Source organism: Hirschia litorea (genome assembly GCF_042665075.1).
In the GTDB taxonomy this organism is placed as follows: Bacteria; Pseudomonadota; Alphaproteobacteria; order Caulobacterales; family Hyphomonadaceae; genus Hirschia; species Hirschia litorea.
This window is the reverse complement of the sequence record NZ_JBHTBR010000002.1, coordinates 449975-565317: the sequence shown is the minus strand read 5'-3', so window position 1 is coordinate 565317 and position 115343 is coordinate 449975. Positions and strand designations below refer to the sequence as shown.

Sequence of the window (115343 nt, the reverse complement as noted above, 5' to 3'; positions counted from 1 at the left end):
AAAACTTTCGAAGCTGCTTCACAAATCCCTCTTGAAGATCGGGAGATTTCCGATGACCGATAATAATAAGCAAAAAGACATAGACGCTCATTCAGGCGTTGAAACAACAGGACATGAGTGGGATGGGATCAAAGAGCTAAATAACCCCCTACCTCGTTGGTGGTTATATGTATGGTTTATGACGATTGCTTTCTCTCTTGTTTGGTGGGTTTTAATGCCTGCTTGGCCTGCTCCTCCTGGAGCTCAAGGTAATACTCAAGGTGTATGGAAACAATCAGATAGAACGCAAGTGAATGAAGCTGTTAACAAGCTAAAAGCTGCTCGCGTTGAAAGCGCTCAGGCCCTCTTAACAGCTTCACTTCAAGAAATCGAAAATACACCCGAGCTACAACAATTTGCTTTAGCGATGGGCGAAAGTGCATTTGGAGACAATTGTGCTACCTGCCACGGTTCGGGTGGACGGGGCGCAATCGGTTATCCAATTCTTGCTGATGATGTTTGGTTATGGGGCGGTACTCTGGATGATATCCAACATACTATCACTTACGGTATTCGGTCTTCACATGATGAAACGCGTTTTTCCCAAATGCCTGCATTCGGAAGAGATGGTTATATTAGTGAGCAAGAAATAAATGACCTCGTTCAGAAGGTTCTTTCACTAGCAGGAAAACCTTCAGACCAAGAAGCAGCATTTCGCGCTGGAGAGAACTTTGAAGTTCAATGTGCATCTTGTCACGGCTCTGACGGGACTGGAATTCGCGAGTTAGGTGCTCCCAATCTTACAGATTCAGAATGGCTGTATGGCGGCAGCGCAAATCAAATTCGTGAAACAATCTACAATGCCCGCAATAGCACCATGCCCCATTGGAACGAGCGGCTCGATGAAGCAACAATCAAAGCTTTAGCCGTATACGTTCACACCTTAGGTGGCGGTGAGTAATCAAAGAATAGCGGTAACAGCAAATGCATGAAAATGTAACGCCTCCTCCTCCAGGACAAAGTGCACTCTATAAAGCGAGAGAGCCAATCTATCCCAAAAGGGTCAAGGGAAAATTTCGGACAATTAAGTGGGGCGTTTTAGTTTTTGCGCTAGCAGTCTACTATATTCTGCCTTGGATACGTTGGGATAGAGGCCCAAACGCACCTGATCAAGCAGTACTAGCAGATTTTGCTGGAGGACGGTTCTATTTCTTTTTCCTAGAAATATGGCCACAAGAAATTTACTACATTACAGGCTTATTGATACTCGCTTCTTTAGCACTTTTTCTCGTGACTTCCTTGTTTGGTAGGGTGTGGTGTGGATATGCGTGCCCCCAAACTGTATGGACTGACCTTTTCATAGCTGTAGAGCGTTTGTTCGAAGGGGATAGGAATGCGCGCATCAAATTAGATCGTGCACCTTTATCGTTCAACAAAGCTTGGCGAAAAACCGGTAAGCACATTGTTTGGGTTTTAATAGCATTTGCCACCGGTGGCGCTCTCATACTTTATTACCATGACGCGCCTACTATTTTCGCAACATTTTTTACAGGCAGTGCACCGCCTAGTGCTTATATTTTTGCAAGCATTCTAACTTTTACAACTTATGCCCTCGCGGGTACAATGCGAGAACAGGTTTGCACCTATCTTTGCCCATGGCCAAGAATACAAGCAGCCTTAACTGATGAAGAGGCTCTAAACGTAACTTATCGCTGGGACCGAGGTGAACCAAGAGGAGCGCATAAAAAGAATGCAAGCTGGGATGGTCGAGGGGATTGCATCGATTGCAATGCTTGCGTCGTAGCATGTCCAGTTGGCGTTGATATTCGACATGGAGCTCAATTAGAGTGCATTCATTGCGCATTATGTATAGATGCGTGCGATACCATTATGGAGCGCGTCGGGCGGCCCACCGGGCTTATTGGCTACGATACCGATAAAAATGTGCAAGCACGAGCAAAAGGTCAGCCCACAGAATACAGGCTTCTGCGCCCTCGTGTTATTCTGTATTCAGTTTTAATAGTAGTTGTCAGTGCTTTGATGGTTGTTGGCCTTTCAACCCGCGCTACTTTCGAACTCAATGTAATTAAAGATCGCTCTCCTCCATTTGTTCAGCTGTCAAATGGCGATATCCGAAATGGTTACACAATTAAACTCGTCAATAAACGAGGTGTAGATCGAGAGGTAGAGCTTCGAATTTCAGGAATAAACAATGTTTCTTCCGAAATTATCGGAAATTCTGAAAACGACGACACCGTAATAATGTCAGCTGAACATGTTGATCGATTTAGAATATTACTAACCTCCCCAAAACCAGAAAAGTACGCGTCAACCCAGAAGTTACTCATAGAGGCAATAGATGTTGCAACGGGTGAGAGACAGTCCAACAGAATATTTTTTGCCATGCCAAAGGATAACGAAAATGACTAAAGAGTATTCAAAAACAAAACAGATTACTGGGTATCATGTACTTTTCATACTCTTGTCATTTTTCGCCATTGTTTTCGGTGTGAACGCATTGTTCATTACGAAAGCGATATCCAGCTTTCCTGGAGAGACAAGCAAGAAATCCTATTTACAGGGCATCAATTACAACGAAACGTTAGAAGAAAATCAAAAACAAAACCTGCTGGGATGGACAGCTCAAATTGGTGTCACCCAATCTAATTCACCCAAAACGACTAAACATTTAGTGTCTGCATTTTATGATCAGGAAAAACAGGCTCTGAGAGATTTAGATGTAACTGCACACCTTGTTCAATTTTCAAATGATCACCTTACGTTTGAAACCCAATTGTCGAAGGATTCAATTGGGAATTACAGTGCTGACCTGAAAATGATTCCTTCAGGCAGATGGAGAGTATCCCTAAAAGCAGTTTCTAATTCTGGCGAAACTTTTGTAGCGCACAAAGATATCGAAATAGTTCATTAATCTGGAGACTGCTTGAATGTCACAGACCAGCTCAAGACGAGAAGGATGCCCTTCCGGATTGGCACCTCCAGAGGTGGATGCCGATACTGTAAACGTTGATCCTTCAATATATGTGAAAGATAACAACGGCATATTTTCATTAGATATCTTAGTTTCCGGTGCAAAATGCGGCGGTTGCATTTCTAAAATCGAAGGAAGCCTTCATGAGATTCAAGGCATTTCCTCAGCTCGCATGAACTTAACAACAGGAAAATTAAAAGTTGTTTGGGACACTACAGATACAGACCCAAAGGCCATTTTATCAAAATTAGCAAGCTTGGGTTATGGAGCTACTCCATTCGACGTAGAAGAAGCCAACACTTTACATTCAACTCGCGAGAAACAACTTCTGCTTGCCATGGCTGTTGCTGGCTTTGCTACAGCAAACGTAATGTTGCTTTCTGTTTCGGTTTGGTCTGGTTTTGGAGAAATGAACCCCGAAACAAGAGAATTTTTAAATTGGATTTCTGCCTGTATAGCGATCCCCGTTGTAGCATTTTCTGGTAGGCCATTCTTCTCATCAGCTTATACCGCTATCACATCTGGCAACGTCAATATGGATGTCCCTATTTCCCTTGCAGTATTTTTAGCAATCGGAATGAGCGTGTTTGAAACCATAAATCATGGACAACACACCTACTTTGATGCCTCGGTAATGCTATTGTTCTTCTTATTGATTGGTCGCTTTCTTGATGCAAAGCTACAAAGGAAAGCTCATTCTGCTGCTCGAGACTTAGCCTTAATGCAGTCAGCTTCAGTCACGCGATTATCTAATTCTCAAAGCGTTGAATCTGTTAAAGCCTCAGACATAAACATTGGAGATATTTTACAAATAAGTCCCGGCGAACGATTTGCGGTAGACTGCGAGATCGTGTCTGGAACAAGTGATTTGGATACGAGAATGGTTTCGGGAGAAAGTCATCCTATACCATCAGAAAAACTCAGTAGGATATACGCTGGCACGATAAACCTGACAAAGTCACTTATTGTACGTGCATTGGCGAATGTTGACGATTCTATGTTGGCGGAAGTATCTGCCTTATTAGATACTGGCGAATTGAAAAAATCCCGCTACAGAAAGATAGCAGATAAAGCAGCTCAGCTTTATGTACCTTTAGTCCATACTGTCGCGGGAAGCTCTTTCATTGCTTGGGTACTATACAATGGCGACATTCAACACGCTATTTTTATTGCTATCGCTGTCCTTATAATAACTTGCCCTTGCGCTTTAGCGTTAGCAGCACCCGTTGTTCAGGTCGTTGCCATCGGCAAATTATTTAAAAAGAATGTATACCTCAAATCAGGTGACGCTTTAGAAAGAATAGCGGCGTGTGATTATGTCGTGTTCGATAAAACAGGCACTTTAACGAACCCTGAAGCTGAATTGCAAATTGCACCTGAAGACAATGAAGACCTATTGAATGCTGCTCAACTTGCTAGAGGAAGTCGACACCCTTTTTCACGTGCATTGGCGTTAAGGGCCGGTACTGGCCCTCTTGCCAAAGATATAGAGGAGGTTCCTGGATGTGGAATTACTGGAAAAATCAATGGGGTATATACTAAATTAGGATCCGCAAACTGGGTTTTAGGTAAAGGGTCACAACCATTCAATGAAAGCGCACTCTATTTCAAAAGGGAGAGCGCTGATGCAGTCCAGTTTCTTTTTTCAGAAACAATCGTTTCCGGCACCTTAGAGACCTTTGCTGAGCTGACGAGAAGAGGACTATCATATGAGGTTCTATCTGGTGATGCTCCAGAGAGGGTCCACGCCTTTGCAACCAAGACTGGAGCAGACAATTGGAAGGCGGGCATATCTCCGGTAGAAAAAGCCAACCGCATAGCCCAGCTCGAAGCAGCTGGACACAAGGTCTTGATGATCGGTGATGGTTTTAATGATGCAGGTGCCATCGCCAATGCTCACGCATCCCTAACGCCAGGTGGTGCAGTAGACATTAGTCGCGCAGCTAGTGATGGTGTTTTTTCGGGTGAAAATATATTTTCTGTGATAGAAATTTTAGATATAGCACGTCAATCCAAAGCAAGAATGCTAGAAAATTTTGCCTTTGCAGCAGTATACAATATTATCGCAATTTCATTTGCTGTTTTCGGGTTCATCACACCCATTGTCGCTGCCATCGCGATGTCAGGATCGTCGCTAATAGTGACTCTCAACGCCTTAAGATTAAATCTATCTCACTCCAGCAAAAGCAAGTCCTTATGAGTGCACTACTATACTTAATCCCTATAGCGCTTTTTCTAGGCCTGTTAGGTCTATTCGCATTCGCTTGGTCTCTCAAATCAGGCCAGTACGACGACCCTGATGGTGCGGCGGTAAGAATTCTCAATTCTGACGACAAACCATTATAGCGCCATACTCGTATTAATTGGCTCGAAAGTTACTTTTTATTCTGCCTATTCGCTATCAAATTATCCACCACCGCTGGGTCAGCCAGCGTGGACGTGTCACCAAGGTTTGAGAAATCATCTTCAGCAATTTTGCGAAGAATACGTCTCATAATTTTGCCAGACCGAGTTTTAGGCAAACCAGGAGCAAATTGAATCTTATCTGGTGCTGCGATAGGCCCTATTTCTGTTCGCACCCATTTTATAAGTTCTGTTGCCAATTCCGAACTAGGATCTACGCTTGCATTCAAAGAAACATAGGCATAAATACCCTGTCCTTTAATATCATGCGGATAGCCAACAACTGCCGCTTCCGACACTTCTGCATGCGCAACCAAAGCGCTCTCAACCTCGGCGGTTCCCATACGATGTCCAGAGACATTTATAACATCGTCTACGCGCCCTGTGATCCAATAATAACCGTCTTCATCACGACGACACCCATCACCCGTAAAATACTTTCCTTTATATGTTGAAAAATATGTATCAATAAACCTTTGATGGTCGCCATACACAGTTCTCATTTGACCCGGCCATGATTCAGCAATCACAAGATTGCCTTCAGCGGGTCCTTCTAAAACCTTTCCTTCGGCATCCACAATCTCAGGCTTGATCCCAAAGAATGGTAAGGTCGCTGAACCAGGCTTCAAATCTGTAGCTCCGGCTAAAGGTGTTATCATTATACCGCCAGTTTCAGTCTGCCACCATGTATCGACTATGGGGCACCTACGTTCACCTACAACTCTATGATACCACTCCCAAGCTTCTGGGTTTATCGGTTCACCCACAGATCCCAACAGTCTCAAAGATTTACGTGATGTTTGCTTAACAAACGCTTCTCCTTGTCCCATTAGAGCACGAATTGCTGTTGGCGCAGTATAGAATATATTCACATTGTGCTTATCAATAACTTGCCAAAACCGCGAAGCATCAGGATAAGTTGGCACGCCTTCAAACATCAATGTAGTAGCTGCATTCGCAAGCGGTCCGTACACAATGTAACTGTGCCCCGTTACCCAACCTACATCGGCTGAACACCAATAGATGTCACCCTGCTTATAGTCGAATACATATTCGTGTGTCATGGAAGCCCAAACAAGATAACCACCTGTGGTGTGCAATACGCCCTTGGGTTTTCCAGTTGATCCTGAAGTATAAAGAATAAAGAGAGGATCCTCAGCATTCATAGGCTCCACTTCACATTCCAAGGCCACATGCTCTTGTGCTTGATCAAGCCAAACATCACGATTTGGAACCATCTCCACATCATTACTGGTATGTCTTACAACTAGAACATTTTTAACATCTGACGCGTGTTTTAAAGCCTGATCAACGCTCGATTTTAGAGGAATGGTTTTACCACCACGGAGCCCCTCATCCGCTGTTATGACTAAACGGCTATCACAATCATTTATTCTTCCGGCCAATGCTTCGGGTGAAAATCCTGCAAACACTATGGAATGCACAGCACCTATTCGCGCGCAGGCGAGCATTGCAAACGCGGCCTCAGGGATCATTGGAAGATACAGCGTTACCCGGTCACCCTTTTTTACATCCAGAGACTTTAGCACGTTGGCAAATCGGCAAACTTGCGCATGAAGCTCTGCGTAAGTGATGTGCCGACAATCCTTAGGATCGTCGCCCTCCCAAATGATAGCCACCTCATTTGCTTTATCTTTTAGGTGTCTGTCTATACAATTATACGCAACATTTAGCTCTCCATCTTCATACCATTTTACGTGGAGATCATCTTTATCCCAGCTAGTATTTTTTACTCGGCTATAGGGCTTTGACCAACTTACACGCTTACCGTGTTCGGCCCAAAACGCTTCGTTATCTTCAATGGATTGGCGATACATATCATTATAGCTTGTCTCATCCACCAGAGCGTTCTTAGCGAAGCTTTCAGGAACTTTATATTTGGTTTGAGAAACTGACATAAGATGTACTTTCCTTTGGAGGGGCTTTTCAGGAATGCGATTTCTAAATGCTATCAAAGTCATTCACGATACGGAAGCGCACTGATCGTGATTTCTAGAGATCAAAAAAAAGGCCCCACATTTCTGCAGGGCCTCTAATCTTTGGATTTAAAACAATTTAGATATGGATCGCACGCCCATAGGCGTCCAATGTACTTTCATGCATCATTTCAGATAAAGTTGGATGCGGGAAAATTGTTTCCATAATCTCAGCTTCTGTTAGCTCTGCCTGACGCGCAATTACAAACCCTTGAATTAACTCCGTAACTTCAGCTCCCGCCATGTGGGCACCAAGTAGTTCACCAGTCTTTTCATCAAATACTGTTTTAATAATTCCGTCTGGTTCGCCTAATGCTACGGCTTTACCATTACCCAAGAATGGGAAACGACCTACCTTAACTTTATGGCCTTTTTCTTTTGCTACGGCCTCTGTCATACCAACAGATGCTACTTGTGGATGGCAATAGGTACAGCCGGCGATATTGTTTGTCTTAAATTCATGTGGGTTTTGACCCGCAATTTTCTCTACACAAACGATACCTTCATGAGTTGCCTTGTGTGCCAACCATGGTGGCCCCGTCAAATCACCAATCGCATACAGACCGGGAACACCCGTGCGCCCAAAACCATCAACTGTGACATGCGTTCTATCAATTTTTGCACCAACTTCTTCCAAGCCAGTGTTCTCAACATTTCCGACGATACCAACAGCGACGATAACAACATCAGCTGTTATCTTTTCAATCTTTCCGTCTTTTAATTTAACGGAAGCTGTTACGCTGTTCTTTCCCTTTTCAAGTCCTTGCACTTGCGCTGATTTGATAAGTTTCATGCCTTGTTTGGTGAGGCTCTTATCTACAAAGTTTGAAATGTCAGCGTCTTCGACAGGAAGTATACGGTCTAAGGCTTCAATAACAGTCGTTTCTGAACCCAGCGTATTATAAAAACTCGCAAATTCAATCCCAATTGCACCGGACCCAATAACAAGAAGCTTTTTCGGAACTTCCTTAGGTACTAAAGCCTCACGGTATGACCATATACGGTCTCCATCAGGAACAAGACCAGCCTGAGGAATTGACCGTGCACGCGCTCCAGTAGCCATAATCACATGTTTAGCTGTGTAGGTACCTTCTCCTTTGCCGTCTTTTACCACGACACTAGGGGCTGGCTTTCCAGCTTTAAGGCTTGCAGTTCCTTCAATAACAGTGATTTTGTTTTTCTTCATCAGAAAAGCAACACCATTTGCCATTTGCTTTGAAACACCACGGGAGCGTTCTACAATTTTCTCAATATGAGCAACAGGTTTAACCTTACCAAGCCCATATTTTTCAGCATTTTCCATCATGTGAAAAACTTCAGACGTCCGAAGTAATGCTTTTGTAGGTATACACCCCCAGTTGAGACAAATTCCGCCTAATTCAGCACGCTCTACAATAGCAGTCTTCATTCCTAGTTGAGAGGCACGAATTGCTGTTGCGTAACCACCAGGTCCTGAGCCAACAACAATAAGATCAAACTGGTTCTTTGCGTCCGCCATGGGTCGCTCCTTCATGTTAGTCCGTTACAGTAATCCAATTTGCATTAAAGCAGCATAGACTCTGGTCCCTCGACATAGCGTTTGAATGCTAGCAGCCACTTGGCTCCCTCAGCACCACCGACTACACGGTGGTCACAAGTAAGTGTGACGGTCATAACCGTAGCTGCTTTAAGTTGGCCATCCGGACCAACAACTGGTCTCTTTTCACCAGCACCTACCGACATAATCATACCTTCTGGCGGGTTTATGATGGATGAGAAAGATTTCACACCAAACATTCCCAAATTGGAAATTGAGAACGTACCACCCATGTATTCTTGTGGCGCAAGCTTACGTTCGCGAGCACGTTTGGCGAGATCTTTCATTTCAGATGAAATCTGCGCAAGACCTTTAGATTGAGCATCTTTAATCACTGGTGTGATCAGGCCGCCATCAATAGCCACCGCAACTGAAACATGCGCAGATTTGTGATACGCAATGCCGTTGTCAGTATAGCTTGTATTACAATCAGGCTCATCCATCAGCGCCATAGCTGCTGCTTTAATAAGCAGGTCATTTACTGATATTTTAATGCCCTCTGGAGCTGCCTCATTGATCGCTTTACGCGCCGCTAGAAGCTTATCCAATTGTAGGTCCACATTTAAGGGGAAGTGTGGAATCTGCATAAAGCTTTCTGTTAGGCGTCGCGCAACGACCTTTCGCATACCATCTAAAGGTTCAAGCCTGTAGCTGTCAGGTGCATAGACACGATCATCAAGTACTTGCGGCAGTATCAGACCATCAGGAGACGCAGAGCTAGCACCCACCTTCCCAGTAGCTGCACTACCAGGTTTAGCATTATCCACGTCAGCGCGCAGAATTCGACCACGCGGTCCCGACCCTTTAAGCGTTGAAAGGTCTATATTTTTTTCTGCAGCTATCCGTTTGGCAAGAGGCGACGCAAAAATACGCGTTCCCTTCTCCGCAGAAGGAGATGGTGCGGATTTACTTGCTGTTGCAACTTTGGGAGCTTCTGATTTTTCTACCTTTTTCTCGGCAGGAGTAGATTTTTCTTCTGTTTTGGGAGCCGGTTGTGCTTGAGCAGCAGGACCCTTTATAGAATCCAAATCTTCTCCATCTTCAGCAAGCACAGCAATTACAGAATTAACTTTGACGCCCTCAGCGCCTTCGTCAACCAGAATGGTAGCAATGCGCCCCTCATCAACAGCTTCAACTTCCATTGTCGCTTTATCTGTTTCGATTTCGGCGATCACATCGCCTGGCCCTACGGCGTCGCCTGGCTTAACCAGCCATTTGGCGAGTTTGCCCTCTTCCATGGTTGGAGATAGTGCGGGCATGGTAATGTTGATTGGCATCTAGGCAGTTCCCTTACGGCAGGCGGCGCAGACTTCATTCTGCGCCAACCTGTTCATTTCAGTTACCTTGCATGTTTAGTCGTCTAAACGTTGCAAACCTTCTTAGCTGCTTCCACGATGTCATTCGTGTTTGGCAATGATAGTTTTTCCAAGTTACCAGCATATGGCAAAGGAACATCTTTTTGGTGAACCCGAATTGGGGGTGCATCTAGGTAGTCAAATGCTTCATCGACACACACTGCCGCTATCTCAGCACCAACTCCGTAACATCCCCAACCTTCTTCACAACAAACTACACGGCTCGTCTTTTTGACACTTTCAATCACTGTGTGAGTGTCTAGCGGACGGATAGTGCGCAGGTCGACAACTTCCGCACTAATACCATCTGCCTCAAGAATTTTAGCAGCTTCAAGTGCATAACCCACCATTCTAGAGTGAGCTACAAGAGTTACATCGGATCCTTCACGACGCACCTTGGCTTTTCCAATTGGAAGTACAAAGTCTTCCATATCAGGAACCTCAAAGCTCTCTCCATAAAGTAATTCATGCTCTAAGAAGACAACAGGATTAGGGTCACGGATTGCTGCTTTCAATAAGCCCTTAGCGTCAGCTGCATCATATGGTGCCACCACCTTTAGACCCGGCACATTCCCATACCAAGTAGCATAATCATGTGAGTGCTGGGCCCCCACGCGAGATGCCGCACCATTTGGGCCACGGAAGACTATAGAACACCCCATTTGTCCACCAGACATGTAAAGTGTTTTAGCTGCCGAGTTGATAATGTGGTCTATAGCCTGCATCGCAAAGTTGAATGTCATAAATTCAACGATGGGCTTAAGGTCTGCATATGCAGCACCAACAGCCAAACCAGCAAAACCATGTTCTGTGATAGGTGTATCTACTACACGTCGCTCACCAAATTCCTGCAACAACTCACGTGTAACTTTATAGGCACCTTGGTACTGCGCAACCTCCTCCCCGATAACGAATACAGATTCATCACGGCGCATTTCTTCAGCCATTGCATCACGAAGAGCGTCACGTACCGTTGTCGTTTTAAAATCTGTACCTTCTGGAATATCAGGATCTGACAACACATCATCTGCAGGCGGCATATTATGCCCGACGTTCACCTCTTTAGGCTCAACATTTTCGGGAGTTGAACTTGATGCTTCTACAGAAGAAGGACCAGCAGATGCGACCGCGGATAAATCTTCTCCATCCTCAGCTAACATTGCTATAACGGCATTTACCTTGACACCCTCAGAACCTTCCGCAACGAGAATTTTGGCAATTGTGCCTTCATCGACTGCTTCAACTTCCATAGTTGCTTTGTCGGTTTCTATTTCAGCTAAAATATCACCCGGTGAAACTTTATCACCCTCAGCTTTTAGCCATTTTGAAAGCGTTCCCTCTTCCATTGTAGGGGAAAGAGCAGGCATAAGAATTTCTACTGACATTTACCTTAAACCTCCCGCAATACATCTGTCCAAAGCTCGGACGGATCCGGTTCTGGGCTTGTCTGAGCAAAATCAGCACTTTTGTTCACAATTACACGAACTTCTTTATCTACAGATTTAAGATCTTCTTCAGTGGCAATTTTATTTTCCACTAGGTATTTCTTTAGACCTTCGATTGGGTCGTGATGAGAACGAATATCATCGACTTCTTCGCGTTTTCGATATTTCGCAGGGTCAGACATAGAGTGCCCACGATATCTATACGTCTTCATTTCTAGAATATATGGACCTTTGCCTGAACGAATGTGTTCTACAGCTTTCAGCGCCGCTGCTCTAACTTTCAGAACGTCCATTCCATCAACAGCTTCACCTGGAATATCGAAAGAAATACCACGTTTATACAGCTCTTGTTCTGCGGAAGCACGAGAAACTGCTGTCCCCATAGCATACTGGTTGTTCTCTATGACATAAAGAGCTGGAAGCTTCCAAAGCGAGGCCATGTTGAATGACTCATACACTTGCCCTTGGTTGGCAGCCCCGTCACCAAAATAAGAAACAGAGATGTTGTCATTTTTCCTGTACTGATTTGCAAATGCCAACCCTGTTCCTAAGGAAACTTGAGCACCCACAATACCGTGACCACCATAAAAGTTTTTCTCTTTGGAGAACATGTGCATTGAGCCACCTTTACCGCGAGAATACCCCCCCTCGCGTCCAGTCAACTCAGCCATCACGCCGTCAGCTTCCATGTCACACGCTAGCATGTGACCGTGGTCTCTATATCCAGTGATGACTTGATCACCTTCCTTGAGTACGCTTTGAACACCAACAACAACAGCTTCCTGCCCGATGTACAAGTGACAGAAACCTGCGATGAGTCCCATACCGTAAAGTTGACCAGCCTTTTCTTCAAAGCGACGAATCAACAACATGTCCCGATAGTATTTCAATACGTCTTCGTTAGACGGATCTGACTTCGGGCTCGGTTTACCCTTTTTGGGTGATGTAGCGTTAGCGGCGACCAAGCGAACCTCCATGAAATTTTCGTTAGACTACTTAATGCTACAGCCCTTCGTCCAGTCAGAGCTGCTATGCAATTTTGGTGTTGCAACGCACCAAGAGAGACAAGTTAGACCAATTTTTTAATCTTCACGGCCATCGCTCACATTCAGTATAATCTCATCTGAGCGAGCATAAGCTAGCTTTTTTCTAGCCAGTTCTTCAAGATAATCCAAATCAAGCGTTTCTGAGCTCAATCTATCTATTCGCGTTTGAGTATCAAGCTTTTCTCTCTGAATCCCCTCTAATACAAGGGATAGTTCTTTTTCTTGTTTTTGAAGGTCAGTCCATTTTGCTAGTCCCTGATCACCAGCCAAAGCATTGTATGCGAAATATACAAGCACAAGACTCAAAACTATGCTGATGACAAACGAGCGCATCTCCGAACCATTCTTTCAATTAAATTATCGATACTTTTTATTGTCTCAAGCTTAATGTCACGTTTATCTTTTTTATTGCAGCGCAATACAAAAAACGCTCGAAACATCGAAGCTTCGAGCGTTCTTTTTTGTAACTAACGTAAATACCTAAGCACGAATCGAACGTCTACCAAGATATATAGCCTGTTCGTCGAGTTCTTCTTCGATACGAAGCAGCTGGTTGTATTTAGCCAATCTGTCCGACCGAGCAAGCGAACCGGTTTTGATTTGACCACAATTTGTAGCTACTGCCAGGTCTGCAATCGTGGCATCTTCTGTTTCACCTGAGCGATGAGACATGACTGCAGTATACCCACTGCTGATCGCCATATTTACCGCATCCAAAGTCTCCGTCAAAGTACCGATCTGGTTTACTTTTACCAAAATAGAGTTGGCCACACCCATTTCAATGCCTTGAGCAAGACGTTTGGAGTTCGTTACAAACAAATCATCACCAACCAATTGGCATTTATTTCCAACGAGATCAGTAAGAGTTTTCCAGCCATCCCAATCATCTTCAGCCATACCATCTTCAATTGAAATAATTGGATATTTATTGACCAAGTCCGCGAGATAATGAGCCATTTCATCGGACCCAAGCGTCTTACCTTCGCCGGAAAGAATGTATTTCCCATCCTTGTAGAATTCAGTTGAAGCCACATCTAAAGCTAACGCACAATCATCCCCCGGACGATATCCAGCCTTTTCGATTGACTTCATAATAAATGAAATGGCCTCTTCAGTAGATGCTATGTTGGGGGCAAAACCACCCTCGTCACCAACGGATGTACTCAACCCAGCTTCTGATAGGCTTTTCTTTAGGGCATGGAAAATCTCAGTTCCCATCCGCAGAGCTTCAGAAAAAGACTCAGCCCCAACGGGCACGATCATAAATTCTTGAACATCAATAGGGTTATCAGCGTGCTCACCACCGTTAATGATATTCATCATCGGTGTTGGCAGGATGTGCGCGTTTGCCCCCCCCACATAACGATACAATGGTAAACTAGCAGCTGTCGCAGCAGCTTTTGCAGTCGCCAAAGAAACACCAAGGATGGCGTTCGCTCCAAGGCGAGATTTTGTTTCAGTACCATCAAGATCTATCATGGTTTGGTCGATACGACGCTGATCTTCAGCTTCAAGACCGATCAATTCTTGATAAATCTCAGTGTTTACAGCCTCAACTGCTTTTAAAACACCCTTGCCACCATAACGTGATTTATCACCGTCACGAAGTTCGTGAGCCTCATACGCACCTGTGGAAGCACCTGATGGCACAGCAGCGCGACCCATAGAACCATCTTCTAGGGTCACATCTACTTCTATAGTTGGGTTTCCCCGACTATCTAAAATTTCACGTGCAAATATATCTACTATTTCAGTCATGGCAGTCCCTCTCGACTCTATTGAGAAAAAGCTGGGACCGCATGCCTAATAGTAACGGCGCTAACGGAGCGCTCAACAGCGGCCCCTAAACGGCGTTAGTCTTCTTTAGGCTCTAGTACTTGCTTACCACGGTACATTCCTGATTTCAGGTCAATGTGATGTGGACGACGAAGTTCACCAGAATCTTTGTCTTCGATATATGTAGCACCTTCTAGACGGTCGTGCGCACGGCGCATACCACGTTTAGAGGGCGAGGTTTTCCGCTTTGGAACAGCCATGTTTCTAGCCTCAAAAAAAAGGAAAAGGTGGCACACGGCCACCCAAATCAGCGGGCTTGATACGCTGATAAGACACGCATTGCAAGCCCTTGTTGACGGTTAAACGAGACGACTTTGAATTTTTGCCGCCCCAATGAATGATGAAAACAGTGGATGAGGCTCAAACGGGCGAGATTTAAGCTCTGGATGATACTGAACACCGATATACCAAGGGTGATCCTCTATCTCTACTATCTCAGGCAATAGACCATCTGGTGATAGACCAGAAAAAATCAATCCTGCTGCTTCTAATTGCTCTTTGTAAGCGATGTTTACTTCATATCTATGACGATGACGCTCTTCGATTCGGTCCGTACCATAAATTTCAGCTACTTTGGAACCAGATTTCAAAATCGCAGAGTAAGCTCCAAGACGAAGAGTTCCACCTAAATCCGTACTTTCGGAACGAACTTCTTTAGAATTCCCTTTTGTCCACTCCTCCATAAGGCCTACAATTTTAGCATTTGGCGACCCAAACTCAGTTGTTCCGGCCCCTTCAATCTGAGCCATATTTCGAGCAGCCTCCACTACAGCCATTTGCATTCCATAACAAATTCCAAAGCATGGTATTCGTTTTTCTCTAGCATATTGGGCCGCACGGATCTTACCCGTGGCTCCTCGCTCACCAAACCCACCAGGCAATAATATCGCATGAGAACCTGAAAGCTCGGATTCAAGATCAGAGTCGGAGTCATCAAACAGTTCAGATGATACCCACTTTATTTTTACCCTCACCTGATTGGCCAAACCACCATGATGAAGAGCTTCAATTATTGATTTGTAGGCGTCTGGAAGCGCTACATACTTTCCAACAACAGTGATATCCACTGTACCGTCTGGGGAACGTAAAGCTTTAGAAATGTTATTCCATCGTGTTAAGTCAGGCTCTGGCGCATCTTTGATTCCGAAGTGCCGCAATACTTCTCTGTCTAGACCACGACGATGGTAATCAAGAGGCACTTCGTAGATGTGTTCAGAATCCAGAGCTTCGATAACACTATCATGTTTAACATTACAAAACTGACCGATCTTTCTACGCTCACCATCAGGGATAGCTCGCTCTGATCGACACAATAACACGTGCGGCTGAATGCCAATCGAACGCAACTCTTTCACCGAGTGTTGCGTCGGCTTTGTTTTCATTTCGCCTGCCGAAGCAATAAAAGGCAAAAGTGTTAAATGCACGAAAACAGCTTGCTGAACGTCCAACTCCTGATTCAGCTGACGAATCGCCTCAAAAAAAGGCAAACCTTCAATATCACCGACAGTTCCACCAATTTCGCAAAGTACAAAATCAACATCGCCCGCGTCCGAAAGGACAAAATCTTTAATTGCATTAGTAACGTGGGGGATAACCTGAACAGTAGCCCCGAGATAATCACCTCGACGCTCTTTCTCAATAATATTCTGGTAAATACGTCCAGTTGTTACATTGTCGGTTTGCCGAGCAGAAACACCCGTGAAACGCTCATAATGTCCTAAATCAAGGTCTGTCTCCGCACCATCATCAGTAACATAAACCTCCCCATGCTGATATGGAGACATCGTACCAGGATCAACATTAAGGTAAGGGTCTAGTTTTCGGAGTCGAACTTTGTAGCCACGCGCTTGCAGCAACGCACCCAAAGCGGCCATAGCGATTCCCTTCCCTAAGGAAGAAACAACGCCGCCGGTAATGAAAATATATCTTGTCATGACGGGAAATAATAGACGCACCAAAACAAGGTACGCGTCAAGCTATGACTATTGGTTTTCAGATTTTGGCGCGGAATTTTCATCAGTTTCAGTGCCATCTGAAACTGGGGATTCTGCATTCTCCGAGGTAGCCACGCTTTCAGCAGCTAACTCTTCAGAAATCAAATCTGCAGGTTCTTCTTCCACACCTAGAACATTATCAGAAAGACCTAACTCGTCTGACAAAAGTGAACCACCCTCTTCTTTCAGAGTACGTGAAACTTCGGAATCACTTTTAGAATGTTCATAATTGATACGGGTGAGAGCCAAACTTGTGACAAAGAATATAGCAGCAAGCACCATAGTTACACGCACAAGCGTATCAGCTGCACCACGTCCAGACACCAGACCACCACCAGAACCACCGCCCCCCATACCAAGAGCACCACCTTCAGAACGTTGCAGTAGAACTGATACTATGAGGGCAATACAAGATAATAAACTTAGAGCGAGGAGTGCGTTTTCCATGATAGTCGGAGAACCTAAACTGTGAATCCAACTGTCTGAAAAGCACTTTACGAGGCTCGCGCCAAGCCCTTAGAATAAGAATTATGAAAAAAAGATGCGCATACCCCCAAATATTTGGAAATACACGCACCCTATTTAATATCTTCCAACGACTAACTGGCGCGAATTATAGACAAGAAATCTTCGGCTTTCAGACTCGCTCCGCCCACTAATCCGCCATCAACTCCATCAATGGCTAAAATTTCTGATGCATTAGAAGGCTTCATTGAGCCTCCGTAGATTATCGGAGTAACTTTCGATCTATCTCCGATTTCTTCCGTCAATACATGCCTTATTAAAGAGTGCGCTTCTGAAATATCATCAACACTGGGGGTCTTTCCACTGCCTATTGCCCAAACAGGTTCATAGCCAATCGCTATACTCCCTTTTTTTGCTTCTTCCGGCACACATTCTCGAACTTGTTTTGTCAGAACGGAAAGAGTTTCACCTGAATCTCGTTCACTAAGGCTCTCGCCTATACAGATTATAGGGATCAAACCCGCATCTAGAACAGCTTTTGCTTTTGATCTCACGGAAATATTATCTTCGCTATACGATTCTCGACGTTCAGAGTGCCCAACTATGACATACTTAGCGCCAATATCTTTCCATTTTTCTGCACTAATATCCCCAGTATAGGCACCAGCTTTTGCGGCGTGGCAATCCTGACCGCCTATTTTGACAGGCAAGTTGGTAACAGCATCTACGGCCAAAGCTGTTAATGTCGCCGGTGGACAGATAACAACTTCCCCATCTATTGGATTCTCCTTCAAACTAGCACCAATAGCTAATATTTGATCGATATCCTGCCGAAGTCCGTTCATCTTCCAATTCCCTACAATCAGGGATTTTGCATTTTTCATTCTTGTTGTCCCGTTATATGACAGTGCTCTTTTTGGCACTTAAACTACAGCCACTTCAATGGCTCATATCATTTCGTATCTTGCGTCAAACGCCTTGGTCGCCTAGCAAGCTGTCTAATGTACTGCAAGACTCGTGCACGTTAGAATTCGCGTGCTTACACTATTTTGGGAGATTATCCTTATGCTGTCTATTGTCCGCCGAATGGTTCGGTCCAAGTTTATGTTAGTTATTTTTGGACTTCTTGTCGTCGGACTAGCTGGCATGGGATTGCCAAATATGTTTTCTTCCGCAGAGCCTCGCGGTCTAATCAGCTCCGGTGATCGTTTTATAGTCAAACGCGATGCTGAACGCCGAGTGGATGCATACCTAAACGCTGTACGTGAAAATCAAGGTAGAACACTCACCCGGCAAGAAGCAGCTCAAAATGGTACTGTGCAACAAATTCTACAGGGCTTGATTAGTGAAACAGCACTACTGGGTTTTGCAGATCAACACAACATTCGCGCAAGCCGATTTGCTGTCACAGAAATGGTTGCCAACGCACCGCGCTTCAAAAATGCAGTTACAGGCGAGTTTGACGAAGACGCTTTTAGAGCCTTTGCCAACCAACAAGGAATGACGATAAAACAACTAGAAAAAGATCTTAAAGACAGTTTCACTAGAGAGTATGTCGTTAATGCTGTCAGAACTGGGGTTAATGTTCCTAACTCACTAGGAAAAGTGTGGATGACTTCCCAATCAGAGCAGCGGTCTTTTTCATATGTAAAAATAGCACCAGATCAAGTTCCAGTTGACCTAGAAGTAACCGATGAAGACCTCCAAGCCTTTTACGATGAGCATAACGCAGCTTTTAGACAACCAGAGCGTAAAGCGGTTAGCATCATCTCAATGTCGCCGTCAGATTTTTTATCCGCTGTAGAAATACCTGAAGCAGACCTACGTGACATGTATGAGTTACGCATCAAAGATTTTTCATCACCCGAGCAACGCACGATAACAGAGTTTACGTCTTCCAATCGCCGGGATGTTCAGCAAGCTATCGATGAAATAGGTGCCGGAAGGGACAAAGAAGAGGTATTGTCCTCCATCTCCAGCCTAACAACGACTTCCCGTTCAATAACTAGTTCTGACTTAACCAACGAAGAATTTTCAAGAGCCGTTTTCGCCGTTAGCAATGGTACTCATATAGGCCCATTCGAGTTGGAAGACGATCTATGGACGGGCGTCATTGTAGAAGAAATTACTCCTGGTTTAGCTAAACCCTTTGAAGCCGTATCCGATGAGATTTTTCAGAGTATGGCGCTGATTGAATCGGAAAAAATATTTGACCAAAAGCAAGAAGAATTTTTTGACCTGATCGGCGGAGGGTTCACCTTCGAAGAAGCTTCAGATGCACTTGAAATTCCCGTCATGTCTTATGAAAGTATCGACACCCAAGGTCGCAATGAAAGAGGACAAGTAATTGGAGGTATCGTCTACCGCCCAATGGCTGCTCAAATTATAAATCAAATGAGCTTTGATGGAGAGGTCAGCGAAATATTAGATGACGTAGCTAATGGTTTATACGTCATTCGTTTGGATGAAATCCAAAAAAGTTACGTACCTGAACTTGCGGATATTGAAGAATTGACGAAAGAAAGTTTACTCGCTTTTCGTAAGTCACAAGCTGTAGAGAGTCAGGCGCAAAAGGTTTTAGAAAAAGCAACTGAAATCAAAAACCTCCAAAATGTTGCAGAGGACTTTGATCTAAAATTTGTAAAACCATCGACCAACCTAACCCGAAGGGAAATTCCTGAAGGAATATCCAGAGCTATGGCCTTCCAAATTCTTGGCGCTGCTGAAGGCGATTATGTTTTAGCTCCAGAACAGGATGGTTCTATTTCAGTAATACACATTGAAAAGATCACCAATCTTGATCCCGAAATGTTAGATCTAATGTCTATATCTGGAAAGCGTGCAATTTCAGAAGGACTAGAAACTGATATAGAATCAGCATTCGTGGAAGCCATCATTCAAGAATCTGAAGTTGAATTTAACAATGATGCCATCGCTGAATTTGTAACTTCAATGTCTGGCACATAGTGAATTAACTGAGATACAGATGAGTAGCACCAAAGTACAATTAAAAATAAGACGGCGTTTAGACGATATAGAAACGCCCGTATCCGCTATGCTGAAACTAAATCCCAAGAATGGCGGAACATTTTTGTTTGAGTCAGTCTTGGGCGGTGAGCAACGCGGACGCTATTCTCTTATAGGTTTAAGACCAGATTTATGGTGGAAAGTTGAGGGTGGCAAAGCACAGACCTCTGATTCCAGAGATTTCAACACTGTCTTGCATGAATCCGAAACACCGATGGACGATCTTCGACGCTTTATTGACTCCTGCGATGTAGAAGCACCTCTCAACGAAGATCTTCCTCCAATGATAGCCGGCGCATTTGGGTATCTTGGCTACGATATGATTCGGTACGTTGAAAAACTTCCTGCGCCTCCAGCCGATAGCCTCGAAGTGCCTGAAGCTGTTCTGATGCGCCCCACTGTAATACTAATTTTTGACTCAGTGAAACAGGAAATCATATTAGCTACCCCCGTCCGAGATAGTGACGAGAAATCTAATATACTCCTAGATGAAATAGAATCCCTTTTGGATGCCCCCCTTCCAGCATGTAAACCGATCAATCGCGAAATTGAACCTTTAGAATTTACTTCTAATACATCTCCAACACGATACTCGGAGATGGTAAAAAAGGCTCAAGAATATATTAAAGCAGGAGATATCTTTCAGGTTGTACCTAGCCAAAGGTTTTCGACGAACTACACAATCCCTCCTTTCGCTCTTTATCGAGCCCTAAGGCGGTTAAACCCTTCACCATTCTTGTTTTATATAAACTTAGGCGATTTCCAAGTTATTGGTTCCAGTCCAGAGATTCTCGTTCGTTTACGTGATAAACGTGTTTCTGTTCGTCCGATAGCGGGTACTCTGCCGCGTGGGGGGACTGACGAAGAAGATGTCAGAAACGAGAAGACACTTCTCGCTGATCCGAAAGAACTTGCTGAACATCTAATGCTTTTGGACTTAGGTCGCAATGATGTTGGGCGCGTGGCCAAGTATGGAAGCGTTAAAGTGACTGAGAGTTTTATAATTGAGCGCTATTCACATGTCATGCATATCGTTTCCAATGTTGAAGGCGAGCTCCGCGAAGAGGAAGACGCAGTTTCAGCACTGATGGCAGGGTTTCCAGCCGGCACAGTCTCAGGTGCCCCTAAAATCCGCGCTATGGAAATTATCAATGAGTTAGAAACCAATAAACGCGGCGTTTACGGCGGCGGTGTCGGTTATTTTGGCTCTGATGGCGATATGGATATGTGTATCGCCTTGCGGACAGCAGTGATCAAAGATCAGAAACTTCATGTCCAAGCAGGCGGCGGCGTTGTACTTGATAGTGATCCAAAGAAAGAATTTCAGGAGACAGTTCATAAAGCAGGAGCACTGTGCCGCGCAGCTGAAGAAGCAATTAGGTATTCTGGAGGTAACCAATGACCAGCCGCACTCCAGAATCTAATCGTCCCAAAATCCTCGTAATAGATAATTATGATAGCTTCACGTGGAACCTCGTACATTATTTAGAAGAATTGGGAGCTGACACTGAAGTCGTAAGAAACGATGCTTATACAGTGGATGATTTACTTGCTAAATCTCCCAATGGTGTTGTTTTATCTCCTGGCCCTAAAACCCCCGACGATGCGGGAGTGTGTCTTGACCTCCTCATAGCTGCGCCAGAACAATTACCGATATTTGGCGTCTGTTTGGGTCACCAATCTATAGGACAAGCCTTCGGCGGAAAAGTGTCTTCGGCCAAAGATGTTCTACATGGTAAAACATCAACCGTTACTCATGTTGGCGGGAAAATGTTCGAAAATATTCCAAATAAATTCGAAGCTGTTCGTTACCACTCCCTCGCCGTAGAGCGCCTAGGTTTACCTAATTCTTTAAAAATCGAAGCAGAAACTGATGATGGTGAGATTATGGCTCTTTCTCATGTAAGTCGCCCTGTCTTCGGCGTGCAATTCCATCCGGAGTCAATTGGCTCAGAATTTGGGCACAGGTTACTACAAAATTTTGTAGATATAACACGTTAAGAGGATAGAATGAGCGATTGTGTAAAACAGGCCATTAGCCTTTTGGCGGATAGTAAAACACCTAAACAGCCACTAATTCGAGATTGCTTTGACGCAATCTTATCTGGGTCCGTTGATCCAATACTCATATCTGCTTTTTTAATGGGTTTGCGCATAAAAGGCGAAAGTGTTGACGATATTCAAGCAGCCTCCGAAACGATGCGTGCGCATTCAATTCAGGTCAGCGCACCGGAAGATGTAGTTGATACATGCGGTACTGGTGGACTCCCTTTTATTAGCCTTAACACATCAACGGCTTCAGCGTTGGTCATAGCAGGTGCCGGAGGCCGGGTGGCCAAACACGGAAACAGATCAGTTCCACCCAAAACTGGTTCGGCCGATGTTCTTGAGGCCCTGGGGGTCAAATTGGACATAACGAAGGACCAATTTCAAAATTGTTTAGAACACGCCGGAGTTGGTTTCATGTTTGCGCGGGCGCACCATTCTGCAATGCGCCATGTTGCTCCTGTGAGACAAACTTTGGGGTTGCGGACAATATTCAATCTCCTTGGCCCTCTCACAAACCCGGCAAACGCAAAATTCCAAATCATCGGCGTATTTGACAAAAAATGGTTAAATCCCCTCGCCGTAACTCTTCAGCGATTAGGGACTCAGAAAGCATGGATTGTTCACGGTGACGATGGATTAGACGAGATCAGTATATCTGGTGAGACACACGCTGTAGAGGTTACACCTAAATCCATAACTCCTTTTACAATTATACCTGAGAACCTTGGGATTTCTCGCTCCAGTTTAGAGGACCTCAAAGGCGGAAATGCGGAATTTAACGCAACAGCGATTACTGACCTTCTAAACGGCAAACACTCTGCTTTTAGAGATATTGTAGCCATCAATGCGGGCGCTGGCTTATATATGTCAAACAAAGCAAATTCACACCCAGAGGGTGTAAAACTAGCATTCGCAGCAATAGATGATGGACGTGCGAAAACCGCGTTGCAGACGCTTGTTAAATATTCAAACTTAGGGTCCTAGTATGAGTACCGCTTTAGATAAAATAATTGAATATAAAAAAGAAGAAGTTGCTACACTTAAAGCATCCAGAAGCTTTGAATCTTTACACTCAGAAGCACTTCACCAAACCCCTCCTCGTGGTTTTGCAAAACGGATGCAAACGATTGCTAATCAAGATCAAAATGCCTTAATTTGCGAGATTAAAAGAAAAAGCCCTTCAGCCGGAAAAATAAACTCGCTTTCTGACCCTACTGCTGCTGCAAAGGCATATGAACACGGCGGTGCTGCTTGTATTTCAGTTTTAACTGACATGCCCAGTTTTGGAGGATCGCTGGATGACATGGTTGCCGTACGAAACGCTGTAACACTCCCAGTGCTTCGCAAAGACTTCATGATAGATGTTATCCAGATATTGGAAGCTAGAGCACATGGTGCAGATGCAATATTATTGATAATGTCGGTTCTGGACGACAATCAGGCAGCAGAAATGCATTCGTTCGCTGATCAACTCGGTATGGCTGTTTTGCTTGAGTCCCATAATGAAGAAGAATTAGATCGAGCCTTAAGCCTTCCTTCCCCCCTCATTGGTGTGAATAATCGCGACCTAAAGCGAATGGTTACCGATCTTGAAACGACGGTACGCTTATCCAGTCGTATTCCTTCCGAGAAACTTTTAATTTCGGAAAGCGGTATTAAAGCCTCCGAAGATATCGCCATGCTTCGCAAAGTTGGTGCTAGAGGTTTCTTAATTGGCGAAAGTCTTATGAAATCTGGAAATATTGCAAACGATGTCCGCGAACTTCACACAACTTCTTAATCATTAATGTTCCACGATTGACCCAAACCAAGAACACATGTAGAACTTTACGTGACTCGTAATTTGGATTGGCAATTTATTATGCTCACTACGAAACAACGTGAACTATTACTGTTTATACACCAACGCATCAAGGAAACAGGAGTTTCTCCTTCTTTTGATGAAATGAAAGCAGCGCTAGATTTAGCTTCAAAATCTGGCATTCATAGACTAATTACAGCCCTTGAAGAACGAGGCTTTTTAAGGAGACTTCCTCATAGAGCTCGGGCCATTGAGGTTCTAAAACTTCCAGAAAGTGCAACTCCTTCAGCCCCACCCAACGGCCGCACTAGCTTTCGCCCGGCAATTGTTAGCAGAGAAGGCATTCCCGAGCCCTCAGCAAATTTAGGCACAATTCCCGTATTAGGCAGGATCGCAGCAGGTGTTCCCATTGCGGCAATCCAGAATGAAACTGACCGCGTAAATATGCCATCTGGTGATATGGACCCTGATCAACACTTTGCATTAGAGGTGCAAGGAGATTCTATGATTGAAGCAGGTATCTTGGATGGTGACGTTGTAATTCTGCGCAAAGGTGACACAGCAATATCTGGAGAAATTGTCGTCGCTCTTATTAATGAAGAAGAAGCCACCTTGAAACGAATACGCAAGCGCAATGGTTCCATTGCCTTAGAAGCTGCTAATCCAGCATACGAAACACGCATATTCGGACCAGATAAAGTAAGAGTACAGGGTAAACTTGTGGCTTTGGTGCGCCAATACCATTAAGAACCTAGAGAACGATTTTACATATACAGAAGCGTCCGTTTTAATCTGACCATGGGCGCTTCTGATGTCCCCCACCCCAATATCGAACACTCAAAGTATTGCCTCGTGATAAAACAGTAAAACGCGATGCTTGTTCCGTTCTGCCAACGGGTAAACAGATATTTGAATTACCTCTGCTCAATCTCAAATAACTAAAGTCATCAATATTTTCGTTCTCTAAGAAACGCGGTGTGCACAATTCTTGATTTACAGACACATTGTATTCAGGATTGTCGATCCATACCGGATTCAGATAACTTTCAATATTCCCCTCCTCTAGTTTATCCTTGATACTAAGGGGAGCTAATGGCTTTTTTCTCATTCCTTGAGGCAAAATTCGCACCCACCTATTTCCTTGGGCAAGATAAATAATGCCCTGCTCATCTACATGGGCGATAGGTGCTTTCTGAAAATATGCAAACCCTAGCGCAATGATAATCGGAATAATCGCTAAAGTCTTAAACCAACTGTCAAAAACAATACTCAGACCGATACCAAGAACCAAGCACCCAAATATTAAGGGTGTAACTAACGTAACACTTCCATCCACGGAAATTTGGCTTACAAATTGAGAAATTTCGAGAACTTTATTAAGAGAAGCACCGAACGCAACTAGGAACGGGTCTTGAATCCCTAAAGGCCATGCTAACAATGCTAATGATGCTACTGGTGCAGATAACAGGCTTATAATAGGCATTACCATTAAGTTTGCGGGAATACTCAACGGCGCGATACGTCCGAAGTGAAAGGCCGCGAAAGGAGCTGTAGCTAAAGATGCCGTCACGGAAGTGGCGACTAAAGAGCTTATCCAATTAGATAACTTTCCCCATTTACCGCTACTCTTATTTCTCGGCCAGTTTTCATACATGGCTATCAATGCTGCAGTCGCTGCAAACGACATTTGAAACCCAGGTGTAACTACAGTTTCAGGCTGTAAAATCAGCACTATAAACATTGCGACTAAAACACTTCTCAACGAGAATGCAGGTCTATCAAAAAGAATGGCCACCAAAGCAATCAATGCCATTATATAGGCTCTCTGAGTGGCTACCGAAGCTCCTGACATAACGAGATATGTTGTTGCCCCTAAGATAGCACCAAACGCCGCCACTTTTTGAACAGGTACGCGTAATGTTATCCATTCAAAATAAGGGATGCTGGTCCGTATTAAAAAGAAGAACACACCCGCAGCTAATCCCATGTGGAGACCTGATATCGCCAGCAAATGAGCTAAACCAACAGAGCGCAACAACTCTTGCTCTCGCGAGGTGAGAAGACTCCTCTCACCGGTAATCATCGCTGCTGCCATACCACCAGCTTGTGGGCCTATGACTTTGTATATATGAAGAGCTATTGCATGCCTCGACGCAGCTATTTTATCCTGCAGCTGTTCAAATGCGTTTGGTTGCTTGAGATTTACAACACCAATAGGCTTGCATTCACCAAGTACAAAACCCACTCCGCCTAATTGTTGGAAAAACGCTTGTCGTCTAAAGTTATAATCTGTGTCCAATATCTGCTTTGGAGGAGGAGAAAGAAATACTAAGCACCTCAATAATCTTCCCGGACTTAGCTGCGTGTTATTCCTTTGCGTAACTCTCACAAATTTAGGAGTATCGGCTAAAGGTAACCCTGAGACAGCACCCACTTGGATACGCAATCTATTTCCGTTGTTGCCACCTTCAATTTGGATCAATTTACCTTCTAAAGTAACCGGCCCCATACTGGAATGGATCATCGGTTTATCTACACAGAAAGTTCTAAGTTTTATAAGATTAAAACCCAGAGCAAAAAAGACCAAACAGATTGCTGTTAAGTTTAAAACGAAATTGCTTCTAAAAAAGTCTAGCCGAACAAATAAAACAGCTCCTGCCAAAGCCATAACAGATGTCCAGAACGGTGGTTCAAACCAAAAATTTAAATATAATGTGATCCCAGCAATAAGACTCAATGGGTAAAGAATGCTCCATCGAAATGCATGCCTATCTAGAAACTCAGTAAAAAAATTCGCATTTTGCAACATTCTTAAGAAAAACACGCAAAATGACGGAAAGGCCACTTGCCCAAATAGCCGTGGATGTGGTCTTCAGTCAGACAGTAAATCAGACGGAAGCGAGAATACGCTTCCCTCTCATTCTGAGGCTCATGTTTGAAAGACGATATGACGGTAATCACCCGCTTTGCCCCTTCGCCAACCGGATACCTACACATTGGTGGTGCGAGAACTGCTTTGTTCAATTGGCTTTATGCAAAAGCCAATGGTGGAAAATTTCTACTACGTATTGAAGACACCGATCGAGAACGGTCAACAGAAGACGCCGTTCAGGCGATTTTTAATGGGCTACAGTGGTTAGGCGTTGAATCTGATGATGAGCCCTATTTCCAGTTTTCTCGTGCGAATAGGCATCGTGAAGTCGCGGAAAAAATGATAGAAAGCGGTTCAGCTTTTAAGTGTTACACGAGTGCTGAAGAATTAGCCGAGCGAAAAGAATTAGGTGAGTCCAAGAGATCAGCTTCCAAAGAGGCAGCCAATCAAGGTGACGACATACTTGCGGCTAAGTTAAAAAAAGAAGCAGATGTTTTATTGAGTGCTTATCGGTCCCCTTACAGAGACGGATTAACGCCTAAAGACCCCAATGCTCCCTATGTCGTACGTCTCAGAGCTCCTGACAAAAGCAGAATTGATTTCATTGACGACGTTCAAGGAAATGTCGGTGTTAATGCAGAACAAATCGATGACCTTATTTTATTAAGGTCTGATAGCACGCCAACTTATATGCTTGCTGTTGTGGTCGATGATCACGATATGGGTATTACACAAATCATCCGCGGCGATGACCACCTGGCCAACACCTTCCGCCAAATACCCATCTATCAAGCAATGGGATGGACCCTACCTAAGTTCGCTCACGTACCACTTATACATGGTCCTGACGGGAAGAAGCTATCTAAAAGGCACGGTGCTCTCGGCGTCGAAGCTTATAGAGACATGGGGTTCTTACCTGAAGCCGTTAACAACTATCTACTTCGCTTGGGCTGGTCTCATGGTGATGATGAAATTATCTCTATTGAGCAAGCTATAAATTGGTTTGGTACCGAAGCGCTTGGAAAATCAGCTGCTAGATTAGATTTCGATAAATTGAAATTTGTAAATGCTCATTATATCGCCAAATCAGATAATATCCGGCTTTGCAATCTCTTATTTGCCCGCGACGGTTTCACTCAATTGGATGAAATCATAAAAACGCGTATACAGTCTGCCATGACGGAATTAAAGACCCGTGCAGCTACAATAGAAGAATTGGAAACTCTCACGCATTTTCTATTGAATATTAGGCCAATAGAAATAACTGGTAAATTAAAGAAGCGGTTCTCTTCGGAATCAATAGGACGATTGTCAAAATTGTCAGGCTACTTAAAGAACTTACCTGTTTGGAAAAATGCAGAACTGACCGCTGTGCTATCACAATTTTGCACAGAAGAAGGTATAGGCTTAGGAGCAATTGGACCAACATTGCGCGCTGCTTTGACTGGAAACTCTCCAGCGCCGGACCTTGGACTAGTACTTGAATGGCTAGGGCGTGAAGAGGCGCTAAGTCGAATCGACGACCAACTTAATAAATTCGGTGCATGACTCTCCCATCACCGATAAAACACTTAAATTATAAGGGGCTGATAAGATATGGAAAATAAAGTCAAACCAAACGGTAAAGCAACTTTAACAGTTGCAGGAAAAACTGCAGACTTACCAGTGTATTCAGGCACCGCCGGTCCTGATGTTATCGACATATCTTCGTTGAGCAAACAAACAGGACACTTCACTCTAGACCCTGGCTTCACTTCTACGGGCAGCTGTGAAAGTCAAATTACGTTTATTGATGGAGAAAAAGGCGTCCTACTTCACCGTGGATACCCTATTGATCAATTAGCGGAGAAATCTGACTTCTTAGAAGTGTGTTATCTTCTCCTGAATGGTGAATTGCCAACTGCGGCCGAGCTCTCTGAGTACAAACACACTATTACAAATCACACGATGATCCACACACAGTTTGATCGTTTCTTTGATGGGTTCCGCAGAGACGCCCATCCTATGGCAATCGTAACTGGTGCAATTGGTGCTCTATCCGCATTTTATCACGATTCATTGGACATCAATAATCCTCAGCACCGCTTGATATCAGCTCATCGCCTTATTGCAAAAATGCCAACTATCGCAGCGCGCGCACACAAATACTCCATTGGACAACCTTTCATATCTCCGAGAAATGACCTTGGATATGCTGCAAACTTCCTACGTATGTGTTTTGCGGTACCCGCTGAAGATTACCAAGTTCAAGAAGTAATGGCACGTGCTATGGATCGTATTTTCATCCTTCACGCCGACCATGAACAGAACGCATCTACTTCAACAGTTCGCTTAGCAGGTTCTTCAGGAGCAAACCCATTTGCATGTATGGCGGCTGGTATAGCTTGTCTTTGGGGACCATCGCATGGCGGAGCAAATGAAGCTGCCCTTACAATGCTTCAAGAAATCGGTACTGTTGACCGTATTCCTGAATACATTGCACGCGCAAAAGATAAATCTGATCCTTTCAGACTAATGGGTTTTGGACACAGAGTGTACAAGAACTACGATCCACGTGCTACAGTTATGCAGAAAACCTGTCATGAAGTATTGGATGCCGTAGGTGCTCACAACGACCCACTTTTACAGGTTGCTGTGGAGCTAGAGCGTATCGCTCTTGAAGACCCTTACTTTGTAGAAAAGAAACTTTACCCGAACATAGATTTCTATTCTGGCATAACATTGAAGGCTATGGGATTCCCAACTGAAATGTTTACAGTATTGTTTGCATTGGCACGTACCGTGGGTTGGGTGGCACAATGGCAGGAAATGATTGAGGATCCAACTCAACGAATTGGCCGCCCTCGCCAGATATACACTGGGGCCGCAAAGCGTGATTACCTACCAGTGAATAAACGTTAGTAAAATGTACGAGAAGAGGGCTAGCTTAAAAAAGCTAGCCCTTTTTTGTTGGAACTAATTCAACTATTTTGCGCGCAGCTATTTCTGACGAAGGTCGGCCGCCTCTTCCCATCTCCTCTAAAGCCAAGTTTTGATTCAATATTTGAGCTTCTTGTTTGTTAGGGTTGTGAAATAGCTCAAGGACAGCTTTTGCCAACTTTTTAGATGTAAACCGTGTCTGAATAAATTCAGGTATTATTTCTGCTCCCGCTGAAACATTGAGTAAAGTTATAAACTTTGACTTCATCAAGAATAGTCTTGCGATTACCCAGCTAATCCATCCGATTTTATAGCCAACGACTAAGGGTGTACCTTGCAGAGCAACTTCAGTTGTAACCGTTCCAGAACAGGCCAATGCAACATTTGCTGCAGCAAAAGCATCAGCTTTTTGATTTTCATCGGTTATTATTAAATGAGGAAAATTCCAGCCTTTACTACGCTCAACAATAGCTTGTTGAACTGGACCAGCAGCTACACAAATAACTTTCCCCTCAACAACATCCACTGAGAATAGTTCAGCCGCTTGTTCCAATATGGGAGCCACCGTCACTATTTCAGAAGAACGACTTCCCGGCAACAATAGAAGCAATGGCGTACTGTCCTTAAAGTTATGTTTTCTTCTAAACCCAATACCATCTCCAACGTCACACCGATCTAAAGCAGGATTTCCTATCACTGTCGTCTCAAGTCCAAATGGAGTGTAGAATGGAACCTCAAAATCGTGTATGCACAGCAGATGATCCACATGAGCAGCAAGAGTTTTAGCTCTGCCCGCGCGTGTGGCCCAAACTTGTGGTCCAATAAGTTTTATTCTTGGGCCATTATAACCCAACTCTTTAACCCTCTTAGCAACACGCCACATAAAACCCCAAGAATCTACTAACACTACGGCATCTGGTTTCTTATGGAGAATATCGTGTGCTGTTTCCTCAACACGTTTTTTTACTGTCTTGTAGGCTTTCACACCTTCTAACAATCCAAATACAGCTAAATCACGCGTATCAAACAAGGTTTCAACACCCTGTTTCAACATGTGTTCGCCTCCAACACCTAAAAATGTGGTTTTAGGGGCAATGCTCTTTATCTTTTCTATCACCTCTGACGCTAACTTATCTCCAGATGGTTCTGCCGCGACAAAGTAGATAATCATGATACAATCTCTTTCAGTATTTCCTTAGGCTCTCCTAAAAGCCGTATATCCAAATGTTATTCGTATCGGCATAGGCTATTAGTTGTTCCTTATCCAAAATGAGTGCAGCGTGTGCCTCTACAGCTATACCAGCAAGATTGGCATTCTTAATGCCCTCTAGAGTTTTTAAACCGATTGTAGGCAAATCTATACGCCGCTCCTGCCCCGGTTTTGGACGTTTAACTAAAACACCTTTGGGGTGCTTCACTGTTCCTAAAAGATTATCTGGAAGCTCTGCGCAGCGTTGCAACATAAGGTCTGTGCCTTCTTGTGCCTCAACAGCCAAAACCAATCCATCACAAACGACCGCTCCCTGACCTATATCCAGTTTGCCGATCTGTGCAGCTATATCTGCAGCTTTATCGATATCTTCTATATCTTTGCTACTAGGTGAAAACTTCCCAAGCGCCCCCTTAGGAGCCAACAAAGACCCTAGCACCTCATCAGCACCAACCACCTTGAAGCCCACCTTCTCCAGCGTTGAAACCAAGACCCTTAAAAGGGCATCGTCTCCTTGAGAAGCAGCTCGAATGACTTTAGGTAGCAGAAGGACGCCTTTTGAATCTAGTTTTAAAGATTTGAAATCAGGGCGTTTTACAATACCTGCGAAGCAAACTTCTTCCACACCGGCTTGTTTGAGTGAAGAAATTTGTCGGCCGACTTCACCTATAGAAATGACACTATGCTTAAATTTATCCAGAAGAGAGGTCTCAGCAAACCCCTCTATCCCTACAATAAAAACGTCCCGCCCCTCATTTGCAGCGTGTGTGGCTAGGGCCAGCGGCAAATTTCCGCTTCCTGCAATGATTCCTAATTTTGAAGGTATCATAAAGCCCAACCTTATTTGGGAAGACATAAATGACGGCTCGCGCCATCTCTAATGAAGCCAACCATTTCAAGGACTAATTCTTGATCATGGTATAGACGTGCTGCATCATCAATTCTTTCTTGAAATGTACCTTCTGTGGCGAAGAAAAGACGATAAGCCGTACGAAGATCATTGATCTGATCACGACCAAATCCACGTCTTTTCAACCCAACTAGATTCAGTCCAGCCAGTCTACCATGATTATCAACCATTCCATAAGGAATCACATCGCCTGTCACTGGAGCACCACCACCTACGAAAGCGTGTTTCCCGACGCGGCAGAACTGATGAACGGCAGAAAGCCCGCCCATAATTACATGGTCACCAACTGTAACCTGACCGCCCAAAGTGGCGTTATTGGCAAAAGTTACACTATTTCCGACAATGCAATCATGGCCCACATGAGACCCGACCATGAAATAACCATTGTCGCCTACACGAGTCTCCCCTCGGCCCACTACAGTACCCAAATGCATTGTCACATGCTCTCGAATGGTAACATTATTACCAATAAATAGTTTTGTGTCTTCGCCCTTGTACTTAAAGTCCTGCGGTGGGTGCCCCAACGCCGCAAAGGGGTATATTGTACTATTGCTTCCAATCTCGGTGTTACCTGCGACCACTACGTGGCTATGCAGCACACTTCCATCACCAATGGAGACTCGTGGTCCAATTACACACCCCGGTCCAATTGAGACGTTTTCGCCTAATTGTGCATTTGGATCGACAAAAGATTGAGGATGGATCGTGACAGTCATGAGTTATAACTTTCAAGGAAAAAACGTAAACCGAATACGGGGCCTACCAAACTAACGCTTACGTACTTGCTGGCTCAGCCAAACATTCTCTCTAAACCATGACTTCAATGGTTTAGCTGGGAACCCACCCCAAGTTTCGCCATCAGGAATATTAGACATTAAACCAGAGTTACCAGCTAATTTAACCTTATTCCCGATAACAACATGATCTGCAACGCTACAAGCCCCGCCAAATTGGCAACCTATTCCAATTGAAGTAGATCCTGCTATCCCACAAAGAGCAGCCATAACTGTATGCGCGCCGATAGTCACATTATGAGCAATATGACACTGATTATCCAATTTGCAGTTTTCACCTAGACTGGTATCGCCAAACAACCCTCTATCAATGCAGGTGTTGGCACCAATACTAACATTATCCTGAATGATAACCCGACCATAGTGAGGCGTATCTATTGCACCAGTTTTTCCAATAGAAAGCCCAAAACCATCTTCTCCGATAACTGCACCCGATTGAATGGTTACGTTATCTCCGATGTAAGTGCACTTAATAGTGACATTGCTACCAATAGAACAATTCCTACCTATTCGCACGCCTGGCCAAATCACCGTTCCAGCGCCGATGGTGGTACCCGCACCGACCTCAGCAGATTTTCCTAAAACTACATTAGGAGCAATTGAACACCGTCTCTCGATCTTAACTGAGGGATCAACTGGATTTGAATTGGACTCAAACCCTAAAGGCACCGCTATAAGTGATGAGCTGGTAGCAAAACTCCAACGTGGATGATCACATGTAAGCACCGAAGTTGATATAGGAAATCTATCTGCAAACTCTAAAGGAGAAAAACAAACAGAGGCCTTTATATCTTCAAACACAACATTCTTGGAATTCTCCAAAAAGGTGCAATCCCCTTCACCTGCTAAATCAAAAGCTGCAAGTGATTTAGCACTTGCAGCTTTATTATATACAGAAGCACCGCCTGCTACTGCTAGTTCTTCAATACTAGGTGCAGGCAGTAATTGGTAAAATTGAGTATCCAGCACGTCTACTTGCCTAAATTCTTAATTGTTCGACTTAGGTAGAGATTGCTTTGTCACAGCGATTGTTGGTGTAGATGCATCTAATTTGGAAATAATTAGCGCTGTTTTATCAACACCATCACCTGTGTGCACTGTCGAAGAACGATCTATAACGATATCCGCATTGGACTCATCAATAGCAGCCTGCAATGCTGGTTCGAGAGCTACAAAGAACTTACTCCAAGCGTCTCTTCTCGTTAACTCCAGTTCAGCCTGACGAATTTGTCCGGTCTTTTGTAATTCAGCTGAGCGTTTTTCGAAATTTTGAATACGAGTTACCAAAGCCTTATCTTGAGCAATGGCATTCTTATTCAAAGGTGCAAGCTTCTCTTGAAGTGATTTTTGTTCTGCTTGTAGTGAATCTGCTGTTGGTTTCAGCTCTTTGTTCAATTGTTCAGCTATGTTTTGGAGCTTCTTAGCAATATCTTTACCCGCTTTAGAATCGGTCATGATCTTTGCTTGATCAATCACCATAACATTTGTTTGTGCGACAGCTTGCATTGCAATCGGAGAAACAAAGAACAACGTAGAAAACGCGACGAATAGTTTTTTTAATGACATGTTCTGATTTTCCTAGAACTGGGTACGTGTACTAAACCGGAAACTTTCTGTCCGGTCATATTCTTCACTAGCAAGTATTTCTGAAAAGTCGAATCTAATAGGACCAAAAGGAGAATCCCAAAAGACACTTACCCCTACACTTGCCCGCAAACTTAGGTCGTCTTGAATAACTATTTGGTCAGAAAATCTAAGCGCTTCTAGCTGCTCCGCAGTTAAGTTAGCACGAGATGTTGTAATACGATTTCTATCGCTATCATCAAGCAGACCTACTGTTCCAAATTCAGAGAATAAGGCAGCGCCAATTCCCATTTCTTCCGGTGCGAATGGAATTGGAAAAGACATCTCTAACGATCCGATGGCAAATGCTTTCCCCCCCAGAGCATTACCCTTAGCTCTGATATCTCCAAGTATTAAATTGCCATTCTCGTCCGTAGCAGCAACTTGGTATAAAGTATTTGCATCGCCATCTGTCGCCGCTCTGATCCCATTTTCATCTTGCGTTGCCAACGGAGCTTGAAATGTCTCAGTTGTAACGGTTCCATCATCGGCAGTCGTAGACACAGTGTAGGTATCAGTAAATATCAGAGAATTAGTACTGTCATTGAAATAATATGGACGCACAAAATCGCCTTCTACACCCGTTTCAAGCAGTTGGTTCGAGACATTGGCTTCATACTGAACTTCTCGTGGACCTACACCTGCCGTATCGAACCCTCGGAATGAATTCCCGCCCTTGTAAAACCGGTTATTCACCCGAATATCATCGCCGTTCCAGCCTTCAATCAAACCAGCACTTAAAGAACTAGTCAGAGTAATTCCCGGCAACAATCCTTTATAGGTTGATGCTTGAATTTCTTGCTTAAAGTAATTTACGTCGCCACCTAAGCCTGCAATATCTTGCTGCCACGTGATGCGATATCCACCAGTAGGATCAATTGGATCATTACGATGGTCACGAATAAGCGAATAGCCTAGAGAAGAAGTTATGAAATCTCCTTCTTGGTCACATATGGACGAACCAATTTGGGTCGGATCATCACAACGATTTATCAACTCACCTTCAGAATTCCGGATCTGGCCCAATTCTAATGAATCTGATCGAAGGTTATACCTCAACCCCAATTGAGTACGATTTCCCAATGGAAACCCAAACCTTAAACCGGTTCCGATAACGCTATTTGAATACCCTGCAATATTCAAATAATCTGTCTCTGATGCAAAAAGATCAAACCCAGCCGCCATATTCCTGTCTTGAAACCTTGGCTCAGTGAACCTGAATTCATAGTTCTTCTGGCGCTGTGTTGATTGAATACTGGCCGTTAAAGATTGACCACGTCCACGGAAGTTTCGTTGTGTGGCTGAAATAGATACTAAAAATGCGTCTGCAGACGAGTAACCTACAGAGAAAGCCAACTCACCAGTTGGTTGCTCCTGAACAGCGACTTTTACAATAGTTTTGTCAGGTGCTGTACCAGGCTCTTCCGTAATCGTCACATCTTTAAAGAAGCCAAGCGAACGTATCCTATTGCGAGATTGGTCTAATAAGATTCTATTAAATGCGTCACCCTCAGCTAGCAGCAGCTCGCGTCTCACGACATGATCCAGCGTCTGAGTATTTCCAATAATATCCAATCGCTCAACGTAAACGCGTGGCCCTTCATCTACGACGAAAGTAATATCAACCGTATTATTTTCTCTGTTCCGCTCGATACGTGGTTTTACATCCACTGAAGCATAGCCAGCACTACCAGCTGCAAAGGTAATTGCTTCAACTGCTTTCTCTATCAAATCTGCTTCGTACAGATTACCGGACCGCGTTGGGACTATCGCTTTAAGGCGAGCAGTGGATAGCTTTTCGAGTGTCGTTTCAACTTCTATTTCACCAAAATTAAATTTGGGGCCTTCTTCGATAGTAAAAGTAACATAGAAATCCTCTTGGTCGGGAGTGAGCTCTGCTACGGAAGAAGTAACTCGGAAGTCAGCATAACCTTCATTCGTATAGAATTGACGTAATAGCTCTCTGTCATATTCCATCCGATTTGGATCATAGTTGTCATTGGACTCAAAAACTCTCCACCAACGAGATTGTCTGGTTACGATTTCAGAGCGCAGTTTTTTATCTTTAAAAACTTCATTACCGATGAAGTTAACAGACTTTACACCTGTTTTGGGTCCTTCAGAAATTTCAAAAATTAGGTCAACGCGGTTTTGAGCCAGTGGTTTGTATGTAGGAGTAACCGATGCAGCAAAGCGCCCAGCTTTGCGATAGGCTTCCAGAATTTTTTGGACGTCTTGCTGTACGCGTGCTTGCGTAAAAACTTCACGAGGAGCAGCCTCCGTCTCCTCTTCTAGCTTGTCCTGTCGAATAGATCGGTTACCCTCAAAGATAACCTGATTTATTATCGGATTTTCACTGACCCTTACTACAAGGTCGTTTCCGCGTTTTTCAAAAAGCACATCAGCAAACAATTGGGTCGCAAAAAGTGTTTTAAGAGAAAGATCCAAACGTTCTGTATCAAAAGAATCGCCCGGCTCGACAAGTAGGTATGACAATACAGTACGCGTTTCAATACGCTGATTGCCTTCCACCAAAACTCTGGAAATAGCTTCCGGGTTTGTAGCTTGAGCTTGTGCTGTGATTGATCCACTCATTTCTGCAATAGCAAAATAAGCACTCGCTGATGTAGTCAACGCCAAAGCACTTGCGAACAAAGACCGCATACTTTTTTCCTCTACACGCCTAAAGACGCCCTGCAATGCCCTATTCATATTACTATGACAACAGGCTGCTAAACACATCCAGCAGCCCAAGCCGCCTTAAATCATTCCAAGTAACAGCGATAAAGAAAAGTCCGACGACTGCAAGCCCCCCGCGCAACAGATAATCCTGAAAACGCAGAGAAACTTCAGATCCAACGACAGCTTCGTACAAACCTAGCAACGCTGAATAGCCATCTAGCATAGGAATAGGTAGCAAGTTGAAAAAACCGATACTCACTGAGAACATCGCTATCAACTCTAACATTTGCCAAAACGTGCTATTTAACTTTTCTTTTAAATCAATGTCCGTTCGCTTCATGTTACTATCGACAACCCGGTCGGCTATATCCCCAATTCCCAACGGGCCACGCATTTTCTCGAAGCTATCTTTGCCAAAAATAAGGCGTTTTAGAACTTTTATTGTTTTTCTAATTACTTCAGCGGTCTGGTCAGCTCCAATACCGATAGCCTCAATTACCGGAACTTTTTCAATTGAGACCAATTCAGCAGATACACCAACGCCTATACGCCCGATTTCGTCTTCTATTCCCAAACGTTCATTGATCACAACTTCTCGCTTAGGAGTGACCGTTAAAGAAAGAGGCTCACCACTTCGCATTATCGTCAAAACAACAGGCTCATCAGCACTGTAAGCAACTGCCTCGATCAACTCACTTGCGTTGCTTATTTTTTTATTATCAACGGCTAAGATCTTATCTTCAACCATCACACCAGCTATTTCCGCTGCGCTCCCACTTGCTATAGAGTGAACATTTACGTCACCAAAAACTGGCTTCCCAAACGAAACGAAGATCGATGCGTATAAGGCTATTGCCAAAATAAAATTCGCGATTGGCCCAGCCAATGAAACGATTACTCGCTGCCATGCAGCGAGTTCAGTATATTTCTTTCCTATCGGAGCACGATAATTTTCATTCTGGAGCTCTTCAGGTGAGGCCTCTCCAACAAATTTAACAAATCCACCCAATGGCAACCAATTAAGCCGCCAACGCGTTCCATTCTTATCCGTAACTTCCAATAGAGAACGCCCAAAACCGAACGCAAAAGATTCTACAGCTGCTCCAAAGATTCGGCCCGCGTAATAATGTCCAAGCTCATGAATAGTAACCACTATTCCAATCATAATGATAAATGGAACAACTGATGAGACGATTGAAAACAAACTCTCAAACTGCGTGACAAAAATGTCCATTTACAGGGGCGTCCTTTAATTACTCTACGTACAGATATCTTTAGTATGCAGACTCTATGCCTGTATTTCTTCTAATGCTTGTTTTCTTGCTAGTCTGTCCAACTCAAAAACATCTTCAAAATTTTTCGGGTCACTCATTGTACCGTACTCGCCGAGTTCAAATCGCTCAAGAACGGATTTAGTAACACTGGTTATATCCATAAATCCAATTTTGTTTTTCAAAAACAAATCTACTGCGATCTCATTTGCAGCATTAAAAACGTTCGGTGCCCAAGCTCCCAAAGCCAAACATTTTCTTGCCAATTCAATAGCCGGAAAACGAATCGGATCCGGTTTTTCGAAATTAAGTTCCCCAATTTGTGCTAAATCTAAACGATGCACGCCTGGAACATTCATTCTGTTTGGCCAAGACAAAGCATACGAAATTGGTGTTCGCATATCCGGCATACCGAGTTGCGCCAGGACGGAACCATCATCGTAAGCAACCAAACTATGAATAATAGACTGCGGATGTATCAACACATCGATCTGACTTTCAGGAATATCAAATAGATAGGAAGCCTCTATAAGCTCCAAAGATTTATTCATCATACTAGCGCTATCAACTGATATCTTCGCCCCCATTGACCAATTTGGATGAGAGATCGCCTGCGCCGATGTTGCAAGTTTCATTTCTTCTAAAGAAGCGGTTCTAAAAGGTCCGCCCGAAGCTGTCAGAACAAGCTTTTCTATACGCTTCCGTACATCAAGCACCTGAAAAATAGCATTATGTTCTGAATCAACAGGAAGAATTTGGCTGCCATGCTTTCGCGCTTCTTCCAGCAATAAAGTACCGGCACATACGATACTTTCTTTATTTGCTAGAGCAATATTACTTCCTTGCCTAATCGCTGCTAAAGTAGGCTTCAAAGCCGCAGCTCCACTTATCGCAGACACGAGTGTTTCACATGGTCGAGAAGCAGCTTCGATAACGCCCCCCTCTCCAGCACCGCACACTGTATTAGTACCTTTTAGCAAAGCCCTTAATTCTTCTAACAAAGAACCATCACCAATAGCTGCAAATTCAGCTCCAGTGGCTTTTGCTGCATCCGCCAATGCCCTAACATTTGATTGAGCACTTAGAGAGACAACTTGGAATTCAGGCATTCCGTTACATTGTTGTGTCAATAACGATAATGTAGATTTTCCGATCGAACCGGTAGCACCTAGCAAAGAAACTCTTTTAATTTTCGACACCTTTATTCCCCCATCAATCCAGCTACGAATTGAGGCAAGAACATATTAATCAAAGCAGCCACTGTAACGGCAGCCATAAGGCCATCAAGGCGATCCAATAACCCGCCATGGCCGGGAATAATATTAGACATATCTTTTATACCGAAGCGACGCTTGAAACTAGACTCTAGCAAGTCTCCTTGCTGAGAAGCTATCGAGAGAAAAATTGCCCATACAAGCCATAATATCAAAGAAGTTTGGGTTAGATTTGAAACAGCAGCCCCTGCCAGTGCTGCATATATTACGCCCCCAATAGCACCAGTCCATGTCTTTCCAGGGCTATTCTTGGGAGACAGTAAGGGACCTCCATAGGCCTTTCCAGCTAAGTAACCTGCTGAATCGGTCCCCCACACAATTACGAAAATCGCAATCATCATCATTTGTGCATTGTCGGAGAACTCTCGTAGATAGATGAATGCCCCAAAGGGTAAAGATACGTATATTGCGCCAAATAACAGTGAAGCAGGGTTATTCCTAAATACAACGCCTATTACCCAAGCTATCAGGCCAGCTGCAGCGGAAACTGCCAGCACTATGCTAAGTCCATGATAGCTTCCTACTAATACACCAGTTAAAGCTCCACTCGACAAGACAGCACAAATGCAAATGCGTTTCCATTTGGGAAGATTATGACTAACCATCAACGCCCATTCACAAGCACACACTATAGCAGCAACGCCAGTGATAAGTATCAACCCTATACCACCAGTCATCACTGCCCATATGCCGATTGGAGCCAACACAATCGCTGCCAAAATGCGCTTTGTAAAATTCCCAGTTTTAGATGAGGCTGACAAACTCATACTGCCTCCTCTTTCCCTATTAGGAACCAATCTATCCTGTATTGTGTAGGATTTTGCATTGTTAGAAGGTTACAACCCACCAAAGCGTCGATTTCGACTTTTGAAACCTTCAACTGCCCGCTCCAAATCATCTCGCCCGAAGTCAGGCCACAAAACATCTAGGAACATTAACTCTGAATAGGCTATTCCCCAAAGCAAAAAATTGCTAATTCGTAACTCACCACTGGTTCTAATTAACAAATCCACATCCGGAAGTTCGCTTGACCACATAAAAGAGTGCAATAGTGTCTCATCGACACTTTCAGGATCCAATTGTCCACTTTTTACAGACCTAGCGATATTTTGAGTTGCTTCTACAATTTCAGCACGACCACCATAGTTAAAAGCGATATTTACATTAAACGTTGTGTTGTTTTTTGTCAGCTCATGACATTCCTCAATCAACGCATGCATTCCATTAGGTAAGCCAGTTTGCGCTCCAAGAATTCTTATCCTAACGCCTTCTTGATGCAGTCTTTTCAAGTCCTTCTTAACAAAGAGCTTTAACAGCCCCATAAGAGCATCTACCTCTGCCTTAGGGCGGCGCCAATTTTCAGTAGAAAAAGAAAACACAGTTAAATGATTGATTTCTAGCGTTTTACACGCATCAACAGTCCGCCTTAACGCCTCCACACCTTCTTTGTGTCCTGCAATGCGAGGCAGCCCTTTAGCATTAGCCCACCTTCCATTCCCATCCATAATTATCGCTATATGGTTAGGAGCCTTCCCCTCAATTTCAGAGGAAGGCCGTTGTGCATTTAATGGCTTTTTCGGGCTGTTCAACAACTTATACCTGCATGATTTCGGCTTCTTTAGCTTTTACAGCCTCATCCACCAATGCAATAAATTTATCGGTTAGCTTTTGAACGGAATCTTCTTGAGCTTTTTGCTCATCTTTGGAGATTTCACCGTCTTTTTCCATTTTCTTCAACGCATCCATACCATCTCGTCTAATATTCCGCACAGCTACTCGAGCTGATTCAGCATATTTACCTGCAATTTTAGCGAGCTCGACGCGACGTTCTTCATTTAGCGGAGGGATTGGAATACGCAAATTCTGCCCATCCATAACAGGATTCAACCCAAGTCCAGCTTCACGAATCGCTTTGTCAGCAGCTCCGACAACGGTCTTGTCCCAGACGTTTACGGCTATCATTCTAGGCTCTGGTACCGAAATAGAAGCAACCTGTGCTAAGGGTGTTGGTGCACCATAAGCAGTTACCATGACAGAATCTAATAAGTTTACTGAAGCTCGGCCAGTACGCAATCCTGAAAACTCAGTCTTGAGCGAAGTAATCGCACCTTCCATACGGCGCTCTAAATCTTTCATATCGATTGGCATAAACTTTTCCTTTATTCATTGAAGATGCACTCAGTTAATTTTGAATAACTGTACACACCCCATTACCTGCAAGCACCTCTGCAAGTGACCCTTTGTTATGTATAGAAAACACAACAATAGGTATGTGATTCTCTTTCATTAAGCTTACAGCAGTCGCATCCATAACGCGAAGCTCTTTGTTCAAGACATCCATATAACCTAAATTCTCAAAACGCGTTGCATCAGGGTCTATTTTAGGATCAGCAGTATAAACTCCGTCAACTTGTGTTCCTTTCAACATCGCATCGCAACCCATCTCAGCGGCACGTAGTGCAGCACCAGTATCAGTTGTAAAGAAGGGATTACCTGTACCGGCCGCAAAAATCACTACTCTTCCCTTTTCCATGTGTCGAATAGCTCTACGACGAATAAATGGTTCACAAATCTTGGGCATTTCAACAGCAGATTGAACTCGAGCAGCTACCCCAATCTCTTCCAAAGCACCTTGCATAGCCAGAGCGTTCATAACTGTCGCAAGCATCCCCATTGAATCAGCTTGCGCACGCTCCATACCTTGCCCTACGCCCTTAAGGCCTCGAAAGATGTTCCCTCCACCGATTACAAGGCAAACTTCGGTCCCCGCAGAAATTGCTTCTTTTATTTCTTGGGCGATTGGAAAGCAGGCTTCCATATCAATACCAAATTTTTCTTTTCCCGCCTCTGCCTTACCAGCAAGAACTTCACCGGAAATTTTCAACAAGACTCTCTTGTACTTCGGAGATTGAATTTCGGATGCCATTTTGATTTACCTGCTCTATCTCAATATTTATCACATAAAAAAACGGGGGCAGGACATTTATCTCCTACCCCCGCTTCTATTCAAGCTCGAAACAAACTTTATTTACCTGTTGCAGCAGCAACCTCAGCAGCAAAGTCTTCTTCTTTCTTCTCAATACCATCACCTAAGCGCAGCATAGAGAAACCTTTTAGGGACACTGGTGCACCTGCTTCTTTAGCAGAATTCGCAATAAACTGCCCCACTGTAAGGTCAGGATCCATCACAAACGCTTGCTCTACCAGAACAACCTCTTGGTAGAACTTACGGATGCGGCCTTCAATCATTTTTTCAATGACTGCTTCAGGCTTACCAGACTCACGTGCTTGGTCAGTTAGCACCTGACGCTCACGCTCAACAGCTTCTGGATCCAACTCTTCTTTTGTTGCAGCTAAAGGATTAGTCGCAGCAATGTGCATCGCAACTTTACGACCCACATCCAATAACACTTCTGTGTTACCTTCAGACTCCAAGCCAACAATAACGCCGATCTTTCCCATACCGTCAGCTACAGCACCATGAATGTAAGAAGCTACAGCCCCTTTATCCACTGTAACACCTGTTGAACGGCGCAGGTTCATATTTTCACCGATGGTCGCTACCATCCGCTTTAGTTGATCAGTAATAGTACCTTCACCACCATCTACTGCTGGTGCATTTGTAAGGGCATCAAAATCGCCTTTTACTGAAACAGCAGATTTTGCAATTCCTGTAACTGCTTTTTGGAAACCTTCGTTTCTTGCTACGAAGTCGGTTTCCGCATTCACTTCAACTACTGCACCGGTATTTCCATCAGTAGCAACAGCCACAAGGCCATCTGCCGCAACGCGACCTTCTTTTTTGGCTGCTTGAGACAAGCCTTTTGCACGCAACCAGTCGATTGCTGCGTCTACATCACCATCTGTCTCAGATAGTGCTTTTTTACAGTCCATCATACCTGCGCCGGTTTTTTCACGCAGATCTTTAACGAGTGCAGCTGTAATAGTGGCCATGTCAGTTACCTCTCTCAGGATAAATGAGTGGTTAAATTATAAGGCGAAACTTACGCGTCTTGAGCTGGAGTTTCAGATGCCTGCTTCTCTTCAGTCTCAGAAGCTTCTTCACCGGCTTCCAAAGCTATTTCAGAGAAATCTTCAGCCTCACCAAGGTCTACACCTAGTTCCATCGAAGATTCAGCTAGACCATCAAGAACTGCGTCAGCTATCAAATTTGTATAAAGTTGGATGGCGCGAGTTGCATCATCATTTCCTGGGATCGGGAAGTCTACTTCCTCAGGGTCACAGTTTGTATCAACGATTGCCACAACGGGAATACCAAGCTTGCGAGCTTCCTTGACAGCGATAGACTCTTTATTTGTATCAATAACAAACATAAGAGCTGGCAATCCACCCATGTTGCGGATACCACCCAAAACACGCTGAAGCTTCTCTTGCTCACGTGTCAACTTCAAAAGCTCTTTTTTAGTAAGACCAGTACGGTCACCCTGACCAAGAAGATCATCAAGTTCACGAAGACGTTGAATAGATTTTGAAACAGTTGACCAGTTTGTCAAAGTTCCACCGAGCCAGCGGTCATTCATAAAATATTGAGCAGAACGTTCTGCTGCCTCAGCAACAGCTTCTGAAGCTTGACGTTTTGTTCCCACAAAAAGAACACGTCCACCTTTAGCAACAGTATCGCGCACTTGCACCAAAGCTTGGTGCAATAATGGGACTGTTTGAGAAAGGTCTAAAATGTGAATGCCTGACCGTGCTCCAAAAATGTAACGGTCCATCTTTGGATTCCAACGGTGTTTTTGGTGTCCAAAGTGCACACCAGCTTCTAGAAGCTGACGCATTGTAAATTCAGGTAGTGCCATATCAATTTTCCTATCCGGTTAGCCGCCGTAGGTTGGCCAAACAATTCAGCACCGGAAAATAACCTACGTGTCGGAATAAGGCGCGCTTATAATCATTTTTACCTCACTGGCAACCCATCAATTCAAATCTAATTAAATTAAGCAGCGACTGGCAGTACTCTCTCTACACCAACAACTGATTTTAGAGCTGACATGGCTGCGTAATCCATAGGGTAAACCCCGTCCAACTCAACCGTTATTAGCCTTCCATCCTCCAACAACAACTCAACTTGGATTATACCCAGAGTTTGCGATTCTATATTCGCCAATTCATTCGTAACTTTGGCCAAGTCCTCCATGTTGGTTAAATCACCAACTCGGACGCATAGGCGCGCGGGTGCCCCCAGCGCAGCCTTTTCCAGAGGCCTAGCTCCATCAACAGAAAACCTTAGTTCATCGTCTTTCCGCCGCACTTTTACATGAACATTAACGCGGTTTCCTACTTCAAAATAATCTCGGGTTTCCGCCAATACCTCTGGAGCAACAAACAATTCGTACTCACCTGAGGGGTCAGACAGTGTGATATACGCAAACTTCCCCCCTCCACTCATAGATGGTTTTTCGACACGTACTTTAACAACTCCAATCATTTCAAGAGCAGCTCTCTCTCGGCCTAACTCCATCATTTGAGAAGAAAGTACGATGCGGTCTCGGGCAGGACCTTCTAAGATATCGTCTAGGGGGTGACCAGAGAGGTAAAAACCCACACTTGCCAGTTCATTATCTAGCCTTTGTTCAGAACTCCAAGGAGCTGTTTTGGGCAATGGTGGATGAATAGGCGGCTCATTCCCAAACAAACTATCTTGATTTGAATTCCTATCCTTACTTGCAGTGTTTGAAAGAGCAGCAAGAATTTCTGACGACTGAAATGCTTTTGCCCTATTGCTTTCGAGAGCATCGAACCCACCACATTTTGATAAAGCTTGAAATACACGTCTATTGATTTGGCGAGGGTCTACGCGCTCTGCAAAGTCAAAAATATCTTCAAAGGCTTTCTCACTGCGTGCTCTCTCAACGTCGAGCATCGCCTCTTTGCCGACCCCCTTAACCGCCCCTAACGCATAGTATATCTTCTGATCACGCACATCGAAATCTGCGTTGCACTCGGTTACATCTGGTGTAACAACTTGTATTTTCAGGCGTTTTATCTCTTGGAAAAATGCGGCCAGTTTCTCAGTGTTTGTCAGATCCAAACTCATCGAGCCCGCAAGAAATTCTACCGGATGCTTAGCTTTTAAATAGGCCGTTTGATAAGCAATAACAGCATATGCTGCAGCGTGAGACTTGTTGAAACCATACCCGGCAAATTCGTTTACGAGCTCAAAAATGAATTCCGCCCGCTCTTTTGAAACATCTTTTTTTGCAGCGCCTTCTAAAAAACGGACTTTTTGTTTGAGCATTTCCTCAGGTTTTTTCTTACCCATTGCTCGCCGTAAAAGGTCAGCTTCCCCGAGTGAGTAGCCTGCCAATATCTGAGCGATGCGCATCACCTGTTCTTGATAAACAATTACTCCGTATGTCTCTTCTAAAACAGGTTTCAAATCATCATGAAGATAATCAATCTCTTCTCTGCCCTCTTTACGTGCAACATAGGTGTCTATGTTCTTCATAGGCCCTGGTCTATAGAGTGATATCAACGCGATGATATCCTCTATACAGTCTGGTTTCACCTTGCGCAGGGTGTCCCTCATACCTGTAGATTCCAGCTGAAAGACCCCTAATGTTTGCCCAGAGGATAACAGTTTGTACGCCTCTTCATCATCAAAGGTATACCATTTTTCAGTGAGAGACTTTCCCTCTTTCTCAACAAACTTTAGAGCGCGTTGAATGACAGTAAGAGTCTTCAAACCCAAAAAATCGAATTTGACCAACCCATTATGTTCTGCCCACTTCATATTGAACTGAGTGGCAGGAATATCTGACTTGGGATCTTTATAGAGCGGCGCTAACTCTACTAATGGACGATCACCAATAACCACACCAGCTGCGTGCGTACCGGCATTCCTATATAGCCCTTCAAGTTCTAATGCGGTTTCAACTAGATTTTTTACATCCTCATTCTCTCGCATTTCTTGACGAAATTTGGGTTCACCGTCGATTGCTTCTTGCAATGTAGGTGGATTAGCAGGATTAAACGGAATTAGCTTTGATAGACGGTCAACTTGGCCAAATGGTAATTGCAATACCCGTCCTACATCTCGAATGACCGCTTTCGCTTGAAGCGAACCATAGGTAATGATCATTGCAACGCGATCTGCGCCATATTTTCTTTTTGTGTATTCAATGACTTCTTGCCTACGTTCCTGACAAAAATCGACATCGAAGTCGGGCATTGATACACGTTCAGGATTCAAAAAACGTTCAAAAAGCAACCCGAACCTCAAAGGGTCCAGATCGGTAATAGTAAGAACCCAAGCAACGAGTGACCCCGCACCAGACCCACGCCCCGGCCCAACCGGAATATCATTGTCCTTGGCCCATTTAATAAAATCAGAGACGATAAGAAAATATCCAGGAAACCCCATTTGGCGGATAATGCCCAACTCAAAATCCAACCTCTCCCAATATACACTTTCTTCTTCATAGAGGATGCCTGAAGACAGGCGCATTTTGAGGCCTTCTCGGGCTTGGCGATCTAACTCTTCACCCTCATCGCCATCTTCTCCTGTAAAGTTAGGTAGAATTGGGTTGCGCCAAGCTGGTCTATACGAACATCTACGCGCTATTTCACATGTATTATCTATTGCCTCAGGAACATCCGAAAACAAAGAAATCATCTCTTCTTCTGTTTTTAGATATTGTTCTGGTGTTGCTTTGGGACGATCATCTTGTGAGACGTAAGTCGAGTTTGCTATACACAACAAAGCGTCATGCGCTTTATGCTGTTTGCGGAACATGAAGCGCGCTTCATTCGTGGCAACGAGCGGTAATTCTAATTCGTAGGCTAAATCGACTAGAAGAGCCTCCGCTAAATCTTCGTCTAGGCGTTGATGGCGTTGAAGTTCGACATATAGCCGATCAGGGAAAGCATCACTTAAACGTTTTAGATACTCCTTAGCCTCTTCTTTAGCGCCCGCTGCACACAAACGTGTTACTTCACCATTTCCTCCACCAGTCGTGCATATCAGCCCCTCTGAAAGTTGCAGCACATCTTCTATAAACACACCAATTCCGCCTTGGGGAGATTCAAGAAATCCCTTAGTCGTCAATAGCATCATGTTTTTATAGCCGATTTCATTTTGCGCGAACAAAGCGATCTCAGACGGAGGGGTTGAAGGGTCTTTCTCGTTAAAGATGTGAAGGGTGATTGCTATAATAGGTTGAACCCCCATTGGGGCTAGAGTTTCAGATAACTCCAATGCAGCAAACATATTATTATCGTCGGTGACCGCTAACGCAGCCAAACTATTATCCCCTGCCCACTTGCACAGGTCTTTAACTTTGATCATTGATCCAAGCAAAGACAGGGCCGACCTAACTCGCAAATGAACAAAACGACGATCTTTAAGAGATGCTATTGCAGAGTTGTCAGTCATTGATGACGACCTTCCAATTTAAAACGATTAGGTCATTTAAAGACTTGTATACGAGCCATCACAGCTCCCAAAATCACAAACTTAAATTGGCTGTTTCCAATTGACCATCTTTTAAGGTCAGCACGCGGTCCATGTAAGACGTTAATTGCAGGTTATGCGTAGCAACCAATACCGCGACTTGTTCTGTACGTGCAGTGTCAAACAAACTTTGGAAAACTGATGTTGTTGTTGATGGGTCTAAGTTTCCTGTAGGCTCGTCAGCAATCAACACTCTTGGTCGATTTGCTAAAGATCTCGCGATAGCAACCCGCTGCTGTTCTCCACCTGACAATTGACCAGGCTGGTGTTTTTCGCGCTCTGACAGACCCATAGAGCTTAAAAGCGTCCGTGCACGATCCCTCGCAATAGATTTTTTCACACCATCAATCATAAGAGGAGCCGCGACATTATCTATCGCGTTCAATTCTGGCAAAAGGTGGTGAAACTGGTACACAAATCCCAATTTTCTACGCCGTGTTAAAGTACGTTCACGTTCTCCCATGTTGGCTGCGTCTTGACCATCAATTTCAACGATTCCAGAGTCGGGAAACTCTAATAATCCAGCAGTATGCAGTAATGTAGATTTACCAGAACCAGATGGCCCCACGAGGCCAACCATTTCGCCTGGACGCAAATCTAAATTTGCTCCATTCAAAACCTGTAAAATCCCCTCACCCGTAATGTATTTTCGACTCACATTTATGAGTCTCATTATGGGTTTGCGTTCAGAAATAGGAAGCATGCTCATTGATTTCTTAAAGCCTCTACAGGGTCTAGGCGAGACGCCCACATAGAAGGAATAAGCGTGGTCAAAACTGTCATCAAGAAGGCCCATCCAGTAACAATCGCGACTTCCGACCATTGAAGTTTCGCTGGTATCGAATTTAGCTGGTACACGGACTTAGGGAAGACCTCACAGCCGCACACAAATTCTACGCCATGTTGTATAGGCGCTATATTCAGAACAAAAAGCACACCGAAAACGAGTCCAACACCGACACCAACGCCTCCCAGAATGGAACCTGACATCAGAAATATTCGAACGACACCACCTCGTGTTGCGCCTATTGTTCGTAGTATAGCTATGTCCCGCGCTTTATTTTTGACTAGCATCAATACACCGGTAATGATGTTGAGCGCTGTTATCATGACAACAATCATCATTATTAGTCGCATCACATTACGTTCTACAACCAATGCACCAACCAATTGAGCATTGAGTGACTTCCAATCTCGCGCATACCTATTTGTGACACCATCTTTACGAAGGTTCATTACAAAGTCAGCAGCTTTATCTGGATCTTCGAGACGAACACCAAGATATTGGTAACTATCCCCCATAGAGAAAAAAAGGCGCGCATGCTCAATTGGCATTATTACTGTGTAACGGTCATATTTCTCGTTACCGACATTATATATCGCGTTCACAGTATACACTTTTGAGCGGGGCACTTGCCCCATTACCGTTTGAGGACCATTTGGAGACAGTAGCTTTAAACGAGAACCTACAACGACACCCAATGTCCTTGCTAAGCCCTCACCTATTACGATCGTGTCTGACTTAGCACCCTCAATTCCAAATTGACTTAAATCCCCTTCGACGAGGTGATCTACCACTAGATCCAGCGCTTCTAGATCGTGCGGGCGTAAAGCTTTGACGGATACACCTTCTTTTCGACCACCGGCATCAGCTAAAACCATTTCTTCAATCACAGGCGCAACATTAACGACACCTTTTTGCAGCGATATTTTACGTGCAAGTTCATCCGCTTCAGCAGTCGGCATTTCAACTGCGTTGACATAAACATGGGGCTCAAACCCAACGACTTTGGACAGCAGCTCTAAACGAAATCCATTCATAATGGACATAATCGTAATCAGCGCAAATACAGCCAAAGTAACCCCTACAGTGGACACTATAGAAATTAATGCCAACCCGCCATGCTCTCGCTTTGCTCGTATATAACGAAACGCAAGCATTCGCTCAAAAGCACCAAATGGTTGTGTCCCTTTGGTAGAATTATCTACAATGACACTACGCTCGACGTCATTTTCAGCTGAATGAGAGATGTCTCTACCGCGCATATGCTTTATTTACCTGCAGTCAATTTGTTTAACGCAGCATCTAGACTCATCTCCTCAGTCGTTCCTATGAGACGGTTTTTAACTTCGACAACTCCGTTTTTTAATCCTCTAGGGCCAATCACAATCGCCGAAGGAATACCTATCAATTCCAGAGTAGAGAGTTTTGCACCGGGCCGCTCATCACGATCATCATATAACGGCTCAAAGCCCGCTGCTTCCAGTTTTGCATAAGCATTTTCACAAGCAGCGTCACATGCATCATCGCCTTGCCTCAAATTAATAACCGCAGACTTAAAAGGAGCTACTTCATCAGGCCAGATTACCCCCTTTTCATCGTGACAAGCTTCGATAATGCCACCCAAAAGGCGAGACACACCAATACCGTATGAGCCCATGTGAACAGGAGCTTCACGACCTTCACTGGTCATGACATTTGCTTTCATTGGCTCCGAATATTTCGTACCAAAATTAAAGATATGCCCCACCTCAATTCCTCTTGCCGATAGACGACGCTCCTCAGGAACTTCGGCTTCGAACTTTGATTGGTCGTGCATTTCTTCGGTAGCAGCGTAATATTTCGTCCGCTTCTCAACTTCAGGTAAGAGATCAGATTCAAAATCTAAATCCAGACCCGGTGGAGGCATATTAACTAACTCTGAATCGCAGAAAACAGCGCTCTCGCCAGTTTCTGCCAGAATAATGAATTCGTGCGATAAATCACCACCAATAGGGCCTGTATCCGCACGCATTGGGACTGCTTTTAAGCCCATCCGCGCAAATGTATTCAGATAGGCACAAAACATTTTATAGTAGCTACGACGCGCTTCTTCTTCTGAAACATCAAATGAATAAGCGTCTTTCATAAGAAATTCACGACCACGCATAACCCCAAAACGTGGACGAATTTCGTCACGAAACTTCCATTGTATATGATACAAATTAAGCGGCAACTGCTTGTAGGAGCGCACGTAAGACCGGAAAATGTCTGTCACAACCTCTTCATTGGTTGGTCCAAACAGCATTTCTCTATCGTGACGATCATTAATACGTAACATCTCTTTTCCGTATGCTTCGTATCGACCGCTTTCTTTCCAAAGCTCCGCAGGTTGAATGGTTGGCATCAACAGCTCAACAGCTCCCGCACGGTCTTGCTCTTCTCTTACGATATTCTCAATTTTCTTGAGAACTCGTAACCCTAGTGGAAGCCATGAATAAATACCCGAGCCTGTCTGTTTAATCATACCTGCACGCAACATAAGTTGGTGAGAAATAATTTTCGCTTCTGCAGGAGTCTCTTTAAGAACGGGCAGGAAAAATTTTGACAACCGCATACTCACGCGACTCCTTTTAGGGTAAATGATTTACACTAGTTAGACTTACCAGTTTCCATACGCAACAGATAATAAAACTAGATTTTTTTCACGCTTCATATGAGTCAGTATAATCTATGAGCTCTATTAAATGCGAGAATAAGCCGGACGTCATACCAACCCAGAACAGGAATGTGCAAAACGCTCCTCCAGCAACAGCCAACATTGCTTTCTTTGGGAGTTGATGGTCTATCGGTGCAGATGCTTCGGACCCTTCAACTACGTCGCCTACATCCGCTTGCGTTACGGTTCCTCGTGAAATTAACGGGAAAAACACTAACCAAGATGAAATAAACCAGACAATGCTAATCTCGACTATACCCATAAGAACTACCTCCCGATTTAGTGCTTAGCAGGTTCCATTAGCTCAATTAGTACGCCATTTGAGTGCTTAGGGTGAATAAAGATCATCAATGTCCCATGCGCACCTATGCGAGGTTCCCCTATAACTGATGCTCCCTCAGCCGCTGCATCATTAATTGCGTCAGCAACGCTATCAACCTCAAAACACACGTGATGCTGGCCGCCTTTAGGGTTTTTCTCTAAAAAGTTTCTAATCGGAGACTTTTCACCATAGGGCTCTATTAGTTCTATTTGAGAATTAGGCAGATTAACAAACGCTACGCGAACCCCCTGAGCTTCCATAACAAAAGGCTGAACAAATTCAGTTGCACCATAGAGCGTACGGTAATTTTCCATCGCCTCTTCAAGATTTGGTACTGCTATACCAACATGGTTCAGTGGTCCAATTTTCATATTGTAGCTCCCGCGCGATTATTATGTTTTACACTCGCAATATTGCAATATCGACAAGTGGGCGCTTTCCAAATAGCCCTTCAGCTGACTTTCGTACACTGCGCAAAAGCGCACGCTCGACCTTATCATCATCTTCCATATCTTTTGCAGCAAGCCGCTCCATAGCTTCCTCGGCAGCTTCATCTAGTTGATCCAAGCTTTCATCCGCCACGCGCCCATCAGTTTCCGAAAATCCTCGCGCACTTACAAAAGGCCCGTCCTTCAATCGTCCGCGATCATCTATAGCTACGCTTACACTTAAGTGACCAGACCAAGACATTCTTCGACGTTCTTGCATTCCACCCGAGTGTTCTGGCGTGAGACGATTTCCGTCTAAGAAAAGTCGCCCGGTTGGAACTTCATCAACAACTTGAACTGGACCAGGAAAAAGTCGAATTACATCACCATTGTTTGGCGAAATTGCTTCAGGCACCTGCATAGAGAGCGCATATCTAGCATGCTCTAGAATATGGCGTCGCTCACCATGAACCGGCACTGAAATCTGAGGCTTTGCCCACTGGTACATACGTCTAAGTTCATCTCGACAAGGGTGCCCTGATACATGAATATGCTCTTGCCGATCTGTAATAATTTTAACGCCATTTTCAGCTAGTGAATTTTGCAGATCAAATATCCCGCGTTCATTACCTGGGATGACCCGAGAGGAAAACAGTACCGTATCTCCCTCCCCCATTTTAACCTGTGGGTGGCTGCCATTTGCGATTTTGGATAAAGCTGCCCGTGGCTCACCTTGAGAGCCAGTACACAAATAAAGAATATTTTCTGGAGCGAGGTGCTGAGCTTCCTCAGCATCGACAAAGTGAATATCTTTTAGCAAACCAACTTCTTTGGCCGCATCTGTAATACGAAACATCGAACGACCGACCAAGCACACTGAACGCTCATTCTCGACAGCAGCAATGCAACAGCTCTCCAGCCGAGCTACATTGGACGCAAATGTCGTTATAGCTACTTTGCCTTTTTGCTCGGCAACTACTTTGATTAGGTTTTCACGAACCGTTTCTTCTGAGCCGGATTCACCATCCTCAAATACGTTTGTTGAATCACAAACAATCGCCAGAATACCTTCATCTCCAAGTTCTTTTATCCGCTTTTCATCGAACCCTTTGCCAAGCATTGGATTAGGATCAATTTTCCAATCACCAGTATGAAAAACTACTCCAGCTGGTGTCCGAATAACAACCCCGTTGGGTTCTGGAATAGAATGAGTGAGAGTTACATATTCAATATCAAAAGGCCCGATAGTTCTTTTATCACCTAACTCAACAATATTGAGCGGAACTTCTTTATCCAGCTGCTTTTCTTTGAGTTTTTCATTTATCAAATATGCTGTAAAAGGCGTGGCATAGAGTGGAGCTCTTAAACGAGGCCACAAGTGTGCAAGTGCACCGATATGGTCTTCGTGAGCATGCGTAAGCACTATGCCGTCAATCTGGTCTCTAATAGTTTCAAGAAATGCCGTATCAGGCATTATCAAATCAATACCAGGCGTATCAGGCCCACCAAAAGTCACACCGACGTCCACAATTAGCCAGCGACGATTTGCACCACTGCCATATGCGTAGGCATTTAAATTCATGCCGATTTCACGGCATCCGCCTACTGGCAGAAACAATAATTCGTCTTTTGTCATAATTATTACTTTGTTGGCGCGATTTTAGAATTGCGCTGATAAAGAACCAATAAACCACGAATGGTTAGGTCCGGATCAAAATGATCAATAGTTTTTGTCGCTCCTTCAAACAAAGAAGCAACTCCGCCTGTGGCAACTGTTGTCATGGGAGTACCATATTCAGACTTTATTCTGGTAACAAGACCATCAATAAGCTCCATGTACCCCCAAAATACACCCGATTGCATTGCTGATACAGTATCTGTACCAATCACCTTTCCACTTGCTGGCGGTTGAATAGCCACTCTAGGCAATTTAGCAGATGCATCATGTAAGGCCCGCATTGAGAGGTTTATTCCAGGCGCGATTATCCCCCCCTCGAAACTACCGTCTGCCCCAACTATGTCAAATGTGGTTGCTGTACCAGAATCTATAACAATCATAGGGCCTTTATAAACCTCTAAAGCCCCCATCGCGTTTACTAGTCTGTCCGCACCGACTTCTGAAGGCTTAGGAATTTTGACATCAACGTCTAGCTTAACATTTTCTCCTATTACCATAGGCTCCACATTAAGGTATCTGCGAGACAAATTCCTCATGTTAAACAATCCCTGAGGAACAACAGACGAAATAATACATGCATCAATATCTTTTAGTGTAAGACCATTGATAAACATCAATTGAGTTAGCCATACGGCATAATCGTCCGCTGTTTTTGTAGAATCTGTAGCACTACGCCATTGTGCTCTCCAATTTTCGCCATCATGAATAGCAAACAGTGTATTTGTATTTCCAGTATCTATGGCGAGAAGCATATCTTTAACGACCTTAATATATTAAATTTCGCTTGTATCTTATCTAACTGTCTCAACATCACCAGTGGAAATTTTAATCAACTCTCCTGATGATAGTTCTAATAGTAACAATCCTGCCTCATCAATGCCGCGCATCTTACCATGCCTCACCATTGTTCCATCTACTACTGAAATTTGGCTGTTTAGCCCTTCCGCATGCGCCATCCAATCTTTACGGATTGGATCAAATCCAAATTTCAAAAGAGAATACAAACGTTTTGAAAAAGTCATTTTCAAGCAATTTAGCAGTATATCTGCATTTACGTTGATGTCTGGAGCGACTTCTTTCAAGCAGATCGTAGCTTGGTTCGTAACTGGCGCTTCTAGGATATTAACTCCTAAGCCCACTACTACCCAATTTATTCCACCTTTTATTTGCCCGCTCTCAATCAGAATTCCAGAAAGTTTCCTTCCCGCTAAACGTAAGTCATTAGGCCATTTTAGTTGAATATCTTTTGTTGAAATACTCAGTTCCTCGATAGCGTCCAATACCGCTAACCCTGACAGAAAGCTAAGCTTTGAAATAAGTTCAAATGGCGCATCAAAAGGAAATAAAACCGATGCTGACAGGTTTCCCCGGGGTGCCTCCCAAACTCTGCCAAGCCGGCCTTTTCCATGAGTTTGTTGACGAGCGGCTAACCATACAGGCCCCATATCACCTGCTAAAGCTCTCCGCTTGCCCTCCATATTGGTGCTATCAATCTCATCAAACCATTGAATCGGCCAAGCATGAGCCAATGCCGCTTCAAGTAAATTCGACATTACCCAGCTGCCGCAGCTGTTCCAACGACATTGGAAAGCCAGCCGAACCAAATTACCAATACAGGCATAGCTAGGAAAGTCGCTCCATAAATAGTTACGGTGACCATACCATCCGCTGATTGCAATGCTTCATCATCAGATTGTTTAGCCCACATAGCCCAAATTATACGAAGATAATATCCAAGCGATGCAACTGAGGCGATAACCCCAACACCCACTAACCAATACAATTCAGACTTTAACGCGGCTTCAAATATTACCCATTTTCCAAGGAAACCCGCCATTGGTGGAATACCAGCAACCGAGAAGATAAGCACCGTCATAGCTACAGCTAATCCGGGACGAACTGTGGAAAGTCCGTTTAGATCAGAAATATCTTCAACCTGACCGTCACGTCGACGCATTGCGAGTACTATTCCAAATAGTCCCAATGTAGTGAGAACATAGACCGTCATGTATATCAGAACGGCGCTAGACCCATTCACTTCCCCTGAGGCCACCGCCATTAGAGCGTAGCCAACATTCCCAATGGAAGAATAGGCTAGAAGGCGTTTGATGTTATTTTGAGCTAGACCGCCCAAGGCACCTACAAGCATGGAAGCAGCAGAAACTATAGCTATGATGAGCATCCATGAATCTTCGTAAACACCAAAAACTGTAAACATGATGTTAGCGAGCACCGCTACAGCAGCAAGCTTGGGAGCGGTAGCAAAAAAAGTCACAACCGGAGTAGGAGCACCTTCATATACATCAGGCGTCCAAACGTGAAATGGTGCCGCGGATGCCTTGAATGCCAAAGCTATCAGAATTAGTACCAATCCAAATGTCAGACCAATGCTCTGTTCTGCACCAGCAATCTGTTCAAACCCTGTATGGCCGGTAAAGCCGTACACAAGAGAAGATCCAAATAACAGTAAACCAGAAGCTAAAGCACCCAATACAAAGTACTTCAGCCCGGCTTCAGCAGATCTACGACTATCACGGTTGAACGCCGCTAATACATATGAAGACAGAGATAACATCTCTATTCCCATGTATAGTGTCATTAAATTGTTCGCTGATAGCATAAAGCCCATACCAGCAGAACCAAACAGAACAAGCAGAGTATATTCAAACTTGTTCATATTCTCGCGATGTAGGTAACGACCAGCTACAAGCAACGCTATAGCAGCAACCCCATAAGAGACTGTCTTCGCAATAGCTAAAAACGGTGTGACTTTGTAAAGCTCATTAAACGCAGTCGCCGTGTCTGTTGTTGATTGAGATGCAGACAAAACAGCTGCACCAGCGAGCGCAAGCCCTCCCATCAATCTTGATAAACCGTTGAAACCTTGTTTGAACGCAGCTCCTAATAGTACGCCAACTAAAGCCACACCTATAAGCAACACCTCGGGTGCCGCGATGGAAATGTCGTTTAGAATATCCATGTTACACCCCTACCTATTTACTCATCAAACTCAGCACTTCAACAGCTGAAGTTTCTGAAATATCGAAAATTAGTGACGGGAAAACTCCCAAAATCAAAGTACCTAAAGCCAAAACAAGAAGTATAAATGCCTCTCTTAACGAGACATCCTTCATGGCTTGTACTTGCTCACTTTTAATCACACCAAACACTGTCTCTCGGAACAAAGTAAGCATGTAAACTGCTGAGAGGATCATACCTAAAGCCGCACCAGCTGCAGCCCATGGGTTGGCCATGAAACCACCAATCATAGACACGATTTCACCGATAAAACCTGAAGTTCCCGGCAAACCAACATTCGCCATTGTGAAGAACATGAAAATTGCAGCATAAATTGGCATTCTGTGTACCAGACCACCATATGCAGATATTTCACGCGTATGCATTCGGTCATAAACCACGCCGACACACAAGAACAATGCTCCAGAAATCAATCCGTGAGAAAACATCTGAAAGATAGCACCTTGGATACCTTCTTCGTTCATCGCGAATATACCCAAAGTCACCAACCCCATGTGCGCTACGGATGAATAGGCGATCAACTTTTTCATATCCGTCTGACGGAAAGCAACCAAAGAAGCATACACTACCGCAATAACCGATAACGCAAAAACAAGCGGCTGGAATAACTGGGAGGCATCAGGAAACATCGGTAGAGAGAAGCGAAGCATCCCATATCCACCCATCTTAAGCAGAACACCCGCAAGAATAACAGATCCTGCTGTTGGGGCCTCAACGTGAGCATCAGGAAGCCATGTGTGAACAGGCCACATAGGAAGCTTAACCGCGAAAGATGCAAAGAAGGCAAGCCACAGCCATGTCTGAACCTCAGGAGAGAAAACGTGCTGTTGAAGAGTTGGAATGTCCGTCGTTCCAACGGTAACGTAAATGTAGATAAGCGCAGCTAACAAAGCTAACGAACCTAGTAATGTATACAGAAAGAATTTGAAAGCAGCGTATAACCTATTTGCTCCACCCCAAATCCCAATAATAATAAACATCGGGATCAAGCCACCTTCAAAGAAGATGTAGAACAACACCAAGTCCATCGAACAAAAAACGCCCAACATTAAGGTTTCTAATATGAGAAACGCAATCATGTATTCGGCAAAGCGATGCTTGATATTATTCCAACTAGCCAACACACAAAGCGGCATCAAGAAAGTTGTCAGCAAAATCAGAAGCATGGACATTCCATCCACACCTAATTTATACGATATTTGTCCAAACCAAGGGTAGTTTTCAACTAACTGATACCCTGTCGCTGATGGATCAAATTCAGACATTGACCACAAAGACAATATAAACGTCGCTAAAGTGATTACCAAAGCTGCCAGTCTCACGGTTTCGCGTGACTGTTCACCAACTACCGAGCGAGTTAATAATATTATTAACGCACCGATACAGGGCAAAAAAGTAATCATTGAAAGAATAGGAAACGCCGCCATCAGTTTGCTCCTGATTGGCCAAATAAGGCCACCGCACCAAACACCACTGCTGCTATGAGTATGATAAATGCGTAGTGATATAGATAACCTGTATGCAATCTGGATAGACCACTTGCACCAGCTTTAGTTAGATAGGAAACCCCATTAGGTCCAAGTCCATCGATGAGTTTCTTATCACCAACTTTCCAGAATAGATCTCCTAGAGCTTTGGCCCCTTTCACAAAGACGAAATCGTAAATTTCATCAAAGAACCATTTGTTGAATAAGAAACCATGCATCGGCCCCGAACGTTCTCCCATGGAACGAGGGATATGCGGTAACATTCCGTAAAATATAATCGCGAGCACTAGACCAGTCATCCAAGACACAAATGGTGCCCAGAGCACCCAAGTCGGTGGATGAACGCCGTGATGACCACCATGATCTTCTCCATGTGCGGCTTCTGATCCATGAGCATCCACGACTTCATGCACCTCATCATGACCTTCAGAATCATGTGCTTTAGCAGCTACAATGTGTTCCGTTACTGCCGCGTGGCTATCCAAAGATGCTTCGTCATGGTGAGTTTCCACGACTTCTGCATTATAAATAGAACTGCCCCAAAATTTAGTATTTACTTTAGTCAACTCACCAATAAACGCACCATAGAACACAACACCTGCAAGTACTGCTCCACCACCTAGCAGGTATAAAGGCATACCCATCACTAATGGTGCATCATGCGCGTGATCATAGTCATGCTTGTTTGCACGTGTTTTGCCATGGAAAGTCATAATCATCAGACGCCATGAATAGAAACTCGTTAGCAATGCTGCGACTATACCAGCCCAGAACGCAAATTGAGAATATAGACCGCCCGATAGGAACGCTTCTTCTAGGATCGCATCTTTAGAAAAGAAGCCCGCAAAGCCGATATGTGTTCCTGGAATCCCCACACCTGTAATAGCGAGAGTTCCGATCAACATCATCAACCAAGCTATTGGCATTTTGGCACGAAGTCCCCCCATTTTACGCATGTCTTGTTCATCAGCTAATCCGTGAATTACTGCACCAGCAGTTAGGAATAGCATTGCTTTGAAAAAGGCATGAGTAAACAAGTGGAACATAGCAGCGTCATAGGCACCTACTCCCGCTGCAAAGAACATATAGCCCAATTGAGAACACGTGGAATAAGCAATAACTCGCTTAATATCGTTTTGTGTTAAAGCTACAGTAGCCGCAAATATTGCTGTTGCAGCACCCACAAACGTTATCATTGCTGAAGCGTAAGTCGTGTACTCATAGATCGGAGAACAAAGTACAACAAGTACAACTCCTGCAGTCACCATTGTTGCTGCGTGGATCAAAGCTGATACTGGCGTTGGACCTTCCATAGCATCTGGCAACCACACATGGAGAACCAATTGTGCTGATTTACCCATCGCACCGATGAACAAAAGCACACCAACAATTTCCATAGCAGGAGCAGTTACCCCAAGAACAGAAATAACAACGTCTTGAGCGTGAGCTGCCTCTCCAAAGGCAAAAGGCGTTACTGTTGCATTTGTTTTGATGGCTTCAAACACAGGAGCAAACTCGACGCTTCCAAACACTAAGAATACGGCCATGATTCCTAAAGCAAACCCAACATCACCTACACGGTTAGTTACGAAAGCTTTGATAGAAGCAGCGTTTGCAGAAGGTTTGTGATACCAGAACCCGATCAATAGATATGATGCTAGACCAACTCCTTCCCATCCAAAAAACAGCTGAAGAAAGTTGTCTGCCGTAATCAACATCAACATCATGAATGTAAACAAGGAAAGATAGGAGAAGAAACGCGCGCGTCCCAGATCGTGCGACATATATCCCCAAGAATAGATATGCACGAGAGAAGACACACTTGTAACTACGAACATCATCACAACAGACAATGTATCTATGCGAATTGCCCAGTCGGCCTGAAGCGCACCGATATCCAACCAGCGTGCTATAGTGACAATCTGTGTGTCACCTACGCCTTCACCCGCAGCGAAGAACTGGTTGAAAAACAACAATGAAGCACAAAAAGCGGCAGATACAACCAAGCCCGTAGTTGCGATCATCGCTATCTTGTCTAAACGCGCACGTCCAGCAGAGATATGAGCATGATGATCATGTCCATGTTCTGCGTCGTCTTTAGCGAGTTTGGTGAATTCGTCGTTGTGAGGCGTGAAAAGGTTCACGGCACCCCCAATAATTGCACCAAATAAAGGTGCAAATACAACAACTATTGCAGCAAATGATTGCCAGCCCATGCCCCGGTCTCCTTACCCGCTTAACCGCGCATCATGTTAACGTCATCCACGGCAATTTGGCCGCGGTTACGGAAGTAAACAACAAGAATAGCAAGCCCTACAGCTGCCTCTGCTGCCGCTACCGTCAAGACGAGCATGGCGAAAACCTGACCGGTGATGGAACCGTTGAAAGCAGAAAACGCTGCCAGGTTTATATTAACAGACAACAGGAGGAGCTCAATCGCCATCAAGATGACAATGATATTCTTCCGGTTTACGAAAATTCCAAAAACACCAATGGTGAATAAAACCGCCGATAAGGCGAGATAGTGTCCTAAGGTCAGGTCCATTTGCGCCTCCTAATTCCTTTGCTCAGGATGTACATCAATACCCTGACCTGAATTTACATTTAGAATTTCTACCGCGTCCTCGCGGCGACGAGCCGTTTGCTCATCCACTTTTTGACGTTTAACGTCTGGTCTATGCCGAAGTGTCAAAACGATAGCTCCAATCATGGCCACTAACAGAACAACACCTGCCATTTGAAAAAGTAAGAAATAGTCGGTGTACAGCACATTCGATAGCGCTTCAGCATTCGTTTCAGCACCAGGACTAGGATCAAACCCTCTGCCATCGTCAAACACTGCAGAGGTCGCAATAACAGCAATCTCTGCTAAAAGTGCAACTGCTATAATTCCACCCATCACCATGTAATCAGCGAACCCCTTTCGCATTTCTGCGAAATCAACGTCCAGCATCATGACAACAAATAGGAAGAGGACAGCGACTGCCCCCACATAAACTACTATCAAAAGCATTGCGAGGAATTCAGCCCCTATTAACACTAATAGACCAGCAGCAGTGAAAAATGACAAAATCAACCATAATACAGAATGAACTGGATTACGTGATGCAATCACTGATATGGCCGAAAGTACTACGACCGTTGAGAGTATATAAAAAGCGATCAGCTGCACGCGCCCGCCTCGTCTTTCTTCTTGCTTCAGCAATCCAAAGTGATTGCCCTTTTGCTAGTTTCCTAGCTGACTAAAATTCCAACCTTACCTAGCGGTAACGAGCATCAAGCTCTAGGTTTTTCGCAATCTGTCTCTCCCAACGGTCACCGTTGGAAAGCAAACGATCCTTATCGTAAAACAGTTCTTCTCTTGTTTCGGTCGAGAACTCAAAATTTGGACCTTCAACAATTGCATCCACAGGACACGCTTCCTGACAAAACCCACAGTAAATACACTTTGTCATATCGATATCATAGCGTGTCGTACGCCTTGAGCCATCCGAACGAGGCTCCGCTTCAATAGTGATTGCCTGCGCAGGACAAACTGCCTCACAGAGTTTACAAGCTATGCAACGTTCTTCACCGTTAGCATACCTACGCAAAGCATGCTCACCTCTAAATCGCGGACTAAGTGGTCCCTTTTCAAAGGGATAGTTAACCGTTGCTTTTCTTGAAAACATGTAGCGCATGGCCAATGCTAATGCAGATAGCAAATCAGAAAGCATTGCGCCTTTAATGGCTTGAGCGATACGGGACATAATAAATCCTTCCTAACTTACGCAACAGCGCCATTTTTAACAAACACGACATAAGCTGATACTGCGATTACTGCGAACAAAGATGTAGGTAGGAAGATTTTCCACCCGAGTCTCATCAACTGATCATACCTATAGCGAGGAACGATAGCTCGAACGATTGCAAAGAGGAAAAAGAAGAATACGACTTTTATCGAAAACGAGCCGAAATAAATAAGGCTGGAAAGTAAGCTACCATCTTTTATCCCGACATCCGCTGGGCTGAAGAAAGGTAGATACCACCCACCAAAAAACAGTATCGCCATCAAAGCGCACATCAATACGATAGCGACCTGTTCAGCCAAATATATTAGCAAAAACGGTGAAGATGAATATTCAACTTGGTAACCAGCAACGAGTTCAGATTCAGCTTCAGGGAGATCAAACGGTGCCCTGTTTGTTTCAGCCAAAGCTGAGATAAAAAACATAACAAACATTGGGATCATGATCAGAGCCAATAGGATATTTCCACCGCCCAATACGTTCCAATTCCAGAATCCACCCTTTTGAGCTTCCACCACATCAGTCAAGTTCATTGAACCTGCTAACATCAACACGGTAACGAGTATGAAACCAATAGACACTTCGTACGATACCATTTGAGCAGCGCTACGAAGACCACCTAAGAAGGGGTATTTAGAATTAGAAGCCCATCCGGCCATAATGATACCGTAGACACCTAACGACGACATCGCAAAAAGGTACAATATACCAACATTTAAGTCAGAGTTCACCCAACCTGGCGCAACAGGAATAACCGCCCATGCTAATAATGCCGTTACAGTGGAAATTATCGGTGCCAACATGAAGACAGTCTTATTCGCACCAGCAGGAATAATAATTTCTTTGAGTACAAATTTCCCAAAATCAGCAAACGACTGGAGCAATCCAAATGGGCCCACCACGTTTGGCCCTTTACGAAGCATTGCACCAGCAAGGACCTTTCGGTCCATCCATAAAAGCAGCGCAATTGAAAGCAGCAAAACAACTAAAAATCCGAGTACTTGTGCTGCTGACAACAATACAGCCAACCAAGGATTATTATTCGTCCATTGCAGAAAGAGTTCCATTGTCTTTTATCCTACTCTGCAGCTGTTGACAGCTTGTGAACTGCAAGTTCAGCACACTCAGCCATTGTTTTAGATGCTCTCGCAATTGGATTTGTTAAGTGAAAAGCTCCTACAGCTTCTGCAAAAGGCGCATCACTCATTTGTCCAATTTTACCGAATGGTAGGCTTAGAACCTCTCCTGTTGGGAAGGGAGCTACATCCAGACCTTTAAAAACAGGTTTATCCTGGTTCATTTTAGAACGAAGTTCTGTCAAACTATCGTAAGGTAGAGGCGCGCCCAATTTTGTCGATAAAGCTCTTAGAATAGACCAATCTTCTCTAGACTCACCTTTAAGCCCTACAGCACGTTGTGTTCGCTGTACCCTACCTTCTGTATTAACATAGGTAGCTGACTTTTCTGTATAAGTTGCAGACGGCAGGATAACATCTGCGCGATGCGCACCTTCATCACCATGGGTACCAATGTACACTACAAACGCTTCACCAAAAGCATCTCCAACTATCTCATCGGCTCCTAGAGAGATAATTGTCTCGATGCTACCGTTTTGCGCTCCATTCAAAATACCTTTGACATCTAAACCATCTTCGATGGGTAAAAAGCCAATGTCCAACCCACCTACACGACCAGCAGCATTGTGAAGTACGTTAAAACCGTTCCAAGCCTCTTCGTTTTCAGATGCAGAAGTGAAACACCCAACTTGCTCGGCCAACTGAGACACAGATGCTAGCACGGACGCACCATCTTCCCGAGAAACAGCACTTTGTCCTAATATTATCATAGGCCTACGTGCTTGTTTTAACATTTCAAACACTTCGTTTTCAGGCTTGAGGCTTTGTAGCGCTTCAATTCCATTGCCGAGGTGCGTGTAGCTATATGTTAAGTCTACGCTTTCCCCTATCAAGGCAACCGGCATATCCCGGTGCAGCCAATTCTTACGAATTCTCGCATTTAATACGGCAGCTTCTTTACGTGGGTTTGCACCTATTATGAGCACGTAGTCGGCGTCATCAATTCCCATAATCGAGGAATTAAAAATGTAACTTTCTCGCGGCAGTAAATTACCATCAATATCAAGCGCTAATTGGGCTCCGTCTTGGCGACAATCTATAGATTTCACACCTATTGATCGTAACAGATCTAAGGTTGCTTTCATCCCCTCAACGCAAGCTAAGTCACCGGCTATTGCTGCAATTTTTGAAGCGTCCCCTTTTAACTTCGATGAGACCAACTCAAGCGCTTCATCCCAAGATGCAGCCACCAATTTCCCGTTTTTACGGATAAAAGGCTTATCCAGACGCTGACGTCCTAAACCATCGATAGCAAAACGGGTTTTATCAGAGATCCACTCTTCGTTGATCTCTTCGTTTATTCTTGGCAGAACACGAAGTACTGCTGATCCACGTGCATCAACGCGAATAGACGCCCCCATAGCGTCCATAACATCTACGCTCTCAGTTTTTCTTAATTCCCAAGGTCGAGCATTGAAAGCATAAGGCTTAGACGTCAAAGCACCTACCGGACAAAGATCGATAACATTCCCTGAGAGTTCAGACTGGAGCGAAGCCTCAAGATATGTCGTGATTTGCGCGTCTTCACCGCGACTAATCAGACCAATTTCTTCAACGCCAGCTACTTCAGCAGCGAACCGAACACAACGCGTACACTGAATACAACGCGTCATTATAGTGTTTACCAAAGGCCCCATGTTTTTGTCGTCGACAGCGCGTTTTGGCTCTCTATAGCGACTAACAGAACGACCAAACCCCATAGCTTGATCTTGAAGGTCACATTCACCACCTTGGTCACAAATCGGACAATCTAGGGGGTGATTAATTAGAAGAAACTCCATCACACCATTGCGGGCCTTTATAGCCCGCTCAGACTTTGTCGAGATTTGTGGAGGTGATCCATCTTGGTTGGGCCGCATATCACCAACTGCTTGTGCACAAGATGCAATCGGCTTAGGCGCTCCGACCCAATCAACCAGACACATACGGCAGTTACCGGCAATAGAAAGACGTTCATGGTAACAAAAACGCGGAATCTCGGCTCCGGCTTCTTCACATGCCTGTAAAAGAGAATAATTGCGTGGAACTTCGACTTCCACTCCGTCGACAACAACTTTTGCAGTATCAGCCATTTAAACTACTCCGCCGCTGCTATGGTTGCGCCCGGCACATGCGGACGGCCAATACGATAACTTGTTATGCGCTCTTCAATTTCAGAACGGAAATGACGAATAAGCCCCTGAACAGGCCATGCAGCTGCATCGCCTAGAGCACAAATTGTGTGTCCTTCGATTTGGTAAGAGACGTCAAGCAACAGATCAATTTCAGAAGCTTCTGCTTCCCCTCGTACCATGCGCTCTAGTACACGCCACATCCACCCTGTGCCTTCACGACAAGGCGTACATTGTCCACAGCTCTCGTGCTTATAGAAATACGCTAACCGAGCGATGGCTCGCACAACATCTGTTGACTGATCCATTACGATCACAGCCGCAGTTCCCAAACCAGACTGTACGGCGCGCAAAGCATCAAAGTCCATCAGAACATCATCACAAATTTCTTTAGGAATCATCGGCACCGAAGAACCGCCAGGAATAACCGCTTTGAGATTCTCCCATCCTCCGCGAACGCCACCACAGTGCGTCTCCAACAATGTCTTCAAAGGAATAGACATTTCTTCTTCAACATTGCAGGGGCGATTCACGTGACCTGAAATAGCAAAAACCTTTGTACCTGCATTATTGTCACGCCCAAATTTCTTGAACCAACCTGCACCGCGACGCAATATTGTAGGAGCTACAGCAATCGACTCAACATTGTTCACTGTCGTAGGGCACCCATAAAGTCCGGCATTCGCTGGAAATGGTGGTTTCAAACGTGGTTGCCCTTTTTTACCTTCAAGACTTTCGAGTAACGCAGTCTCTTCACCACAAATATAAGCACCCGCACCATGATGTAAGTAGATATCGAAATCCCACCCAGAACCACATGCATTTTTGCCAACTAGGCCAGCTGCATATGCTTCATTTATGGCTTGCTGCATACGTTCACGTTCAAAAATATACTCGCCGCGCAGATAAATATAACAAGTGTTTGCACGCATTGCGTAAGAAGCAATCAAGCAACCTTCGATAAGTAAATGCGGATCATGCCGCATAATATCACGGTCTTTACAAGTTCCTGGTTCTGACTCATCAGCATTTACAACCAAGTAATGAGGACGTTCCTTTACCTCTTTTGGCATAAACGTCCATTTTAAGCCTGTAGGAAAGCCCGCTCCCCCGCGTCCGCGCAAACCTGAAGCCTTAACCTGCTCGCAGATCCACTCAGGACCGAACTGCATAAGTTCCTTTGTAGAATTCCAAGCACCGCGCATCTTGGCGGCCTCTAGTGACCAATCGTGGTGGCCATATAGATTTGTAAAAATGCGGTCTTTATCGAGCAGCATTACTTTTGCCCCTTGCTAGCACGAACGAAAGTAATAACAGCAGGAAGGGAGAATCCCACCCCTGCAACTACCCCGATAGCGAGCCAAATAATTTTATCGGTTGAAAGCCAAGCAATAACACCACCACCCAGACAAACGCTCTCCATCACTGCTGCTATAAGCAGTGCTTTCAACTCTGGTTTTAGCGGCTTATTACTCATAGCCTCTAGTCTTTCTTTGCTTCAGTTTTGGACTGGCGTTGCGAAAATTCAGTTTCTTCACCAGCAGCAAGTAACTTGGATTGTGAAATCCAATTCTCTCGCTCTACTCGCCCTTTGAAACTCAAAAAGGCATCTATCCAATCAACATTCTCTTCCGTCCATTCAGCAATTTGTGCAAAATGAAAAACACCCAAAGAGTTTAATGTTTCCTCTATCTTAGGTCCTATCCCCGAGATGCGCTTTAAATCATCTGAAGAACCATTTAACGGTTCAGCAAGAACTGACGGACGAGCCTCATCTTCTAGTGAAGGTTTATTGCCGACATCTTTTGATGCAAACGTTTTTGTATCACCAAAATTAGCAGAACTCTTATCTTCTTTTACTTTTTGAGGCGCTAGCTCTGTAGCTCCATTAGAGGAAGCAACGACCTCTTCTTTTTCAGATTCAGGTGCACCAGGTATCGTTTTTAATGGTGTAGCTAGGGAGCCATCATAGAGGGACTCATCTAGCAAGCTTGTTAATCCGCCTTCAGGCGCGCTCGTCTGACGGTCAACCCTTGTTCCTGGCTTTGGGTTCTTGCCTGCAACAAGTTCGTCAAGCAATTGCCCCATACTGTCAGCATCTAAGTCCTCATAGTAATAGTCATTAACTTGAGCCATAGGCGCATTTACACATGCTCCTAAACACTCAACTTCTTCCCATGACAATTTACCATTTGCGCCCACATGACCTTTGTCACCAATTTTGGACTTACATACCGAGATCAAATCATCTGAACCACGAAGCATACATGGCGTTGTACCACATACTTGGATATGGAATTCACCAACTGGCTGCATACGAAACATTGTGTAAAAAGTCGCCACTTCATACACGCGAATATATGCCATCCCTAAACGTTCGGCGACTTCTCTCATCGCAGGTTCAGATAGCCAACCTGCGTTGTCCTTCTGCGCGAGCCATAACATCGGAATAACTGCTGATCGTTGCCTTTCGACAGGATATTTCGAAAGCCAGAACTGAATTTTCTCTTCTGTTTCGGCTTTAAAGGTGAATTCGCTTCCACCAGCCTCAATGTCAAATCGACGAATACTACTCATTATCTAACCCGCTTTGACGTATTCAATGCGTGAGATACGCGCATTATTTATCGTATAAATACAACCAACCTGAAAATCTGGATCACCATTGCCTCGGTCAACCAGTTCATGATCAATGACTGTATTACCCAAAACCATACGAGACATTAGTTTTGCCCGATTTTTGGGGAAATCTCCAAAAATCCCAACATGCCGCTCACGAAAAGCACCGATGCCGCTGCAAATAGCTTCCCCTAGATAAGAAGTTACAAAAACTTCGTCAGAAAAACACCCGCAAAAAGCATCTAAATCTTGAGCATTATATGCATCTAATTGTGCCTGAACCAGCTGTTCAGCATTCAGAGGAGAATTCATCGATCTATCTCCCCAAAAACGATATCCAAAGACCCCAATATTGCTGAAGCATCAGCTAATTGATGGCCCTTACAAAGATAGTCCATCGCTTGCAAGTGAGCATATCCAGGAGCTTTAATCTTAGTGCGATACGGACGGTTTGTTCCATCAGACACCAGATACACACCAAACTCCCCTTTAGGAGCTTCTACACTTGTATATATTTCACCTGCAGGAACGTGAAACCCTTCAGTATACAATTTGAAGTGATGGATTAAGGCTTCCATTGACCCCTTCATCTCACCTCTACGAGGCGGCGCATATTTAGAGCGTTCAGGAAGAACCGGTCCTTGAGGTATCTGATCAATACACTGCTTTATGATCTTTACTGATTCACGCATCTCTTCCATGCGGCACAGGTAACGATCATAACAATCGCCGTTTTTACCTACAGGAATACCAAACTCAAGCTCAGAATAAATCTCGTAAGGTTGCGACCTACGCAAATCCCACGGCATGCCGGAACCACGGACCATCACACCTGAAAAGCCCCATTCCAGAGCATCAGCCGGAGTCACCTTACCAATATTCACGTTCCGCTGCTTGAATATGCGACTGTTTGTTAAAAGCCCTTCAATATCATCAAGGACTTTCAGGAATGGATCACAAAAATCATATATATCTTCCAATAATTCCGGTGGAAGATCTTGGTGCACACCACCCGGTCGAAAATAAGCGGCATGCATACGGCTACCAGACGCCCGCTCATAAAAAACAAGAAGCTTCTCGCGCTCTTCAAACCCCCAAGTGATAGGAGTCAAAGCACCGACATCCATCGCTTGTGTGGTTACATTCAAGAGATGCGACTGCAGGCGGCCAATTTCAGAAAAAAGCACGCGAATGAATTGAGCCCGACGCGGCACAACTACGCCAGTAAGGTTTTCAATCGCCAAACACCAAGCATGTTCTTGGTTCATCGGCGCACAATAATCCAATCGGTCAAAATACGGCAACGCTTGAAGATATGTTTTATACTCAATGAGTTTTTCAGTACCTCGGTGCAGAAGGCCAATATGAGAATCCACACGCTCAACAATCTCACCATCCAGTTCCAAAATCATACGCAATACACCGTGCGCAGCTGGATGCTGTGGACCAAAATTGATCGTAAACTTTCGGCTATCTAAATCGTTAGAGGATGAAGTTCCATCAGCCATAATACTTAAGCCTCTTCCTCGTCAGCTTTCTCATCACCAGGAATAACGCTTTGCATTCCTTCCCATGGTGATAGAAAATCAAAATTTCTATACTCTTGTACTAGCTTCACGGGTTGATAAACAACACGTTTTTCGACCTCATCATAACGAACTTCAACATGCCCAGTTAATGGGAAGTCCTTCCTCAACGGATGTCCTTCAAAACCATAATCTGTCAAAATTCTGCGTAGATCTGGGTGACCAGAAAACAAAATTCCGTACATATCGAAGGCTTCACGCTCATTCCAATTCGCGCACGGAAATAGCTCAACAAGGCTAGGCACAGAATTCTCTTCGTCCGTTACAACCTTTACCCGCAAGCGCTGATTCAAACTCATGGACAACATGTGATACACAACCTCAAAACGCTCTACGCGAGCGGGGTAATCTGCACCACAAATATCTACTAAAGTTTCAAATTTACACTGTGAATCATTTTTCAGAAAACGCATCAGCGGCAAGATCTGGTCACGGACACAAGTCACGACCAGCTCATCTCGAACCACTTCGCACGTTTTAACCGCGTGTGGCTGATTTGTTTCTATATGCAGCGCCAATTCCTGCAGAGAGGCAACATTGATATAAGATAAACTCATCTGTCTATCGTCCCCTCACGACGTATTTTCTTCTGCAATTGCAGCAATCCATACATTAAAGCCTCGGCCGTTGGAGGACACCCAGGCACATAAACATCAACAGGCACAATCCGGTCACACCCACGAACAACCGAATAAGAATAGTGGTAATATCCACCACCATTAGCACACGACCCCATGGAGATCACATAACGTGGCTCAGCCATTTGATCGTAAACCTTACGCATCGCCGGGGCCATTTTATTTGTTAGGGTTCCAGCTACAATCATTAGGTCAGATTGTCTTGGCGTCCCACGTGGAGCCATCCCAAAACGCTCCATATCGTAGCGAGGATTAGCTGCGTGCATCATTTCAACAGCACAACACGCCAAACCAAAACTCATAAACATCAAGGACCCAGTACGCGCCCAACTAATAGCATCGTCCAACTTTGCGACAACAAACCCTTTGTCAGCTAATTCATCAGAAACACCAGCAAAAAAGGGGTCATCGCCACCTATTTTTGAAACACTTTTATTTGCGGAACTATCAGACATTGAAGCCGAAGCGTTTTTCGTACTCATTTGATTACTCCCACTCCAGCGCACCGGAACTCCACTCGTATATAAAACCAATAGTCAACACGCCCAGAAACACCATCATTGACCAGAACGCAGCAACATTTCCGGCATCGACCTGAAAAATCCATGGAAAGAGAAAGGCGACCTCAAGGTCAAATATGATAAACAAAATAGCGACCAGATAAAATCTGATATCAAACTTCATCCGCGCGTCATCAAACGGATTGAACCCACATTCATAAGCTGAGTTTTTTTCAGGATCCGGATTATTTGGCGACAAAACCGTCGAAGCTAAGAGAAAGGCAAGACACAAGGCCACACCAAACACAAAGAATATGACGACTGGCAAATAATTTAGGACGAGTGATTGAACGTCTTGCATTATAAATTCCTAGCAGTTTGCGGATCGGCCTAAGATGCTTTGGCTTTACGTGCAAGGTGCCAGATGCCTAACATTTCCAATCTAGTCAAAAATGAAGCCAGCCTATGGCAAAATTACCTCACACACCCAAACACCAAAGAGGTCAATTAGCGTGCTTCGCTTTAGCAAAAGTTAACTAACAAGCAAAGGTAATGATTGCTTATTTATTCAAATAATTGAGGATTAAACCAAAAAGACCGCCGATTTCTGCGAACGATACAACACGATCTCTCGCTTTTAACGAACAGAGCCCTCACTGTGTGCCAAAAAATATATCATCTCCCGTCATTAAAGAAACTAAAGCAATCCACACCTTGCGCTCTGATTTTTAATTTTACTCAAACGCCCCTGTGCGACAAAATGCCCGCACCAAATCAACAGCCGTCCGCATACCAGAAGAATAATATTAGCCCTTAGCCCGCATCAAACGTGCCTTCTGCTTATCCCAATCTCGCTTTTTCTCTACATCGCGTTTATCGTGATTTTTGCGCCCCTTCGCCAATCCCAATAGAAGCTTTGCCAATCCACGATCATTGAAATAAAGCTTAAGCGGCACGATAGTCATTCCATCTCGCGAAATCCCTTGATTAAGCTTAGCCAATTCTTTTTTCTTCAACAGCAGCTTACGCATACGCAAAGGCTCGTGATTAAATTGTGCTGCTGGTGGGTAGATAGGGATAGTTGCATTTACCAAAACTAACTCACCATTCTCATCACGCGCATAACTCTCTGAGATATTAGCGCGCCCCATGCGAAGCGATTTAACCTCCGTCCCAAGCAGCATCACTCCTGCTTCCATAGTATCCACAACCTCATAGTTTCTACGAGACTGCCGATTCTCAGCGATGAGACTGTTTGAATCGTTCTTTTTCGGTTTAGCCATGACTTATCTACACCCTTTACAGGACGCCCGCCTCTTTCATAGCAGTTCTGATTTCAGCTTTAACCAAATCAGACTGAATAGGAAGAATCGGACGCCGCACATCTGGTTCACATAGCCCCAATTCTGCGAGCGCAAATTTAGTCGGCGCAGGACTTGGCTCCAGAAACAAAGAACGGTGCAACCTCTGTAGGGTTCCGTTTATTTTTCTGGCTGTGTCATAGTCTCCAGACGCCATAGCATTCTGCATATCAGCACACGCTTTAGGCGCAATATTTGCGGTAACTGAAATACAGCCACTCCCACCCATTGCATTAAAACCAACTGCACTCATATCATCGCCACTCAACAGCACAAAATCTTCAGGACATATGGACTGATGCCAAGACACACGCCCCAAATCTCCAGTCGCATCCTTTATAGCGATGACATTAGGGTGCTTTGCTAATTGCCCCATAGTCTCAGGCTCTAGATCAGAAACCGTTCTTCCGGGTACGTTGTATATGACCAATGGAAGTTGAACAGCATCTGCGATACCAGTAAAATGTGCGATCAAACCTAACTGAGAAGGACGGTTATAATATGGACACACTGTTAGCGCAGCGTGCGCTCCAATAGCTTTTGCATGTTCCACCAATCCTATCGCCTCACGAGTCGAATTTGAGCCCGCACCCGCAATGACCGGAATCCTTCCCGCCACTATCTCAACGCACAATTCAACAACACGGCGGTGCTCGTCATGTGACAAAGTTGCACTTTCGCCAGTCGTCCCACATGGCACAACGGCATGGGTTCCAGCCTCTATTTGCCGGATAACCATTCTTTCAAATGCTTGCTCGTCTACTTTTCCATCGCGAAAAGGTGTGACTAGAGCTGGGATAGACCCTTTAAACATCGCGTCCTCCGTTTCGAGTCGATATTTTGGAAATTTATTAAAACGCTCACAGCATGTTCACATTTTAAAGCTAATCAGTTCTTATTCGCGTCACACACAGGTTTTGCAAGTCATGAAAAGAATTCTTTGTCCAGCAATCTTTATTTTATTTGCTGCAAACTCCACAGCTCTCGCAATTCCGACTGCGCCTACACTCAAACCGAGCGCTAACATCTACTCAAAAATTGTAGAACCGCAAACATATAAATTATTATCTGATGCACTTGATGCCGCCGATTCAGGAAACTGGGACCTAGTCCGCAGTGTTTACAAATCATCACAGGACGAATCCGTCAAAGACCTATTGCTGTGGAAACTTACGACTAATGCGTCTGCTCAACCTACTTTTTCTGAGTTAAAATTTGCATTGTCCAGTTTGAATGACTGGCCCAAACGAATCGAAATGCAGAAACAAGCAGAAAACCTACTTAAGGGCCTCTCACTACGTGATTCAGAGCTATCTGCATGGTTTGATGAATACCCTGCGGTCACGGGGGGCGGAAAATTACAATATGCTCAATTGTTAGAAAGACAGAATAAAAGCCCAATTGCGTTAGCAACTATAAAGGATATTTGGTGGAATCACGCCCTATCCTCTACCGACCAGCGGGAATTATTACTGCAATTCGCAAAAGATTTGAATGCGATAGACCACGCCAAACGTGTCGACATGCTTTTGTGGAACAATCAGCGCAGTGACGCCAAATCTCTCTTCTCTCGTTTGAACTCAGCTGACCGTGAGCTTGCAGAGGCACGCGTTGGCTTGATGGAAGGTCGACGAGGCGTTGATTCTCTTATTGAGGATGTTCCAAGTAAAAAACAGTCAGACCCCGGCCTGCTATATGAGAGAGCACGCTGGAGGCGTAAAAGAGCAAACAATAGAGACGGCGCAATTGAAGTTTTATTAGATATCGACCCATTTAAAACGTCAGAAACAGGACGAAGAAGAATCTGGAGCGAACGCAGCTACCTCCTTCGCGACCTTATAAAAGAAAGAAGATGGGACGAAGCCTATAAGATGGCAGCAAATCACGGTTTAAGCGAAGGTGTGAGTTTTGCCGATGCTGAGTTTTATGCCGGTTGGGTGGCGCTACGCTATCTAAATAAACCCGCCATAGCATTTAAACACTTTGATACACTCACAAAGGGCGTAAGCTCCCCAATAAGTCACGCTAGAGGCTTATACTGGAGAGGAGAATCTTTAACGGCGATGAATTCGTCAGAAGATAGCACAGATGCAGCCTCCAAAATAGAAAGCTTGAAACCAGCAATAGACACAAACGAATCTGAACCAAAAACACCTATCACAATATCTGAAGCCGCCAGGGAAAGTTACGAACTAGCTGCGCACTACAACTTCACATTTTACGGCCAAATGGCCGCTGAACGCTTAAAGGCTATGGGATTAAGCGATGCTCAACTCGACTTCGCCCTACCCGACCTCGCAACAGAGGAAGAAACGCAGAGCTTTCACAGTAGAAATGTAGTTAAAGCCGCAATAATGCTCGCAGATTCAGGAAGACTAAACTCATTTGAACGTTTTTCCTATCATCTAGATGACTTACTAAAAACACCGCAAGAACACCAACTTCTATCTGATTTAGCAGTTCATTATTTGGAACCACGCGCAGGCGTGAGAGGCGGCAAAGCAGCACTTGCTAAGGATCTCGTTGCTCCCAATGCCGCGTTTCCAATAATTGAACTTCCAGAAAGTGCACGTTCTGGAATCGCAGAGCCCGCACTTGTAATGGCCCTCTCTCGCCAAGAAAGCGAACTTTCGCCTCAAGCCGTTAGCCATGCAAATGCACGTGGAATGATGCAATTGCTTCCCTCCACGGGCCGCTTAACGGCGAGGCAAGTTGGTCTACCTTACCGTGAAAGTTGGCTCACGGATGACCCTACCTACAATCTCAAAGTGGGAAGAAGCTTTCTCGACGACTTAATAGAGGATTTTGACGGCTCTTACATTCTAGCACTTGCAGCTTACAACGCAGGGCCAAGTCGCCCAAAACGCTGGATAGAAGAGTATGGTGATCCTCGTAAAGGTGAGATTGATCCCATTGATTTCATTGAGAGCATCCCATTTTCAGAGACGCGCAATTATGTGCAACGTATTCTTGAAAATGTTCAAGTTTACCGCCATCGCCTCAGTGGAGATCCTACCGATATTAAGCTGATTGAAGATTTATCGCGTGGTGGTGTGCCACAATAAATTTTCAGGTTATGGTGATGTCCAAACGATGTAGTGACGGAATGTCGCGCCCCTGACCGCTCAGGAGTAGGCTATGCTGTATCGCAACATAAGATATAACAAATAAATATCAGGACATTCGGGATGACCTCAAATAACATAATTCAATTCTCGTCAGAGTTTGACGGTGGAGACGAAGCTCAATGGTTAGACCTTCTTGATAAGGCCCTGAAAGGGAAGCCGGCAGCTTCGATCAACACAAAGACCTATGATGGTCTAACAGTCAAAGCATTGTATCGGGATACGGATTGGGAATCATCTACAGACAAGTCAGGCCTTCCTGGACAGGCCCCTTTTATGCGTGGCTCCGAAGCCAGTCGCGATAAATTTCTACCTTGGGACATCCGCCAGATAATATCCCATCCAGATCCTGCTGAAGCCAATAAATCTATATTAGAAGACCTCGAACATGGTGTAAGCTCAATTGAACTTAGGATTGATGAAAACGGTGATAGAGGCGTTTGCATCCGTACATTAGCTGACCTTCAGAAAACGCTGGAGGATGTTAAACTGGATTGGGCGCCTATCGGATTAGAAGTCACAGCATCTTCTGCGAATTCCGGTCTCGCAGCCGCTGCAATGTTAGCTTTTCATGCAGAGCAGACTTCAGAAACGCCTGAAAAATTAAATCTCGCATTCAACTATGATCCTATTGGTGTCCTTGCACGAACAGGTCATTTAAATGGTGAGATTGCACATGTTAAATCGAGCATAGTTGATCTCGTCACAACGCTTTCAGCAAAATTTGAGAAATCTACATTGCTTCGCGCTGATGCTCGTCCGATCCACGAGTCTGGAGGGTCGGAAGCTCAAGAACTTTCTGGTCTTATTGCAAGCGGAACATTCTACCTACGCACATTGGTTGAAGCTGGAATAGACGCTGCAACAGCACTTCGTTCCATTAATTTCACCATGTCTGTAGGTGCCGACTACATAATTGAAATCGCAAAATTGCGAGCAGCACGTCGAATGTGGGCTAAAGTCGCAAGTGAATTTGGAGTAGCTGATTCTGACTTCACCATGAAAATACAAGCTGTTTCATCCAGAAGAATGCTTACCGCGCGTGATCCATGGGTAAACATTTTACGTGTTACGGCTGCGTGTTTCGCAGCAGGCGTAGGCGGAGCTGAAATCGCGACAATGCGCCCTTTCACTGACGCTCTGGGACTACCGTCTCGGCAAGCAAGGCGCATTGCAAGAAATACTCATATTATAGCCCAAGAGGAATCTTTCCTTGGAAAAGTTTTAGACCCAGCGGGCGGGACTTGGAGTATCGCAGCTCTATCCAATGACCTCGCTCTAAAAGCTTGGTCACTCTTTCAAGATATTGAAAAAGGCGGTGGAATTATTTCCTCACTAACTCAAGGAAAAATTCAATCCGAAGTAAGCAAAATCAGAGCAGAGCGTCTAAGCGATGTCGCATTTAGAAAAGTGCAAATCACTGGCGTATCAGATTATCCTCTCTTAGACGAAACGCCCGCCGAATTTGTTATTCCCGATTTAGATAGTGTACTTGCCAAAGCAACACCACCTAAGTCCATTTCCCCCTCTTCATATGCATTAAGCTCTCTAATGGAGGGTGCTCAGAATGGCCTTACACTTCCTGACCTCACGCTAGAAGCTGAAGATACCTTAGAATGTGATCCTTTATGGCCGATCCGGATCGCAAAACCATTTGAACGTTTACGAGATTTTGCAGAAGCATTTGAAGCAAAAAACAAAATCAAACCTAAAATATTTATCGCTGCTATTGGCCCGCTCGCTGAACATACAGCTCGTACTTCCTTTGCTACGAACTTTTTTGGAGCAGGTGGACTGCACACTATCTACCAGGCTGGAACACCAGATCAGCTCGCAACTGCCTTCAAGCAATCAGGCTGCCTCCTCGCATGCATCTGCGGCTCAGATGAACGCTACCTACAAGAGGCCGCAGATACAGCACGTGCACTAGGCGCAGCCGGCGCAGGTCGACTTTATCTAGCAGGTCGCGCACCCGCTGAAATTGGCTCCGCGTGGCAAGAAGCTGGCATTGATGAATTTATTCATGTTGGAGTTGATGTTGTGTCGAGCTTGGAACTTGCGCACTCAGAATTAGGGTTAGCGCTTTAGCGCCTCTTCGCTTCATAATTTATCTAAGCACCGGCCCCATAAAAGCGAACCAACCGGCAGCTAGAAACACTCTCTCTTCGGAGTTTTAAAATGACGATTTCTACACCAGACTTTACAAAAATAGACTTGGATTTACCCGATAACGGCATCGTAACTGATAGCTCGTTTGAAAAATGGTCAAAAGCTGCAGCTGACGATTTGGACGGCAACTGGGAAACTCCTGAAGGTGTTGAGGTGAAGCCCCTTTACACAGCAAAAGACACTGCAAAACTAGACTTTTTAGACGATTGGCCGGGCATTGCCCCCTACGGACGCGGCCCATACCCTTCCATGTACCCTCAGCGTCCATGGACTATTCGTCAGTATGCTGGATTTTCTACAGCCGAAGAATCAAATGCATTTTACCGCCGCAACCTTGCTGCCGGTCAAAAAGGCCTTTCAGTCGCTTTCGATTTGGCTACTCACCGTGGATATGACAGTGACCATCCTCGCGTTTCTGGCGATGTTGGGATGGCTGGTGTTGCTATCGATTCTATATTGGATATGCGCACTCTTTTCGACGGCATTCCTTTGGATAAAATGTCCGTTTCCATGACAATGAATGGAGCTGTACTTCCCATTTTGTCACTTTTTATTGTGGCAGCAGAAGAACAAGGTGTGCCACCGGAAAAACTTTCAGGAACGATTCAAAACGATATCCTGAAAGAGTTCATGGTTCGCAATACTTATATTTATCCGCCCAAGCCTTCCATGCGGATTATTTCTGACATCTTTGCCTATACGTCTCAGAAAATGCCGAAGTATAACTCAATATCCATTTCCGGGTATCACATGCAGGAAGCAGGAGCGAGCGCTGACTTAGAGTTGGCTTATACTCTTGCCGATGGAGTTGAATACATAAAATCAGGGATTGAAGCTGGTTTGGATGTAGATGCATTTGCTCCCCGCTTGTCATTCTTCTGGGCGATCGGAATGAACTACTTCATGGAAGTAGCTAAAATGCGTGCCGGCCGATTACTATGGTCTCGTTTGGTCAACAAATTTTCCCCCAAAAACTCGAAATCTCTTTCCCTTCGCACTCACTCTCAGACATCTGGCTGGTCTCTCACCGCTCAAGACGTAAATAACAATGTGATACGCACTTGTTTGGAAGCTATGGCCGCTGCCAATGGTCAAACACAATCACTTCACACAAATGCTCTTGACGAGGCGCTCGCTCTACCCACGGACTTTTCCGCCCGTATTGCACGTAACACTCAGATATTCTTGCAACAAGAAGCAGGCACATGTCGCACAATAGATATGTGGGGTGGTTCTTACTATGTCGAACGCCTAACGCACGACTTAGCAGCCCGCGCATGGCAACATATTGAAGAAGTTGAAGAAATGGGCGGCATGGCTGCTGCTATAGAAAAAGGTCTTCCTAAACTTCGGATAGAAGAGTCAGCCGCAAAAACCCAAGCACGTATTGATTCTGGAGTTCAATCAGTCATTGGGGTAAACAAATACCAACTTACCGAACCAGAGGATGTACCTGTTCTTAAGGTCGACAATGCCAGCGTATACAAATTGCAGTTAGAAAAGCTTAAAAAGCTAAAAGCGGGTCGCGACGAGACTAAAGTAAAAGCCTCACTTGATGCAATCTCTGAATCCATGCGTACAGGAGAAGGCAACCTATTAGAGCTCGGCGTCAATGCTGCTCGCGCCCACGCAACTGTTGGCGAGATATCATTGGCTATTGAGAATGTAGTAGGACGCCACAAAGCAGTTATCAATTCAATTCAGGGCGTATATGCTGCGGGTATGAAAGCTAAATCAGATCGTGTTGAACTCGCGCTAAAAGGCGCTGATACTTTTGAAGAAAACGAAGGTCGTCGCCCTCGTATTTTGATTGCAAAAATGGGACAAGACGGCCACGATCGCGGCCAAAAAGTGGTAGCTTCAGGAATGGCCGACCTTGGTTGGGACGTTGATATCGGCCCCCTTTTCCAAACCCCAGAAGAAGTTGCGCGCCAAGCTGTAGAGAATGACGTGCATGTCGTCGCTGCCTCTTCCCTTGCCGCAGGTCACCTATCACTTGTGCCTTCCCTAAAAGCAGCCCTAAAAGCTGAAGGCCGTGACGACATTATGATCGTCGTTGGAGGCGTTGTACCTCCACAGGATTATGACGAACTTTACGCAGCGGGTGCAGCAGCTATTTTCGCTCCGGGGACAATAATTGCAGAGTCATGTATTGAATTAATCGACAAGCTGAGGTCACAATTGAAGCATAACTCCTAAATACTAGCTCATAGAATCGGAGACCGCATGCCTAAGCAAGACATAGAACTAGATCGTTGGCTCAAAGGCCTCTCTCAGATCGTCGGTGAAGTGCTGTGGAGGGACTGGGATCCGATGGATGTAAATGAAGACGTAACTCACGTAGGCATTTATGATGAGCATATTCCTGGAGTCTTGCGCCTATTGCTCAATGATGCAGAACCGTCAGAGGTCGCAGACTTGCTCTGGAAAATAGAGGAAGAAGACCTACAATTATCTATATCTCAAGCAGATACTGTTGATGCTGCAAATATGCTGGTAAACGAAGCGCATATTTTCATGATAGAGCACCCAAAACCATCAGCTTTTGGGCAATAGAGGCAAATCTGCTTTAAGAAAGCGAGTCCAAAATGTTACGAAAACTAGCACTATCACTGGCATGTGCATCTTTTTTGACAGCATGCGCGACCCCAGTAACGACTTACACCCCCGCCAATAAAGATGGGGTTGGGTTTGCTGACATGAAGATCGAATCCAATCGGTTCAATGTCGTTTTTACAGGTGACACTGACGCATCTCAGCTCGAAGTTGAGAATTTTGCATTACGCCGCGCTGCTGAAATAACACTTGACCAAAATGCAACATGGTTCCGTGTCGTAACAAAAACCTCTGATATTATAGGCGGTACACAAAACCGCGGAACGAGTGTTGGAGTTTCTGGTGGTAGTGGATCTCGCGGAGGGGGAGTCGGTGTAGGCATTGGTTTCGACTTAACGCCAGACCGGAAGGCCTATCAATCTCGATTAGAGATAATAACCGGGTCAGGCCCTAAACCAGACGGTGCCGAAGGCCGCATATATGATGCACAATCAGTAATAGATACATCATCTACGAATTCAACAGTTTCCAATTAAGCTTACCGTCTTATGCAAGATATCACCCCAGACGACTTAACTACGCGTGCAGGACTAGCTCGCGCTATCACTTGGGTTGAATCTAAGCGAGCGGACCATCAAGACAAAGCACAACATCTACTCGCGCAATGCATGCCCAAAACGGGACACGCGCGCCGGATTGGCATTACGGGCGTTCCGGGGGTTGGAAAGTCCACATTTATCGATAATTTTGGATCTATGCTATTAGAGCAAGGATTCAAGGTCGCCGTGTTGGCCGTTGATCCAACATCAAAACGCTCAGGCGGCTCCATCTTAGGGGATAAAACCCGTATGGAACACCTTTCGATGAACCCGAATGCATTTATACGTCCATCACCTGCTGGTGAAACACTTGGCGGTGTTGCGAAGAAAACGCGCGAAACACTACTATTGTGTGAGGCAGCTGGTTACGATGTAATCTTAGTCGAAACTGTAGGCGTAGGGCAATCAGAGACTGTCGTTGCCGATATGGTGGATCTGTTTCTCGTCCTTATGCTCCCCAATGCAGGCGACGAACTACAAGGAATTAAAAAAGGCGTCTTGGAAGTCGCAGATATGATTGCTGTAAACAAATCTGATCTAGATGAAAAAGCCGCAAAAAACGCTGCAAGGCATTATAGAAATGCTCTGCATATTCTGACACCTGTAGACCCGTCTTGGGATCCTACCGTTTCCACAATATCAGCAGGAAAGAATCGAGGACTGTTAGAACTATGGAGCGTGATGGAAGCGCACAAGAAAGCTACGATAGAAAGCGGGTCTCACAGTAAACGGCGCTCTGAACAACAATTACGTTGGATGGAATCGCTGATCGGTGAAAGCCTAATGCAAGCATTTCAACAGCACCCAAATGTACAAACCGCACTCCCGCCCCTTCGAAATGATGTCGCATCTGGAGATATTGCTGCGAGCTTGGCGGCGAAGAAATTGCTTTCCCTATTTATGGCACATCCTACCCATTAGGTTTTACAAACGTAGATTTTGCGAACCTGCTAAGATTCGACTCAAAAACTAGGTGTGTTTTCCATCTCTGTATTTACGCTGCCCATCGGTCTCTTCACCTCGCGCCAACTTTTTACACTGCTCAATCCAATTCTCACGATCTATGCGGCCTTTGAATGTAAGATAATTATCGACCCACTCAACTTCTTTGCGTGTCCAGGAAGCGATCTGGTAAAAGTGATAAATTCCTAGATCATGCAGAATGCGCTCAATCTTAGGACCAACACCCGCAATTTCTCTAAGTTCATCATGTTTCCCAAATAATGGCTGAGTAAGATAAGCTGGACGCCCAGTTTCTGAATCGCCAGAGACAAAATACTCCGACTTCAAAAACGTCTCCTGAAATTGATCCGATGAGTTCACCTCTCGCGAACGACTCTGTCTATCAACTTTTTTTGTGTTTTGTTTTTTACGAGATGTCGACGCGCCTTTACTTTTCTCACGTTCCTCTTGGGCTTTTAAACGTGCATTTTCGAATGCAACACTTGCTGAAGGAACAAAATCTGAATCCGGTGATTCATATTTTAGCTTCGATAGATCATCTAAATTATCAAGAGCATCCCCTACTTTACTCTCTTCATTGACGCTTTTTACAAAAGAACGTTTTCCTTCCGTCGACTCTTCTTCAAGGTATCCAATACGCCCGAGTAGATAGGAATTTCGCCATTTAAGTCTAGCTGTATCACTTTCGTCGCCATACAGAGACGCGTCCTCAACTAGCGCATCTGACGAGGTCTTTTCCGCAGCCTTCTCCAATGAAGCAATTCTATGTGCAGATGCTGAAACATTTTCCTCAAGATACTTCAATCGACCATGCAGATAGCGATTTCTCCACTCCAACCTTTTATACTCTACATCGCTAAACGAGGGCTCATTTTGTTTTTCAGTATTATTTTCGCTCTTTTCGATTTCTGTCTCAACTTCAGCATTCAATTCTGCAGCTTCCAGATTATCTCGCGCTCGCGCTGCAAGAGAAGCATAATAAGCCTCCCTCCACTTTAAGCGTGTAACTTCATTCTCTACCTCAGCAAGATATTCAGCTGCGAAAGTGTCCTCTTCACTTGGTTGGAGCAAAGATTCATCTTTTTCAACTTCATTTAGAGCTATACTCTCATTGAATTCAGGTAGACTTTCCCTGTCATCCAAATCAGTTACTTGCAGGGAGGTTTGGGCCGGTAGGGTTGGAGCCTCTTTCACCCCTAGCAATCTTTCTTCTAAATATTTAGATCTCCACTGCAATCGATCTATTTCAAGACTATCATTTCTTGGAGCACTAACTGATACTTTGTTACGCTCTATTTCTAATTGAATTTTGCCATAATTGATACGTTCAGCCAAATAGGCTTCACGCCATTCTGACCGCATGTTAGGTGTATCCGCCTCAACAACACTCAGCTCTGGTGGTGCGTTTTTTACTTTTACTGAAGAAGGTACATATTTCAAACGTTCTTCAAGATATGCGTTACGCCAATTAGCTCTCTCCGCATTTATTTGCGGAGATGCATCCAATGGGGTCGCAACAGGCAATTTTGGGTGAATAGATTCTTTTTCTATCTTAAGCGCAGTAACCGCAGCTTCTTCTTCAAGGAAACGAATACGTCCCTCTAAGTAGCGCGTGCGCCAACGTAGGCGATCAACTTCATCAGAGTTATCTTGCTGCTGAATCTGAAGGTCATGCGTTTCAGAACTATCTTTTGTACTTTCGTTTCCACCACTTTCAGTTACCAGCGTTTCTGAAGTGATTTCCAAATTTTCTACTTGCTCAGTATCAACTATTTCTGAGGTTAATCCTAAGTCAAATCGCTTTCTTTCTTCTTCAAGGTATCGCACACGCCCTTCAAGGTAACGGTTTCTCCAAGCTAAAGTTTGCTCGTCTAGCGTATGGGCTTCACCATTGTCATTTGAATCTAATTCAAATGAATCCTCAGCAGATTTTGAAAGACGTACCGCATCGCTTTCATTGCCCTTTGGCACAGCGATTGGTTCCAAATCTGTATTCTGTTGAGCGACAACGCTATCGGTTGCCGTTAAACGACTTTCTCCTAAACCATGAGATGCTGATAGTGTTACATTTTGATCGGTAGCAAATGATGTCGAACTTTGCTCCAACGCCTTTTCTTCTGAACTATAACCTCCGTGCGAAGCTTCAAATTTCACATCTACCAATGAACTGGCTACAGCTTGCTTTTTTGGAGTAAGTTCAAATTCTTCTATTTTTGTTTCCAGAAAACGTACACGGCTTTCCAGATACCTATTTCGCCATGTGAGCTGACCATCATCTGCATTCACTTCATGACTACCTGAAAACACTGACAGTCCCGCAAAACCTGCATCAGACGGCGCATTCCCCGTAGCACCATTAAGCGCTAGCTTTGCTTTAAGACCCGCTACTTCTTCCTTCTGAGCTGCCAATTGCCTCGAAAGCTCTATAGGATCATCCGCACCAAAACCAACTCCCCCAGAAACACGCCGATCATCTGGCTCTAGATAATTGTTAGAATATGCACGCTCCAAGCTGGCTTTTAATCCCGCAGTATCATGTTCGCATTTACGACAACGCAGCGCCCATCCAATGATACCACCCGCAAGAGCGCCCAGCAGAATCCAAAACCATATTTGCGAAACGAGCCAAAACATTAGCGTGTTTCCTCACTTGTCACTAAAAATTCAATTCGACGGTTTTGAGCCCGCCCTTCGGGTGTTGCATTCGATGCAGCAGGTCTGTCTGCTCCATACCCGATTGATGAAATACTATCTTGCGGCAGGCCTCTTTGAACAAGATAATCCGCTACCGCTTGAGCACGCTGATTACTTAAAGCAAGATTCAAGCCTCGCGAGCCTAAATTGTCAGTATGTCCTTCAATCTTTATAGAAAAATCTCTACACCTTTTAGCGACTGCTACAAGTTTGTCTAAAGTCGTACCGCTTCGACGAGAAATATCAGCGCGCCCAGTTTCAAAATACAATTGATTGAAGTCCATGATCAACGCAAACGCATCCTGACAAATTCCCACAAGGTTTTCGCCGTTTTCGTTTAGGTCGATGCCATCCAATTCCTCTAAATCTGGTGCTGCCACATCAATATCATATTGAACACCAAACCCACCGCTACGTGTACTCATATCATCACTTAAAAAGTTATACACACTATCAGGAGACTTCCCCGATATATAAAAAGTTTTGTCTGAATAGGAAAGTTGTCCGCTCTCAAAGTTCACAAAGTGAGGAAGGGCCACCAATGCAGTACGAGCCCATCCATATTCACCACCGATTCCCATTTCATCAATTATTTTGCCATTGAAGTTCTGTGTAACCGCGCGAAGGATTGCTCTTTTCGATTCTTCATCTGGTGCCAACCCAGATAATCTAATTTCATCCCCACGTTTTTCTGCAACCCAATTGTAAGGTCCCACAACCGTCGAATTTGCGGTAAACGGTGAAGATAACTTTGTAATGACGCTGCTGATTTCATCAACTTTAGCGTTGCTTTGAGCAGCACCATTAATACTCAAATGGCTATCAACTATAGATACTTCTCCAGGCTTCAAACCTTCGAGTTGAGCGAGCGCAAAAAGCGTAAAATCAGTCCATTGTGCCTCATTCTCCAGACCTATACCCAATTCCATTGTGTCGTTGATGTTGCCCCAACCAAAGGACTTTGCAGCAGTAACGATCTTGCTCCGAACTTCTTCTGAAGGAACATACCCAGACAAAGTCACATCATTTCGTTCTACAGAGGCCCCCCATATATAGGGCGACACTATGCGACCAACCTGCAAATCGCTTCTTACGCGCGTCACACCACCTGACACAACTCCGCCAGGCCCCAAAGCCGCACGCGCCAATTGTGATATCTGCTCTTTCTGCGTATCTGAAGGAACAATCCCAGTTAGATGAACTGATTGGCCTTTTGCTTTTGCGGTTATTTGGTCAAACCCTTTGCTGTTCAATTCTGATTGAACAGAGGTTTCAATTTTTCGCTCGATTCCGATCGCTGATCGGCCGCCCCAAAAGATCGAAGAGATCAAGACCAACCCCAGTAATCCAAGCCCCAACCAAAAGAGGGGTAAGCACCAATTGCGCTTTTCCATTTTTCTTCCCTCTGTTACGCAATCTTGAAAATTGGCAGAAAAAATGACCTTTGCGATTGAATCATAACTCGACATAGCTATTCAATTGCGCGACTAAACTACACTTTATCTTCTAACTAGCCGATATTTAGAAGGTTTTTCATCTTCGAGGAGAGTTTGATAGATGGCGCACGCGCCCTACGAGCATATTACGAGCACGTCCAACACTTCAATAAAGTTGTTGAGAGGATTAGATAGGAAAAAAAACCGCACTGAATCTGGTTTATTCCTTGCCGAGGGCGCACGTCTTATCTTGGATGCTCTTAAGTTTGGTTGGAAACCTAGATATATCCTAGTTGGAGAAGATTCCGTAGATCGCAAAGAAGTACAATCTATACTCGAACAAGCCGAGATGGCAGGAGCCCGCATCCTCACCACTGGTCCGCGAATTTTGACAGCCGTTTCTCGGAAAGAAAACTCTCAAACAATCATCGCTGCATTCCAACAGAAACTAGATCGTTTAGAAGATTTTTCTTCTTCAGGGAAAAGTAGATACATCGCACTCTACCAAGTAAGAGATCCTGGAAATCTTGGGACTATTCTCCGTACTGCAGATGCTGCAGGTGTAAAGGGTGTGGTTCTTGTCGGTCAGTGTTGTGACCCTTTCTCCGTAGAGTGTGTTCGAGCGACCATGGGTGCTCTTTTTAGCACAAAAATTGTGTCCGTCAGTTTTGAAGAATTCAATGAGTGGCGCAAAAAAGAACATATCCTGATGGCAGCAGCATCCGTTAACGGCACAATACGGCATGATCAAACTGATTATAGCGATAAATCCGTCATCTTGATGGGAAACGAACAATCTGGCATTCCAGATGACGTCGAAGCTTGCTGCGATACCCTCATCAAAATCCCTATGGCCGGTGCTGCCGATAGCTTAAATCTAGCCCAAGCAACTGCAATAATGACCTACGAAGTCTGGAAAGGATCTGGCTATGACGGTGCCAAATAACATTCCCAAAGGCCAGTTCAAATTTCTAGTTGCCGATGATTGGAAAGACTACAAACTGTTAGATTCTGGACAAGGTCGAAAGCTTGAGAAATTTGGCGAGTTTGTCTTCGACAGACCAGACTCTCAAGCACTATGGTCTCCTCAAACACCTGTAGAGGAATGGCAAGCTGATGGTATTTTTCGTGGCGGCGACCATGAAGATAAAGGCGCATGGTCGTTTAAACGCAAAGGGCCACCTGAAAATTGGCCGGTCATGTGGAATGGCATAAATATTCAAGCACGCTGTGCTGCTTTCCGCCATATGGGACTATTTCCAGAGCATTCTGTTCATTGGAATTGGGCTATGGAAAAAATACGCAAAGCCAATCGGCCAACCCGTGTTTTAAACCTATTTGGCTATACAGGCGTCATGTCTCTAGCTTGTGCGCAAGCTGGTGCAGAAGTCGTCCACTTGGATGCATCCCCAAAATCCATAGGTTATGGGCGTGAAAACCAAGAACTATCCGGCTTGGGAGACAAACCTATTCGCTGGATATGTGACGATGCACTCAAATTCTTGCAGCGTGAGGAACGCCGAGGAAGAACATATGATGGGATTATACTCGACCCACCTAAATATGGTCGAGGGCCTAAAAAAGAAGTCTGGCAACTAGATGAAGGGCTAAACGAACTGTTGCGCCTTACCCGCTCTATTCTATCACCAGACCCGCTATTTGTAATCCTTACAATCTACGCTGTTCGTCTATCCTATATCGCTGTTGGGCAAGCGCTCGCGGCTCAGCTAGACGATATTGGCGGTGGATTAGAATGGGGCGAAATGGCACTTCCTGAAGAAGGACGTAGCTTTAGCCTCCCAACAGCGGTTTACGCGCGTTGGAGTTCGGATCTCTAAAACGACAGCTATCTACTATCTGAGAAGGTAAGGACGGCTAACCGGCTGACAAGCTTTGTTAGATGCAGCTGTTCCTTCTGGAGGGTCTGCAATCCAGCGCCCTTCTGGACTACGACATGCGCTCATAGTTTCAACGCCCATATCTGTCTCATAGGACAATTCACGACACGTAACAGTCGCAGGAATTGGATCCCGTAGCGTAGGGCCTGTCACACGGTGGTACAATTCAGCTATATCTGTCTGACGCGCCGGACGTAGATCTGCAGGCTCCATGTAACCATAAGCGCGGCCATCTGCACCAACCATATACCAGTCATCGGACTGTATCCCACGTACACGCCCCATAATTTCCAATTTCACCCCAGCTGGCACTGTATCAATCCGGACATCACTTGAAGCTGTCGGCGAAGGACGTAAAGCAGCTGTTTTTGTTGTCACATATTTTCCTTGCTCAACACGGAAGCTATCAGGCGTTTTTCCGACTTCATCAGCACGTGGCACTGATACCAATCTGAATGAAGATTTAGTTTTCCCTGGACGCATAATAACCTTTTGTCCCGTTGAAGGCGCTTTCCAATTTAGGACACGACCATCACTTTCATCATCGAGAACGTTCTGAACTTTCTTCTCTAACGCTTCACGGTCTTCTAAAGCTATCAAAGGGGCCATACCCATCATCATCGAGCTAATCACATAGGAACCAGCCGTTAAGCCTTGAATAGGCGCAATACCACCAGCGGCCCCCCTGCCTTGAAGCATACCATTAGCTGACGCTTGACAGTACACATCCATCGGGCGCGTTTCTAAAGTCTCTGTAGTATTGGCTGCGACTTCGAATGATGCTTGAACAGGCTGTTCTACAGTCGTGCAAGCACTCACACCAATGACCACAAGTGTTAAATAGTAGTTGCGGGTTTTCATTGTGCGTATTCTTCCAGTTTCATTGTGCCAGTTACCAATCTCAAGACATTATTAGCAGGATTGATGCCAAAACAACAAGAAAAATCAGCGGTCCCAACTGCATCTCGTCACGAAGTAAAAAGTCTTATCCTAGAACTATATCTCTGAAAAATCAGAGAAATAGCCCTTCAGGAAGAAACCCAACTACCGCCCCAGACATACACGTCGCCAATGTTCCTGCAAGAAGAGTTTTCCACGCCAGACTAAGAAAAGTTTCTCTACGTTCAGGCTCTACAATGGAGAGTCCACCAATTAGAATACCAATTGAACCAAAATTAGCGAATCCACAAATTGCATGCGCAGTGATAATTCTAGATCTTTCACTCAACTCTGCATCAGGAACTTCAGCTAAATTCGCAAATGCTATAAACTCTGTGAGTACAGTTTTAACTCCCATCAACGAACCGGCTTTTTGAGCCTCATCCCACGGCACACCGATAAGCCACATCAACGGTGAAAAAATCCACCCAAGGATACGCTGAATAGATAACTCTTCACCGCCAGGGTTGAGAGGAAGAAACCCAAGAATACTGTTCCCAAGATGAAGGATTGCAAGCGCAGCTATCAACATGGTTGTAATATTCATCACAATAGCAAGGCCATCTGTGGCCCCTTTTGAAAAGGCGTCCATTGTAGAAGAGTATTTAAAATCAGGCTCGTGCGCACGATCTTTTGTAGCGACCGTTTCAGGCACGATGACAAGAGCTAATGCTACTGCTGCAGGCGCGGCCATGAAAGAAGCTGTAAGAAGTTGAGATAAAGGATTGGCTATAACATTCTCAAGAAAACTCACATATATCACGAGCACAGACCCTGCAATCGTTGCAAACCCTGTTGTCATCAGAATGAATATTTCAGCGCGGCTCATCCCTTTTAAGTAAGGCTTCACCAAGACAGGTGCTTCCGTCATTCCCATAAAAATATTCGCTGAAACTGCAAGGCTTGTAGCACCGCCAAGCCCCATTGTTTTAGCAAAAATATAAGCAAACCCGCGCGTGATCGCTCTTAGTATTCCCCAATGCCAAAGCATGGCCGAGAGCGACGCCACAACAATAAGAAGCGGCAAAATTTGAAATACAAATATCGGTGCAACGAATCCCGTATCGGCTACTGGAAAAGATGCATTATCTCCTAAATATCCGTAGACAAACGATGTACCTGCCCGTGTCGCATCTTGAAGCATTTGGATAACAACATTTGGCTCACCACTGTCACCAAAAGCACTACTTTTACCGAACACTTTTGGTAAACCGAAAAACAATAGAGCAAACACAAATTGCAAACCCACCGCGCCAATCACCGTCTTAAGTGGAAAAGCTGATCGCTTTTCTGAAATAGCCCACGCAATCGCAATAATCACCAAAATCCCAATAAGAGACCGCGCGTTATCCCATCCCCAATTCATCATACTTAAAACCACCACGCCAAAATTTAGTTTTCTATTGAGACTATTCGCTCGCCCGATGCTCAAAAGCTTAAAGAGAGTTGCGACTATATCCAGCTCTTATTTTACGGTTTGACTATCTATCTATACAAAATCACAGGAATCAAGCACTTACGAATAAGTTCAGTCGTCGTTGAACCAATTATAAGACTACGAATTTTTGAGTGTCCGTAAGTCCCCATGACGAGGAGATCGATCTCCTTTTCAGTGACCCTTTCCGAAATGATAGACGCAGGCTGGCCTTTTGTGATTTCAGTTGTCACTTTACCGCCAAGTATTTCTAGCTTTTCTGCTGCTACTTTCACTTTAGTGATTAGCGCTTCGTTGTCTGGCGAAGTCACACATAATAAATGACAATCCAGACCAGTATACAGCGGACTACTGCAGACAGATTCTACTGCTTTTTCAGCACTTGGTCCGCCATCGTAAGCGATCATAAAACTTTGAGGTACTTTAAATTTGCGGGAAGCTATCAAAATCGGTTTACGCGATGCGCGAACTATTCGTTCTAGGTTTGACCCCAAGTGCATTTTAGCAAAATCTGCCGCTTCACCTCGTTTACCCAGAATCAAACAATCTGCATCGCCTTCGGTACTCAAGACAGTCTCAACTAAATCACCATGCCGAAGCCGTGTCTCAACATCGGCAAAACCTGCTTCACCAATACGCTCCACAGCGTCATCAAGTATCGCACGCCCCATGAGTTGAGCCAGTTTGCTTCGTTGCGCGTCTATTTCAGCTAGCTCTTCCATCAGAGCTGTACGCGCACCTAGCCCAATATTTCCGGAAAGGTTCGATAACTTTGCAGAGTTGTTGCGATCATCAAGCACATGCAAAGTTTCTAGCTTCGCATTCAAACGTAAACTAGCCCACGCAGCATAGTCACAGACGCTATGTGAATATTCAGACCCATCCACCAATGCAATTAGCTTCATCGCCCAAGCCCTCCGATATTATAAAAGCTATTCATCAATCTGGAGCAATTCCGTCTAATGGTCCAGCAACCCATCTATGGCCCCAGGCTTGTCGTGTATGCCCAAGTTATCCACGATCGTTTCACTTGCTTTGTTTAAACCGCGCAATTCTACTTCCGCGCCCTCTCTTCGAAACTTCAAAACGACCGCATCAACAGCCGACACACTTGAAATATCCCAAATGTGCGCACGACTTACATCAATCACGACTTTTTCAAGTGCTTCTTTGAAATCAAAAGCCGCCATAAAGTCCTCTACGGAGGCGAAAAATAGCTGCCCCTCAACAACGTAGAAACGTTCTCGCCCATCTTCGCTTAGGCTTGATGTTACGCCAAAAATTTGAGCAATTTTCCAAGCGAAGAAAACGCCTGATAACAAGACCCCGACCAAAACCCCTATTGCTAGATTATGCGTTGTAATCACCATTAAAACTGTAGCTAACATCACAATACTAGAGCTTCTCGGGTGTGATTTTAGGTTTTTCACAGATGACCAAGAGAATGTGCCTATTGATACCATGATCATAATAGCCACTAATGCTGGCATAGGTATTTGCCCAACCCAATCGCCTAACGCAACGATCAATATTAGCAAAAACACCCCTGCGACGAATGTTGATAGCCGACCACGACCACCCGACTTTACGTTGATCATCGATTGACCAATCATCGCACACCCAGCCATCCCCCCTATGAAACCGGTAAAGAAGTTGGCAATTCCTTGTCCAATACATTCCTGTTTTCTGTCACTAGTCGTATCCGTTAGTTCATCAACGATATTCTGCGTCATCAACGACTCAAGCAAACCAACTGCAGCAACTGCCGCCGAATAGGGAAGAATTATTTGCAAGGTCTCTAAATTGATTGGGACATTAGGAATAAAAAAGGTTGGTAAACTAGAAGGAAGCTCACCCAAGTCAGCAACTGTCCGCACATCCAGTCCCAGAAGCATAGAAAGCGCCGTTAGGACAATAATACACACGAGAGGAGACGGTATTGCTTTAGTAATATACGGGAAAAGATAGATAATCGCCAATCCAAGAGCAACCAAACCATATGTTAAATACGGCATTTGCCCGCCAAAGGTATTGGGATCTAGCTCTGGAATCTGAGCCATAAAAATAAGAATAGCCAACGCATTAACAAACCCAGTCATAACCGACTTAGATACAAAACGCATAACGTAAGCGAGCCGTAGATAACCTGCCGCTACCTGTATAATACCTGCCAATATTGTTGCTGCGAGCAAATAATCCAATCCATATTCTCGAACAAGATTGATCATGAGCACAGCCGTTGCAGCTGTCGCAGCAGAAATCATACCTGGACGTCCACCTACAAAAGCAGTCAAAACAGCAATTGAGAAAGACGCATAAAGGCCCACTTTTGGGTCAACGCCCGCTATAAGAGAGAACGCAATTGCTTCGGGAATAAGGGCAAGGGCCACGACCAATCCAGAGAGAAGGTCACCTTTAATATTACCAAACCACTCGGACCGAAGCCGATATAATAGCTCTTGATTCACGAACATTCTCCAGACCGTCAATGCACAACACTGAGCGCGCATTCATTTATTTGTTCTTTTGCGATGGGTGTCTGACAGAGAATTACAGGCACGACTACCCCTATATCTAAAATGAGGAAGCCTGTGCTGAATTTGTTCTGATTTTACTTCAAATCAGGTGAATTTGCACTTTATACAGTCAGAACCTAAGAATCTTCATCTGGTTCTTGGCTAGGGTTTTCCATGATTCGACGCAAAAAGCCGGGCGTTACGGCAGACAGCGGGTTAATCGACACGCGCGCGCGTTCAAGCGCGCCGCGAACTGAATACGTCACAGCAAAAACACCTTCGCCTTGTCGAGACACAAACAAGTCACCAATAATGGGTATCCCGCCGAGCGCTGAGTTGACACCAAAAGAAGGAACCACAACACCATCAAGGCTCAAATTTCCAGTTTCCATTTCCAGCCACCCGCGCGTAGTTAGCCCCATCGCCGGACCAGATGCTCTTACTCCAGGTAACTCCAATCGCCCTTTCTTGAATCGAATTGGCGCTTGAATTTCTGTAAACATCACTCCATCCCCATTGAGAACATCCGTCAGTCCACGCAAACTCGCGAGTGCAAAAATTTCCGCTAAAACTGGTGCTCCTTTAAGGCGGACATTACGCATATTCATTTCTGCTGTCCCAAGGTCCTTCCCCATTAAGCCGCTCATGCTTAATGTTCCACCCGTGAGATAGTCCGTCTTCAACAGCGTCCTAAGAACATATCCTGCATCATCAGATCTCAGTTGAAAGGCAATATCTTCACCATCGCGTTCAAAAGTTGCTTCAATGCCTTTTCCACGTTCAATGGTACCAGAAACTAATCCGCGCTGCAGCCTTTTCGGGTTAAAATCCATAACAATTTTTGAGTTCAGCAATTCTGCATCTTCACGTAATTTCAGTTTATCAACCGCAATATTTGCGGACACATTCACGCCCGGCCCCACGCCTCCTCCGTCCAACTGAGTCAATCCGTCTATCCACGGACTTGCGTCAAAGAAGGGACCAGATACATTGATTTTCACATCCCCCTTAGAAGTTCGACTTAAATCACCTCTCATATCCATTCTATTCTCAGAATAAATACGTTCAATTGTTGCCCGCTGGAGCCCTTGCCCCTCCAGAAAATTCAATTCACCTGCTAATTTAAGTCCTTTGGCGACGATATCGCCCGTTAAAATGGACTCTCCATTCGCGGCTTTTCCGTATCGCAACTCACCAGTCGCGGGCACATATAAAGGCTTTAACCACCCAATTTCAGATAAATTGAGCGCTGCTCCTGTAAAATCGACATGCATATCAATGCTATCAAAATCGCGCCCGTCACCATAAGCTTCCAATTGCAGATCCGCCTCACCCTGCATTATTGAACGTGCAGCAATACCAAGGGAATTAAGCAAGTCTGGTGATACTATTGCATTAGCAATTAGGCTTGTGCCCTTTTCGGTTTCGAAAAGCTGCTGCCATGTAAAGTCAGCAGGAGCTCCACCAAATCGACCAGCACCTTTTATCTCTAGGTGTTCATTGTCTAATTCAACAGTAACATCTGTTTTTTCAAGGCCGAACCCCGACGCTAAATCCGGAGCATTCGCATCAACAAACCCACCTCGAACATCAAAAACAATATCTTCAGCTGTCGTCCCCTTTTTCATAGGACGCTTTATCGAAACATCTAAACTACCAAAACCGTTCATCTTATCGCAAGCTAAGCCATATTCAGAACAGGTATTCAGCCTTGAACCTTCTAGGATTTTCATTAGCCCTTTTAGGTCACCTTGGCCTGATGCTTTATAGGTTGAAATGGCACCTGCCGGATGAAATGCGGGCAAACGCACCTCTCCGTCTGACAATTTCCAACCTCCAAACTCTCCACTCGCCAAATCAATTTGCAAACTATTGCCACGCAAACGCCCTGTACCCGAAGCGTTTTCGATTGCGGGCAAATCTTCAAGAAATGTGACTTTTGCGCCCTCAACGGCAAAATCCAAAGTGAGGTGCTTATCAGGTACAATGCTTTTTGATGTCGTTCCTGGCGGAAAATCCATACGAAAATTCAAAGATGTTGCTCGACCTTCTAAAACGTTATTTTTCGCCCAAACTCGACCAACACTTCCTAGTTTTACAGGCCAAAACCTCAAAACATCTTGCGGAGATACACTACCTTCACCTGTCGCTTTTAGCTCGACACCCAATCTGCTTCCCAATGACTTTGGCGGAGTATCAGGGTCAACAACCATTTTGGGTTCCAAATACAGACGCCCACTTCCATTTCCCTTGAAGTTTTCAAGACCACCAGAAGCACTTTCAATTTCTACGGCCAAAGTGTCTGTATCAACCACTCCATTTACATCAAATGTCTTGATATCCCACGCACTTGAGAACATTGGTTGTATATCAACCCATATGTTCTTAGCTTGAAATTCAAACGGGATTTTCGGGTTCGACGTGCCGTTAAAATACTCAGTGACATCTGCCAAGCCGGAAAACTCACCCTTAAGCTTTTGAGATTTCAAATTAAGCTCCGTCAAATCGACGCGCCGCTTTTTAAAATCAAACAATGTCTCAAAACTTACGGAATCCAAAACGTATTCTGTTTCATCTAACAGAATATTCCCATTTTCGCCTGCTCCAGATATTTGCGCTGTCAACAAACCATCTAACTCGTTTGCCGTTGCCCCGATCTTCAAATCCACAACGCCATTATATTGAAGAGGGTAGCTCTCTTTAGTGATTAACGCCGCTAGTCTCTCCGGATCCGCTCCACTTATCCCGAGTTCAATAGAGAAATTCTCTATAACAGGATCAGACGAAAACCGCATCTGCACAGCATTTGGAGCATCCTCGCCTAGGAAATCTCCTGACAAGTCCATCATTAGACCATCAGAATCCGCGGTCCATATCCCGCTAACCTCTTTAATCTGCCAGTTTAAACCGGTCACGCCATCTGTCAGCTTTATATCGAAATTAGAGAATTCAACTTCTTGAAAGGACTGTGTTTCCACATGCTCACGTAATTGAGGTATCCAATCCCGCCATTGCAACATCATTGGAGTGTCGGTCTTTAACGGACTAGGTTCATCCTTATCATCAAACACATCGATGTTAGGCGATACAATTTTCCAATTGCCCTGTTTGTCGCGGTGTAATCCGGTATAACCATCTTCCAAACGGAATTTGATAATATTAAACTTACCACGCAGCAACGCAGCCGTCTCAAACCAAACAGCCCCACTTTTGGCTTTTGCATCAATATTATTTTCAGCGGTGTAAGTTGTGATTCCACCTACCGTCGCCTCTATCCGCTTTTTATCTGGCGACCATGCTAAAGCTAAAGAATCAATTTCAACAGCATTCCCGCCACGCGCTTCAGACAAAGCTGCTTCAACTTGCGGCCTCAAGACATCCATATCTAACGGACCTTTAGAGAGCCGCCACGCCAATAGACCTGCTGCCACAATCGTTGCTAGAACGATTAAGGCCAACAGCTCCAGTATGAGCATTCTGATAGAAAATTTCATTGTTTACGCAACATTCTTGGGCTTGCACTCTTTATAGTAATTCAAAATACGGCTTTCATTGGGCGCAAAGACTCAATACAATATATAATACAGGGATATACCCATGAATGAAGAAATAACTACAGGTGCCTCTGCTCCTTCTTTCAACATACCCACCAGCAAAGAACAAAACGTCTCTCTAGAAGACTATCAATGCAGTAACTTAGTTGTTTTCTTTTATCCAAAAGATAGCACACCGGGATGCACTACAGAGGCTGTAGAATTTTCTGCCAAGTTGGACGAGTTTAGTAAACTGAACACTAAGATACTTGGAATTTCCAAAGACTCGCTCAAACGCCATCATAACTTCATCCAGAAAAACTCCTTAACCATCGAATTGGGGTCTGACGAAGACGGAGCAGTATGCGAATCGTTTGGCGTATGGAAAGAAAAGAAAAATTATGGTAAAACATATATGGGCATCGAGCGATCCACTTTCCTCATTGATGAAAATGGTACCATTTTAAAGGCTTGGAGAAAAGTTAGAGTCGCTGGCCATGTCGACGAAGTTTTAGCTGAAGTTTCAGCACTAAATCGCGACAGTTAAAGAAAAATGACCCACTCGGCGTCAAACTTGCATGAAGTTTTATGCAGCAAATTATACCATTTGATACTAGTTTAGGACCAATTAACGGTCTTCTGATAAAAATACAGCTTAAATTTTCAAATTGGGCTTCGCTTGTTGCATTTTGTAAGCTATTCATAACTGTGTCGGAAACGACACGGTTTGGTGGGACCAAAAATCAGTAGCAGAGTACGATTACAAATGGGCGGATTTTAATGGCGGACGAAGTAAAAGCTCGAGCCAGAGCGCTTTTTGATCGCGTATTTCCAGAACGGCAAATTTACCACCGCAGTGGTGGCTCCGTTCGGTATGTGTCGGTCTCCCCCTTCCAGCAAGCATTGTTTGCGGGTGGAGCTACCTTGGTTGCAGGTTGGTGCGTCTTCGCGACCGTCAACACACTCCTTCAAGGACCGACAACCAAATTCCAGACGAATGCGGACGAACGCAAAATAGCTAAGATTGAACGCTGGCTACAGGCCTCACAGGCCCGTGAAGCTGCAGCTCTTTCATTGTTAGAAGAAAAAACTATCGCATTTACAAATGCAACGACTGAGTTTGAACGTCGCCACGCAACTCTAAAAACGCTTCTTGGCGCCCTAAAAGGCGACGAGGTAAATGAAGATCAGCTTGCCCTTAAAGGCACAGGCGGTGGTGTACTTCTAGACTCCACAATTGAAGAAGCAGATGCACGTACATCGCGCCCTTCAAAAGGCATTACGGCCAGTGTTGAAGTTGCAGGTTATCGCGCACAGATAGATCACCTACGTGCAGAACAAGCAGCTTTCCTTGACGGGGCTGAAGATAGCGCTGTTGAACGTGCTGAGCGTATGCGCGGTGTATTGAGACTTACGGGCGTAGGCGTTGCTCGCGTTGTAGATCAATCTAACACATTCGCGGGTGGTCCTCTAATCGAAGTTGAGCCAACAAGTTTTTCTTCCGTTGGTTTAAATGGTGATGGCGAAGATTTCTCCATGCGCGTGCGGGAAGTCAAAACACGCCTTGAAGAAGCTAAGTTTTTTGAAGACCTTATCAACGCAATGCCTCTTGGAGCCCCTGTTGGGGTAAAATACCGTGAAACTTCTGGCTATGGCTTAAGAACAGACCCGTTCAATGGTCGCGTGGCATGGCATGATGGTCTTGATATGGGTGCCTTCAGGAACGCACCCGTTACAGCAACTGCACCGGGTAAAGTCATATTTGCAGGACTAAAATCTGGTTACGGACGCGCTGTTGAAGTTGATCATGGATACGGCTTTATTACCCGCTATGGGCACTTAGCCAGTATCAATGTGAGAAAAGGTGATACTGTCACACTTGGGCAAAAAGTTGGTGGTATGGGTACAACAGGACGATCTACGGGTGTACACCTTCACTATGAAGTACACTTCCGGGGCAAATCATATGATCCAATTAACTTTCTAAGGGCCGGAAAACATGTTCACCAAGGGTAAAACACCAGACAACACCACGCCTGTGGGCTCGAAACAAAATGTTCAGCCCCCCACAACGCCTGAACCGCTAAAACGCCCTGTTTCCTCTTCTCCAAACAGAGCAGCACCTTCTATCATTAGTGCTGACGTTAAAATGAAGGGCTCAATAGTCTCTCAAGGGGAAGTTCAAATCGATGGCAACATTGAAGGCGACATTCGCGCCTCTTCTCTAACGATAGGCAACACTGGAGCAGTAGCCGGTGAAGTCGTCGCTGAAACAGTCATCGTGCGCGGTTCTGTAAAGGGACAAGTACGCGGAAAGAAAGTGCAATTGTGCACTGGCGCAAAAGTTGAAGGCGATATTACACACGCCTCACTTTCCATAGAGCCCAATGCAATTTTTGAAGGTCAGGTTAAACACTCGCAAGACCCTTTAAATGATGCACCGCGCGCGCCATCAGCGTCGCAAGCATCTGCTACCCCTACCGGCCAAAATCCAAACGCTTAGTCAAACTTAGCTATTGAAATTAAACCGTTTATGAGCGCCACAAGTTTTCTTGTGGCGCTTTTTCTTGCAACTATACGAGTGGGTTCGACTCATGCAAATCCATCGAGCACAGTTTTACCTATCGCATTCCCGCTAGCCTGTAATTCATGAGCAAACTGTAAGTTCTCGACATTCAAAACTCCGCCATGCTGATTGACAGTAGACACCAGAGTTCCATCCTCCAAAAGTTCAGCTAAACGATTTAAAAGTTTGTGTTGAACTTCAATATCCGCAGTCTGAAACATTGATCGTGTAAACATAAACTCCCAGCTCACAGACAGAGCTTTTTGTTTCAAATTGACAATATCCAAAGTCTTAGGATCATCAATTAGAGCAATATGCCCTCGAGGTTTAATAAGTTTCACTATGGCATCAAAGTGTGTTTCTGTTTGCGTCAATGCTGCAACATATCTTGGTGAAATACCAAGTGATGCAATTTCTTCATCTAAAGGCATGCGGTGATTAATAACACGGTCTGCACCCAACTGCTTTACCCACGCTATTGTATCAGGCCGTGAAGCTGTAGCTATTACGGTCAATCCAGTCAGTTTTTTTGCCAACTGAATGAGTATAGAGCCAACGCCGCCAGCACCGCCCACGATCAAAATTGCATCACCTTGGCCTTCTCTTTGACGAACTCCCAAACTATCAAACAACAATTCCCAAGCCGTAATTGCCGTCAGTGGCATGCCAGCTGCTTCGGCAAAACCTAAATTCTGCGGTTTACGGCCAACAATTTGCTCATCCACTGCCTGAAATTCTGCGTTAGAGCCTTGTCGGGTGATGTCCCCCGCATAAAAAACATCATCTCCAACTTTAAAATGACTTACTTCAGCACCAATCTTTTTCACAGTTCCTGCGGCATCAAACCCAAGTATACGCGTCCCATTCTCAGGTTGAGCCTTTGTGCGAACCTTTACATCTACTGGGTTCACCGACACCCCGCGTACTTCTACGAGCAAATCTCTTGGTCCCAAACTGGGTAGTTCAGCTTGAAACTCAACCAATGCGAACTTGTCCGATACTGGCCCTGCAGCTTTATACCCAATTGCTCTCATATTTCTCTCCTGACTTTGAATGCCCATATACCCGGTCAGCACTCCAACAACGTTATAATTTTACCGAACGCATGTAATTGTAAGTTAAGCGACCCTGATATATATTGGTGTATATGAGATTGTTTAGTCGTATCTTTTTGATGTTTGCAGCGGTACTGTTTACCGCTGGTCCGGTGATGGCATGTTGCCTGACCGAGCACGCGCACGTAACGACTTACGCTTCTGTCACTGACCAAAAGGACTGCCACAACACTATGGAACATAGTGATATGGCAACTCAAGGTACACAGCCAGACGCGTCGCACTCCACACCTGAATGTATGGGATGTAGTGATTGCGACATCGCATTTGCTCAGGAAAATGCCTTTCAAAGTGCGTCAGTTGATCTGACGTCGCAAATAATTAAGTCCACTCCGCTTTACGTTGAAAATACACACCTCAGCACTCCCAAGCGCACTATATTCACGACCGGACCACCAAGAGCGTCCCAGCTCCGCGCCACAATTTCCCCTATCGACTTAAAACAACGCCTCCTAATCTGATTGAAGACGCAAATTAGATGTCCATTCTCCGACGGGTCTGGACCGATTTCGTTTGTCTCTTTCACTTCAGGAGTCCTCTATGCGTCGCTCCCCTAAGCTTCTTTTAATATCTTGTTTATCGCTAGGTCTCATTCCTATTGCACATGCGCAAAGTTATGCTGAATTACAGCATACACTTGAGAAACACCCCTCAATACTTTCACTAGAATACCAGTCAAATGCCAGCCAAGAACGCGCAATTGCAGCTATGGCTTTACCTGACCCTATGGTCTCTATCGGTATTAATAATTTTCCTATTTTTGACCCATCCTTCACGGCATATCTACCAACGCATAAATCAGTCGGTATCCAACAAAAATTCACCCCTTATTCAGGTCGTGACGCCAGGTCAAAAAGTGCAAAAGCACAGTCTCACCAACTTCTCGCAATGAAAAGCCAGCTTTTGGCCGCGCTTACAGCTGAACTTCAAATCCTTCTCATTGAAAAGAAGCGCATCACGCTTCAGTCTTCGTTCGCAAAAAATCGGGACAGCAAATACACCGAACTCGTTGATGTCGTTGAATCCGAACTTGACGCAGGCCGCCCAGCTTTATTTAGGCTTGCGGAAATCGAAGCTGAACGCGCAGATGTCGCGCGTGAATTAATTGAGCTTCAAAACCAATCAGATCAAATTAACGCAAAGCTGATTGAATTATTGGGTTTTATTCCTGACACCCCACCTCAACTCCAAGAACTTCGTCCTTGGGATGGGGATATCTCTTCTTTTCACGCAGTGAAAATTGAAGAAGCCTCCCTAGAAATACGCAATCATAATATCGATGAAGCAAAATCAGAATGGAAACCAGAGTGGGGAGCTCAATTAACCTACCAACAACGCGAATCTGGCAGCAACTTTCAAGGTGATGATTGGGTCTCAGGAATGGTCACATTTAGCATACCCATTTGGGCTGCCAAAAAACAAGCTCCCAAATTGCGGGCGGCCAATGCAGATCACGCAGCTACCAAAGCTCGCTATATGGCAACAGCGCGTGCGGTATCCAACCAATACTCTACATTCTCGGCTAACCGCCGTGCAGCCACGCAACACATTGATATCTTGAAACAAAAAATCTCCGCCATTCAGGATAAAATAAGCGCCCAACTTACAATTTATGAATCTGGTTCAGGTGATTATGCACCAATAATCGATGGTGAAATTGCAATTTTGAAATTGCGCTCTGAAGTCGCCAACCAAACAGCTCGCATAGATATCTCAACGGCACAACTCAATGCCCTCACGGTGCAATCATGACCCATTTTCGCTTCCTTGCATTAGCTTCTTTTGTTCTCATTAGCAGCACGTCCCAATTTTCACTCACTCTTCCCATTTCAGGGGGGGCTCACGCCCAAACCTCTCAAGAAGATACCATTCAAAAATACACCTGCCCGATGCATCCGCATTATATTTCCACTGATGCAAACGGCGCATGTCCTATCTGCGGAATGGACTTGGTTCCTGCTGCAAAAAAAACAAGCTCTGAGACAGGTGATGGTTCTATCTCCGTTGCGCCGGAAATGATCCAAACAATGGGAATCCGCACTGCCCCCGTAACCATATCCAATTTCGGCAAAACTCTTCGGGCATTTGGCACGATAGAAACCAATGAACGTCTTGAAAACGCTGCCGTCTCTCGATTGGAAGGTTGGATTGAGGATTTGCGTGTGCGAGCTGAAGGTGACTCCGTTCGCACAGGCGCCTTATTATATCGCGTCTATAGCCCTGACCTAATCTCAGCTCAAAAAGACTACCTAAATTCACTCTCCATAGGCAATGACAACCGCATTGCTGCTGTACGCCAACGTTTGCGATCCTTAGGGATGCAGAACACAGCCATTGAGAGCTTAACACAAACCCAAAAAATACTTGAACGTGTACCTGTATACGCAGAATCCAGCGGAACCGTGTCCAAGCTCCAAGTACGAGAAGGTGACTACGTCAAACCAGGAACTAAAATTCTTAGTTTACAATCCTACGCAGAAGTGTGGATTATTGCACGTGTGCCTGAATCGGACCTTTCTCTCATAGATACAGGTTTTCCAGTGCACCTCAATTTTCCAAGCGCCCCAAATGCGCCAGCAGAAGGGCGTATCAACTATATCTACCCTACTATCGATCCCAAAACACGCACGGGCGAATTGCGTATTGAAGTAGACAATGGTTCAGGCTTTCTTCGTCCCGGTGCCTATGCCGACATTACAATGTATCTTGAAAAACAAGACCGCCTTTCTGTCCCAACAGAATCTATTCTAAGGGACAGTCATGGTGCGCACGTTATCATTGCTTTGGGCGAAGGCCGTTTCACAAGCCGAAAGGTTGAAATAGGCATAAATGCGCAAGGACAGACTGAAATTCTATCAGGTTTGAATCCTGATGAATTAGTCGTTTCAAGTGGCCAATTCATGTTGGATAGTGAAGCAAACCTTCAAGAAGGGTTCTCAAAACTCAATGCACCTATAGCGGCTTCAGCTGGCCCAACAACGCCGCTCTCCCAACTTCCCATAGACGCCGAAACACTATCCCAGCTGGACCATTTGATAGATATGGCTCTCTATTTCCATGAAGCGTTGACGGACAAATATAAAATCGACCCCTATTTCCTCGATCCAGCGCTCTTTACGACTGACACGCTAAAGATACGATTTGCCAACACAAAACTCGTGCCCATTCTTGAAGAGTCAGCCCTCGCACTCCGCGCCGCAAAAGCAAGTCGTGAAGGTCAAGGGCTCGCATCCAATCTGGCTCGCCTCACATCGTCTTTGAAACCTTGGTTATTGGATGGGTCGCCTATCCATTATAGAGATGCAGGTCTTTATCTATTTCAAGATAATGCATCCCAACGTCTATGGATACAGGAAGGATCCACACCTAATAATCCATATGGGCAGTCAGACTCCAGCCCTATAGCATGGCCAGACCCTATGGAAAGCATAGACACACCAGCACTTCAGCAGCGTGAGAGCACACCTCACGCAAATCATCATTAGGAGGCTGAAGTGTCTGATAACAACTTCACAGATTTAACTGGTCACGACCCCTCTAAGTCATTCATTGCAAAGATTATTTCTTGGTCGGTCACAAACCAAATTATTGTTTTAACCCTAAGCATAGCCTTAGGCATTGCCGGTTGGCTTTCACTAAGGTCCACGCCCCTAGATGCTGTACCTGATCTGACTGATACTCAAGTTATTATCCGTACAGATTTCCCCGGTCAAAGCCCACAAATCGTTGAAGATCTTGTAACATATCCACTATCTACGAATTTATTGGGCCTCCCTAAAACAAAAGATGTTCGCGGCTCATCCATGTTCGGAACGAGTTTTGTATATGTCATTTTCGAAGACGATGTAGATCTATATTGGGCGCGATCTCGCGTACTTGAAGCACTTTCAAGACTGGGGTCTCAACTGCCTAAGGGTGTCACACCTCAAATGGGTCCTGATGCGACCGGCGTAGGCTGGGTTTACCAATATGCACTCATAGATAAAACTGGAAACACAGACCTTGCAGAACTTCGCTCTCTTCAAGATTGGTTTCTAAAATTAGAATTAGCAGGTGTAGAAGGTGTCGCAGAAATTGCCTCAGTTGGCGGGTTTGTACGCGAATACCAAGTCCTGATCGATCCCAATCTATTGCAGTCTTACGACATACCCCTGGCGCGAGTATCCAATGCTATCCAACTTGCCTCAAGTGCAGTAGGCGGCCGAGTTCTAGAACAGGCAGAGAGTGAATACGTAATACGCTCTTCGGGATATGTTGAACGAAAAGAAGATATTGAGCAAATTGTCTTATATGCAGAAGATGGCACGCCTGTTTTACTGTCAGCAATTGCTAGAATTGTCGAAGGTCCCGCCCTTCGTAGAGGCATTGTGGAATTAAACGGAGAAGGCGAAACCGTTGCTGGAATTGTCATAATGCGTGATGGAGAAAATGCGCTAAGTGTCATTCAACGCGTAAAAGACAAACTGAAACAGTTAGAGGCTGGCCTTCCAGACAATGTTGAAATCGTCACTGTTTATGATCGGACACCGCTTATTGCGGGTTCAGTAAAATACCTTCAGAAAAAATTACTCGAAGAAGGTTTAGCAGTCACTTTTGTAATTCTAATTTTCTTATTGCACGTACGCTCTTCGTTCATCGCTATTGTTACATTGCCTTTAGGCGTTCTAGGGGCGTTTATCGTCATGTCTTTGCAGGGAGTGACAGCCAACATTATGAGCCTTGGTGGGATTGCAATAGCAATTGGTGCCATGGTGGATGCATCTATCGTTCTCGTCGAAAATGCCAGTCGGAAACTGTCCGAAATAGGTGACACCCCTACGAAGCAAGACCGGCAAAAGGTTCTGATTCAATCGGCTCAAGAAGTAGGGCCCGGAATATTCTTCTCACTTTTAATAATAACGGTTTCGTTTCTACCGGTCTTTGCCCTAACGGGCGAAAGCTACAGATTGTTCAGTCCATTAGCTTTTACAAAAACCTACGCCATGGCCTTTGCAGCCATATTATCCATCACTCTAATCCCCGTACTAATGCTACACCTTATGCGTGGAAAGTTTGCGAAAGAAGAAGCTAACCCTCTAAATGCGTTCTTCGTCTGGATTTATAAACCTATTTTGCACACTGCACTGCGCTTTAAATGGATTACCGTTTCTCTCGCGCTCATCGTCACCGCAAGTGTTATGTTTCCAATACAACGTTTAGGCTCTGAGTTTATGCCGGCTCTTTATGAGGGTGAACTTCTCTATATGCCTACAACACTCCCAGGTGTATCTTCTACGAAGGCAAGAGAGATCCTTGGTCAAACAAATCGGCTCATTAAAACTGTTCCAGAAGTGCAACGCGTATTTGGAAAAGCGGGTCGTGCTGACACAGCTACAGACCCCGCACCTCTCTCAATGATTGAAACATGGATACAACTAAAACCGACATCTCAATGGCGCGCAGGGTTAACCGTTGAAGATATTATTGCCGAACTCGATGGCAAGCTTCAAATGCCTGGTCTCGTAAACTCATGGGGATATCCCATCAAAATACGGATGGATATGGTGTCCACAGGGGTTCGCACTCCAATTGGAATAAAAGTCACAGGTGACAATCTACTGGAAATCGAACGCATCGGTAGAGAGATTGAAACAGCAGTCTCTAAAATATCCGGAACACGGTCCGCATTTGCAGATAGAGTGTTGGGTGGGAAGTATTTGGAAATCACCCCTGATCGCGCCGAACTCGCGCGAAGAAATATTGATATGGGCGTATTTCAATCTGTCATTCAAACAGCGCTCGGCGGAATGCAACTAGCTCAATCTGTAGAGGGTCGCGAGCGCTACAACATTATATTGCGTTATGATCGTCCATTTCGAGAAACGCCAAGCGATCTTACAAATATTCTAGTGCCTACTCCCAGCGGTGCGCATATTCCCATCGAAGAACTTGCAACCATTGCCTACACTGAAGGTCCACCCATGATCCGGTCAGAGAACGCACGTCTTACTGGATGGGTGTTCGTCGACATAGAAGATCGAGATATCGGTAGCTATGTGACCCAAGCACGAGAAACCATTAAAGATAGTATTGATCTTCCCGCTGGTTATGCTGTGTCCTTCTCAGGCCAGTATAAACAAATGCAAGAAGCGGCAGAACGATTAAAAATCGCTATTCCTTCAGCAATAGGCCTCATATTCCTATTGTTAATGCTACACTTTGGACGCTTAGATAGAACGGCAATGATTATGTTGTCTCTGCCCTTCGGTCTTATCGGCGGTTTATGGGCTGTTTGGCTTGCTGGTTATAACCTTTCTGTTGCGGTTGCCGTTGGCTTCATTGCACTTGGGGGTATCGCCGTTGAAACAGCGGTCGTGATGCTTTTGTATATTGATGCAGAAGTACGCCGCGTATCACCGAAAAATCTATCAAACTTGTATGACGCTATCTTTCATGGCGCAGTCATGCGCGTTCGACCAAAATTAATGACCGTTACTACGATCTTTGTCGGTCTCGCTCCTATATTCTTAACTGACGGGCTGGGGTCAGATGTTATGCGCCGAATAGCTCTACCGATGCTAGGGGGTATGACGACCACGCTTATCCTAACGCTAATTGTTATACCTGCCGTGTATTACATTTGGGTCGGCCGTAATTTTAAAAACCGCCCCCAATCCACCAACCCAAAATTCACATCACCAACTTCCGGAGAAAAAACGACATGAAACATCTTTATTCTAGTCTTGTATTATCCTTTACACTTGTTGTTTCAGCCTGTGGCGAAGCGGGCCAACAACACGACCAGACCAAAACGCCACCAGAGCAAGAGCAAAGCTCTCCCCAAGAGCATACACACTCTGAGCACACATCAAGCACAGGCCATGCAAACCTAGGGCACGCAACCGGAAAAGTTGAATCCATCGGCCCAAATGGAGACTTTATAGTTATCGACCACAGCCCAATTCCTGAAATTGGTATGGGCGCAATGACAATGGGTTTTGACATCCAAGGCGAAGTTGACTTGTCAAACTTCACATCAGGAAACAACGTGTCATTCATGGTAAAAAAAGGACGCGATAATAGTTATCGCATTACAGATATTTGCAACACTGAAACTCAAGGCGATGATTGCCTAACAGCATCTATGAAGCACTAATTTTTCTAATTTATTCAAAGCATTGAACAAGTGATCAATTCAGCACTATCTTTGTTAAAGTTACTCCACCAATTATAACTCAACTATCAGTCAACTTACCTTATGATAGAGACTGAATAGCTTCTAGTCTCCCCTGTCGGCAGCAATTATATTGTTGCCGGCAACTCTTCAAAATATCATGGTATATTGTTTTAACGATTGAATTTGTTGTCAAATTCGTTACCCGTTATAGACATGACCAATTCAAATCTTTCTTCCGCAGAGTTCAAATCTAATCTTATTGCCAAGATTAATGGCAAAACTAAACCTGTGGGTTCTTTAGGGAAAATAGAAAAGCTCGCAGAACAAATTGCTATAAGTCAGCACACATTATCTCCTGTGATGAACGCATGCAGACTGACAATTTTTGCTGGTGACCATGGGATGGCAAATGCAGGGGTTTCTGCTTTTCCTCAAATTGTTACCCAACAGATGGTCCTGAATTTCCTGTCAGGTGGTGCTGCGGCGAATGTTTTCGCCCGTTCAAATAATGTTAAAATTCAAGTTGTTGATGCAGGCGTAGCATGTGATCCAATTAATCACCCTCACCTCATTTCACATCGGATAGCCCCCGGTACAAAAAACGCAATCACTGAGTCTGCAATGACCAAAGAGCAGGCACAGCGTGCCATAGTGTTTGGAAAAAACATTGGAAACAATGAAAACTTCCAAGCTGAATGCTTTGGAGAAATGGGGATCGGAAACACCTCATCCGCTACACTAATTGCCCACAAAATTCTTGGTTTATCACTCGATACACTAACGGGCAGAGGCACAGGTCTTGATGATGCTGGGCTGGCGCGCAAACGCGACTTATTAAAACAAGCAGCAAACCGAACAAACGAACATTTATCACCAATGGTCGCAATGCAAGAATATGGTGGTTTTGAAATCGCTATGATGGCAGGGGCGATGATTGGCGCGGCCGAATCTGAAAAAATCGTTATAGTTGATGGGTTTATCGCAACATCTGCTGCCCTTATCGCGCAACAAATTTCTCCAGCCATAAAACAAAACCTTGTATTTGCCCACGTTTCTGAGGAACAAGGTCATCTCGCATTGCTAGACGCAATCGGCGCTAAGCCGTTGTTAAATCTAGACATGAGACTTGGTGAAGGCACAGGCGCGCTGCTCGCATGGCCGCTCGTGAAAGCCGCCGCTGCAATGCTAAATGAAATGGCAAGTTTTGAAAGTGCGAGCGTAAGCAATATTACATGATTAGCGCTATTCGCAATGAAATCAGCGTTTTTCTACTCGCTGTACAGTTCCTGACTAGATTGTGCTTGCCCTCTGCTATTGGCTTCACGCCCGCCAGACTAGCATCTGCTCCCGCCTACTTCCCTCTTGTTGGTCTATTGATAGGTGCCTGCATAGCTGGTGCTTATGGTCTACTTTCTACAGTCTTCTCAACGCCTATTTCTATCTTGATATCGACTGGAATTTCTCTCGCACTAACAGGTGCATTTCACGAAGATGGATTAGCAGATACATTCGACGGTATTGGCGGAGGTCATACCAAAGACAAATCATTGGAGATAATGAAGGATAGCCGTTTAGGTACCTATGGAAGTTGCGCACTTATTCTCGCGCTCCTTATAAAAATCGGTGCTCTAATTGAACTTGGATCATCTCTCATTATGCCAGTTATTATATTTGCTCACGGGCTTTCAAGGTTATCTAGCGTATTGGTCATCGCTTCCAGCCGATATGTTCGTAACGAAGGAACTGGTAAACCTACAGCGACGGGCATTTCAATTTTTAGACTAATATTTGCATTAGGTGTGGGTAGCGCCAGCATAGCGATATTCTCAATTTTCGTATCCCTATCCGTCACACTGTTCGCTTTGCTAGGATTGTTGATTGGACATGTCATTGCCCGAATGATGTTCGAAAAGAAACTCGGAGGCTACACTGGCGACACTCTTGGAGCAGTTCAGCAATTTAGTGAGATTGGTATATATTTGGGTATCCTCGCATGCCTATAACATTGATGCGCCACACAACCCCAAATGTGTCCACACAAATATGCTACGGAAAAACAGACATTGCCCTCGCTGCGTCGTTTGAATCAGAAGCAGCTGCTGCTTGCAAAGTTCTCCCTTCCATAGACGCTATTGTCACCAGCCCACTTTCTAGATGCCGAAAACTTGCTGACTACCTCTCGGCGCAAACCGGAGTGCAAATTTCCATTGATGATCGTTTCAAAGAAATGGATTTTGGAAATTGGGAAATGATGCCTTGGAGTGACATTCCTCGAGATGAATTGGATATTTGGGCAGACAATTTTCTCCACGGCAAACCACATGGGGGTGAAAGTGTTCACCAATTACGCCAACGCGTTCGACAAGGAATTTCCGAGCTACAACATGAAAACTCTCACACACTTATAATCACTCATTCTGGCGTTATAAGAGCCGCCTTCTCTACAGGCGACACTATAGCTGACTTTGACACACGCATTGGTTTTGGTATGTCCACGTCCCTAATTCAAACTTCAGCCGCTAACCGTTAAAATTGGAATTTTGTTATGAGCAATTCGGACGCACACAAAGACAAAATGAAGGCTCTTCAAACAGAGCAACGCAAGAAAACGTCCGAAGCGACAGATCCAGATCGGGGTCTAGTGCTCATTCATACAGGAAATGGAAAAGGGAAATCGAGTTCCGCATTTGGTGTGATTGCTCGCGCACTCGGCTGGAGTAAGAAAGTTGGAGTCGTTCAGTTCATCAAAGGAAAATGGATTACTGGTGAAAGACAATTCTTTGCCAAATTTGAAGATCAATTGCATTGGCACACAATGGGCGAAGGTTTTACGTGGGATACCCAAGATAAAGAACGAGATATTGCAGCGGCCCAAGCTGCATTCAATCGTGCTATTGAGATGATGAAAAGTGGCGATTATGATCTTGTCGTACTAGATGAAATTAATATCGCTATGCGTTACGAATATCTCAACGTGGAGCAAGTCCTTGAAGGTCTAAAATCTCGCTCCGACAAAACCAGCGTCATTCTAACTGGACGCGATGCTAAACAAGAGCTTTGCGACTATGCAGACCTTGTCACTGAAATGCGTGAAGTTAAACACCCTTTCCAGTCTGGCATTAAAGCTCAACGCGGAATCGATTTTTAAAGGCCCGCGATAAGCCTGTAATTGACACGTCTTCGCAATTGCAGCATACCCGCGCCTAGATGGTGCTTTCAAGAGAAAGCTAAGAGGGAAGTCGGTGTAAATCCGACACTATACCCGTAACTGTTAGCGAGAAGCTGACGGCCAGAATGTCACTGAGGTTATTCCTCGGGAAGACGGCCCGAAGTGTAGATCCGCAAGTCAGGAAACCTGCCATCGCGTCGTTCGTCCGTAGCCCGGGAATAGGCATATGGTACGGAAGAGCAAGCCTCTTCTTTGTAACGATAAAAATAGCTTGGTCGCCTGCATTCATTCGAATGGAGCCCATAATATCGTTATAGAAAATGCAGCATCAGGCGGCGGTGCATTTTGGAACAAAATTATGATCTATAAAACAGCCCTCCTCGGTGCCGTCGCATTAACGTGTTTACCAACTGCATTTGCAGATGACACGTCCAATGATGAAGTTGCAAAAACACTTGGCCCCATTATTATCGAAAGCTCTCGCTTAAACCAAACCCTTACAGAAATCGGTAGCAGTGTTGACGTCATTACATCAGCAGATATCGAAGAACTTGGGTTTGATTTTGCGATTGATGCTATCGCCAATGCTCCATCCGTGACTGTGAACCAAAATGGTGGTTTCGGTGGACAGGCAAGTGTACGCATTCGCGGTGCCAGCTCCGGTCAAACATTGGTAATGATTGATGGTGTTCCAGTTGGTGATGTCAGCACGACTGATGGTAGTTTTAATTTTGCGCGCCTTGGTACAGAATCAATCGAGCGTATTGAAATCCTAAAAGGCGCACAGTCCACCCTATGGGGAACTGACGCAATTGGAGGTGTGATTTCTATCACTACAAAAACACCGGATGAAGGATTTGGCGGCGACGCTTATGCTGAAATTGGTTCTTTTGAAACCGTCCGTGGTGGAGCTGCTGTCGAATATGGTAGCGATAAGGGAGACTTTAGAATTTCTTATAACGCTATCGATTCTGCTGGTATTTCTAAAGCTGATGCTGCAAACCGAAATGATGAAGAAGACGGTTTTGAAAGCCAAAGTTTAACTGCAAAAGGTGGCTTTAATTTCACGTCCACAACACGCCTAGAAGCTGGACTTATTTATCAAGATTCTACGACTGAAATTGACGGGTATCAATTTGGCGCGCAGGGCAATGTCGGCGATTCAAATGACCAAAGCGATGTAGAAGAAATTTCTGGACACGCAAAACTTAGTTTTTCACTTTTCTCGGACAAATTAGAGAACGATATTTTAGTCGGCTATTCAAATATTGATCGAGAAAACTCAAATGCAGGTGTAACAAGCTTCGCTGCTGAAGGTGAAAGATGGTTGGGTCGCTATCAAGGACTGTTCACGATCAATGATGCAAACAAACTTGCATTTGGTCTCGAGCACGAAGAAGGCACGTTCGACAGTGGATCTTCTTTTGGCTCGGATGATGGAGAGCAAACGACAGACAGTATTTTTGCAATGTATGAGTTGCAGCCAGTTGAAAGCCTAACGCTTACAGCCGGTGTGCGTGTTGATGATCATGATGCTTATGGCACACAAACAACAGGCCGTGTAGCTGCTGCTTATAATCCCAATGATATTGTAACGCTTCGTGCAAGCTGGGGTCAGGGTTTCAAAGCCCCGTCTCTATACCAGCTTTACAGTCAGTATGGCACACCCACACTCTCGCCTGAAGAATCGGAAGGTTTTGACGTTGGGCTAGACCTTCGTACGCCAGACAATAAGGGCACGTTTGGTGTGACCTATTTTGATCAGGAAGTGACTAACCAGATCGACTTCTCGTTTGCGACCTTTACTTATGACAATATCGCAAAGGTAAATTCCAGCGGAGTAGAAGTCTCTGGAAGCTACCAATTGCTTAATTGGTTAGGTGTGAACGCAAACTACGCATATATTGATGCGGAGGATGATGCTGGCGAAGAGCTAGTGCGCATTCCCGAACATTCTGGCGACTTTACAATGTCTTTCACACCTGAAGGTCCATTTAGTAGTGCAATATTGGTGCGCTATAACGGGTCTGAAGAAGACAGAAACGGCAAAGTAGATGCGTGGACGCGCGTCGACCTTTCCGCCAGCTATGATGTAACAAGCAATGTTGAAGTTTATACACGCATCGAGAACTTGTTTGACGAAGAATATCAACAAATCTTAGGCTATGGAACGCCCGGTATCTCCGGATCGTTTGGCCTTCGTTTGAGCTACTAATATGTTTCGGCTGACAATCTTCCTCGGTTTTATTTTACTCTCGTCCTGTAAAGGGCAAGAGCAAATAGTGTCTGATATTACAGACCGACCAATGAGAATTGTCAGCCTTGATTTTTGTTCCGATCAATATGTTTTAAAACTTGTTGATCGGGACCGTATTTTGGGAGTGTCTCCCGATGCAAAAAAGCAATTTTCCTATATGCGAGACACAGCCGACGGAATTGCGTCCATCAAGCCTATTGCTGAAGATGTTATTTTAAAAAAGCCAGACCTTGTTGTGAGGTCGTATGGTGGTGGCCCCAACGCTGCACACTTCTTTGAGCAAGCAGGCATTCCTGTTCTAAACGTGGGGTGGGCAAACGACCTTGATGGCGTAAAACGCGTTATTTCTGAGATGTCAGCTGGGCTTGGTGAATCTGAAAAGGGCAACCAGATCATTGCCCAAATGGATGACAGATTAAACGCTATCCAGTCATCCTCTGGCGATGTAACAGCGCTCTATATGACGCCTACAGGTGTCACATCTGGAGCCGGTTCCTTAGTGCACGAAATGCTTCTAGCTGCTGGCTTGACGAATTTTCAAGATCTTCCAGGCTGGCGCTCATTACCGCTAGAGCGTCTTGCTTATGAACAACCCGATATAATTGCTGCCGCTTTTTTTGAAAGCAAAACCAATCATAAAGATGCCTGGAGCGCGATGCGTCACCCAGTAGCCAAAGAACAGATGATTGAGCAACCCACTGTTATGTTACAAGGTGCATGGACAGCCTGTGGAAGCTGGTTTCTTTTGGATGCGATAGAAGCACTCGCAAGCGCCAAATACGAAAGCATAACTCCTGATGACAATTGAACGTATTCTAAATCCTGCGTTAATTGCCGGATGCATATTGGCGCTTGTCCTTGCGTGTTTCTTGGGCTCCACCCCTTTGGGGTTTGAACGTGTGTTTGCAGCCTTGATGGGGCAAGGAAGTGCCGGCGATACTTTGGTCATATGGCAAATTCGACTGCCGCGTGCATTGGCTGCTTTTAGCGTTGGAGCTGCTTTGGGTATAAGCGGGGCAGCCTTACAAGGACTATTACGGAACCCTTTGGCGGAACCGGGGGTGTTAGGCGTCTCTTCTTCAGCCTCCCTCGCCGCGACTTTTACAATCTATTATGGCCTAACAGCATTCAGCCCTTGGGCAATGCCAATATCAGCAATAATCGGTGCCCTTGCAGCCACCACAATTTTAGCACTTGCTGCGATTACAACTCAATCAGTCGTTACCCTCATTTTGATTGGCGTCGGAATTTCAAGCTTCACCGCCGCTATGATGAGTCTTTTGCTCAATCTTGCGCCAAATCCTTTTTCTATTTCTGACATGATAAATTGGATGCTTGGCTCGGTAGCCAATCGCAGCTTTGAAGACCTTCAGCTTTCTGTACCATTTATTGTAATAGGCATGGCCATCCTTTTTGGTACACGCCGCGGTTTGTCGGCGCTCACCTTGGGCGATGAAGCTGCAAACGGTATTGGGTTAAACCTAAAACATCAGCGCATTGCAGTTGTGCTTGGTGCCGGCCTTACAACTGGTGCGGCCGTTTCACTTGCTGGTGCTATTGGTTTTGTAGGGATTGTGGCTCCGCACATTATCCGCCCATTGGTGCGCCACGATCCTGCGCGCTCTCTTCTGCCGTCTGCTTTGCTTGCAGGTTTGTTTCTCACAATTGCTGATATTTTCGTGCGTATCATTCCTACACAAACAGAATTAAAGCTGGGTGTTGTCGCAGCCTTAATTGGTGCTCCCGCTTTCATATGGATCGCAATTCAGAGGCGTACAGGACATGAGTAAACTCCACGCTCAAAACCTTTCATATAATACCAAAACCGCAAGCTTGCTCGAAGATGCCTCATTTACACTGCAACAAGGTGAGCTTGTTGTGTTGCTTGGCCCCAATGGGGCTGGAAAGAGCACCCTTTTACGTGCAGCGCTAGGGTTGATAAAACCATCAGCTGGTTGCGCGACTTTGAATGATATCGACGTCCAGCAACTTTCTCCAATTGAGCGCGCACGGGGTGTGTCCTATCTGCCGCAAATTCGTCCCCTCGCGTGGCCAAATAATGTTAAGGATGTCATCGCATTGGGTCGTTTTTCCCATGGCGCGAATATGGGGAATCTCAGCGAAACAGATGAGCATGCAGTAAACCAAGCATTGGATGCATGCGACCTTGAACATCTTACCCACAGAAATGCAGATACACTTTCTGGCGGAGAGCTTGCTAGGGTCCATTGCGCCCGTATTTTTGCTGCCCAAGCCCCACTTGTTATTGCTGATGAACCAGTCGCGGCGTTAGACCCTCGCCACCAATTTCGAGTCATGGATCTCTTCTCCGAATATGTAAAACGCGGCAACGGAGCTCTGATTGTATTGCATGATATTAATCTTGCAGCGCGATATGCTGACCGATTCATTTGGATGAAAGATGGAAAAATATCAGCAGACGGACCACCTTTAGAAACGCTTTCAGAAGCCCGCCTTGAGGACATTTATGGTGTAAATTCAAAAGTGGATGGCTTGAATGTTACTATTGAAGGTGCGGCGGATTAAACGAAATTGAATAGCTTATCGCTCATTTGTCTCGCATGGTTCTTTGAAGCATGCTTTGGATGGCCGGACGGTGTGTTTAAGAGAATAAAACATCCGGTAGTCTGGCTTGGCTATATCATCCAATGGTTTGACACAGTGTTGAACAAAACAAAATTTTCTCATCAAACACGCTATATTTTGGGTGCGCTAACAACGATAAGTACGATCGCACTTTCAACAAGTATCGCTTCTGCTATAACCTATACTTTGCCACCCAACATTTGGGGCTTAATAGCCCAAGCCGTTATAGCCTCCAGCCTAATTGCATCCCGCAGTCTCTACATTCACATACTGAATGTTTTATTGCCTTTACTCCAAAATGATATTCATCAAGCCCGCAATGCCGTAAGCATGATTGTTGGTCGCGACCCTAATTCTTTGGATGAGTCTGCAATAGTCCGAGCCTCAATAGAAAGCTTGGCTGAGAACGCTTCAGACGGCATTATAGCGCCGATATTTTGGGGAG

General features: G+C 44.8%; 100 protein-coding genes and 1 riboswitch (2 of these 101 running past the window's edge). Of the genes, 39 read left to right on the top strand and 61 right to left on the bottom strand.

The window, feature by feature from the left end; translation table 11 throughout:
• The 6 genes from ACFQS8_RS02750 to ccoS form a co-directional block, all read left to right on the top strand.
• Positions 1-63 carry the 3' end of a cbb3-type cytochrome c oxidase subunit 3 gene (locus ACFQS8_RS02750; protein ID WP_382165484.1) on the top strand. Its footprint begins 105 nt before the window's first position, so 63 of the gene's 168 nt are visible here — the last part of the coding sequence; its start codon lies off the left edge, out of view; it ends in the stop codon at positions 61-63.
• Entirely contained in the window at positions 53-940 is an 888-nt protein-coding gene (ccoP, locus tag ACFQS8_RS02745) for a cytochrome-c oxidase, cbb3-type subunit III (protein WP_382165482.1), read from the top strand. The genes ACFQS8_RS02750 and ccoP overlap by 11 nt, the downstream gene beginning before the upstream one ends.
• A 23-nt stretch (positions 941-963) precedes the next feature.
• Complete coding sequence (gene ccoG / locus ACFQS8_RS02740; RefSeq protein ID WP_382165480.1) at positions 964-2409, top strand: cytochrome c oxidase accessory protein CcoG; 1446 nt, start codon at positions 964-966, stop codon at positions 2407-2409.
• On the top strand, positions 2402-2911 hold the full coding sequence (locus ACFQS8_RS02735) for a FixH family protein (protein WP_382165478.1): 510 nt from the start codon (positions 2402-2404) through the stop codon (positions 2909-2911). The genes ccoG and ACFQS8_RS02735 overlap by 8 nt, the downstream gene beginning before the upstream one ends.
• Before the next feature lie 73 nt (positions 2912-2984).
• Positions 2985-5171, top strand: a complete 2187-nt coding sequence (locus ACFQS8_RS02730) for a heavy metal translocating P-type ATPase (RefSeq protein ID WP_382165477.1) — start codon at positions 2985-2987, stop codon at positions 5169-5171.
• The gene (gene ccoS / locus ACFQS8_RS02725; protein ID WP_382165475.1) at positions 5168-5317 is read left to right on the top strand and encodes a cbb3-type cytochrome oxidase assembly protein CcoS; all 150 of its coding nucleotides are present in this window, start codon (positions 5168-5170) and stop codon (positions 5315-5317) included. The genes ACFQS8_RS02730 and ccoS overlap by 4 nt, the downstream gene beginning before the upstream one ends.
• A gap of 29 nt (positions 5318-5346) precedes the next feature.
• Here ccoS and acs read toward each other — a convergent pair whose 3' ends face one another.
• The 11 genes from acs to tpiA all read right to left on the bottom strand — a co-directional run bounded on the left by acs (position 5347) and on the right by tpiA (position 17972).
• Positions 5347-7293 (bottom strand): acetate--CoA ligase, encoded by a 1947-nt coding sequence (gene acs, locus ACFQS8_RS02720; RefSeq protein ID WP_382165473.1) that lies wholly within the window; start codon positions 7291-7293, stop codon positions 5347-5349.
• 157 nt (positions 7294-7450) lie between these two features.
• Positions 7451-8869, bottom strand: coding sequence for a dihydrolipoyl dehydrogenase (lpdA, locus tag ACFQS8_RS02715; RefSeq protein WP_382165471.1), 1419 nt, complete (start codon positions 8867-8869; stop codon positions 7451-7453).
• Positions 8870-8913: 44 nt separating this feature from the next.
• Complete coding sequence (locus ACFQS8_RS02710) at positions 8914-10224, bottom strand: pyruvate dehydrogenase complex dihydrolipoamide acetyltransferase (RefSeq protein ID WP_382165469.1); 1311 nt, start codon at positions 10222-10224, stop codon at positions 8914-8916.
• Between the two features lie 83 nt (positions 10225-10307).
• The gene (locus ACFQS8_RS02705) at positions 10308-11687 is read right to left on the bottom strand and encodes a pyruvate dehydrogenase complex E1 component subunit beta (protein WP_382165467.1); all 1380 of its coding nucleotides are present in this window, start codon (positions 11685-11687) and stop codon (positions 10308-10310) included.
• 5 nt (positions 11688-11692) lie between these two features.
• Positions 11693-12724, bottom strand: a complete 1032-nt coding sequence (gene pdhA, locus ACFQS8_RS02700; protein WP_382165466.1) for a pyruvate dehydrogenase (acetyl-transferring) E1 component subunit alpha — start codon at positions 12722-12724, stop codon at positions 11693-11695.
• Positions 12725-12829: 105 nt separating this feature from the next.
• Positions 12830-13126, bottom strand: a complete 297-nt coding sequence (locus tag ACFQS8_RS02695; protein WP_382165464.1) for an FtsB family cell division protein — start codon at positions 13124-13126, stop codon at positions 12830-12832.
• Between the two features lie 147 nt (positions 13127-13273).
• Positions 13274-14551: a phosphopyruvate hydratase gene (gene eno / locus ACFQS8_RS02690; protein ID WP_382165462.1), complete on the bottom strand. Its 1278-nt coding sequence runs from the start codon at positions 14549-14551 to the stop codon at positions 13274-13276.
• Positions 14552-14646: 95 nt separating this feature from the next.
• Positions 14647-14829, bottom strand: a complete 183-nt coding sequence (rpmF, locus tag ACFQS8_RS02685; protein ID WP_382165460.1) for a 50S ribosomal protein L32 — start codon at positions 14827-14829, stop codon at positions 14647-14649.
• A 99-nt stretch (positions 14830-14928) separates the two neighbouring features.
• Positions 14929-16563, bottom strand: a complete 1635-nt coding sequence (locus ACFQS8_RS02680; protein ID WP_382165458.1) for a CTP synthase — start codon at positions 16561-16563, stop codon at positions 14929-14931.
• 48 nt (positions 16564-16611) lie between these two features.
• Positions 16612-17070 carry a preprotein translocase subunit SecG gene (gene secG / locus ACFQS8_RS02675; protein WP_382165456.1) on the bottom strand — a complete coding sequence of 153 codons (459 nt, stop codon included), beginning with the start codon at positions 17068-17070 and terminating at the stop codon, positions 16612-16614.
• A 152-nt stretch (positions 17071-17222) separates the two neighbouring features.
• Positions 17223-17972, bottom strand: coding sequence for a triose-phosphate isomerase (gene tpiA, locus ACFQS8_RS02670; RefSeq protein ID WP_382165454.1), 750 nt, complete (start codon positions 17970-17972; stop codon positions 17223-17225).
• 181 nt (positions 17973-18153) lie between these two features.
• Here tpiA and ACFQS8_RS02665 point away from each other — a divergent pair, with 181 nt between their 5' ends.
• From ACFQS8_RS02665 to lexA, 6 genes are all read left to right on the top strand, one after another.
• On the top strand, positions 18154-20055 hold the full coding sequence (locus ACFQS8_RS02665; RefSeq protein WP_382165452.1) for a peptidylprolyl isomerase: 1902 nt from the start codon (positions 18154-18156) through the stop codon (positions 20053-20055).
• A gap of 19 nt (positions 20056-20074) precedes the next feature.
• Positions 20075-21517 (top strand): anthranilate synthase component I, encoded by a 1443-nt coding sequence (gene trpE / locus ACFQS8_RS02660; protein WP_382165450.1) that lies wholly within the window; start codon positions 20075-20077, stop codon positions 21515-21517.
• Positions 21514-22116, top strand: coding sequence for an anthranilate synthase component II (locus ACFQS8_RS02655; RefSeq protein WP_382165448.1), 603 nt, complete (start codon positions 21514-21516; stop codon positions 22114-22116). The genes trpE and ACFQS8_RS02655 overlap by 4 nt, the downstream gene beginning before the upstream one ends.
• Positions 22117-22125: 9 nt before the next feature.
• Positions 22126-23148 carry an anthranilate phosphoribosyltransferase gene (gene trpD / locus ACFQS8_RS02650; protein ID WP_382165447.1) on the top strand — a complete coding sequence of 341 codons (1023 nt, stop codon included), beginning with the start codon at positions 22126-22128 and terminating at the stop codon, positions 23146-23148.
• Position 23149: 1 nt separating this feature from the next.
• Positions 23150-23944: an indole-3-glycerol phosphate synthase TrpC gene (gene trpC, locus ACFQS8_RS02645; protein ID WP_382165445.1), complete on the top strand. Its 795-nt coding sequence runs from the start codon at positions 23150-23152 to the stop codon at positions 23942-23944.
• An 81-nt stretch (positions 23945-24025) separates the two neighbouring features.
• Entirely contained in the window at positions 24026-24712 is a 687-nt protein-coding gene (lexA, locus tag ACFQS8_RS02640; protein WP_382165443.1) for a transcriptional repressor LexA, read from the top strand.
• 40 nt (positions 24713-24752) lie between these two features.
• Here lexA and ACFQS8_RS02635 read toward each other — a convergent pair whose 3' ends face one another.
• Entirely contained in the window at positions 24753-26633 is a 1881-nt protein-coding gene (locus tag ACFQS8_RS02635; protein ID WP_382165441.1) for a ComEC/Rec2 family competence protein, read from the bottom strand.
• A gap of 279 nt (positions 26634-26912) precedes the next feature.
• On the opposite strand from ACFQS8_RS02635, the gene gltX reads away from it, so the two are divergent.
• On the top strand, positions 26913-28385 hold the full coding sequence (gene gltX / locus ACFQS8_RS02630; protein ID WP_382165439.1) for a glutamate--tRNA ligase: 1473 nt from the start codon (positions 26913-26915) through the stop codon (positions 28383-28385).
• A 48-nt stretch (positions 28386-28433) separates the two neighbouring features.
• Positions 28434-29738, top strand: a complete 1305-nt coding sequence (gltA, locus tag ACFQS8_RS02625; protein WP_382165437.1) for a citrate synthase — start codon at positions 28434-28436, stop codon at positions 29736-29738.
• Positions 29739-29772: 34 nt separating this feature from the next.
• Here the strand turns inward: gltA and ACFQS8_RS02620 are convergent, their stop codons facing one another.
• The 41 genes from ACFQS8_RS02620 to dapA form a co-directional block, all read right to left on the bottom strand.
• Positions 29773-30927, bottom strand: a complete 1155-nt coding sequence (locus ACFQS8_RS02620) for a lipid-A-disaccharide synthase (protein WP_382165435.1) — start codon at positions 30925-30927, stop codon at positions 29773-29775.
• Positions 30928-30961: 34 nt separating this feature from the next.
• On the bottom strand, positions 30962-31795 hold the full coding sequence (locus ACFQS8_RS02615; RefSeq protein WP_382165433.1) for an LpxI family protein: 834 nt from the start codon (positions 31793-31795) through the stop codon (positions 30962-30964).
• An 11-nt stretch (positions 31796-31806) separates the two neighbouring features.
• Positions 31807-32592: an acyl-ACP--UDP-N-acetylglucosamine O-acyltransferase gene (lpxA, locus tag ACFQS8_RS02610; protein ID WP_382165432.1), complete on the bottom strand. Its 786-nt coding sequence runs from the start codon at positions 32590-32592 to the stop codon at positions 31807-31809.
• Between the two features lie 51 nt (positions 32593-32643).
• The gene (gene lpxD, locus ACFQS8_RS02605) at positions 32644-33639 is read right to left on the bottom strand and encodes a UDP-3-O-(3-hydroxymyristoyl)glucosamine N-acyltransferase (RefSeq protein WP_382165431.1); all 996 of its coding nucleotides are present in this window, start codon (positions 33637-33639) and stop codon (positions 32644-32646) included.
• A gap of 18 nt (positions 33640-33657) precedes the next feature.
• A complete protein-coding gene (locus ACFQS8_RS02600) occupies positions 33658-34236 on the bottom strand; it encodes an OmpH/Skp family outer membrane protein (protein WP_382165430.1) in 579 nt (192 codons plus the stop codon).
• Positions 34237-34248: 12 nt separating this feature from the next.
• On the bottom strand, positions 34249-36957 hold the full coding sequence (gene bamA / locus ACFQS8_RS02595) for an outer membrane protein assembly factor BamA (RefSeq protein ID WP_382165428.1): 2709 nt from the start codon (positions 36955-36957) through the stop codon (positions 34249-34251).
• 52 nt (positions 36958-37009) lie between these two features.
• Positions 37010-38209 (bottom strand): M50 family metallopeptidase, encoded by a 1200-nt coding sequence (locus ACFQS8_RS02590; RefSeq protein WP_382165426.1) that lies wholly within the window; start codon positions 38207-38209, stop codon positions 37010-37012.
• 54 nt (positions 38210-38263) lie between these two features.
• Positions 38264-39445, bottom strand: coding sequence for a 1-deoxy-D-xylulose-5-phosphate reductoisomerase (dxr, locus tag ACFQS8_RS02585; protein ID WP_382165424.1), 1182 nt, complete (start codon positions 39443-39445; stop codon positions 38264-38266).
• Positions 39446-39447: 2 nt separating this feature from the next.
• Complete coding sequence (locus ACFQS8_RS02580) at positions 39448-40287, bottom strand: phosphatidate cytidylyltransferase (protein ID WP_382165423.1); 840 nt, start codon at positions 40285-40287, stop codon at positions 39448-39450.
• A 69-nt stretch (positions 40288-40356) separates the two neighbouring features.
• Positions 40357-41109 (bottom strand): isoprenyl transferase, encoded by a 753-nt coding sequence (locus ACFQS8_RS02575; protein ID WP_382165421.1) that lies wholly within the window; start codon positions 41107-41109, stop codon positions 40357-40359.
• A gap of 4 nt (positions 41110-41113) precedes the next feature.
• On the bottom strand, positions 41114-41668 hold the full coding sequence (frr, locus tag ACFQS8_RS02570; protein WP_382165420.1) for a ribosome recycling factor: 555 nt from the start codon (positions 41666-41668) through the stop codon (positions 41114-41116).
• A gap of 34 nt (positions 41669-41702) precedes the next feature.
• Positions 41703-42446 carry a UMP kinase gene (gene pyrH, locus ACFQS8_RS02565; RefSeq protein WP_382165418.1) on the bottom strand — a complete coding sequence of 248 codons (744 nt, stop codon included), beginning with the start codon at positions 42444-42446 and terminating at the stop codon, positions 41703-41705.
• A 98-nt stretch (positions 42447-42544) separates the two neighbouring features.
• Positions 42545-43474, bottom strand: coding sequence for a translation elongation factor Ts (gene tsf / locus ACFQS8_RS02560; RefSeq protein WP_382165417.1), 930 nt, complete (start codon positions 43472-43474; stop codon positions 42545-42547).
• 50 nt (positions 43475-43524) lie between these two features.
• The gene (rpsB, locus tag ACFQS8_RS02555; protein WP_382165415.1) at positions 43525-44340 is read right to left on the bottom strand and encodes a 30S ribosomal protein S2; all 816 of its coding nucleotides are present in this window, start codon (positions 44338-44340) and stop codon (positions 43525-43527) included.
• A gap of 137 nt (positions 44341-44477) precedes the next feature.
• Positions 44478-47915: a DNA polymerase III subunit alpha gene (gene dnaE / locus ACFQS8_RS02550; RefSeq protein WP_465262328.1), complete on the bottom strand. Its 3438-nt coding sequence runs from the start codon at positions 47913-47915 to the stop codon at positions 44478-44480.
• 73 nt (positions 47916-47988) lie between these two features.
• Positions 47989-48702, bottom strand: a complete 714-nt coding sequence (locus ACFQS8_RS02545; protein WP_382165413.1) for an ABC transporter ATP-binding protein — start codon at positions 48700-48702, stop codon at positions 47989-47991.
• Positions 48699-50039, bottom strand: coding sequence for a lipoprotein-releasing ABC transporter permease subunit (locus ACFQS8_RS02540; protein ID WP_382165411.1), 1341 nt, complete (start codon positions 50037-50039; stop codon positions 48699-48701). The genes ACFQS8_RS02545 and ACFQS8_RS02540 overlap by 4 nt, the downstream gene beginning before the upstream one ends.
• Before the next feature lie 5 nt (positions 50040-50044).
• A complete protein-coding gene (proS, locus tag ACFQS8_RS02535; protein WP_382165409.1) occupies positions 50045-51370 on the bottom strand; it encodes a proline--tRNA ligase in 1326 nt (441 codons plus the stop codon).
• Between the two features lie 88 nt (positions 51371-51458).
• Positions 51459-51734: a DUF1467 family protein gene (locus tag ACFQS8_RS02530; RefSeq protein WP_382165408.1), complete on the bottom strand. Its 276-nt coding sequence runs from the start codon at positions 51732-51734 to the stop codon at positions 51459-51461.
• A gap of 17 nt (positions 51735-51751) precedes the next feature.
• Positions 51752-52165, bottom strand: coding sequence for a methylmalonyl-CoA epimerase (mce, locus tag ACFQS8_RS02525; RefSeq protein ID WP_382165406.1), 414 nt, complete (start codon positions 52163-52165; stop codon positions 51752-51754).
• A gap of 28 nt (positions 52166-52193) precedes the next feature.
• Positions 52194-53858, bottom strand: a complete 1665-nt coding sequence (locus ACFQS8_RS02520) for a ribonuclease J (RefSeq protein ID WP_382165404.1) — start codon at positions 53856-53858, stop codon at positions 52194-52196.
• Between the two features lie 5 nt (positions 53859-53863).
• On the bottom strand, positions 53864-54652 hold the full coding sequence (locus ACFQS8_RS02515) for a type III pantothenate kinase (RefSeq protein ID WP_382165403.1): 789 nt from the start codon (positions 54650-54652) through the stop codon (positions 53864-53866).
• A gap of 39 nt (positions 54653-54691) precedes the next feature.
• The gene (locus ACFQS8_RS02510) at positions 54692-55453 is read right to left on the bottom strand and encodes a biotin--[acetyl-CoA-carboxylase] ligase (protein WP_382165401.1); all 762 of its coding nucleotides are present in this window, start codon (positions 55451-55453) and stop codon (positions 54692-54694) included.
• Complete coding sequence (nuoN, locus tag ACFQS8_RS02505; protein WP_382165399.1) at positions 55453-56880, bottom strand: NADH-quinone oxidoreductase subunit NuoN; 1428 nt, start codon at positions 56878-56880, stop codon at positions 55453-55455. Before nuoN ends, ACFQS8_RS02510 begins: the two co-directional genes overlap by 1 nt.
• Before the next feature lie 13 nt (positions 56881-56893).
• Positions 56894-58366, bottom strand: coding sequence for an NADH-quinone oxidoreductase subunit M (locus ACFQS8_RS02500; protein ID WP_382165398.1), 1473 nt, complete (start codon positions 58364-58366; stop codon positions 56894-56896).
• Positions 58366-60642, bottom strand: coding sequence for an NADH-quinone oxidoreductase subunit L (gene nuoL / locus ACFQS8_RS02495; protein ID WP_382165396.1), 2277 nt, complete (start codon positions 60640-60642; stop codon positions 58366-58368). Before nuoL ends, ACFQS8_RS02500 begins: the two co-directional genes overlap by 1 nt.
• Positions 60643-60662: 20 nt before the next feature.
• The gene (gene nuoK, locus ACFQS8_RS02490; RefSeq protein WP_382165394.1) at positions 60663-60971 is read right to left on the bottom strand and encodes an NADH-quinone oxidoreductase subunit NuoK; all 309 of its coding nucleotides are present in this window, start codon (positions 60969-60971) and stop codon (positions 60663-60665) included.
• 9 nt (positions 60972-60980) lie between these two features.
• The gene (locus ACFQS8_RS02485) at positions 60981-61631 is read right to left on the bottom strand and encodes an NADH-quinone oxidoreductase subunit J (RefSeq protein ID WP_382165393.1); all 651 of its coding nucleotides are present in this window, start codon (positions 61629-61631) and stop codon (positions 60981-60983) included.
• A gap of 55 nt (positions 61632-61686) precedes the next feature.
• Complete coding sequence (gene nuoI, locus ACFQS8_RS02480; RefSeq protein WP_382165391.1) at positions 61687-62175, bottom strand: NADH-quinone oxidoreductase subunit NuoI; 489 nt, start codon at positions 62173-62175, stop codon at positions 61687-61689.
• A 17-nt stretch (positions 62176-62192) separates the two neighbouring features.
• Positions 62193-63281 carry an NADH-quinone oxidoreductase subunit NuoH gene (nuoH, locus tag ACFQS8_RS02475; RefSeq protein WP_382165389.1) on the bottom strand — a complete coding sequence of 363 codons (1089 nt, stop codon included), beginning with the start codon at positions 63279-63281 and terminating at the stop codon, positions 62193-62195.
• An 11-nt stretch (positions 63282-63292) separates the two neighbouring features.
• Entirely contained in the window at positions 63293-65422 is a 2130-nt protein-coding gene (gene nuoG, locus ACFQS8_RS02470; RefSeq protein WP_382165387.1) for an NADH-quinone oxidoreductase subunit NuoG, read from the bottom strand.
• 5 nt (positions 65423-65427) lie between these two features.
• Positions 65428-66738 carry an NADH-quinone oxidoreductase subunit NuoF gene (nuoF, locus tag ACFQS8_RS02465; protein ID WP_382165385.1) on the bottom strand — a complete coding sequence of 437 codons (1311 nt, stop codon included), beginning with the start codon at positions 66736-66738 and terminating at the stop codon, positions 65428-65430.
• The gene (locus tag ACFQS8_RS02460; RefSeq protein WP_382165383.1) at positions 66738-66938 is read right to left on the bottom strand and encodes a hypothetical protein; all 201 of its coding nucleotides are present in this window, start codon (positions 66936-66938) and stop codon (positions 66738-66740) included. The genes nuoF and ACFQS8_RS02460 overlap by 1 nt, the downstream gene beginning before the upstream one ends.
• A gap of 5 nt (positions 66939-66943) precedes the next feature.
• Positions 66944-68038, bottom strand: coding sequence for an NADH-quinone oxidoreductase subunit NuoE (gene nuoE, locus ACFQS8_RS02455; protein ID WP_382165381.1), 1095 nt, complete (start codon positions 68036-68038; stop codon positions 66944-66946).
• A 3-nt stretch (positions 68039-68041) separates the two neighbouring features.
• Positions 68042-68392, bottom strand: coding sequence for a nuclear transport factor 2 family protein (locus ACFQS8_RS02450; protein ID WP_382165379.1), 351 nt, complete (start codon positions 68390-68392; stop codon positions 68042-68044).
• Positions 68389-69588, bottom strand: a complete 1200-nt coding sequence (locus tag ACFQS8_RS02445; protein ID WP_382165377.1) for an NADH-quinone oxidoreductase subunit D — start codon at positions 69586-69588, stop codon at positions 68389-68391. Before ACFQS8_RS02445 ends, ACFQS8_RS02450 begins: the two co-directional genes overlap by 4 nt.
• 5 nt (positions 69589-69593) lie before the next feature.
• Positions 69594-70223, bottom strand: coding sequence for an NADH-quinone oxidoreductase subunit C (locus ACFQS8_RS02440; RefSeq protein ID WP_382165375.1), 630 nt, complete (start codon positions 70221-70223; stop codon positions 69594-69596).
• Positions 70220-70759, bottom strand: coding sequence for a NuoB/complex I 20 kDa subunit family protein (locus tag ACFQS8_RS02435; protein ID WP_382166572.1), 540 nt, complete (start codon positions 70757-70759; stop codon positions 70220-70222). Before ACFQS8_RS02435 ends, ACFQS8_RS02440 begins: the two co-directional genes overlap by 4 nt.
• A gap of 31 nt (positions 70760-70790) precedes the next feature.
• Positions 70791-71165: an NADH-quinone oxidoreductase subunit A gene (locus ACFQS8_RS02430; protein WP_382165373.1), complete on the bottom strand. Its 375-nt coding sequence runs from the start codon at positions 71163-71165 to the stop codon at positions 70791-70793.
• A gap of 445 nt (positions 71166-71610) precedes the next feature.
• Positions 71611-72087, bottom strand: coding sequence for an SsrA-binding protein SmpB (gene smpB, locus ACFQS8_RS02425; RefSeq protein ID WP_382165371.1), 477 nt, complete (start codon positions 72085-72087; stop codon positions 71611-71613).
• Positions 72088-72103: 16 nt separating this feature from the next.
• On the bottom strand, positions 72104-72979 hold the full coding sequence (gene dapA, locus ACFQS8_RS02420) for a 4-hydroxy-tetrahydrodipicolinate synthase (protein ID WP_382165369.1): 876 nt from the start codon (positions 72977-72979) through the stop codon (positions 72104-72106).
• Positions 72980-73091: 112 nt separating this feature from the next.
• On the opposite strand from dapA, the gene ACFQS8_RS02415 reads away from it, so the two are divergent.
• From ACFQS8_RS02415 to meaB, 6 genes are all read left to right on the top strand, one after another.
• A complete protein-coding gene (locus ACFQS8_RS02415; protein WP_382165367.1) occupies positions 73092-75230 on the top strand; it encodes a lytic transglycosylase domain-containing protein in 2139 nt (712 codons plus the stop codon).
• A 123-nt stretch (positions 75231-75353) separates the two neighbouring features.
• Positions 75354-77378, top strand: coding sequence for a methylmalonyl-CoA mutase family protein (locus ACFQS8_RS02410; RefSeq protein ID WP_382165365.1), 2025 nt, complete (start codon positions 75354-75356; stop codon positions 77376-77378).
• Between the two features lie 90 nt (positions 77379-77468).
• Entirely contained in the window at positions 77469-79658 is a 2190-nt protein-coding gene (gene scpA, locus ACFQS8_RS02405) for a methylmalonyl-CoA mutase (protein WP_382165363.1), read from the top strand.
• 27 nt (positions 79659-79685) lie between these two features.
• Positions 79686-80015, top strand: a complete 330-nt coding sequence (locus tag ACFQS8_RS02400; protein ID WP_382165361.1) for a hypothetical protein — start codon at positions 79686-79688, stop codon at positions 80013-80015.
• Positions 80016-80047: 32 nt separating this feature from the next.
• A complete protein-coding gene (locus ACFQS8_RS02395; protein ID WP_382165359.1) occupies positions 80048-80551 on the top strand; it encodes a CC0125/CC1285 family lipoprotein in 504 nt (167 codons plus the stop codon).
• 12 nt (positions 80552-80563) lie between these two features.
• A complete protein-coding gene (gene meaB, locus ACFQS8_RS02390) occupies positions 80564-81535 on the top strand; it encodes a methylmalonyl Co-A mutase-associated GTPase MeaB (RefSeq protein WP_382165357.1) in 972 nt (323 codons plus the stop codon).
• 48 nt (positions 81536-81583) lie between these two features.
• Here meaB and ACFQS8_RS02385 read toward each other — a convergent pair whose 3' ends face one another.
• Together ACFQS8_RS02385 and ACFQS8_RS02380 are read right to left on the bottom strand one after the other, a co-directional pair.
• Positions 81584-84211: a hypothetical protein gene (locus tag ACFQS8_RS02385; RefSeq protein WP_382165355.1), complete on the bottom strand. Its 2628-nt coding sequence runs from the start codon at positions 84209-84211 to the stop codon at positions 81584-81586.
• Entirely contained in the window at positions 84211-85665 is a 1455-nt protein-coding gene (locus ACFQS8_RS02380; protein ID WP_382165353.1) for an OmpA family protein, read from the bottom strand. The genes ACFQS8_RS02385 and ACFQS8_RS02380 overlap by 1 nt, the downstream gene beginning before the upstream one ends.
• Positions 85666-85828: 163 nt before the next feature.
• On the opposite strand from ACFQS8_RS02380, the gene ACFQS8_RS02375 reads away from it, so the two are divergent.
• Together ACFQS8_RS02375 and ACFQS8_RS02370 are read left to right on the top strand one after the other, a co-directional pair.
• Entirely contained in the window at positions 85829-86653 is an 825-nt protein-coding gene (locus tag ACFQS8_RS02375; protein WP_382165351.1) for a TrmH family RNA methyltransferase, read from the top strand.
• Positions 86637-87545, top strand: a complete 909-nt coding sequence (locus ACFQS8_RS02370) for a class I SAM-dependent methyltransferase (RefSeq protein ID WP_382165349.1) — start codon at positions 86637-86639, stop codon at positions 87543-87545. Before ACFQS8_RS02375 ends, ACFQS8_RS02370 begins: the two co-directional genes overlap by 17 nt.
• Before the next feature lie 15 nt (positions 87546-87560).
• Here the strand turns inward: ACFQS8_RS02370 and ACFQS8_RS02365 are convergent, their stop codons facing one another.
• From ACFQS8_RS02365 to ACFQS8_RS02345, 5 genes are all read right to left on the bottom strand, one after another.
• Positions 87561-88466: a hypothetical protein gene (locus tag ACFQS8_RS02365; protein ID WP_382165347.1), complete on the bottom strand. Its 906-nt coding sequence runs from the start codon at positions 88464-88466 to the stop codon at positions 87561-87563.
• A gap of 151 nt (positions 88467-88617) precedes the next feature.
• On the bottom strand, positions 88618-89913 hold the full coding sequence (locus ACFQS8_RS02360; RefSeq protein ID WP_382165345.1) for a NupC/NupG family nucleoside CNT transporter: 1296 nt from the start codon (positions 89911-89913) through the stop codon (positions 88618-88620).
• A gap of 116 nt (positions 89914-90029) precedes the next feature.
• Positions 90030-90884, bottom strand: a complete 855-nt coding sequence (locus ACFQS8_RS02355; RefSeq protein ID WP_382165343.1) for a universal stress protein — start codon at positions 90882-90884, stop codon at positions 90030-90032.
• Between the two features lie 54 nt (positions 90885-90938).
• Positions 90939-92453, bottom strand: coding sequence for a SulP family inorganic anion transporter (locus ACFQS8_RS02350; protein ID WP_382165341.1), 1515 nt, complete (start codon positions 92451-92453; stop codon positions 90939-90941).
• 179 nt (positions 92454-92632) lie between these two features.
• Positions 92633-95989, bottom strand: coding sequence for a YhdP family protein (locus ACFQS8_RS02345; RefSeq protein ID WP_382165339.1), 3357 nt, complete (start codon positions 95987-95989; stop codon positions 92633-92635).
• A gap of 103 nt (positions 95990-96092) precedes the next feature.
• Here ACFQS8_RS02345 and bcp point away from each other — a divergent pair, with 103 nt between their 5' ends.
• From bcp to ACFQS8_RS02330, 3 genes are all read left to right on the top strand, one after another.
• Positions 96093-96575 (top strand): thioredoxin-dependent thiol peroxidase, encoded by a 483-nt coding sequence (bcp, locus tag ACFQS8_RS02340; protein WP_382165337.1) that lies wholly within the window; start codon positions 96093-96095, stop codon positions 96573-96575.
• A 233-nt stretch (positions 96576-96808) separates the two neighbouring features.
• Positions 96809-98044: a peptidoglycan DD-metalloendopeptidase family protein gene (locus ACFQS8_RS02335; RefSeq protein WP_382165335.1), complete on the top strand. Its 1236-nt coding sequence runs from the start codon at positions 96809-96811 to the stop codon at positions 98042-98044.
• Positions 98028-98531 (top strand): bactofilin family protein, encoded by a 504-nt coding sequence (locus ACFQS8_RS02330; RefSeq protein WP_382165333.1) that lies wholly within the window; start codon positions 98028-98030, stop codon positions 98529-98531. The genes ACFQS8_RS02335 and ACFQS8_RS02330 overlap by 17 nt, the downstream gene beginning before the upstream one ends.
• A gap of 89 nt (positions 98532-98620) precedes the next feature.
• Here ACFQS8_RS02330 and ACFQS8_RS02325 read toward each other — a convergent pair whose 3' ends face one another.
• The gene (locus ACFQS8_RS02325) at positions 98621-99628 is read right to left on the bottom strand and encodes a zinc-binding alcohol dehydrogenase family protein (RefSeq protein WP_382165332.1); all 1008 of its coding nucleotides are present in this window, start codon (positions 99626-99628) and stop codon (positions 98621-98623) included.
• Positions 99629-99747: 119 nt separating this feature from the next.
• Here ACFQS8_RS02325 and ACFQS8_RS02320 point away from each other — a divergent pair, with 119 nt between their 5' ends.
• The 14 genes from ACFQS8_RS02320 to cbiB form a co-directional block, all read left to right on the top strand.
• Positions 99748-100170 carry a hypothetical protein gene (locus tag ACFQS8_RS02320; RefSeq protein WP_382165330.1) on the top strand — a complete coding sequence of 141 codons (423 nt, stop codon included), beginning with the start codon at positions 99748-99750 and terminating at the stop codon, positions 100168-100170.
• A gap of 79 nt (positions 100171-100249) precedes the next feature.
• Entirely contained in the window at positions 100250-101461 is a 1212-nt protein-coding gene (locus ACFQS8_RS02315; RefSeq protein WP_382165328.1) for a TolC family protein, read from the top strand.
• Positions 101458-103194, top strand: coding sequence for an efflux RND transporter periplasmic adaptor subunit (locus ACFQS8_RS02310; RefSeq protein ID WP_382165326.1), 1737 nt, complete (start codon positions 101458-101460; stop codon positions 103192-103194). The genes ACFQS8_RS02315 and ACFQS8_RS02310 overlap by 4 nt, the downstream gene beginning before the upstream one ends.
• Before the next feature lie 9 nt (positions 103195-103203).
• Positions 103204-106413: an efflux RND transporter permease subunit gene (locus ACFQS8_RS02305; protein WP_382165325.1), complete on the top strand. Its 3210-nt coding sequence runs from the start codon at positions 103204-103206 to the stop codon at positions 106411-106413.
• A complete protein-coding gene (locus ACFQS8_RS02300; protein WP_382165323.1) occupies positions 106410-106844 on the top strand; it encodes a copper-binding protein in 435 nt (144 codons plus the stop codon). Before ACFQS8_RS02305 ends, ACFQS8_RS02300 begins: the two co-directional genes overlap by 4 nt.
• 234 nt (positions 106845-107078) lie before the next feature.
• Positions 107079-108101 (top strand): nicotinate-nucleotide--dimethylbenzimidazole phosphoribosyltransferase, encoded by a 1023-nt coding sequence (gene cobT / locus ACFQS8_RS02295; RefSeq protein ID WP_382165321.1) that lies wholly within the window; start codon positions 107079-107081, stop codon positions 108099-108101.
• On the top strand, positions 108098-108868 hold the full coding sequence (gene cobS, locus ACFQS8_RS02290; RefSeq protein WP_382165319.1) for an adenosylcobinamide-GDP ribazoletransferase: 771 nt from the start codon (positions 108098-108100) through the stop codon (positions 108866-108868). The genes cobT and cobS overlap by 4 nt, the downstream gene beginning before the upstream one ends.
• A complete protein-coding gene (gene cobC, locus ACFQS8_RS02285; protein ID WP_382165317.1) occupies positions 108859-109395 on the top strand; it encodes an alpha-ribazole phosphatase in 537 nt (178 codons plus the stop codon). The genes cobS and cobC overlap by 10 nt, the downstream gene beginning before the upstream one ends.
• Positions 109396-109410: 15 nt before the next feature.
• The gene (gene cobO, locus ACFQS8_RS02280) at positions 109411-110013 is read left to right on the top strand and encodes a cob(I)yrinic acid a,c-diamide adenosyltransferase (RefSeq protein WP_382165315.1); all 603 of its coding nucleotides are present in this window, start codon (positions 109411-109413) and stop codon (positions 110011-110013) included.
• Between the two features lie 43 nt (positions 110014-110056).
• Positions 110057-110242: riboswitch (cobalamin riboswitch) on the top strand.
• A 150-nt stretch (positions 110243-110392) separates the two neighbouring features.
• Entirely contained in the window at positions 110393-112249 is a 1857-nt protein-coding gene (locus tag ACFQS8_RS02275) for a TonB-dependent receptor plug domain-containing protein (RefSeq protein ID WP_382165313.1), read from the top strand.
• Between the two features lie 67 nt (positions 112250-112316).
• The gene (locus ACFQS8_RS02270) at positions 112317-113099 is read left to right on the top strand and encodes an ABC transporter substrate-binding protein (protein WP_382165311.1); all 783 of its coding nucleotides are present in this window, start codon (positions 112317-112319) and stop codon (positions 113097-113099) included.
• The gene (locus ACFQS8_RS02265) at positions 113089-114081 is read left to right on the top strand and encodes a FecCD family ABC transporter permease (protein ID WP_382165309.1); all 993 of its coding nucleotides are present in this window, start codon (positions 113089-113091) and stop codon (positions 114079-114081) included. Before ACFQS8_RS02270 ends, ACFQS8_RS02265 begins: the two co-directional genes overlap by 11 nt.
• A complete protein-coding gene (locus ACFQS8_RS02260; protein WP_382165307.1) occupies positions 114074-114838 on the top strand; it encodes an ABC transporter ATP-binding protein in 765 nt (254 codons plus the stop codon). Before ACFQS8_RS02265 ends, ACFQS8_RS02260 begins: the two co-directional genes overlap by 8 nt.
• Before the next feature lie 6 nt (positions 114839-114844).
• On the top strand, positions 114845-115343 hold the 5' portion of the coding sequence (gene cbiB / locus ACFQS8_RS02255) for an adenosylcobinamide-phosphate synthase CbiB (RefSeq protein WP_382165305.1). 452 nt of this gene lie beyond the right edge of the window; the window shows 499 of its 951 coding nt (coding positions 1-499); it begins with the start codon at positions 114845-114847; the stop codon falls past the right edge of the window.

What these genes read in the sequence shown, in the direction of transcription:
- ccoP (WP_382165482.1), top strand. Translation starts at nt 53, where the DNA reads ATGACCGATAATAATAAGCAAAAAGACATAGACGCTCATTCAGGCGTT.
- ccoG (WP_382165480.1), top strand. Translation starts at nt 964, where the DNA reads ATGCATGAAAATGTAACGCCTCCTCCTCCAGGACAAAGTGCACTCTAT.
- ACFQS8_RS02735 (WP_382165478.1), top strand. Translation starts at nt 2,402, where the DNA reads ATGACTAAAGAGTATTCAAAAACAAAACAGATTACTGGGTATCATGTA.
- ccoS (WP_382165475.1), top strand. Translation starts at nt 5,168, where the DNA reads ATGAGTGCACTACTATACTTAATCCCTATAGCGCTTTTTCTAGGCCTG.
- acs (WP_382165473.1), bottom strand. Translation starts at nt 7,293, where the DNA reads ATGTCAGTTTCTCAAACCAAATATAAAGTTCCTGAAAGCTTCGCTAAG.
- lpdA (WP_382165471.1), bottom strand. Translation starts at nt 8,869, where the DNA reads ATGGCGGACGCAAAGAACCAGTTTGATCTTATTGTTGTTGGCTCAGGA.
- ACFQS8_RS02710 (WP_382165469.1), bottom strand. Translation starts at nt 10,224, where the DNA reads ATGCCAATCAACATTACCATGCCCGCACTATCTCCAACCATGGAAGAG.
- ACFQS8_RS02705 (WP_382165467.1), bottom strand. Translation starts at nt 11,687, where the DNA reads ATGTCAGTAGAAATTCTTATGCCTGCTCTTTCCCCTACAATGGAAGAG.
- pdhA (WP_382165466.1), bottom strand. Translation starts at nt 12,724, where the DNA reads ATGGAGGTTCGCTTGGTCGCCGCTAACGCTACATCACCCAAAAAGGGT.
- ACFQS8_RS02695 (WP_382165464.1), bottom strand. Translation starts at nt 13,126, where the DNA reads ATGCGCTCGTTTGTCATCAGCATAGTTTTGAGTCTTGTGCTTGTATAT.
- eno (WP_382165462.1), bottom strand. Translation starts at nt 14,551, where the DNA reads ATGACTGAAATAGTAGATATATTTGCACGTGAAATTTTAGATAGTCGG.
- rpmF (WP_382165460.1), bottom strand. Translation starts at nt 14,829, where the DNA reads ATGGCTGTTCCAAAGCGGAAAACCTCGCCCTCTAAACGTGGTATGCGC.
- ACFQS8_RS02680 (WP_382165458.1), bottom strand. Translation starts at nt 16,563, where the DNA reads ATGACAAGATATATTTTCATTACCGGCGGCGTTGTTTCTTCCTTAGGG.
- secG (WP_382165456.1), bottom strand. Translation starts at nt 17,070, where the DNA reads ATGGAAAACGCACTCCTCGCTCTAAGTTTATTATCTTGTATTGCCCTC.
- tpiA (WP_382165454.1), bottom strand. Translation starts at nt 17,972, where the DNA reads ATGAAAAATGCAAAATCCCTGATTGTAGGGAATTGGAAGATGAACGGA.
- ACFQS8_RS02665 (WP_382165452.1), top strand. Translation starts at nt 18,154, where the DNA reads ATGCTGTCTATTGTCCGCCGAATGGTTCGGTCCAAGTTTATGTTAGTT.
- trpE (WP_382165450.1), top strand. Translation starts at nt 20,075, where the DNA reads ATGAGTAGCACCAAAGTACAATTAAAAATAAGACGGCGTTTAGACGAT.
- ACFQS8_RS02655 (WP_382165448.1), top strand. Translation starts at nt 21,514, where the DNA reads ATGACCAGCCGCACTCCAGAATCTAATCGTCCCAAAATCCTCGTAATA.
- trpD (WP_382165447.1), top strand. Translation starts at nt 22,126, where the DNA reads ATGAGCGATTGTGTAAAACAGGCCATTAGCCTTTTGGCGGATAGTAAA.
- trpC (WP_382165445.1), top strand. Translation starts at nt 23,150, where the DNA reads ATGAGTACCGCTTTAGATAAAATAATTGAATATAAAAAAGAAGAAGTT.
- lexA (WP_382165443.1), top strand. Translation starts at nt 24,026, where the DNA reads ATGCTCACTACGAAACAACGTGAACTATTACTGTTTATACACCAACGC.
- ACFQS8_RS02635 (WP_382165441.1), bottom strand. Translation starts at nt 26,633, where the DNA reads ATGGCTTTGGCAGGAGCTGTTTTATTTGTTCGGCTAGACTTTTTTAGA.
- gltX (WP_382165439.1), top strand. Translation starts at nt 26,913, where the DNA reads ATGACGGTAATCACCCGCTTTGCCCCTTCGCCAACCGGATACCTACAC.
- gltA (WP_382165437.1), top strand. Translation starts at nt 28,434, where the DNA reads ATGGAAAATAAAGTCAAACCAAACGGTAAAGCAACTTTAACAGTTGCA.
- ACFQS8_RS02620 (WP_382165435.1), bottom strand. Translation starts at nt 30,927, where the DNA reads ATGATTATCTACTTTGTCGCGGCAGAACCATCTGGAGATAAGTTAGCG.
- ACFQS8_RS02615 (WP_382165433.1), bottom strand. Translation starts at nt 31,795, where the DNA reads ATGATACCTTCAAAATTAGGAATCATTGCAGGAAGCGGAAATTTGCCG.
- lpxA (WP_382165432.1), bottom strand. Translation starts at nt 32,592, where the DNA reads ATGACTGTCACGATCCATCCTCAATCTTTTGTCGATCCAAATGCACAA.
- ACFQS8_RS02600 (WP_382165430.1), bottom strand. Translation starts at nt 34,236, where the DNA reads ATGTCATTAAAAAAACTATTCGTCGCGTTTTCTACGTTGTTCTTTGTT.
- bamA (WP_382165428.1), bottom strand. Translation starts at nt 36,957, where the DNA reads ATGCGGTCTTTGTTCGCAAGTGCTTTGGCGTTGACTACATCAGCGAGT.
- ACFQS8_RS02590 (WP_382165426.1), bottom strand. Translation starts at nt 38,209, where the DNA reads ATGGACATTTTTGTCACGCAGTTTGAGAGTTTGTTTTCAATCGTCTCA.
- ACFQS8_RS02580 (WP_382165423.1), bottom strand. Translation starts at nt 40,287, where the DNA reads ATGAGTTTGTCAGCCTCATCTAAAACTGGGAATTTTACAAAGCGCATT.
- frr (WP_382165420.1), bottom strand. Translation starts at nt 41,668, where the DNA reads ATGCCAATCGATATGAAAGATTTAGAGCGCCGTATGGAAGGTGCGATT.
- pyrH (WP_382165418.1), bottom strand. Translation starts at nt 42,446, where the DNA reads ATGGCATCCGAAATTCAATCTCCGAAGTACAAGAGAGTCTTGTTGAAA.
- tsf (WP_382165417.1), bottom strand. Translation starts at nt 43,474, where the DNA reads ATGGCCACTATTACAGCTGCACTCGTTAAAGATCTGCGTGAAAAAACC.
- rpsB (WP_382165415.1), bottom strand. Translation starts at nt 44,340, where the DNA reads ATGGCACTACCTGAATTTACAATGCGTCAGCTTCTAGAAGCTGGTGTG.
- dnaE (WP_465262328.1), bottom strand. Translation starts at nt 47,915, where the DNA reads ATGACTGACAACTCTGCAATAGCATCTCTTAAAGATCGTCGTTTTGTT.
- ACFQS8_RS02545 (WP_382165413.1), bottom strand. Translation starts at nt 48,702, where the DNA reads ATGAGCATGCTTCCTATTTCTGAACGCAAACCCATAATGAGACTCATA.
- ACFQS8_RS02540 (WP_382165411.1), bottom strand. Translation starts at nt 50,039, where the DNA reads ATGCGCGGTAGAGACATCTCTCATTCAGCTGAAAATGACGTCGAGCGT.
- proS (WP_382165409.1), bottom strand. Translation starts at nt 51,370, where the DNA reads ATGCGGTTGTCAAAATTTTTCCTGCCCGTTCTTAAAGAGACTCCTGCA.
- ACFQS8_RS02530 (WP_382165408.1), bottom strand. Translation starts at nt 51,734, where the DNA reads ATGGGTATAGTCGAGATTAGCATTGTCTGGTTTATTTCATCTTGGTTA.
- mce (WP_382165406.1), bottom strand. Translation starts at nt 52,165, where the DNA reads ATGAAAATTGGACCACTGAACCATGTTGGTATAGCAGTACCAAATCTT.
- ACFQS8_RS02520 (WP_382165404.1), bottom strand. Translation starts at nt 53,858, where the DNA reads ATGACAAAAGACGAATTATTGTTTCTGCCAGTAGGCGGATGCCGTGAA.
- ACFQS8_RS02515 (WP_382165403.1), bottom strand. Translation starts at nt 54,652, where the DNA reads ATGCTTCTCGCCATAGATACTGGAAATACAAATACACTGTTTGCTATT.
- ACFQS8_RS02510 (WP_382165401.1), bottom strand. Translation starts at nt 55,453, where the DNA reads ATGTCGAATTTACTTGAAGCGGCATTGGCTCATGCTTGGCCGATTCAA.
- nuoN (WP_382165399.1), bottom strand. Translation starts at nt 56,880, where the DNA reads ATGGATATTCTAAACGACATTTCCATCGCGGCACCCGAGGTGTTGCTT.
- ACFQS8_RS02500 (WP_382165398.1), bottom strand. Translation starts at nt 58,366, where the DNA reads ATGGCGGCGTTTCCTATTCTTTCAATGATTACTTTTTTGCCCTGTATC.
- nuoL (WP_382165396.1), bottom strand. Translation starts at nt 60,642, where the DNA reads ATGGGCTGGCAATCATTTGCTGCAATAGTTGTTGTATTTGCACCTTTA.
- nuoK (WP_382165394.1), bottom strand. Translation starts at nt 60,971, where the DNA reads ATGGACCTGACCTTAGGACACTATCTCGCCTTATCGGCGGTTTTATTC.
- nuoI (WP_382165391.1), bottom strand. Translation starts at nt 62,175, where the DNA reads ATGTCCCGTATCGCTCAAGCCATTAAAGGCGCAATGCTTTCTGATTTG.
- nuoH (WP_382165389.1), bottom strand. Translation starts at nt 63,281, where the DNA reads ATGGAACTCTTTCTGCAATGGACGAATAATAATCCTTGGTTGGCTGTA.
- nuoG (WP_382165387.1), bottom strand. Translation starts at nt 65,422, where the DNA reads ATGGCTGATACTGCAAAAGTTGTTGTCGACGGAGTGGAAGTCGAAGTT.
- nuoF (WP_382165385.1), bottom strand. Translation starts at nt 66,738, where the DNA reads ATGCTGCTCGATAAAGACCGCATTTTTACAAATCTATATGGCCACCAC.
- ACFQS8_RS02460 (WP_382165383.1), bottom strand. Translation starts at nt 66,938, where the DNA reads ATGAGTAATAAGCCGCTAAAACCAGAGTTGAAAGCACTGCTTATAGCA.
- nuoE (WP_382165381.1), bottom strand. Translation starts at nt 68,038, where the DNA reads ATGAGTAGTATTCGTCGATTTGACATTGAGGCTGGTGGAAGCGAATTC.
- ACFQS8_RS02450 (WP_382165379.1), bottom strand. Translation starts at nt 68,392, where the DNA reads ATGAATTCTCCTCTGAATGCTGAACAGCTGGTTCAGGCACAATTAGAT.
- ACFQS8_RS02445 (WP_382165377.1), bottom strand. Translation starts at nt 69,588, where the DNA reads ATGGCTGATGGAACTTCATCCTCTAACGATTTAGATAGCCGAAAGTTT.
- ACFQS8_RS02440 (WP_382165375.1), bottom strand. Translation starts at nt 70,223, where the DNA reads ATGAGTTTATCTTATATCAATGTTGCCTCTCTGCAGGAATTGGCGCTG.
- ACFQS8_RS02435 (WP_382166572.1), bottom strand. Translation starts at nt 70,759, where the DNA reads ATGTCTGATAGTTCCGCAAATAAAAGTGTTTCAAAAATAGGTGGCGAT.
- ACFQS8_RS02430 (WP_382165373.1), bottom strand. Translation starts at nt 71,165, where the DNA reads ATGCAAGACGTTCAATCACTCGTCCTAAATTATTTGCCAGTCGTCATA.
- smpB (WP_382165371.1), bottom strand. Translation starts at nt 72,087, where the DNA reads ATGGCTAAACCGAAAAAGAACGATTCAAACAGTCTCATCGCTGAGAAT.
- dapA (WP_382165369.1), bottom strand. Translation starts at nt 72,979, where the DNA reads ATGTTTAAAGGGTCTATCCCAGCTCTAGTCACACCTTTTCGCGATGGA.
- ACFQS8_RS02415 (WP_382165367.1), top strand. Translation starts at nt 73,092, where the DNA reads ATGAAAAGAATTCTTTGTCCAGCAATCTTTATTTTATTTGCTGCAAAC.
- ACFQS8_RS02410 (WP_382165365.1), top strand. Translation starts at nt 75,354, where the DNA reads ATGACCTCAAATAACATAATTCAATTCTCGTCAGAGTTTGACGGTGGA.
- scpA (WP_382165363.1), top strand. Translation starts at nt 77,469, where the DNA reads ATGACGATTTCTACACCAGACTTTACAAAAATAGACTTGGATTTACCC.
- ACFQS8_RS02400 (WP_382165361.1), top strand. Translation starts at nt 79,686, where the DNA reads ATGCCTAAGCAAGACATAGAACTAGATCGTTGGCTCAAAGGCCTCTCT.
- ACFQS8_RS02395 (WP_382165359.1), top strand. Translation starts at nt 80,048, where the DNA reads ATGTTACGAAAACTAGCACTATCACTGGCATGTGCATCTTTTTTGACA.
- meaB (WP_382165357.1), top strand. Translation starts at nt 80,564, where the DNA reads ATGCAAGATATCACCCCAGACGACTTAACTACGCGTGCAGGACTAGCT.
- ACFQS8_RS02385 (WP_382165355.1), bottom strand. Translation starts at nt 84,211, where the DNA reads ATGTTTTGGCTCGTTTCGCAAATATGGTTTTGGATTCTGCTGGGCGCT.
- ACFQS8_RS02380 (WP_382165353.1), bottom strand. Translation starts at nt 85,665, where the DNA reads ATGGAAAAGCGCAATTGGTGCTTACCCCTCTTTTGGTTGGGGCTTGGA.
- ACFQS8_RS02375 (WP_382165351.1), top strand. Translation starts at nt 85,829, where the DNA reads ATGGCGCACGCGCCCTACGAGCATATTACGAGCACGTCCAACACTTCA.
- ACFQS8_RS02370 (WP_382165349.1), top strand. Translation starts at nt 86,637, where the DNA reads ATGACGGTGCCAAATAACATTCCCAAAGGCCAGTTCAAATTTCTAGTT.
- ACFQS8_RS02365 (WP_382165347.1), bottom strand. Translation starts at nt 88,466, where the DNA reads ATGAAAACCCGCAACTACTATTTAACACTTGTGGTCATTGGTGTGAGT.
- ACFQS8_RS02360 (WP_382165345.1), bottom strand. Translation starts at nt 89,913, where the DNA reads ATGATGAATTGGGGATGGGATAACGCGCGGTCTCTTATTGGGATTTTG.
- ACFQS8_RS02355 (WP_382165343.1), bottom strand. Translation starts at nt 90,884, where the DNA reads ATGAAGCTAATTGCATTGGTGGATGGGTCTGAATATTCACATAGCGTC.
- ACFQS8_RS02350 (WP_382165341.1), bottom strand. Translation starts at nt 92,453, where the DNA reads ATGTTCGTGAATCAAGAGCTATTATATCGGCTTCGGTCCGAGTGGTTT.
- ACFQS8_RS02345 (WP_382165339.1), bottom strand. Translation starts at nt 95,989, where the DNA reads ATGAAATTTTCTATCAGAATGCTCATACTGGAGCTGTTGGCCTTAATC.
- bcp (WP_382165337.1), top strand. Translation starts at nt 96,093, where the DNA reads ATGAATGAAGAAATAACTACAGGTGCCTCTGCTCCTTCTTTCAACATA.
- ACFQS8_RS02335 (WP_382165335.1), top strand. Translation starts at nt 96,809, where the DNA reads ATGGCGGACGAAGTAAAAGCTCGAGCCAGAGCGCTTTTTGATCGCGTA.
- ACFQS8_RS02330 (WP_382165333.1), top strand. Translation starts at nt 98,028, where the DNA reads ATGTTCACCAAGGGTAAAACACCAGACAACACCACGCCTGTGGGCTCG.
- ACFQS8_RS02325 (WP_382165332.1), bottom strand. Translation starts at nt 99,628, where the DNA reads ATGAGAGCAATTGGGTATAAAGCTGCAGGGCCAGTATCGGACAAGTTC.
- ACFQS8_RS02315 (WP_382165328.1), top strand. Translation starts at nt 100,250, where the DNA reads ATGCGTCGCTCCCCTAAGCTTCTTTTAATATCTTGTTTATCGCTAGGT.
- ACFQS8_RS02310 (WP_382165326.1), top strand. Translation starts at nt 101,458, where the DNA reads ATGACCCATTTTCGCTTCCTTGCATTAGCTTCTTTTGTTCTCATTAGC.
- ACFQS8_RS02300 (WP_382165323.1), top strand. Translation starts at nt 106,410, where the DNA reads ATGAAACATCTTTATTCTAGTCTTGTATTATCCTTTACACTTGTTGTT.
- cobT (WP_382165321.1), top strand. Translation starts at nt 107,079, where the DNA reads ATGACCAATTCAAATCTTTCTTCCGCAGAGTTCAAATCTAATCTTATT.
- cobS (WP_382165319.1), top strand. Translation starts at nt 108,098, where the DNA reads ATGATTAGCGCTATTCGCAATGAAATCAGCGTTTTTCTACTCGCTGTA.
- cobC (WP_382165317.1), top strand. Translation starts at nt 108,859, where the DNA reads ATGCCTATAACATTGATGCGCCACACAACCCCAAATGTGTCCACACAA.
- cobO (WP_382165315.1), top strand. Translation starts at nt 109,411, where the DNA reads ATGAGCAATTCGGACGCACACAAAGACAAAATGAAGGCTCTTCAAACA.
- ACFQS8_RS02275 (WP_382165313.1), top strand. Translation starts at nt 110,393, where the DNA reads ATGATCTATAAAACAGCCCTCCTCGGTGCCGTCGCATTAACGTGTTTA.
- ACFQS8_RS02265 (WP_382165309.1), top strand. Translation starts at nt 113,089, where the DNA reads ATGACAATTGAACGTATTCTAAATCCTGCGTTAATTGCCGGATGCATA.
- ACFQS8_RS02260 (WP_382165307.1), top strand. Translation starts at nt 114,074, where the DNA reads ATGAGTAAACTCCACGCTCAAAACCTTTCATATAATACCAAAACCGCA.